Source organism: Paraburkholderia pallida (genome assembly GCF_004524855.1).
GTDB classification, from domain to species: Bacteria; Pseudomonadota; Gammaproteobacteria; order Burkholderiales; family Burkholderiaceae; genus Paraburkholderia; species Paraburkholderia oxyphila.
Genome location: NZ_CP038150.1, coordinates 589,473 through 704,815 on the forward strand (window position 1 = coordinate 589,473; position 115,343 = coordinate 704,815).

Annotated in this window: 109 protein-coding genes (2 of these 109 cut by a window edge); 29 read left to right on the plus strand and 80 right to left on the minus strand. The window is 62.9% G+C overall.

Going from position 1 to position 115,343, the window contains the following annotated elements; translation table 11 throughout:
• The 5 genes from E1956_RS29295 to E1956_RS29315 form a co-directional block, all read right to left on the minus strand.
• Window positions 1-164: the 5' portion of a fumarylacetoacetate hydrolase family protein gene (locus tag E1956_RS29295; RefSeq protein WP_134755808.1), read on the minus strand. 826 nt of this gene lie to the left of the window's left edge; only the first 164 of its 990 coding nucleotides appear in the window; it begins with the start codon at window positions 162-164; its stop codon lies beyond the left edge, outside the window.
• A gap of 77 nt (window positions 165-241) precedes the next feature.
• Window positions 242-1,186, minus strand: coding sequence for a 3,5-dioxohexanoate:acetyl-CoA acetone transferase (gene kce / locus E1956_RS29300; protein ID WP_134755810.1), 945 nt, complete (start codon window positions 1,184-1,186; stop codon window positions 242-244).
• The gene (locus E1956_RS29305; protein ID WP_197732959.1) at window positions 1,183-2,307 is read right to left on the minus strand and encodes an NADP-dependent oxidoreductase; all 1,125 of its coding nucleotides are present in this window, start codon (window positions 2,305-2,307) and stop codon (window positions 1,183-1,185) included. Before E1956_RS29305 ends, kce begins: the two co-directional genes overlap by 4 nt.
• Window positions 2,308-3,345 (minus strand): amidohydrolase family protein, encoded by a 1,038-nt coding sequence (locus tag E1956_RS29310; RefSeq protein ID WP_134755812.1) that lies wholly within the window; start codon window positions 3,343-3,345, stop codon window positions 2,308-2,310.
• Entirely contained in the window at window positions 3,342-4,277 is a 936-nt protein-coding gene (locus tag E1956_RS29315; protein ID WP_134755814.1) for a VOC family protein, read from the minus strand. The genes E1956_RS29310 and E1956_RS29315 overlap by 4 nt, the downstream gene beginning before the upstream one ends.
• Before the next feature lie 373 nt (window positions 4,278-4,650).
• Between E1956_RS29315 and E1956_RS29320 the strand changes: the two genes are divergently transcribed.
• The gene (locus E1956_RS29320) at window positions 4,651-5,583 is read left to right on the plus strand and encodes a helix-turn-helix domain-containing protein (protein WP_167760153.1); all 933 of its coding nucleotides are present in this window, start codon (window positions 4,651-4,653) and stop codon (window positions 5,581-5,583) included.
• Window positions 5,584-5,734: 151 nt separating this feature from the next.
• Here the strand turns inward: E1956_RS29320 and E1956_RS29325 are convergent, their stop codons facing one another.
• From E1956_RS29325 to E1956_RS29370, 10 genes are all read right to left on the minus strand, one after another.
• Entirely contained in the window at window positions 5,735-6,502 is a 768-nt protein-coding gene (locus E1956_RS29325; protein WP_134755818.1) for a 3-hydroxyacyl-CoA dehydrogenase, read from the minus strand.
• Between the two features lie 98 nt (window positions 6,503-6,600).
• Window positions 6,601-7,785, minus strand: coding sequence for an acetyl-CoA C-acyltransferase family protein (locus E1956_RS29330; protein ID WP_134755820.1), 1,185 nt, complete (start codon window positions 7,783-7,785; stop codon window positions 6,601-6,603).
• A gap of 102 nt (window positions 7,786-7,887) precedes the next feature.
• Window positions 7,888-9,339 carry an NAD(P)(+) transhydrogenase (Re/Si-specific) subunit beta gene (locus tag E1956_RS29335; RefSeq protein ID WP_134757880.1) on the minus strand — a complete coding sequence of 484 codons (1,452 nt, stop codon included), beginning with the start codon at window positions 9,337-9,339 and terminating at the stop codon, window positions 7,888-7,890.
• A gap of 14 nt (window positions 9,340-9,353) precedes the next feature.
• On the minus strand, window positions 9,354-9,674 hold the full coding sequence (locus E1956_RS29340; RefSeq protein WP_134755822.1) for an NAD(P) transhydrogenase subunit alpha part 2: 321 nt from the start codon (window positions 9,672-9,674) through the stop codon (window positions 9,354-9,356).
• 14 nt (window positions 9,675-9,688) lie between these two features.
• Window positions 9,689-10,831 carry a Re/Si-specific NAD(P)(+) transhydrogenase subunit alpha gene (locus E1956_RS29345; protein WP_134755824.1) on the minus strand — a complete coding sequence of 381 codons (1,143 nt, stop codon included), beginning with the start codon at window positions 10,829-10,831 and terminating at the stop codon, window positions 9,689-9,691.
• Window positions 10,832-10,909: 78 nt separating this feature from the next.
• Window positions 10,910-11,698 carry an enoyl-CoA hydratase/isomerase family protein gene (locus E1956_RS29350; RefSeq protein WP_134755826.1) on the minus strand — a complete coding sequence of 263 codons (789 nt, stop codon included), beginning with the start codon at window positions 11,696-11,698 and terminating at the stop codon, window positions 10,910-10,912.
• 59 nt (window positions 11,699-11,757) lie between these two features.
• A complete protein-coding gene (locus E1956_RS29355) occupies window positions 11,758-12,528 on the minus strand; it encodes an enoyl-CoA hydratase (protein ID WP_134755828.1) in 771 nt (256 codons plus the stop codon).
• A 120-nt stretch (window positions 12,529-12,648) separates the two neighbouring features.
• Entirely contained in the window at window positions 12,649-14,397 is a 1,749-nt protein-coding gene (locus E1956_RS29360; protein WP_134755830.1) for a PHA/PHB synthase family protein, read from the minus strand.
• A gap of 150 nt (window positions 14,398-14,547) precedes the next feature.
• Complete coding sequence (locus tag E1956_RS29365) at window positions 14,548-15,498, minus strand: electron transfer flavoprotein subunit alpha/FixB family protein (protein WP_134755832.1); 951 nt, start codon at window positions 15,496-15,498, stop codon at window positions 14,548-14,550.
• Window positions 15,499-15,513: 15 nt separating this feature from the next.
• A complete protein-coding gene (locus tag E1956_RS29370; RefSeq protein ID WP_134755834.1) occupies window positions 15,514-16,263 on the minus strand; it encodes an electron transfer flavoprotein subunit beta/FixA family protein in 750 nt (249 codons plus the stop codon).
• Between the two features lie 215 nt (window positions 16,264-16,478).
• On the opposite strand from E1956_RS29370, the gene E1956_RS29375 reads away from it, so the two are divergent.
• Window positions 16,479-17,501 carry an AraC family transcriptional regulator gene (locus E1956_RS29375; RefSeq protein WP_134755836.1) on the plus strand — a complete coding sequence of 341 codons (1,023 nt, stop codon included), beginning with the start codon at window positions 16,479-16,481 and terminating at the stop codon, window positions 17,499-17,501.
• A gap of 57 nt (window positions 17,502-17,558) precedes the next feature.
• Here the strand turns inward: E1956_RS29375 and E1956_RS29380 are convergent, their stop codons facing one another.
• Together E1956_RS29380 and E1956_RS29385 are read right to left on the minus strand one after the other, a co-directional pair.
• Window positions 17,559-18,593 carry an alpha/beta hydrolase gene (locus E1956_RS29380; RefSeq protein ID WP_167760154.1) on the minus strand — a complete coding sequence of 345 codons (1,035 nt, stop codon included), beginning with the start codon at window positions 18,591-18,593 and terminating at the stop codon, window positions 17,559-17,561.
• 161 nt (window positions 18,594-18,754) lie between these two features.
• The gene (locus tag E1956_RS29385; protein WP_134755840.1) at window positions 18,755-19,894 is read right to left on the minus strand and encodes an acyl-CoA dehydrogenase family protein; all 1,140 of its coding nucleotides are present in this window, start codon (window positions 19,892-19,894) and stop codon (window positions 18,755-18,757) included.
• A gap of 410 nt (window positions 19,895-20,304) precedes the next feature.
• Between E1956_RS29385 and E1956_RS29390 the strand changes: the two genes are divergently transcribed.
• Window positions 20,305-20,919: an outer membrane lipoprotein gene (locus E1956_RS29390; protein ID WP_134755842.1), complete on the plus strand. Its 615-nt coding sequence runs from the start codon at window positions 20,305-20,307 to the stop codon at window positions 20,917-20,919.
• A gap of 901 nt (window positions 20,920-21,820) precedes the next feature.
• On the opposite strand, the gene idi is transcribed toward E1956_RS29390, so the two are convergent.
• From idi to E1956_RS29420, 6 genes are all read right to left on the minus strand, one after another.
• Window positions 21,821-22,357 carry an isopentenyl-diphosphate Delta-isomerase gene (idi, locus tag E1956_RS29395; RefSeq protein WP_134755844.1) on the minus strand — a complete coding sequence of 179 codons (537 nt, stop codon included), beginning with the start codon at window positions 22,355-22,357 and terminating at the stop codon, window positions 21,821-21,823.
• 26 nt (window positions 22,358-22,383) lie between these two features.
• Window positions 22,384-22,962 carry an NUDIX hydrolase gene (locus E1956_RS29400; protein ID WP_134755845.1) on the minus strand — a complete coding sequence of 193 codons (579 nt, stop codon included), beginning with the start codon at window positions 22,960-22,962 and terminating at the stop codon, window positions 22,384-22,386.
• 214 nt (window positions 22,963-23,176) lie between these two features.
• Window positions 23,177-24,772: a purine-cytosine permease family protein gene (locus E1956_RS29405; protein WP_134755847.1), complete on the minus strand. Its 1,596-nt coding sequence runs from the start codon at window positions 24,770-24,772 to the stop codon at window positions 23,177-23,179.
• Window positions 24,773-24,940: 168 nt separating this feature from the next.
• Entirely contained in the window at window positions 24,941-25,870 is a 930-nt protein-coding gene (locus E1956_RS29410) for a LysR family transcriptional regulator (RefSeq protein WP_134755849.1), read from the minus strand.
• Window positions 25,871-25,874: 4 nt separating this feature from the next.
• Entirely contained in the window at window positions 25,875-27,308 is a 1,434-nt protein-coding gene (locus E1956_RS29415; RefSeq protein ID WP_232072136.1) for an NAD(P)/FAD-dependent oxidoreductase, read from the minus strand.
• Window positions 27,309-27,401: 93 nt separating this feature from the next.
• Window positions 27,402-27,746, minus strand: coding sequence for a cupin domain-containing protein (locus E1956_RS29420; RefSeq protein ID WP_134755853.1), 345 nt, complete (start codon window positions 27,744-27,746; stop codon window positions 27,402-27,404).
• Between the two features lie 196 nt (window positions 27,747-27,942).
• On the opposite strand from E1956_RS29420, the gene E1956_RS29425 reads away from it, so the two are divergent.
• The 3 genes from E1956_RS29425 (at window position 27,943) to E1956_RS29435 (ending at window position 31,474) form a co-directional block, all read left to right on the plus strand.
• On the plus strand, window positions 27,943-28,791 hold the full coding sequence (locus E1956_RS29425; protein ID WP_134755855.1) for a helix-turn-helix transcriptional regulator: 849 nt from the start codon (window positions 27,943-27,945) through the stop codon (window positions 28,789-28,791).
• Window positions 28,792-29,007: 216 nt separating this feature from the next.
• Window positions 29,008-29,958 carry an agmatinase gene (gene speB / locus E1956_RS29430; RefSeq protein WP_134755857.1) on the plus strand — a complete coding sequence of 317 codons (951 nt, stop codon included), beginning with the start codon at window positions 29,008-29,010 and terminating at the stop codon, window positions 29,956-29,958.
• Between the two features lie 19 nt (window positions 29,959-29,977).
• Window positions 29,978-31,474 (plus strand): aldehyde dehydrogenase family protein, encoded by a 1,497-nt coding sequence (locus E1956_RS29435; RefSeq protein WP_134755859.1) that lies wholly within the window; start codon window positions 29,978-29,980, stop codon window positions 31,472-31,474.
• A 104-nt stretch (window positions 31,475-31,578) separates the two neighbouring features.
• On the opposite strand, the gene E1956_RS29440 is transcribed toward E1956_RS29435, so the two are convergent.
• The 3 genes from E1956_RS29440 to E1956_RS29450 form a co-directional block, all read right to left on the minus strand.
• A complete protein-coding gene (locus tag E1956_RS29440) occupies window positions 31,579-32,730 on the minus strand; it encodes an MFS transporter (protein ID WP_134755861.1) in 1,152 nt (383 codons plus the stop codon).
• 41 nt (window positions 32,731-32,771) lie between these two features.
• A complete protein-coding gene (locus E1956_RS29445; RefSeq protein ID WP_134755863.1) occupies window positions 32,772-33,554 on the minus strand; it encodes a DeoR/GlpR family DNA-binding transcription regulator in 783 nt (260 codons plus the stop codon).
• A gap of 79 nt (window positions 33,555-33,633) precedes the next feature.
• The gene (locus tag E1956_RS29450) at window positions 33,634-34,236 is read right to left on the minus strand and encodes a lytic transglycosylase domain-containing protein (RefSeq protein ID WP_134755865.1); all 603 of its coding nucleotides are present in this window, start codon (window positions 34,234-34,236) and stop codon (window positions 33,634-33,636) included.
• Window positions 34,237-34,483: 247 nt separating this feature from the next.
• Between E1956_RS29450 and E1956_RS29455 the strand changes: the two genes are divergently transcribed.
• The 5 genes from E1956_RS29455 (at window position 34,484) to E1956_RS29475 (ending at window position 39,948) form a co-directional block, all read left to right on the plus strand.
• Window positions 34,484-35,521, plus strand: a complete 1,038-nt coding sequence (locus tag E1956_RS29455) for a LysR family transcriptional regulator (RefSeq protein ID WP_134755867.1) — start codon at window positions 34,484-34,486, stop codon at window positions 35,519-35,521.
• A gap of 104 nt (window positions 35,522-35,625) precedes the next feature.
• Window positions 35,626-36,276: a DUF4286 family protein gene (locus E1956_RS29460; protein WP_134755869.1), complete on the plus strand. Its 651-nt coding sequence runs from the start codon at window positions 35,626-35,628 to the stop codon at window positions 36,274-36,276.
• 138 nt (window positions 36,277-36,414) lie between these two features.
• On the plus strand, window positions 36,415-37,725 hold the full coding sequence (locus E1956_RS29465) for an MFS transporter (protein WP_134755871.1): 1,311 nt from the start codon (window positions 36,415-36,417) through the stop codon (window positions 37,723-37,725).
• A 12-nt stretch (window positions 37,726-37,737) separates the two neighbouring features.
• Complete coding sequence (locus E1956_RS29470; protein WP_134755873.1) at window positions 37,738-38,490, plus strand: DUF2848 domain-containing protein; 753 nt, start codon at window positions 37,738-37,740, stop codon at window positions 38,488-38,490.
• 69 nt (window positions 38,491-38,559) lie between these two features.
• Complete coding sequence (locus E1956_RS29475; RefSeq protein ID WP_134757881.1) at window positions 38,560-39,948, plus strand: amidase; 1,389 nt, start codon at window positions 38,560-38,562, stop codon at window positions 39,946-39,948.
• 149 nt (window positions 39,949-40,097) lie between these two features.
• Here the strand turns inward: E1956_RS29475 and E1956_RS29480 are convergent, their stop codons facing one another.
• The 5 genes from E1956_RS29480 to E1956_RS29500 all read right to left on the minus strand — a co-directional run bounded on the left by E1956_RS29480 (window position 40,098) and on the right by E1956_RS29500 (window position 46,653).
• Window positions 40,098-40,868, minus strand: coding sequence for an ABC transporter substrate-binding protein (locus tag E1956_RS29480; protein WP_134755875.1), 771 nt, complete (start codon window positions 40,866-40,868; stop codon window positions 40,098-40,100).
• Between the two features lie 455 nt (window positions 40,869-41,323).
• The gene (locus E1956_RS29485; RefSeq protein ID WP_335930021.1) at window positions 41,324-42,385 is read right to left on the minus strand and encodes a porin; all 1,062 of its coding nucleotides are present in this window, start codon (window positions 42,383-42,385) and stop codon (window positions 41,324-41,326) included.
• Window positions 42,386-43,302: 917 nt separating this feature from the next.
• Window positions 43,303-44,754 carry an aldehyde dehydrogenase family protein gene (locus E1956_RS29490; protein ID WP_134755879.1) on the minus strand — a complete coding sequence of 484 codons (1,452 nt, stop codon included), beginning with the start codon at window positions 44,752-44,754 and terminating at the stop codon, window positions 43,303-43,305.
• A 33-nt stretch (window positions 44,755-44,787) separates the two neighbouring features.
• The gene (locus E1956_RS29495) at window positions 44,788-45,594 is read right to left on the minus strand and encodes a class II aldolase/adducin family protein (RefSeq protein WP_232072083.1); all 807 of its coding nucleotides are present in this window, start codon (window positions 45,592-45,594) and stop codon (window positions 44,788-44,790) included.
• 144 nt (window positions 45,595-45,738) lie between these two features.
• Window positions 45,739-46,653 (minus strand): LysR family transcriptional regulator, encoded by a 915-nt coding sequence (locus E1956_RS29500; protein ID WP_134755881.1) that lies wholly within the window; start codon window positions 46,651-46,653, stop codon window positions 45,739-45,741.
• Between the two features lie 136 nt (window positions 46,654-46,789).
• On the opposite strand from E1956_RS29500, the gene E1956_RS29505 reads away from it, so the two are divergent.
• Together E1956_RS29505 and E1956_RS29510 are read left to right on the plus strand one after the other, a co-directional pair.
• A complete protein-coding gene (locus E1956_RS29505) occupies window positions 46,790-48,472 on the plus strand; it encodes a GMC family oxidoreductase (protein WP_134755883.1) in 1,683 nt (560 codons plus the stop codon).
• Window positions 48,473-48,520: 48 nt separating this feature from the next.
• Window positions 48,521-49,468: an MBL fold metallo-hydrolase gene (locus tag E1956_RS29510; protein WP_197732960.1), complete on the plus strand. Its 948-nt coding sequence runs from the start codon at window positions 48,521-48,523 to the stop codon at window positions 49,466-49,468.
• Between the two features lie 68 nt (window positions 49,469-49,536).
• Here E1956_RS29510 and E1956_RS29515 read toward each other — a convergent pair whose 3' ends face one another.
• Entirely contained in the window at window positions 49,537-50,232 is a 696-nt protein-coding gene (locus tag E1956_RS29515; RefSeq protein ID WP_134755885.1) for a TetR/AcrR family transcriptional regulator, read from the minus strand.
• A gap of 541 nt (window positions 50,233-50,773) precedes the next feature.
• On the opposite strand from E1956_RS29515, the gene E1956_RS29520 reads away from it, so the two are divergent.
• The 7 genes from E1956_RS29520 (at window position 50,774) to E1956_RS29550 (ending at window position 58,876) form a co-directional block, all read left to right on the plus strand.
• Window positions 50,774-51,856 (plus strand): porin, encoded by a 1,083-nt coding sequence (locus E1956_RS29520; protein WP_134755887.1) that lies wholly within the window; start codon window positions 50,774-50,776, stop codon window positions 51,854-51,856.
• A gap of 49 nt (window positions 51,857-51,905) precedes the next feature.
• Window positions 51,906-52,793 carry an alpha/beta hydrolase gene (locus E1956_RS29525; protein ID WP_134755889.1) on the plus strand — a complete coding sequence of 296 codons (888 nt, stop codon included), beginning with the start codon at window positions 51,906-51,908 and terminating at the stop codon, window positions 52,791-52,793.
• Between the two features lie 110 nt (window positions 52,794-52,903).
• A complete protein-coding gene (locus E1956_RS29530; protein ID WP_418789322.1) occupies window positions 52,904-54,214 on the plus strand; it encodes an alpha/beta fold hydrolase in 1,311 nt (436 codons plus the stop codon).
• Window positions 54,215-54,290: 76 nt separating this feature from the next.
• Window positions 54,291-55,172 carry a VOC family protein gene (locus tag E1956_RS29535; RefSeq protein ID WP_134755891.1) on the plus strand — a complete coding sequence of 294 codons (882 nt, stop codon included), beginning with the start codon at window positions 54,291-54,293 and terminating at the stop codon, window positions 55,170-55,172.
• 22 nt (window positions 55,173-55,194) lie between these two features.
• Window positions 55,195-56,862, plus strand: coding sequence for an AMP-binding protein (locus tag E1956_RS29540; RefSeq protein WP_134755893.1), 1,668 nt, complete (start codon window positions 55,195-55,197; stop codon window positions 56,860-56,862).
• Window positions 56,863-56,947: 85 nt separating this feature from the next.
• Window positions 56,948-58,093, plus strand: coding sequence for an FAD-dependent monooxygenase (locus E1956_RS29545; protein ID WP_134755895.1), 1,146 nt, complete (start codon window positions 56,948-56,950; stop codon window positions 58,091-58,093).
• 30 nt (window positions 58,094-58,123) lie between these two features.
• On the plus strand, window positions 58,124-58,876 hold the full coding sequence (locus E1956_RS29550; RefSeq protein WP_134755897.1) for a maleate cis-trans isomerase family protein: 753 nt from the start codon (window positions 58,124-58,126) through the stop codon (window positions 58,874-58,876).
• Between the two features lie 123 nt (window positions 58,877-58,999).
• Here E1956_RS29550 and E1956_RS29555 read toward each other — a convergent pair whose 3' ends face one another.
• Window positions 59,000-60,325, minus strand: coding sequence for an MFS transporter (locus tag E1956_RS29555; RefSeq protein ID WP_167760155.1), 1,326 nt, complete (start codon window positions 60,323-60,325; stop codon window positions 59,000-59,002).
• Between the two features lie 386 nt (window positions 60,326-60,711).
• Between E1956_RS29555 and E1956_RS29560 the strand changes: the two genes are divergently transcribed.
• The gene (locus tag E1956_RS29560; protein ID WP_197732961.1) at window positions 60,712-61,212 is read left to right on the plus strand and encodes a MarR family winged helix-turn-helix transcriptional regulator; all 501 of its coding nucleotides are present in this window, start codon (window positions 60,712-60,714) and stop codon (window positions 61,210-61,212) included.
• 35 nt (window positions 61,213-61,247) lie between these two features.
• Here the strand turns inward: E1956_RS29560 and E1956_RS29565 are convergent, their stop codons facing one another.
• From E1956_RS29565 to E1956_RS29670, 23 genes are all read right to left on the minus strand, one after another.
• A complete protein-coding gene (locus E1956_RS29565; RefSeq protein ID WP_134755899.1) occupies window positions 61,248-62,339 on the minus strand; it encodes a porin in 1,092 nt (363 codons plus the stop codon).
• 87 nt (window positions 62,340-62,426) lie between these two features.
• Window positions 62,427-64,022, minus strand: a complete 1,596-nt coding sequence (locus E1956_RS29570; protein ID WP_134755901.1) for an MFS transporter — start codon at window positions 64,020-64,022, stop codon at window positions 62,427-62,429.
• Window positions 64,023-64,164: 142 nt separating this feature from the next.
• Window positions 64,165-64,788, minus strand: a complete 624-nt coding sequence (locus E1956_RS29575; RefSeq protein ID WP_134755903.1) for an N-carbamoylsarcosine amidohydrolase — start codon at window positions 64,786-64,788, stop codon at window positions 64,165-64,167.
• A 9-nt stretch (window positions 64,789-64,797) separates the two neighbouring features.
• Window positions 64,798-65,832, minus strand: a complete 1,035-nt coding sequence (locus E1956_RS29580) for a 2,5-dihydroxypyridine 5,6-dioxygenase NicX family protein (protein WP_134755905.1) — start codon at window positions 65,830-65,832, stop codon at window positions 64,798-64,800.
• A 22-nt stretch (window positions 65,833-65,854) separates the two neighbouring features.
• Window positions 65,855-66,709 carry an alpha/beta fold hydrolase gene (locus tag E1956_RS29585; protein WP_134755907.1) on the minus strand — a complete coding sequence of 285 codons (855 nt, stop codon included), beginning with the start codon at window positions 66,707-66,709 and terminating at the stop codon, window positions 65,855-65,857.
• 35 nt (window positions 66,710-66,744) lie between these two features.
• Window positions 66,745-67,497, minus strand: coding sequence for a maleate cis-trans isomerase family protein (locus E1956_RS29590; RefSeq protein ID WP_134755909.1), 753 nt, complete (start codon window positions 67,495-67,497; stop codon window positions 66,745-66,747).
• 48 nt (window positions 67,498-67,545) lie between these two features.
• A complete protein-coding gene (locus E1956_RS29595) occupies window positions 67,546-68,511 on the minus strand; it encodes an amidohydrolase family protein (RefSeq protein WP_134755912.1) in 966 nt (321 codons plus the stop codon).
• A 76-nt stretch (window positions 68,512-68,587) separates the two neighbouring features.
• Window positions 68,588-69,790: a xanthine dehydrogenase family Fe-S subunit gene (locus tag E1956_RS29600; RefSeq protein ID WP_134755914.1), complete on the minus strand. Its 1,203-nt coding sequence runs from the start codon at window positions 69,788-69,790 to the stop codon at window positions 68,588-68,590.
• Window positions 69,791-69,802: 12 nt separating this feature from the next.
• Window positions 69,803-70,642, minus strand: a complete 840-nt coding sequence (locus tag E1956_RS29605) for an FAD binding domain-containing protein (RefSeq protein WP_134755916.1) — start codon at window positions 70,640-70,642, stop codon at window positions 69,803-69,805.
• Window positions 70,639-73,047: a xanthine dehydrogenase family protein molybdopterin-binding subunit gene (locus E1956_RS29610; RefSeq protein ID WP_134755918.1), complete on the minus strand. Its 2,409-nt coding sequence runs from the start codon at window positions 73,045-73,047 to the stop codon at window positions 70,639-70,641. The genes E1956_RS29605 and E1956_RS29610 overlap by 4 nt, the downstream gene beginning before the upstream one ends.
• A 30-nt stretch (window positions 73,048-73,077) precedes the next feature.
• Window positions 73,078-73,587, minus strand: a complete 510-nt coding sequence (locus E1956_RS29615) for an aromatic-ring-hydroxylating dioxygenase subunit beta (protein WP_134755921.1) — start codon at window positions 73,585-73,587, stop codon at window positions 73,078-73,080.
• Window positions 73,588-74,880: an aromatic ring-hydroxylating dioxygenase subunit alpha gene (locus E1956_RS29620; protein WP_134755923.1), complete on the minus strand. Its 1,293-nt coding sequence runs from the start codon at window positions 74,878-74,880 to the stop codon at window positions 73,588-73,590.
• Window positions 74,881-74,896: 16 nt separating this feature from the next.
• Window positions 74,897-76,120: an NAD(P)/FAD-dependent oxidoreductase gene (locus tag E1956_RS29625; RefSeq protein ID WP_134755925.1), complete on the minus strand. Its 1,224-nt coding sequence runs from the start codon at window positions 76,118-76,120 to the stop codon at window positions 74,897-74,899.
• 14 nt (window positions 76,121-76,134) lie between these two features.
• Window positions 76,135-76,440, minus strand: a complete 306-nt coding sequence (locus tag E1956_RS29630; RefSeq protein ID WP_134755927.1) for a non-heme iron oxygenase ferredoxin subunit — start codon at window positions 76,438-76,440, stop codon at window positions 76,135-76,137.
• A gap of 300 nt (window positions 76,441-76,740) precedes the next feature.
• Window positions 76,741-77,481: a hypothetical protein gene (locus tag E1956_RS29635; RefSeq protein ID WP_197732962.1), complete on the minus strand. Its 741-nt coding sequence runs from the start codon at window positions 77,479-77,481 to the stop codon at window positions 76,741-76,743.
• A gap of 70 nt (window positions 77,482-77,551) precedes the next feature.
• Complete coding sequence (locus E1956_RS29640; RefSeq protein ID WP_134755929.1) at window positions 77,552-78,316, minus strand: SDR family NAD(P)-dependent oxidoreductase; 765 nt, start codon at window positions 78,314-78,316, stop codon at window positions 77,552-77,554.
• Window positions 78,317-78,404: 88 nt separating this feature from the next.
• The gene (locus E1956_RS46345; protein ID WP_167760156.1) at window positions 78,405-78,569 is read right to left on the minus strand and encodes a hypothetical protein; all 165 of its coding nucleotides are present in this window, start codon (window positions 78,567-78,569) and stop codon (window positions 78,405-78,407) included.
• A 151-nt stretch (window positions 78,570-78,720) separates the two neighbouring features.
• Window positions 78,721-80,022 (minus strand): Nramp family divalent metal transporter, encoded by a 1,302-nt coding sequence (locus E1956_RS29645; protein WP_134755931.1) that lies wholly within the window; start codon window positions 80,020-80,022, stop codon window positions 78,721-78,723.
• A gap of 219 nt (window positions 80,023-80,241) precedes the next feature.
• Complete coding sequence (locus E1956_RS29650; protein ID WP_167760157.1) at window positions 80,242-80,766, minus strand: DUF302 domain-containing protein; 525 nt, start codon at window positions 80,764-80,766, stop codon at window positions 80,242-80,244.
• Between the two features lie 102 nt (window positions 80,767-80,868).
• The gene (locus E1956_RS29655; protein ID WP_134755935.1) at window positions 80,869-81,726 is read right to left on the minus strand and encodes an FAD binding domain-containing protein; all 858 of its coding nucleotides are present in this window, start codon (window positions 81,724-81,726) and stop codon (window positions 80,869-80,871) included.
• Complete coding sequence (locus E1956_RS29660) at window positions 81,723-84,095, minus strand: xanthine dehydrogenase family protein molybdopterin-binding subunit (protein ID WP_134755937.1); 2,373 nt, start codon at window positions 84,093-84,095, stop codon at window positions 81,723-81,725. Before E1956_RS29660 ends, E1956_RS29655 begins: the two co-directional genes overlap by 4 nt.
• Window positions 84,088-84,588 (minus strand): (2Fe-2S)-binding protein, encoded by a 501-nt coding sequence (locus E1956_RS29665; RefSeq protein ID WP_167760212.1) that lies wholly within the window; start codon window positions 84,586-84,588, stop codon window positions 84,088-84,090. Before E1956_RS29665 ends, E1956_RS29660 begins: the two co-directional genes overlap by 8 nt.
• 93 nt (window positions 84,589-84,681) lie before the next feature.
• Window positions 84,682-85,143 carry an SRPBCC family protein gene (locus E1956_RS29670; protein WP_134755939.1) on the minus strand — a complete coding sequence of 154 codons (462 nt, stop codon included), beginning with the start codon at window positions 85,141-85,143 and terminating at the stop codon, window positions 84,682-84,684.
• A 208-nt stretch (window positions 85,144-85,351) separates the two neighbouring features.
• Between E1956_RS29670 and E1956_RS29675 the strand changes: the two genes are divergently transcribed.
• Window positions 85,352-85,909, plus strand: coding sequence for a TetR/AcrR family transcriptional regulator (locus E1956_RS29675; protein WP_232072085.1), 558 nt, complete (start codon window positions 85,352-85,354; stop codon window positions 85,907-85,909).
• 58 nt (window positions 85,910-85,967) lie between these two features.
• Here E1956_RS29675 and E1956_RS29680 read toward each other — a convergent pair whose 3' ends face one another.
• The 3 genes from E1956_RS29680 to E1956_RS29690 all read right to left on the minus strand — a co-directional run bounded on the left by E1956_RS29680 (window position 85,968) and on the right by E1956_RS29690 (window position 88,215).
• Entirely contained in the window at window positions 85,968-87,104 is a 1,137-nt protein-coding gene (locus tag E1956_RS29680) for a thiolase family protein (protein ID WP_167760158.1), read from the minus strand.
• A 43-nt stretch (window positions 87,105-87,147) separates the two neighbouring features.
• Entirely contained in the window at window positions 87,148-87,531 is a 384-nt protein-coding gene (locus E1956_RS29685) for a tautomerase family protein (protein ID WP_134755943.1), read from the minus strand.
• A 99-nt stretch (window positions 87,532-87,630) separates the two neighbouring features.
• Window positions 87,631-88,215: a GNAT family N-acetyltransferase gene (locus tag E1956_RS29690; protein WP_134755945.1), complete on the minus strand. Its 585-nt coding sequence runs from the start codon at window positions 88,213-88,215 to the stop codon at window positions 87,631-87,633.
• Between the two features lie 361 nt (window positions 88,216-88,576).
• Here E1956_RS29690 and E1956_RS29695 point away from each other — a divergent pair, with 361 nt between their 5' ends.
• The 4 genes from E1956_RS29695 to E1956_RS29710 all read left to right on the plus strand — a co-directional run bounded on the left by E1956_RS29695 (window position 88,577) and on the right by E1956_RS29710 (window position 92,357).
• Window positions 88,577-89,470 (plus strand): alpha/beta hydrolase, encoded by an 894-nt coding sequence (locus E1956_RS29695; protein ID WP_134755947.1) that lies wholly within the window; start codon window positions 88,577-88,579, stop codon window positions 89,468-89,470.
• A gap of 28 nt (window positions 89,471-89,498) precedes the next feature.
• Entirely contained in the window at window positions 89,499-90,287 is a 789-nt protein-coding gene (locus tag E1956_RS29700) for an enoyl-CoA hydratase/isomerase family protein (RefSeq protein WP_134755949.1), read from the plus strand.
• A gap of 55 nt (window positions 90,288-90,342) precedes the next feature.
• Window positions 90,343-91,254 carry a LysR family transcriptional regulator gene (locus E1956_RS29705; RefSeq protein WP_134755951.1) on the plus strand — a complete coding sequence of 304 codons (912 nt, stop codon included), beginning with the start codon at window positions 90,343-90,345 and terminating at the stop codon, window positions 91,252-91,254.
• 146 nt (window positions 91,255-91,400) lie between these two features.
• On the plus strand, window positions 91,401-92,357 hold the full coding sequence (locus tag E1956_RS29710) for a helix-turn-helix domain-containing protein (protein ID WP_134755953.1): 957 nt from the start codon (window positions 91,401-91,403) through the stop codon (window positions 92,355-92,357).
• Window positions 92,358-92,377: 20 nt separating this feature from the next.
• Here the strand turns inward: E1956_RS29710 and E1956_RS29715 are convergent, their stop codons facing one another.
• From E1956_RS29715 to E1956_RS29755, 9 genes are all read right to left on the minus strand, one after another.
• Window positions 92,378-92,815: a MarR family winged helix-turn-helix transcriptional regulator gene (locus E1956_RS29715; RefSeq protein WP_134755955.1), complete on the minus strand. Its 438-nt coding sequence runs from the start codon at window positions 92,813-92,815 to the stop codon at window positions 92,378-92,380.
• Between the two features lie 177 nt (window positions 92,816-92,992).
• Window positions 92,993-94,177 (minus strand): thiolase family protein, encoded by a 1,185-nt coding sequence (locus tag E1956_RS29720; RefSeq protein ID WP_134755957.1) that lies wholly within the window; start codon window positions 94,175-94,177, stop codon window positions 92,993-92,995.
• 134 nt (window positions 94,178-94,311) lie between these two features.
• Window positions 94,312-95,871 (minus strand): DHA2 family efflux MFS transporter permease subunit, encoded by a 1,560-nt coding sequence (locus E1956_RS29725; RefSeq protein WP_134755959.1) that lies wholly within the window; start codon window positions 95,869-95,871, stop codon window positions 94,312-94,314.
• Window positions 95,872-95,943: 72 nt separating this feature from the next.
• On the minus strand, window positions 95,944-97,122 hold the full coding sequence (locus E1956_RS29730) for an HlyD/EmrA/EmrK family protein (RefSeq protein WP_134755961.1): 1,179 nt from the start codon (window positions 97,120-97,122) through the stop codon (window positions 95,944-95,946).
• 69 nt (window positions 97,123-97,191) lie between these two features.
• On the minus strand, window positions 97,192-98,709 hold the full coding sequence (locus tag E1956_RS29735) for an efflux transporter outer membrane subunit (RefSeq protein WP_134755962.1): 1,518 nt from the start codon (window positions 98,707-98,709) through the stop codon (window positions 97,192-97,194).
• 374 nt (window positions 98,710-99,083) lie between these two features.
• Window positions 99,084-99,518 (minus strand): MarR family winged helix-turn-helix transcriptional regulator, encoded by a 435-nt coding sequence (locus tag E1956_RS29740; RefSeq protein WP_134755964.1) that lies wholly within the window; start codon window positions 99,516-99,518, stop codon window positions 99,084-99,086.
• 226 nt (window positions 99,519-99,744) lie between these two features.
• On the minus strand, window positions 99,745-100,140 hold the full coding sequence (locus E1956_RS29745; RefSeq protein ID WP_134755966.1) for a VOC family protein: 396 nt from the start codon (window positions 100,138-100,140) through the stop codon (window positions 99,745-99,747).
• 54 nt (window positions 100,141-100,194) lie between these two features.
• Window positions 100,195-100,551 carry a nuclear transport factor 2 family protein gene (locus tag E1956_RS29750; protein ID WP_134755968.1) on the minus strand — a complete coding sequence of 119 codons (357 nt, stop codon included), beginning with the start codon at window positions 100,549-100,551 and terminating at the stop codon, window positions 100,195-100,197.
• A gap of 64 nt (window positions 100,552-100,615) precedes the next feature.
• Window positions 100,616-101,053: a cupin domain-containing protein gene (locus tag E1956_RS29755; RefSeq protein ID WP_134755970.1), complete on the minus strand. Its 438-nt coding sequence runs from the start codon at window positions 101,051-101,053 to the stop codon at window positions 100,616-100,618.
• A gap of 281 nt (window positions 101,054-101,334) precedes the next feature.
• On the opposite strand from E1956_RS29755, the gene E1956_RS29760 reads away from it, so the two are divergent.
• Complete coding sequence (locus E1956_RS29760) at window positions 101,335-101,835, plus strand: hypothetical protein (RefSeq protein WP_134755972.1); 501 nt, start codon at window positions 101,335-101,337, stop codon at window positions 101,833-101,835.
• A gap of 93 nt (window positions 101,836-101,928) precedes the next feature.
• Here E1956_RS29760 and E1956_RS29765 read toward each other — a convergent pair whose 3' ends face one another.
• The 9 genes from E1956_RS29765 to E1956_RS29805 all read right to left on the minus strand — a co-directional run bounded on the left by E1956_RS29765 (window position 101,929) and on the right by E1956_RS29805 (window position 110,630).
• The gene (locus E1956_RS29765) at window positions 101,929-102,552 is read right to left on the minus strand and encodes a TetR/AcrR family transcriptional regulator (RefSeq protein WP_167760159.1); all 624 of its coding nucleotides are present in this window, start codon (window positions 102,550-102,552) and stop codon (window positions 101,929-101,931) included.
• 128 nt (window positions 102,553-102,680) lie between these two features.
• Window positions 102,681-102,971: a hypothetical protein gene (locus tag E1956_RS29770; protein WP_134755976.1), complete on the minus strand. Its 291-nt coding sequence runs from the start codon at window positions 102,969-102,971 to the stop codon at window positions 102,681-102,683.
• Window positions 102,972-103,108: 137 nt separating this feature from the next.
• Complete coding sequence (locus tag E1956_RS29775; protein WP_134755978.1) at window positions 103,109-104,008, minus strand: LysR family transcriptional regulator; 900 nt, start codon at window positions 104,006-104,008, stop codon at window positions 103,109-103,111.
• A gap of 105 nt (window positions 104,009-104,113) precedes the next feature.
• Window positions 104,114-104,380: a superinfection immunity protein gene (locus tag E1956_RS29780; RefSeq protein ID WP_134755980.1), complete on the minus strand. Its 267-nt coding sequence runs from the start codon at window positions 104,378-104,380 to the stop codon at window positions 104,114-104,116.
• 130 nt (window positions 104,381-104,510) lie between these two features.
• A complete protein-coding gene (locus E1956_RS29785) occupies window positions 104,511-105,713 on the minus strand; it encodes a porin (protein ID WP_232072087.1) in 1,203 nt (400 codons plus the stop codon).
• 79 nt (window positions 105,714-105,792) lie between these two features.
• Window positions 105,793-107,148 (minus strand): MFS transporter, encoded by a 1,356-nt coding sequence (locus E1956_RS29790; RefSeq protein WP_134755982.1) that lies wholly within the window; start codon window positions 107,146-107,148, stop codon window positions 105,793-105,795.
• Window positions 107,149-107,237: 89 nt separating this feature from the next.
• The gene (gene fahA / locus E1956_RS29795; protein WP_167760160.1) at window positions 107,238-108,572 is read right to left on the minus strand and encodes a fumarylacetoacetase; all 1,335 of its coding nucleotides are present in this window, start codon (window positions 108,570-108,572) and stop codon (window positions 107,238-107,240) included.
• A complete protein-coding gene (locus E1956_RS29800) occupies window positions 108,562-109,797 on the minus strand; it encodes a CaiB/BaiF CoA transferase family protein (protein WP_134755985.1) in 1,236 nt (411 codons plus the stop codon). The genes fahA and E1956_RS29800 overlap by 11 nt, the downstream gene beginning before the upstream one ends.
• 2 nt (window positions 109,798-109,799) lie before the next feature.
• On the minus strand, window positions 109,800-110,630 hold the full coding sequence (locus tag E1956_RS29805; RefSeq protein ID WP_232072089.1) for an enoyl-CoA hydratase/isomerase family protein: 831 nt from the start codon (window positions 110,628-110,630) through the stop codon (window positions 109,800-109,802).
• A gap of 253 nt (window positions 110,631-110,883) precedes the next feature.
• Here E1956_RS29805 and E1956_RS29810 point away from each other — a divergent pair, with 253 nt between their 5' ends.
• The gene (locus tag E1956_RS29810; RefSeq protein ID WP_134755988.1) at window positions 110,884-111,570 is read left to right on the plus strand and encodes a TetR/AcrR family transcriptional regulator; all 687 of its coding nucleotides are present in this window, start codon (window positions 110,884-110,886) and stop codon (window positions 111,568-111,570) included.
• Here the strand turns inward: E1956_RS29810 and E1956_RS29815 are convergent.
• A complete protein-coding gene (locus E1956_RS29815) occupies window positions 111,567-112,484 on the minus strand; it encodes a LysR family transcriptional regulator (protein WP_134755990.1) in 918 nt (305 codons plus the stop codon). The genes E1956_RS29810 and E1956_RS29815 overlap by 4 nt on opposite strands.
• A gap of 97 nt (window positions 112,485-112,581) precedes the next feature.
• Window positions 112,582-113,103, minus strand: coding sequence for a DUF302 domain-containing protein (locus E1956_RS29820; protein ID WP_167760161.1), 522 nt, complete (start codon window positions 113,101-113,103; stop codon window positions 112,582-112,584).
• Between the two features lie 395 nt (window positions 113,104-113,498).
• Here E1956_RS29820 and E1956_RS29825 point away from each other — a divergent pair, with 395 nt between their 5' ends.
• Window positions 113,499-114,236, plus strand: coding sequence for a response regulator transcription factor (locus E1956_RS29825; protein ID WP_167760162.1), 738 nt, complete (start codon window positions 113,499-113,501; stop codon window positions 114,234-114,236).
• A 19-nt stretch (window positions 114,237-114,255) separates the two neighbouring features.
• On the opposite strand, the gene E1956_RS29830 is transcribed toward E1956_RS29825, so the two are convergent.
• Window positions 114,256-115,343: the final stretch of an ATP-binding protein gene (locus tag E1956_RS29830; protein ID WP_134755994.1), read on the minus strand. The gene runs 1,798 nt beyond the window's last position; only the last 1,088 of its 2,886 coding nucleotides appear in the window; the start codon falls outside the window, past its right edge; its stop codon occupies window positions 114,256-114,258.

Sequence of the window (115,343 nt, forward strand, 5' to 3'; positions counted from 1 at the left end):
GGGCCGATGCCGGATGGCTGTGCAAGGAACTCCGCTGTCGTCGCGCATTGCACGGCAAGCGGGACCAGGCGAACCGCGTCGTCCGCGCTGTGCGGCGCAGCGCCAATGAGTTCGCCCCAGTGGACGACACCGTTATCCCCGTATCGAACGATCAGTCTCGACATGTTCTACTCTCCATTTCTTTAACCCGCTCCGCACCGTTGCGTCACGCCGGCCGGTGTGTCGCGTTGTTCATCGAACCTCAGAAAGCCACGTTGTCCGCGCCTTTCAGGTCAAGCAGCGCACGCGCTTCCGCGGGCGAGGCGATCTCCAGCGACAGCGACTCGAGAATGCCGCGCAGCAGCGTCACCTGTTCCGCGTTCGAAGTCGCGAGCCGTCCTTTGCCCGCATACAGACTGTCCTCGAGGCCCACGCGGGCATGGCCGCCGTTGAGCGCGCCCATCGTCGTGAAGCCAAGCTGGTGGCGTCCCACGGCCATGATCGACCACAGATAGTCGTTACCGAACAGCTTGTCGGCAATCCGTTTGGCATGCAGAAGATTTTCCGTGTCCGCACCCTGGCCACCGAGCACGCCGAAGATCGACTGCACGAACAACGGCGGCTTGACCAGTTTTCGGTCGAGAAAGTTGGCGAGCGTGTACAGGTGAGCGGTGTCGTAGCACTCGAACTCGAAACGCGTGCCATGGCCCTTGCCGAGGCGCTCGAGAATTTGCTCGATATCGGAGAACGTATTGCGAAAGATCCAGTCTCGCGAGCGCTCGAGATAAGGCGCTTCCCAGGTGTGCTGAAAGTCCTTGTAGCGCTCGAGGGCCGGAAATAACCCGAAGTTCATCGATCCCATGTTCAACGACGCCAGCTCCGGCGACGCGCGCATCGCCGCGGCCAGCCGGTCGTCCAGCGACATGCCCTGCCCGCCGCCTGTCGTGATGTTCACGATGGCATCGCAAGCCTCCCGGATGCGGGGAAGAAACTCCATGAAGATGTCGGGATCGGGACTCGGGCTGCCGTCGCCTGGGTTGCGCGCGTGGAGGTGCAAGACGGCCGCGCCGGCTTCGGCCGCCGCAATGGATTCGCGTGCAATCTCGTCCGGCGTCACCGGCAAATACGGACTCATCGAAGGCGTGTGGATCGAGCCCGTGACGGCACAACTCAGGACGACTTTGTGGGGCGCTCGCGGCTGGCTCACGACGTGCTCCTTTCTGCCAGCTCGGAATCCTCACGAAGGCGAATGAGCAATTTTCCCGCGTTGCCGCCCTCGTACAGCGTCTGGATCAGTCCGGGCGCGGACTCGATGCCTTCACGCATATCTTCGCGATACTTCAACTTGCCGTCGCGAATCCAGCCCGCCAGGTCGGCGATCGCCTCTTCGTAGCGCGCAGCGAAGTCCGTCGTGAGAAAGCCACGCATGGTGGCGCGCTTGACCAGCAGATGCCGCTCCGGTCGCGGACCCTGATTCCACGGCTCCCAGCTTGCGAACGACGCCGTGCCGCAGATGGCGATGCGTGCATGCACGTTGATCTGGCGAAGCACGGCATCGAGCGCCGCACCGGACGTATTGTCGTAGTACACGTCGATGCCATCGGGGCATGCCTTGCGCAGCGCGGCGTCGATGTCGGCCTCGCGCTTGTAGTCGATGGCGACGTCGTAGCCGAACTCCTCGACGCATTGCCGGACCTTGTCTTCCCCGCCCGCAATGCCCACGACCCTGCAACCCTTGATACGCGCGATCTGGCCCACGGCGGAACCGACGGCACCAGCCGCAGTCGACACGACGACCGTCTCGCCCGGCTTGGGCTGACACACATCGAGCAGGCCGAAGTACGCAGTGAGCCCATTGAGCCCGAGCACGCCCAGCGACAAAGACAAGGAAAGATCGCGCTCGAGCACCTTGCGCATGACTTGTTCAGGGCGCACGGCCGCATAATCCTGCCAGCCGAAAATGCCCATCACCTGATCGCCCACAGCGTAGTCAGGGTGCCGTGACGAAATGACTTCGCCGACCGAAAAGGCACGCATCGTGTCGCCGACCTCGATCCGGGGCCAGTAGGTGCTCGTGTCGGCGATCCAGCCACGCATTGCGGGATCGACGGACAGGTAGCTGTTACGGACCACGAATTCGCCTTCCGCCGCGGTGGGAAGCGGCGCGACCCGGATGGCAAAATCGTCCGCTTGCGGGATGCCATTGGGCCTGGACTTGAGCCAGACCTGGCGATTAACTTGTTCCATGATTGAATCAGTCTCCGAATTGGATGGGTTCCCAGGTGATGAGATAAAGCGGCAATGCAATTTCCCCTTCGGGGTGACCATTCATGTTGCACTCCGAAGTGTGTCGTGAGGCAGCGCCTCGGGCGAAGCCTCGCCCAGAAAGCGCATCGCGTTGCCCGACAGCAGGAGATGCCGCGTTTCGCTATCGAGGTCCATCTCATCGAGTCGTTGCACAGGCCGGGTATCCTGGATCACGAACGGATGGTCCGTGCCGATACACAGTTGCGTTGCGCCAAAGGTCGCAATTAAATGAGCCAGGGTCGGCCCGTCATAGACGAGTGTGTCGTAGAACAAACTGCGCGCCTGCTCCCAGGGCGACCTTTGATGCGACAACCCGAGTTGCTGCCATCCGGCCGCAAGGCGCGGCAACGTCAGTGCGAAACCGCCTGCGCCGTGGCTGAACGCGATCCGCAGCCGAGGATGGCGATCGAGCACGCCCCCCGTAATCAGCGACGCTGCCGCCAGCGCGTTCTCGCCCGGAAAGGCCACCAGTTGAATCAGCCCCGGGGGGCCCACCAGCCGGTTCATCCCCGCCGCCCTCAGCGGGTGCACGAAGATCGAAGCACCCAGCTCTTCGGCCGCGGCAAAGAACGGCTCGAAGCGCGGGTCGCCGATCACCACGTCGTCGATATTGGTCCCGATCTCTACGCCGCGGAAAGTCCCCTGTTTCATCAGCCGCTCGAGTTCGCGCGCGGCAAGCTCCGGGTCCTGCAGCGGCACGCAGCCGAGCGCGGAAAAGCGCTCGGGCGCCTGCGCCACCATCTCCTCGATCGCGTGGTTGATGTGCCGGCACAGCACGAGCGCGTCCGTGGCCGGCATCCAGTACGACAGCAGCTCCGGCATCGGCGAGAGCACTTGCCGGCCGATACCCGTTTTGTCCATCTGATGAAGACGCTGTTCGACGTCCCAGCATTCGTGCGAGACCGTGCGAAAGACCTTGCCGTCGATCATCACGTTTCGGTGATTGCACTGCGGGGAATCGCACATGTGCGGCCACGACGCGCCCGACGCGGTGCCTGCATACGCGGGGAAATCGTACGGAACGATGTGCGTGTGAATGTCGATGGTCGAGGTGTTCATGCCGCGCCCTCTACCCACGCCTGCCAACCCGAACCGGCACGGTAGGGTTGAACGAGTCCCGTCGCGGACATCCGCGGATCACGGATGCCACCCCAGCCGTCGATGGACTCCGGCACCGGAGGCAGCAGCCTCGGCTCGCGCGGGGAGACCTCGGGAAACTCCTCCATGCCGAAGCTGTACTCGAGCGTCAGACCGTCCGGGTCCAGAAAGTAGAGGAAAACGCTCTCCGATGCCGGATGGCGGCCGGGACCGAAAACGATGGGCACGTCCGCCCGTTTGAACCGGTTGATGGCGACCCCGATGTCGTCGATTGCGGACACCATGAAATTGACGTGATGCAAGCCGTCGCGCGAGCCGAGTCCCACCCCCACGCCATGGTGATATGGGTTGGGCGGAGGCCGCATCAACGTGATGACACCGTCGATGTCGTCCGAGGTCGCAAACCCCAGCACGTTCTGCATGAATGTGACCGCCTCGGCACGACGCGGCGTGCAAAACACCACGTGGCCGATGCGCTGAATCCTGGCGACCGTGGGCTTGAACGTGCGGGACACCGCGATGCCGCGCGGCAGACAAAACTCGAAGGCCGCACCGGTGTTGGGTTCGGCAATACGCCAGGCGCGCACGAGCGAATGAGCGTTGCACTCTTCGGTCGACACTTCGTCCCAGGCAATGTGGTGCTCGCTGAGTCGCGCACCCAGCTCGTCGAAAGCGGATTCATCTTCCAGTGACAACGCAAGCGAGCGGTAGCCCGGCACCGCGGATTCGTGCAGCACCACCACGCAATCGTCAGTACCACAGAGAAACGACGCCGAGCCGTCCGCGTTCAGCCCCATCGGAGTCAGTCCGACGATCTCTTCATAGAATTCGCGGGAGCGGTCCAGATTCGTGACGTTCAAGTCGACTCGGGCGAGTCGCTGGTATCGAAGCATGTTTGTCTCCTTGCGGCGAAGCCTGTGTGCTTCGCCCTTGGCAACCAATGTAAGGTGGCGGCCCGATCGTTTCTATCCGATTTGCGCGCAATAGCAGAGCCTGTATCCGAATTGCGCAGGGAGTTGACCCGGTGGTGTGAAAACCGCGCCCTTCGGGGCACACAGAGGACCGTTGGAGAGGCGGCGCAGGCATTTTCCGCACCGCAGCACGCCGGTGTCAGGCATGCAACCGTGGCAGCGCCCTCATCGGCCGACGCTCGCTTCGAACCACAAGACGGTGCCCGGCACGGCACCTATTGACCCCACCAGGCCCCGCGGCATATGCTTCCAGTTCGGCCGACTGGAACGTCGACCGGTGTCTGGTGGAACTAACATGAACCTGGTCACTCACCACAAGCTTCCCCTGTTGAGGTCGTATGAGCCGGCCGAAACGGGCCAGCATCTAGCCCGTTTTCTAGCGTCCACCAAAGTGACTCCATTGGGCGATCTCGAGCGCCCGGCCCAGGTCAGCGGCATTCACATCGGCGCGTTCTCGATCGCCGTCGTTGCATTGGGGACGGCCGTCTCGCTCGAGGCTGTGGGGGATGGCGACTACGCGGTCATGATCGCGTGCCTGGAAGGCTCGGGTGAAGTGGAGGAAAACGGCCAGGTCTATCCGATGCTTGCTAACCGGGGATATCTGGCCTGCCCTCGCGGCGTGCTACGGGCAAGGTTTTCGCGCGACAGCGTGAGACTCGTGATTCGCATGGAAACCGGCCTGCTCGGGGCACTTCCTCTGCAGAGGAACATGGCTTTCGGCGTCACGAACCCGGCGCTCGCGCCCTGGTTCGACTACGTGCAATTTCTGTTGTCCTCACGAGCGTCGATCGACGCGATTGGCAAAGACTACGGTGTACGCGAGCGCGTCGAAGCGCTGATGGTCACGCTGCTCGAGCGTACCGCGCTTCCAGCCATCCTGGACGACCAGCGCCAGCCCAGTGTGAGTCGCGAGGTCCGGCGCGCCGAGGCGTTCATCCGCGAAAACCTCACGAAAATCTTGAGTCTCGAGGAAATCGCCGATGCGGCGGGAGTCAGCGTGCGGACCTTGCAAGCGAGCTTCAAGCGGCACCATGATGTCTCGCCGATGCGCTACATGCGTGACCTCAGACTGGACGTAGCGCGTGAACAGATCCTTGCCGGCTCCTCGATCACGGACGCCGCATTCGACTGCGGCATCCCGCACGCGGGGCGCTTTGCGCAGTACTACCGGTCACGCTTCGGACACCTGCCGTCCTCGACGGGACCGGGCTCTGAGTCCGAGTCCTGAGCGGTTGCGACAGCGCTTTTTGGCCCCATACGCCTGGAGAAAACCTGGAGCAAGGCGAGAACGCCCCTTGCCGAAGGAGCGCCCCTCTTGACGCGTCGCACGTTGATCGCGGCCCTGCTCAAAGTCGCATCGGGCGCCACCGGAAGCCGTTCTATCTCGCCGTCATCCGGATCGCGCCGTCCAGGCGGATGACCTCGCCATTGAGCATCGGGTTTTCGACGATGGACTGCACCAGCTGTGCATATTCACGCGGCCTGCCGAGGCGCGAGGGAAAGGGTACCTGCGCGCCGAGCGACGCCTGCACGTCCGCTGGCAACCCCATCAACATAGGCGTCTCGAAGATGCCGGGCGCAATGCTCATCACCCGGATGCCGTAAGCGGCCAGTTCACGCGCAATGGGCAAGGTCATACCGACCACACCGGCTTTCGAGGCCGCGTATGCGGCCTGACCAATCTGCCCGTCGAATGCCGCAACCGATGCGGTGGTGACCACTACGCCACGCTCGCCCTCCTCATTGGGCGCATTGTTACGCATCGCCTCAGCGGCCAGGCGGATCATGTTGAACGTTCCAATCAGGTTGATCTGGACTGTCCTGACGAAGCTCGTCAACCCATGGGGTCCCTGCTTGCCCAGTATCTTTTCACCTGTTGCCACGCCGGCGCAGCAAATCAGTCCATGGAGACCGCCGAACTCGGTGGCAGCGAGCGCCACCGCACGCTCCACGGAAATCTCGTCGGTCACATCGGTCTGGATGAATCGCACGGCTGAGCCGAGTTCGCTTATCAATTCCTCGCCCGCTTGCCCGTTGATGTCGGCGAGCACCGCCTTGCCGCCATGACCCACGATCATGCGTGCGGTCGCGGCACCCAATCCACTGGCGCCGCCGCTAATGAGAAAAGTCCTGCCTTGAATCTCCATCTTCCATTCTCCAAATCGTCAGCCCGTCAATTCACGGACGAATACCTTGCATGTGATACAGACGCGTATAAAAACTTCCGCGCGTTATGGGCGCCGTTCTAGACGCGTTCAAAGATCGCCGCAATGCCCTGACCACCGCCAATGCACAGCGTGACCAACGCATAGCGGCCGCCCGTGCGATGCAATTCCGCAATTGCCTTGATCGTGATAATCGCGCCCGTTGCACCCACGGGATGACCGAGCGAGATACCCGAGCCGTTGGGATTGACCTTTGCCGGATCAAGACCCAGCTCGCCGATCACGGCACAGGCCTGCGCGGCGAAGGCCTCGTTGGCTTCGATGACGTCCATGTCCTGGATCTTGAGGCCGGTGCGCTCCAGAACCTTTCGCGTGGCGGGAATGGGGCCGATGCCCATGAAGGCCGGCTCCACGCCGGCATGTGCGTATCCCACCAGGCGCGCAAGCGGCTTGAGACCCAGCGCGTTGACCCGATCGCCGGTTGCGAGCACCACGGCACCGGCACCGTCGTTGATCCCCGAGGCGTTCCCGGCGGTCACCGTGCCGTCCTTCTTGAAGACCGGTTTCATGCCGGCGAGCGTCTCGACAGTGGTGGCAGCACGCACGTGCTCGTCTGTGTCGAACAGCACCAAACCCTTGCGCGTCTTGATCTCGACAGGGACGATTTGCTCTTTGAAGCGCCCCTCTTCGATGGCGACTGCAGCCCGGCGGTGGCTCTCGGCTGCCAGCACATCTTGCTGCTCGCGCGAGATGCCATATCGCTGGGCCACGTTCTCCGCCGTGATGCCCATGTGCATCTTTTCCCACGGGTCGTGCAGAATGCCCACCATGTAATCGATTAGCTCCGAGTTACCCATGCGCGCGCCGTAGCGTGCGGCAGTATCGAGGTAGGGGCCGCGGCTCATGGACTCGGACCCGGCACCGACTGCAATATCGCAATCGCCCTGCCCAAGGGCCTGCGCGGCTGACACGATGGCTTGCAGGCCCGAGCCGCACAGACGGTTCACATTGAAGGCCGGCGTTTCGATGGGACAGCCCGAGTCGATGGCCGCCACACGGCTCAAATAGGCGTCGCTCGGCTCGGTCGGGATCACGTTGCCCATCACCACATGGCCAATCGCATCGGGAGCCACGCCGCTTCGCTCGATGGCCGCCCGCACGGCAGTCGTGGCGAGCTTCGTGTTGGGGACGTCCTTGAGGGCGCCGCCAAAGGTGCCGATTGCGGTGCGGGCGGCGCCGACTACATAGATTTCGCGCTGAGACACAGTACCTCTCCAAATTGAACAACAAAAAATCAGTCAATGGGCGATGAACACAGCCGCCTTTCTGGTGCGGTGAGAACCTGATTCGACGCCGGATTGCAGGCGTCAGGCTCCCTTCACCATCTCCTCGATCACTTTCTTGGCATCGCCGAACACCATCATCGTCTTGTCCATGTAGAACAGCTCGTTGTCGAGGCCTGCGTAGCCCGCCGCCATCGAACGCTTGTTCACGATGATCGTGCGCGCCTTGTACGCCTCGATGATCGGCATGCCCGCGATCGGCGACTTCGGATCGTTCTTCGCCGCCGGGTTCACCACGTCGTTTGCGCCGAGCACGAGCACGACGTCGACCTGACCGAATTCGCCGTTGATGTCCTCCATCTCATGGACGATCTCGTACGGCACTTCGGCTTCCGCGAGCAGCACGTTCATGTGCCCCGGCATGCGGCCCGCCACCGGGTGAATCGCGTACTTCACGTCGACGCCCTTCTCGACGAGCTTGTCGGTCAGCTCCTTCAACGCGTGCTGCGCGCGCGCCACTGCGAGACCGTAGCCCGGCACGATCACGACACTCTCCGCATTGCCCAGCATGAACGCGGCATCGTCGGCCGAGCCCGACTTCACCGGGCGCTGCTCCTGCGCACCGCCCGAAGCCGCCGCGCCCGCTTCCGAGCCAAAGCCGCCGAGAATCACGTTGAAGAACGAGCGGTTCATCGCCTTGCACATGATGTACGAGAGAATCGCACCCGAGGAGCCCACCAGCGACCCGGCGATGATCAGCATCGCGTTGTTCAGCGAGAAGCCGATGCCCGCCGCCGCCCAGCCCGAATACGAGTTCAGCATCGACACCACGACAGGCATGTCCGCCCCGCCGATCGGAATGATGATGAGCACACCCAGCGCGAACGCGATCGCCGTCATGATGATGAACGGCAGCCACGATTGCGTCAGGAAGAACAGGATGCCGAAGCCGATCATGCCGAGCGCGAGCATCAGGTTGATCAGGTGCTGGCCCCCGTAGACCACCGGTGCGCCCTGGAACAGCCTGAACTTGTACTTGCCCGAGAGCTTGCCGAAGGCGATCACCGAACCCGAGAACGTAATCGCGCCCACAAACGTGCCGATGAACAGCTCGATGCGGTTGCCATACGGCAGGAAGCCAGGATACGGCGCATCTGCGGCAACCAGCCCGAACGCGGCTGGCTCCGACACCACCGCATACGCGATGCACACCGCCGCGAGACCAATCAGCGAGTGCATGGCCGCGACGAGTTCGGGCATCTTGGTCATCTCGACGCGCGCGGCGACAAACGCACCGAGCCCGCCACCGACCACCAGCGCCCCGAACAGCAGCGCGAGGCCGAGCCCGAGATTCGAGCCGAACTGCGCGGACTGCTTCGCGATCAGCGCAATGGTGGTGAGAATGGCGATTGCCATGCCCACCATGCCGAACATATTGCCGGCGCGCGCGCTGCGCGGGTTCGACAAGCCCTTGAGCGCCTGGATGAAGCAGACCGACGCCACCAGGTAGAGCAGCGTAACGACGTTCACGCTCACGAAGTTAAGCCCCATCATGCACCCTCCTTCGCGCTCGCCTTCTTCGGCTCCTTCTTGCGGAACATCTCCAGCATGCGCCGCGTGACGAGGAAGCCGCCGAACACATTCACCGCCGCGAGCAGCACGGCGAAGGTGCCGAAGAACTTGCCCTGCGTGCCGACCGTGAGCCCGGTGGCCAGCATCGCGCCCACGATCACGATGGCCGAGATCGCATTGGTCACGGCCATGAGCGGCGTATGCAACGCCGGCGTGACATTCCACACCACGTGATAGCCGACATAGACGGCCAGCACGAAGATGATCAGGTTGATGACGGTATGGTTGATCAGTTCCATTGCCGGGTCTCCTCTCAGGTCTTGCGCGTGACGGCGCCGTCGCGGGCCAGCAGCGTGGCCGCGACGATGTCGTCCGCGAGATCGATATTCAGCGCGCCTTCCTTGGTCACGATCAGCTTCAGGAAGTCGAGCAGGTTGCGCGCGTAGAGCGACGAGGCATCCGCGGGCACCATCGCGGCCAGGTTTGTATGGCCGACGATCGTCACGCCGTGTTTGACCACGATCTGGTCCGCTTCGGTGAGCGGGCAGTTGCCGCCGCGCCGGCCTTCGTATTCCGCGCCGCGTCCTGCAGCGAGGTCGACAAGCACCGAACCCGGTTTCATCGCCTGCACGGTCTCCATCGAGATCAGCGTCGGTGCGGCGCGTCCGGGGATCAACGCGGTGGAGATCACGATATCGGCCTGCTTCGCGCGCTCGTGCACCAAAGCCGACTGGCGCGCGAGCCACGAGGGCGGCATCGGCCGCGCGTAGCCGCCCACGCCTTGCGCCGCTTCACGTTCCTCATCGGTTTCGTACGGCACGTCGACGAACTTCGCCCCGAGCGACTCGATCTGCTCCTTCACCGCAGGACGCACGTCCGAAGCTTCGATCACGGCGCCCATGCGCTTGGCCGTGGCAATCGCCTGCAGACCTGCCACGCCCGCGCCCAGGATCAACACGCGCGCAGCCTTCACAGTGCCGGCGGCCGTCATGAGCATCGGCGTAAAGCGCGGATAATGGTTGGCGGCCACGAGCACCGCCTTGTAGCCGGCAATGTTGGCCTGCGAGGACAGCACGTCGAGGCTCTGCGCGCGCGTGGTGCGTGGCGCGGCTTCGAGCGCGAAGGCGGTAAGCCCGGCCTCGGCAAGCTTCTGCGCATTCTCGGCATTAAAGGGATCGAGCATGCCGACCAGCACCGCGCCGCGCTTCATGAACGCGAGCTCGCTGACCGAAGGCGACTGGACCTTGAGCACGAGCTCGGCGCCGAAGGTGGCGGCCGCATCCGCGACCTGCGCGCCCGCGGCCACATAGGCCTCGTCGGGAAAGCTCGCGCCGGCGCCGGCGCCTGCCTGAATCGTCACTGTGTGACCCTGTGCGACGTACTTCTTCACCGTCTCGGGTGTCGCGGCCACGCGTGTTTCGTTCGCCCGCGTCTCCGCTGGCACTCCGATGCGCATCGCTGAATCCTCCTTCTATTTCCTTAGCTTTCCTACACTTATTGACCGTTTTCGCTCCGCCAATCTGAGCGCTCCATTTCAGTTTTTCGGCGCTTTTCCCGGACTCGAACGCCCAACGAAGTCGGTAACGCGTTGCCGGAATTCATCCGTCAACGCGCATCTCAGAAACGCCTGCTTTTCGCGCTCGAGATGTTGTTCAAGGCCACTCTCTGAAGCCTCGCCCACGAGAGACTTGAACTCCCTGACCGCCGCCCCTGGCGTTTCTATGACCTTGCGCGCAAGCGCGAGCGTATCGCCTTCCACGGCAGACGGATCGCTGACACACTGGACCAGCCCTAACGCACCCGCTTCGTCTGCGCTCAACGCACCGCTGCCCAGCAAAATCTGCAACGCGCGCGCAGAGCCCAAACGCCGTGCCAAATGAAAAGAGAGCCCTCCGTCACTTGAAGTCCCCAACTGCGCGTAGCCAACGACAAAACGGGCAGACTTTGACGCCACAACCCAGTCACATGCCATTGCCAGCGAAAAACCCGCACCTGCTGCTGCACCCTGCACACTGGCGATCACCGGTATCGGCAGCCGCCTGATCGACAGAATGACAGCGTGGAGCGCATTAATGAGCTTCTCGAGAGAGCCATCGGCGTTCTCCAGCCCCTCGAGAATCTGAACCAGATTCCCGCCCGCAGAAAATATCTTCCCTGTCGCCTGGAGAATCACGGCGCGAAATCGCGGGGTATTCCGGATGTCATCCAGCACGCGCAGCAACTCGTCACAGAACGGAATGTCGATTGCATTCGCCTGCTCCGGATTGCTCATCGTAACGACTGCGATGTCGCCGTTTGAGGTCAGAGTAATCTTGCTTTCCATTTATTTCTGGTCCGTGTAAAGCGGATTCGGAATCTGAACCCGGTACGTTCGACGTCGCCTTAGCCGTTCTTCCAAACCGCCTTGCGCTTTTCCAGAAAGGCGTTGACGCCTTCGCGCTGATCATCCCCATCGAAGAGGTCGATGAATCGCTCGCGCTCCAACGCCAGTGCCGCCTTGCGGGGGATACCCTGACGCGCGCTGTGGATCAGTTGCTTGCTGAACGCGACCGCCTGCGGACTCAGGCTGGCGACGCGTTCCGCCATTTTTAGCGCCGCATCCAGCGACTCGCCCTTGCCCACAACCTCCTCCACCAGCCCGATGCGCAAGGCCGTCTCGGCATTCACCCGTTCGTTGGTCAGGATCATGCGCTTGGCCCAGCCCTCGCCCACCAGCCAGGGCAGTGTCTGAGTGCCACATCCGGACGGAAGCAAGCCCACTGCGGTTTCCGGCAAAGCCATCTGCGACTGTTCCTCGGCAACGCGAATGTCGCAAGCAAGCGCGCACTCCAGTCCCCCGCCCATTGCGTAGCCGTTGATTGCGGCGATCACAACCGGGCGTGCCTCCTGCAGTGCTTCAAATGCTTCGCCGAATCTTTGCACCATCAGGCGCGCCTCTACTTTGTCGCCTGCCGCAAAGCGCTTCAACTCCGCGCCCGCGCTGAAAAACTTGTTGCCTTCACCCGTCACCACGACGGCGTAGATGTCCCGATCGTCATTCAATGTGCGGACCATCTCCTTCAGCGCTAGCAGACTTTCAGCGGTGAAGGTATTTGCGGGCGGATTGTTGATGGTCAGGACCGCCGTGTGGCCCTCCTTCCGGAAATCGATCATTCTTTCTCTCCAATAACTGAATAGGTACGACACACCTCGTCAACGCGAGACGCTTGCACGCACGAACGTCTACATGAAGATCGCGTATCGTGTCTGGATTGATGTTTTATGGCCTCGACATCAGATTTCGCGTTCTTTGACGTAACGACCCGGCGCGGCCTCGATCTCTTGATATTTTCCATTGCCGACGTTCTCCGGCGCCGAGACCTCTTTTCCGGAATGCCCTTTGAGCCACGCGGCGTAATGCGGCCACCAGCTTCCCGGCATTGACTGCGCGCTGGCAAGCCACTCGTCGGCGCTGCCACCCACATCTCCGTCGACCCAATAGTTACGCTTATTCCTCGAAAATGGATTGACGGGACCCGTGATGTGGCCGCCTCCACCCAGTACGAACTCGACCTTGCCCCTTGACAGTTTCACGCTCTCGTATCCGGACTTCCAGGGCACCAGGTGATCTTCGCTGGCGTTGAAAACGTAAGTTGGCACATCGATCAAATCCAGGTCTACCGGCTCACCGCACACCGTCATGGCCCCGGGCTGCACCAGCTTGTTTTCCGCATAGCAGTCACGCAAGTAGGATGAGAACATCGGTCCCGGCAAATTGCTGTCGTCGCTGTTCCAATAGAGAAGATCGAATGCCTGCGGCTTCTGGCCTTTCAGGTAATTGTTGATCACGAAGGACCACACGAGGTCGTTCGCGCGCAGGCTGGCAAAAGCCCGCGAAAGCTCCTTTCCGGAGACAACTCCACCTTGGGAGAGCGCTTTCAATCGCTGATCGAGAAAGGCATTGCGTAGATACACGCCGATCTCGCCCGGGTTGGCGTAATCCAGCATGGCAATGAGCAGCGTCATGCTGGCGACCGGATATTTGCCCTTTGAAGCCAGCACCGCGAGCGCGCAAGCTAGCAGAGAGCCGCCAACGCAGTAGCCTAGTGCATTCACCTTCTTCTGCTTCGTGATCTCCGACGCTACCTCGATCGCCGCAATCACGCCCTTCTCGACGTAGTCATCCCACGTGAGGTGCTGCGACGCGGGCGAGGTATTACGCCACGACACGATAAAAACGGTATACCCTTGCGATACGTAGTAGCGAACGAACGAACTTTCGGGTGCGAGGTCCAGTATGTAGAATTTGTTCACTACGGAAGGCACGATAACCAGGGGAACGGCATGCACCTTCTCGGTCGTCGCTCGATACTGGATTAGCTGGATCAGCTCATTTTCGTAGACAACCATGCCGGGCGTATTGGCAAGATTCTCACCCACCTCAAACGCCGCCTCGTCAGAAATGGAGAGATATCCTTTTCCGATATCTTCAGCCATCATTTTCAGGCCGCTTACGAGGCTTTGCCCCTTTGTCTCAATCGCCAGTTTGAGGACTTCCGGGTTGCTGAGCGCATAGTTGGCTGGGGACATGGCATCAAGAAAATGGCGAGCGACAAACGCCACTTCCTCCTTGTCTTTTTCGTCCATGTTCGCGGAGTCAATCACCTGAAGGAGCGCGTCAGATGCAAGCAAATACGACTGCTTGATATAATCGAACAATGGATAGTCCTTCCACTCCTGAGCATCGAAGCGCCGGTCACCCTTTTGAGTGTCAACGACAGAACCCGCGGTGTTCTTCATCCACATGCTCGACCACAGCGCAAACTGCTTTTCGATGTACTCGCCTTCGATTCCAGCAACTTTACCTGCGTTTAATCTATAGAGATCCAGCAAGAGCCGACCTGATTCTATTGCCGGATTTTTCGACACGGAATCGCCGAGCACGCCGGCCCGCCTGGCGGCTTCGGTCAGATAGTCTTGCTGTGCCTGCCAGAGCGCCTGGAATAAACTATCGAGATTAATACTACCGATGGTCGACTGCATGACATTTTCCTCAATGGTCAGATGACTCTACTCTGACTCATTCAAATTATTCACTCTCTTCACGCGATTAAAATAATATGCATTCCTGTATATCAGGCTATGACCATCGCGCCAAAACGCACCCAGTTGCCTTGTATATCGGACGAGATCTCAGTCAGATCCCTGAGCGTCGATTGCGGCGACAAGGTCGGGGGTCAGCGTAAACAGATCTCCCACGAGGCCGTAGTCGGCCACGCTGAAGATCGGTGCTTCTTCGTCCTTGTTGATCGCCACGATCACCTTCGAGTCCTTCATGCCTGCCAAGTGCTGGATCGCGCCCGAGATGCCCACCGCGATGTACAGTTGCGGCGCGACGATCTTGCCGGTCTGGCCGACCTGGTAGTCGTTGGGGACGTAGCCCGCGTCGACTGCCGCGCGCGAGGCGCCCAGTGCGGCGTTGAGCTTGTCGGCGAGCGGCTCCAGAACCTTCGTGTAGTTCTCGCCGCTGCCCAGACCCCGGCCGCCCGAGACGATGATCTTCGCGCTCGTGAGTTCCGGACGGTCGAGCCTGGTGACTTCGCGGCTCACAAATTGTGAGAGGCCGCTGTCTACCGCCGCCTCGATCTTCTCCACCGCTGCGCTGCCGCCTTCGGCCGCCGCAGCGTCGAATGCAGTGGTGCGAACCGTGATGACCTTGATCGGGTCTTGCGACTGAACCGTAGCAATGGCATTGCCCGCGTAGATCGGACGCTCGAACGTGTCCGGCGCATCCACTGCCGTGATGTCCGAGATCTGCGCGACGTCCAGCTTCGCGGCGATGCGCGGCGTGACGTTCTTGCCCGCGGCCGTAGCCGGCGCCAGGATGTGCGTGTAGTTCTTTGCGATCGCAAGGACCGTCGCTTCGACATTCTCCGCGAGGCCCTGCTCGAGCTGCGGCGCGTCGGCCAGCAGCACCTTCGAAACACCGGCGATCTTCGCGGCCGCGTCTGCGGCAGCCTGGGCGTTGTGGCCCGCGATCAGCACATGCACGTCGCCGCCGATTTTCTGCGCGGCGGCCACCGTGTTCTGCGTCGCAACCTTGATCGACACGTTGTCGTGTTCGGCAATAACCAGATTCGTCATTTTGGTTCGTTTCCCTTACAGCACCTTGGCTTCGGTCTTCAGCTTCTCGACCAGCGTCTTCACATCTGGCACCTTCACGCCCGCACTGCGCTTGGGCGGCTCGGCAACCTTCAGGGTCTTCAGACGCGGCGTGACATCGACGCCAAGGTCTTCGGGCTTGATCGTCTCCAGCGGCTTCTTCTTCGCCTTCATGATGTTCGGCAGCGTGACGTAGCGCGGCTCGTTCAGGCGCAGGTCCGTCGTGACCACGGCCGGCAGCTTCAGCGAGAGCGTTTCCGCGCCACCGTCGACTTCACGCGCGACCGTGGCACAGCCATCGGCGATCGTGATCTTCGAAGCGAACGTCGCTTGCGGCAGATTCGCCAGCGCGGCGAGCATCTGGCCGGTCTGGTTCGAATCGTCGTCGATGGCCTGCTTGCCGAGGATCACGAGCTGCGGCTGCTCCTTGTCGACGACCGCCTTGAGCAGCTTCGCCACGGCGAGCGGCTGCAGGTCTTCATTCGACTCGATGAGGATCGCGCGGTCCGCGCCGATCGCCAGCGCCGTGCGCAGCGTTTCCTGGGCCTGTGCGACACCTGCGGAGGCGGCGATCACCTCGGTGACGACGCCGGCTTCCCTCAGGCGCACGGCCTCTTCCACGGCGATTTCGTCGAACGGGTTCATCGACATCTTGACGTTGGCGATATCGACACCCGTACCGTCCGATTTCACGCGGACTTTCACGTTGTAATCGATCACTCTCTTCACTGCTACGACGACTTTCATAACCTGATCTCTGTTCGCATGCGCATTGAACTTTCATCGCTCCCCCACACCTCGCCGCAAGAGCCTATACTGTGGCAAGCCGCTCGGGCAGGTGAAGGCACTGGCTTGCAGTGTATTCACGCCCTGTTGAAATTGGGATGCTCGGCGCGGTCATTTGACGTGACCGTTAATGCCATACGCGATTTAGGCGAACACTTCAGACGCGCACAATAGGCATGGAAAGTGAAAAGGGAACCGTTTCGGTGGTCCTCGTCGAGGAGACGTTGAACCTCGCTCGGCGCGGAGGCCTGGATACCGGTCCTCTACTCGAGGCCGCGGGCATCGCCCCGGCCGTCCTCGCATCACCGCGAAGCCGTATTACCTCCGAGCAGTATGGAACGCTGTGGAACGGTATCGCCCGAGCCATGGATGACGAATTCTTCGGACAAGATTCTCACCCGATGAGAAGCGGTGGCTTTATCGCGATGACGCGCACCGCACTCACTGCTCAGACTGGCGGTCGGGCTCTCGCAAGCGCGGTGGGGTTCATGCGTCTTGTACTCGATGACATCTTCGTGCGAGTTAGCGCGAAAGACAAAAGCGTTCGACTGGAATTTGTGCATTCGAAGCACAAGCAAGCGCCAAGCATGTTTGCTTATGCAACTTACTTTCTGCTTGTTTACGGACTCGTCTGCTGGCTCGTGGGCAATCGCATCTCTGTCTTGCGGGCATGCTTCCAGTGTTCCGAGCCGGCTGCTGTTGACGAATACAAGCTGCTGTTCTGCGAAGACATGACATTTGGACAAGACACGACGTACGTTGACTTGACCGATGACTTTATCGATTTACCCGTTGTTCAAACCAAAAATTCTGTCAAAGCTTTTCTAAGGGATGCACCGGGCAACTTTATCGTCAAATACCGCAATCCCGACTCGCTGGCCGCGCGGGTCCGACGACTTCTACGAGAAAATCCGGCCGAACAGTGGCCCTCGTCAAGTGAGCTGGCAAAGCACTTCCGCCTTTCGGAGGCAACGATGCGACGGCGGCTCAGAACCGAAGGGCAGACATACCTCTCCATTAAGGACCATGTCCGACGCGATTTTGCAATAGGCGCGCTTCAAGGGTCCGACCGCCCCATCGGCCTGATCGCGCAAGAGCTTGGGTTCGCCGAACCCAGTGCGTTCTACCGGGCTTTCCAGAAGTGGACCGGACTGCGCCCCAGCGACTACCGGAGTGAAAAGCATAAGCTGGCCAAATGAGCTATGCCTTCAGGTGATACCGTGTATGCGGTCCTTTCCGCGATGCACATCCTCGCTTCACGGCAATGACGCGCTCAGGAAATGCTCGACGCGCCGGTAGAGCTCGAAGCGGTTGACTTCGAGACACATCGAGTGCGTTCCCTGGCCCAATACCTCCAGACGCTTATAAGGCGCTCCAGTCAAACGCTCAAAGAGCTCGGACGCCATGCGTACGGGTGTATCGACATCCCATTCGCCCAGAATAGCCAAGACCGGAACTTCAATGCCTTGGGGTTCGTAGGTGGGAATGCCTGCGGCCCAATATTGAGTCAGATCCGCCAGCACGCCGTTCGGAGCGTGCAGCACGGGCGGCGTCTGCGACGCACCAAGGGGATCCGTGCTCAGTGCATGCTCCCACCACTGGTTGATTTCGTCCTCCGGACAAAGGAGTTGCGCGGTGCTTGCATCTACCCCGCGAAACCAGCGCCTGCGGGCGTCTTTGAGCGTAACCTTCCGATATGAGGAAAGCGTCGATACCATGAGCGGTCCCAATGCCGACATCCACATCTTTTCAGCCAAGGATAGCGGCGGTGCCGTCCACAGTGGCGGCGAAATCTTCCATAACGGCGCGTACATGACCAGTCGCCGCACCTTTGAGTTGTTCCTTGCGGTGTAACCGCCACAAATGGCCGTACCCCAAGACCACCCAACAAGATTCACGCTTTGCGCACCGGTGCGAGCAAGGACACAATCTACCGCAGCGCTCAGATCGAGAATCGCTTCCGCCGTACGTGCGTGGGGCCGGTTAGCCGGCCTCGCTTCATCATCGATCGGCGGGCGCGACGAAAGACCGTAGCCACGAATGTCGACGGCGTAGACATCGTGACCGTGTGCCGCTGCGAAATCGAGCCACGAGCCACCGCGCAGCGGGGTGTCGAACGCGGATACGCCCGAAAACGTGGCGCCATGAACAAATATCGTCACAGCGCGATTGCCGCGACTCACCTCGGGTGACAAGCATTTGCGCCGGAGGTGAATCTGAACACTGGAAGGCTCCGATGGCACGTAGAAGTCTTCGCAAATCAGGTTCGACGATGGGACTGTTTTTGTCATTTTCGCTCCCTTCTTCCGCATATCCACCGGGTCTCTACGTGAGATCCGTCGAGACGCCGGGTTGAGTGTCGTTCTGTGCGCTGAATATTATTTTGGATGCCTTAATAAATCAACAATAGGGACGCACTCCATTCAAACGTCCAGCATTGGCAAACACACGCTCAGTCCTTGAGACTACGCGCGATCACCATACGTTGAATCTCGCTAGTCCCTTCATAGATCTGCGTAATTCTCGCGTCCCGGTAGTGTCGCTCCACCGGATAGTCTTCCAGATACCCGTAGCCGCCGTGAATCTGGATCGCCTTTGTGCAGACCCACTCCGCGACCTCGGAGGCAAAGAGCTTGGCCTGCGAGGCCTCCGAAAGGCACGGCTTTCCAAGCGTACGCAAACGTGCTGCGTGATGAATCAGCATACGTGCGGCATTGATGCGGGTCGTCATGTCTGCGAGCATATTGCCGATGCTTTGGTGGTCTACGATGGCGGTGCCGAACTGCTTCCGATCCCTGGCATAGGCCAGCGCTTGCTCGAACGCCGCCCTGGCGATACCGACCGCCTGCGCCGCGATGCCAATTCGTCCGCCTTCAAGGTTAGAGAGCGCGATGGCCAAACCCTTGCCCCGCTCCCCAAGGAGCTGGTCCTCGGCAACCGTGCAATCCTCCAGCGTTACGGCGCAGGTGTCGGAGGCACGAATGCCAAGCTTGTGCTCTGGCCGGCCGACGATAAAGCCCGGGGTATCCGTGGGAACGATGAACGCCGAAAGCCCTTTCTTGCCGAGCTCGGCGTCCGTAACGGCGAACACGATCGCAACCTTCGCCCGTTTGGCGTTCGTCACGAACATCTTGCTGCCATTGAGCGTCCACGCCCCATTCTTCAAAACAGCGCGCGTTTTGAGGTTATTCGCTTCGGAGCCCGCTTGTGGTTCAGTCAGGCAGAAGCAGCCGATTTTTCGCCCACGCGCCATGTCTGGAAGATACGTTTGCTTCTGGCGATCGTTCCCGAAGTTCAGGATGGGTCCACAGCCTACAGAGCTATGCACGCTCATCATTGCGGCCGTTGCTGCGCAACCGGCTGCAATTTCTTCAACGGCAATCGCATACGCGACATAGTCCGTATAGGAGCCTCCCCATTCTTCAGGGACGATCATTCCGAGCAACCCCAGCGCTCCCAACTGCGCGACCGCCGCATCGGCTATCCAGTGGTCTTTCTCCCATTGCGCCGCATTGGGGGCAAGCTGCTCTCGAGCAAACTCGCGCGCTGCATCACGGATCATTCTTTGCTCTTCGGTGTAGAACTCTTCCATCGCGTATCCCTCCGTCGACCATGCCCATGCACCTTGGGAAAATCGCCAAGGCCGGCTGCCTGGGACGGTGGTGCAAGCGTGGTGCCAAGTTTAGCCACCAGCAATCGAAAAGGGGATGTTCGACTCGGTCAATCTGCTTGACCGAAATTGCAATTCGCGGGCGAGCCAGGAGTCGCCGGCCGCAACGCGTAACCGCACGGTTAGCGATGTAACGGCGTTGTCGCGACACCGCACACGCAGTCCACCTGGCGCGGAGCATTTTTATAAGCATTTGATTTTATTGGATACACAAGATACATGTTGTTACGCGTGGGCCGTGCACGGGCCGGCGGCCTTTCCTTATACTCCCGCGCATTCGCCTTACTACTCATGCTCGACGCGCCTGGTGCGACGCCGATGCACACAACACCGTGATGCCCATGCTCTCTACCAAGTCCGCCCTGATCGCCGCCCTTGCCGCCGCCGCAAGCCTTTCGTTGACGGCGTGTGTTGCGCCGGGCTATGCGCCTTATGGCGCGCAGCAGGGCTACCAGGGCCAGGCGCCCGCCTATGCCCAGCCTGCCTACGCGCAGCCGGGCACCGTGCAACAGCCCGCCTATGCGCCGCCGCCCCCGCCGCAACAGCCGTATGACACGCAAAGCAACGGCCAGTACGGGGGCCAGTACAACTCGCAATACGGCAATCAATATGGCGCGCAGTACGGCACGATTGCGAATATCAGCCCGATCAGCAATGCTGCGGGCGCTTCGGGCATTGCGGGCACCGTGGTGGGCGCGCTCGTTGGCGGCGTGGTTGGCAATCAGTTTGGCGGCGGGCATGGTCGTGATGCGGCGACGGTTATCGGTGCGCTCGGCGGCGCTTATGCCGGTAATCAGATCGGCCAGCAGATGGGACAGCCCGCGGGCTATCGTATCGATGTGCGGTTGAGCGATGGTTCGATGCGGTCGTTCAATGTGCCGACGCCGGGGGATCTGCGGCCTGGCGATCGAGTTCAGGTGAATGGTAATCAGCTGGCTAGGTATTGAGCGCCTGGCGCGCTTGGTTCGCTATCCTGATTGATGGCGCTTATGCGGGTGCACTTTGTGCCTTAACTTGTTTTCGCGGCGGGCCGCAGGCGTTGCCCCTGTGCGGGGCGGCACCTACTTTTCTTTGCAGCCGCAAAGAAAAGTAGGCAAAAGAAAGCGGCTCACACCGCTAGTGTGACGCTGTCCCCCACTGCCCTGCATATCGGAGCGGCTCCGGGGCATCCGTGTCCTCGCACTCTCCGCGCTAGTGACAAGGGGCTCATCCTTCCCGCCACGCGCTACGCGCGGGCGGAAGGGTCTGCAAGGAAAGCCAAGCGGGCTGGCCGGCGAATGCGCTGGAGGCATCGTCCGGTAAGTGCGCGAAGGTGCGGACCGGAAAATGCGCGGGAGTGCTAATTGGCAAATGCACTGGGGTTCTGCCAGCGAATGCGTTGGGGTTCTGCCGGTAAATGCGTTGGGGTTCTACCGGTAAATGCGTTGGGGTGCTGACTAGTGAATGCACGGTCGGGCTGGCTGGCGAATGCATGGGCGGGCCGCCGATTGAATACGCTGGACTCCTACGAAAACGCGCGCCTCCCCCGGTTTGGGTTATGCCCCACGGCGCGCGCAGCGCCGCCGGATGAATGAGTCCTTAGTCACTCCGCTATACGCCCCGTGGTGACAGACGCTCCGGAGCCGCTCCGAAATACAGGGCAGTGGTGAACTGCGTCACACTGGCGGTTTGAGCGGCTTTCTTTTGCCTACTTTTCTTTGCCGCGGCAAAGAAAAGTAGGTGCCGCCCCGCACAGGGGCAACGCCTGCGGCCCGCCGCGAATCCAAGTTAAGGCCAACGCCACAATAGATTGAAGACGAGCGCCACTCGCACCATGCATGGCAATAGCGCCAGAGCAGCGCGCTCCGATCACGACTGCGTCGCGCTCAGCGGCGAGAAATGCGCTAGCACAGTCGGAAACACAAGCCGAAACCACGGCGTATAAACCTGCGGCGTCCGTACAAACCCGCCGCGAATATCGTCGATTGAGCAATACATGAATGCGTCGGCCTCATCGGCATCCAGTTCAGGAACGCTATCCGAGCGTCCAAAAAAGATATGCCCGTACTCGTGCTCAACGAGCCCCCCCGGCAATTCCGCCCGATAGCTGAACTCGAACGCCTTGGCCAGTTCACACCCGAGGCCCATTTCCTCTCGCAGCCGCCGTTGTGCCGCGTCAACCGTGCGCTCGCCGGGCAGCGGATGCCCGCAACACGTGTTAGTCCACAACCCGCCACAATGATATTTCACGGCCGCGCGCCGCTGTAACAGCAACTCGTCTCGCGCGTTGAACACATAAACCGATACCGCCCGATGCAGCAACCCCTGCTCGTGCGCCGTCAGCTTTTCCATCGTGCCCACTTCGCGGTCGTGCTCGTCAACCAGGATCACCTCGATATCGGCCATAGGTCCGCTCCGTTGCCCTGGCGGCATCAGCGCCGCAGTGTTTGAATCCAGCCCAGCACACCAAGACGCATCAGCGCATAGAACACGCAGGTCAGATGTCCATTGTTCAGGAGTCCACCGGAAGTGAGCAGCGCGCAGACACGCTCCAGCGGCAGGCGCTCGATATCGATTTGCTCGTCGGCGTCCGGCAGCGGCGCGCCCAGGCGCTCGCCGCCGGTGGCGAGAAAACAATGCAGCCGGTTGGCGTGCGTCGCGGGATTCGGCGATACGCTCACGAGCGGCGTGAGCGCCTCGAACCCATAGCCCGTCTCCTCGCGCAGCTCGCGGCGGATGGCGGCTTCGGGGCCGCCGTCCTCGGGCCTCATCCAGCCGCCCGGAATCTCGAGCCCGCTTTCGCGGGTGCCATTGCGATACTGCCGCACGAAGAGCACGTCGCCCTCGCGCGTCTGCGCAAAGGCGCTGACCCAGTCGGGATATTCAAGCACGCAGGCGCTGCGCGGTGGCTGGGCTTCGTCGACGCGCAACCAGTCCTTGCGCACGACCATGTCGTGCTCTCTCAGTACGTAGTCCGATGCAATCAGCATCGTCGGGGCGCCGCCGTTCATGCTCGCTTCCTGGTGCGGAAATCGGCATTCATTATAGGAAATCACCGTTCTTCGTGACGGCTGTTTGCACGGTGCTGGGCCTCGTTGATGCTCCGTGGATAGGGACGAACCCGGCGCTCAGATTCTCCCATGACCTCCACGGTTATTTGTGCATCAACCGCCCCGTCCAGCGCTTTCTCCGAATTTTTTGTTTGCAGTCCTCTACCCCGAAGGACTATTCCGCATATTCGGGCACGCGGCTCGCCGCGCGCTTGCCGGCCTCGTCGCGCTCATCGCGCATCCTTGCCGAAGCTGTAGCCGTTGCCTTGGCCGGGACCGGTGCGGACACACGCACTTGCTTTTGCCCGCCGCGCACAAAGCGGCGTCCCTGCGGCCCGTACACGGCATCGGCTTCGGGGAACATCCACATCAGCGCCACATAAAGCACGCCGCCCACGATCAGCGAAACCGGCACGCTCAAATCGCAGCCCCCTGCGAGATTGCCGAGCGGCCCGATGAACTGGCCCGGCAGATTCACGAACGACAGCCCAATGAACGCGGCAGGCAGCCATGCACCCATCGCGCGCAGATTCCAGCCATGCGTGAACCAGTAATGGCCGCCGCGTCCGCCGCGATTGAAGATCTGCAGGTCGTCCGTGAGATAGAAGCCGCGCCGCTGCAGGAAGCCGATCACCATGATCGCCATCCACGGGCAGCTGAATGTGCAGATAAGGGTCGAGAACGTCGAAACGCTTTCCACGAGGTTGAACGCAAAGCGGCCGACGAAAATGAAGCCAATGGCGAGCGTGCCAATCAGCAGCGTCGCGCGCACCCGGTTGAGCAGCTTGGGGAACATGCTCGACATGTCGAGGCCCGTTCCATAGAGCGCGGTAGTGCCCGTCGACATCCCGCCGACAATCGCGATCAGGCACATCGGCAGCAGGAACCAGCGCGGCGAGACCGCGAGCAGGCCGCCCACGTAGTCGTTCGAGGTGATATAGCTGGGCGCGTGCGTGGCGATGATGGTGGCCGTGGCGAGACCGAAGAAGAACGGCACGAAGGTGGCGATCTGCGCGGCAAACACGGCGCCCATGACACGATGGCGTGGCGTCGTCTCAGGAATGTAGCGGGCCCAGTCGCCGAGCGTCGAGGCGAACGACACCGGGTTGCTCAGCGCGACGAGCACCGAGCCCACGAACGCGGCCCAGAATCCCGCGCCGCCCTGATGCAGCGTGCCCGCATAGTTGACGTCGAAGGCATTGGCGAACGCAAACGCGCCAAGGATGAACATGAAGCTGGCAGCCCACACGGCAATCTTGTTCACCCACAGCATGAAGCGGAACCCGTAGATGCAGACGACCAGCACGAGCACCGCGAACACCATGTACGAGAAACCGAGCGTCCAGACATTCACGGGCACGTTCGCGAGGTCGTGCGCGCCGCCCACGAGCGCGTCGCCCGAACTCCACACCGCCAGCGAGAAAAACGCAATGGACGTGAGCAGCGCGAGAAATGAGCCCACGATCCGCCCGTGAATGCCGAAGTGCGCACCCGATGACACCGGGTCGCTCGTGCCGTTGCGCGGCCCGAACAGGCTCATCGGCGCGAGAATACAGGTGCCCACGAGCACACCGAGGACGATCGAATACAAACTCGCCTTGAACGAGAGGCCGACCAGCACGGGGAAACTGCCGAGCACCGAGGTGGAGAAGGTATTGCAGCCGCCGAACAGCAGCCGGAAGAGATCGATGGGGCGCGCGTAGCGCGAGGCGTCGGGGATGCGCTCGAAACCGAATGTTTCGATCTGCGTAATACTGGTATTTTCAGCCAAGATGTCTCACTCCTTGCAGCGCCGGCCCGATACGGCCGTGAGGATCGCTCTGGGGCCGGCCGGCGCTCGGTATTCATTTCAGGCGCTCACTCTAAATCAGTCGAATACGCGCCGTATTGCTTATTCAAAACGTTTACTTCATGCGTGCGCAATGTATTGCCGCCCGCGTCACGCGCATGCGCGCTCCTCCTCTTCGGCATGCGCGCCGTACACATTGAGCAAGTCCTCGCAAAAGGCGCTCACGATGGGCTTGTCTTCCATGCCCCGCTTGATGGCGAGATGCATCGGCACGTCGAAGCCGAACGCCGTGCGCCCCAGCACCCGGATCAGGCCGCGCTGCTCGAACAGCTGCGCATGATGCTCGGGCAGATAGCCGATATGGCTGCCCGAGAGAATCAGCACGGTGGCTGCGTCGATGCTGTCCGCAATCGCCGTCACCTGGCGCTCGCCGATGCTCGCGAGCTCCTCGGGCACCGGGTAGCTGCGCCAGATCCAGTCGTGCGCGCGCAGCGCATCGAGCGTCACGTGAGGCTCCGCGTGAAAGAGCGGATGCCCGCGCCCGCAGCAGATCACCTGGCGCTCGCTGAAAAGCTCGGTGTAGGTGAGGCCCGCCAGGCGATGCCAGAAGTAGCCAATCGCGAGATCGAGCTGCTGATTCACGAGGCTTTCTTCGAGCTCTTGCGGCGGCGCCACCCGCATCGCGAACCGCACGGCCTGGTCGCGCTTGCGAAACGCGCCAATCGCCTCGGCAAGCCGCGCGTTCTCCACATGCGAGGCCTGCCCGATCAGGCCGATCGAGAGCGTACCCACGAGCTTGCGGTCGATATCGCGCACTTGTGCGACGAACTGCGAAGTCGCCGCAACCAGCGCACGCGCCGAGGCCACGAAGCGCTCGCCCTTCGAAGTCAGGCGAAAGCCGCCGCGCCCGCGCTCGCATAGCGTGAAGCCCACCCGCGCTTCGAGCGCGGAAAGCTGCGCGCTGATGGTCGACTGGCGCACACCGAGCGTGGCTTCGGCGGCGGTGATGCCGCGCGCGTCCACCACGGCTAGAAAGACCCGCACGAGACGCAGGTCGAGGTCAGAGGTATTGGAAAACATGCTGCTACATGGGAAAACCCATGGCCTTGATGCCTTTGATCCATGCCCGCTTCCAGCCGCCTTCGGCGTCGGCGCCGTCGAACGCATGGAACGTGACCTTCGCCGCCAGCCAGCGCACCGGCTCGGGCGGGATGTACGTCGGGCTCAGCTTGGCGATATCGAGCGCCTGTTCCGGGCTGTTGCGCCCGAACAGGATGTTCAGGCCCATGAACGCACCGAAACGGCTCGCCGCCACGCCAAAGCCCGTGTAGCCCGCCACGAACACGCCCTTGCCGCCGAGGTAACGCTTGGCGAACACCGAGCCGCGCGAGCAGTAGTCGATCGGGCCGCCCCATGCGTGCGAGAAGCGCACGTCGCACAGTTGCGGGAAGGTGTTGTAGAACGCCTGCGCGAGCCGGTAGTAGGTTTCGCGCTGCTGGTCCTGCTGCGGGTTCGGATCGCCGTCGAAGTGATAGCTCACGAGGCCGCCGAAGATGATGTTGTTGTTCTTCGTGAGGCGGAAGTAGTTAAGCTGCGTGCGCGTGTCGTAAATGCCCTGGCGGTTCTTCCAGCCAATGCGCTCGAGCTGCTCTTCGGTGAGCGGCTCCGTGGCGAGCACGTGATCGCGCACCTGCAGCACGCGCCGGTTGATGTCAGGAATGCCAACCTTTGCCGTGCCGCTGCCGAACAGCACGCGCGGCGCGCGCACGCTGCCATCGGGCGTCTTGACGTAGACCGTCTCGCCTTCGTCCTTCACGCTCAGGAGCGGGGTGTGCTCATAGAGCCGCACGCCCAGCGAGAGCGCCGCACGCTTCAGACCCCACGCGAGCTTGGCCGGGTGCACGATGCCGCTGCGGTTGCGCGACCACAGCGCGCCCGCGAAGAGCGGCGAATCCAACTGCTCGCGCGTGGCCTGCTCGCCGAGCAGCACCACATCGTGGCCATATTCGGTGTGCAGATCGTAGTCGGCGCGCAGGTGCTGGACGTGGTCCGGATCCACCGCCACCGTCATTTCGCCATTCCATTCGATGTCGGCGTCGATGTCGTAGCGCTTGAGCGTGTCCTCGAAGCCGTCCAGATTGCGATGGCCGAATTCCTCGAGCTGCGCGATGTCGTTCGGAAACACGCGCACCGCGTTGGGCAGGCCGTGCATCACCGAGGTCGAGATGATGCCGCCCGCGCGGCCCGAAGCGCCATGCGCGACGCGGCCCGCTTCGATCACCACCACGTCGAGCTCGGGCATCTGCTCCTTCGCCTGCACGGCGGCCCAGAGCCCCGTGAAGCCGCCGCCGACGATCAGCAGATCGGCAGTGGTGTCGCGCGTGAGCTTGGGCTCGGCGGCCGGCTGAGCCGGATTGTCGAGCCAGTACGGGGAGAGCTTGGTGCGCGAGAGCGCGTCTTCGACGCTCAATGCGCTAGGCTTGCGTGCCGCCTTGCGCGCGGCGGCGGGCGCCGGCATGCCGGCTTCGTAGAGTTGAGCGCTTTCACTCATGATGGACTTCGCTGCTTCAGGCGTGAGGGAAAGGCGCCGCCCCGCACGGGGCGGCGCGGCTTACTGCTGTTCGAGCAGGACGTAGAACTTCTTGGCGTCCACGAGGGTCTCCCAGCGGCCCGCGAAGCCCGCCGGCAGCAGATAGCCCTCGCCTGCCTTGAATTCCTTGCGGCCGCCGTTCACGTCGATCAGCGCGATCTTGCCTTCGACGAGCCAGACGGCTTCGTCGGCGGTCGTGGCGGGGAAATCCACCGCGCCCACCTTGCCTTCCCACCAGCCGATCGCGTACTTGCCGCTCTGTCCCTCAGTGGCGCGCCAGTCGCTTTCGTCCATGCCGAATTCGAGTTTGGTGAATTCGCCCAGACCTGCGCCCAGTTGCACGATGTCCTGAATCAGCTTGCTCATAAATGTCCTGTTTTGTTCAATTGGATCGGTAAGCGCAAAGTTACCGATTCGCGCTGTCCCGGTATGCCCTGTCTCAGGGGGGACAAGCTGCGTTTCGACGGATTCGGGGCGCGTGCAACGGCGGGTGCAACTGCACGTGCAACGGCGCTTGCAACGCTTCGGCTATAATGGGTTCGCCTTTCAATTGGGGCACGCCATGCAGATCTCCGTCCCCCCGCAAGTAAGCGAATCCTCGAATAATTTCCCGCTGTCGTTCAAGACGCTCGGCAATGTGATTGAAGCCGTCGGCACGCCCGATTTCGTGCGGCGTCTCACGCTATTGCTCAACGAAGTCATTCCGCTGAACGTCGTGCACCTCGAGCGCTCGCGCGCCGATAGCACGATGCCCAACGGCTTTCGCTGCGAATGGATCGGCAGCAGCGGCGTGGGCATGGACACCGGCACGATCTCCGAGGTCATGACGCTCTACTACGATCGCTTCTACGAAAGCGATCCGCTGTTTGCCGGCATTCGTGGCAAGATCGGCACCATGCTGGTGGTGCGCGACATCGGCGCGATTCCGCCCGGCGAGTTCCGCCAGCGGCTGTTCGACGAGGCGCTGATCGCCCATGAATGCGTGCTCGCGCGCGGCACGCGCCACGCCCAGCATTCCATCGCGATCGAGCGCTCGCTCGACGCGCCGCCGTTTTCGCTCGCGGAAATGAGCCTGTTTCGCAATGTGAGCGACTTTCTGTTTCCGCTGCTCGAGCTGCATGCCTCGACCAGCGCGGCCAAGCGCGTGGCGCATCCGACCTCGTTTCTGCACCCGCTCGCGCAATTCGACGCGCGCATCGCGGCCGACTGCGTGCGCCTCTCGAAGCGCGAATACGAAATCTGCGCGCACCTCATCACGGGCAAGACGGTGCCCGAGGCCGCCGAAATCGTCGGCGTGCGCGCGGCCACGGCCGAGACCTATGTGAAGCGCGCCTTCGCCAAGCTGGGCGTGCGCACCAAGCGCGAACTGGTCGCCTGGGGGCACGGCGCGCCCCTGCTGCACGCGCTGTAACCGCCCCGCCAACGCCCGAAACACCGGCAACGCCGCCTGCATTGGCGCAGCCGCGCTTGCGCGCCGCCCCTCCCGGAATACCCCTCTTCATCGCCGGCGTAATGCCCCGCTTACATCGACTCGAATCGATGTGAACATCTGAATTTCATTATTTACACGGGCTGCGGCTCGCCTACCATCATCGGGTCGCATCACCCACAATCGGAGACACGGTCCATGCAACGCGAACTCAACCAGCCGCTCGGCGGCAACGACATGCCGCGCTTCGGCGGCATCGCCACCATGATGCGCCTGCCGCACGCCGCCACCACGGAAGGCCTCGACGCCTGCTTCGTGGGCGTGCCGCTCGATATCGGCACCTCGAACCGCTCGGGCGCGCGCTTCGGCCCGCGCCAGATCCGCTCGGAATCGGTGCTGCTGCGCCCGTACAACATGGCGACGCGCGCGGCGCCGTTCGATTCGCTGCAAGTGGCCGATATCGGCGACGTCGCGACCAACCCCTATAACCTCAAGGACTCGATCCGCCTGATCGAAGAGGCCTACGACGAGATCGTCGCGAACGGCTGCCGGCCGATCACGCTGGGCGGCGATCACACGATCGCGTGGCCGATCCTGCGCGCGCTGCACAAGAAGTACGGCAAGGTGGCCGTGGTGCACGTGGATGCGCACGCCGACGTGAACGACACGATGTTCGGCGAGAAGATCGCGCACGGTACGCCGTTCCGCCGCGCGGTGGAAGACGGCCTGCTCCAGTGCGATAAGGTCACGCAGATCGGCCTGCGCGGCACCGGCTATCACGCCGAGGACTTCGACTGGTGCCGCAAGCAGGGCTTCACCGTCGTGCAGGCCGAAGCCTGCTGGAACAAGTCGCTCGCGCCGCTGATGGAAGAAGTGCGCGCGCGCGTGGGCGATACGCCCGTGTATCTGAGCTTCGACATCGACGGGCTCGACCCCGCGTTCGCACCCGGCACGGGCACGCCCGAAGTGGGCGGCCTCACCGTGCAGCAGGGCCTCGAAATCATTCGCGGCATGAAGGGCCTCAATCTGGTGGGCGCCGATCTCGTGGAAGTTGCGCCGCCTTACGACCAGGCCGGCACGACCGCGCTCGTGGGCGCGAATCTCGCCTACGAAATGCTCTGCGTCATGCCGGGCGTGGCGTACCGCTAAAACCGGAGAGACCCATACGATGGCTACGATATCTACGCTAGCGACGCCCGCCGCCGACGAAAACGTCTTCGTCCTGCCCGCCGCGACCATCGCCGGCAAGCTGGTGAGCAGCGAAGGCGGCGCGCACGACGCAACGCCCATCTTCAACGCCTCGACGGGCGCCACGATCGGCTGGCAGGAGCATGCCAGCGCCGCGCTCGTCGACACGGCCGTGCGCGCTGCACATAAGGCGCTCGCCGCGTGGCGCGGCACGACGCCCGCCGCGCGCGGCAAGCTGCTGAAAAAGATCGCCGGGCTGATCGAGGCGAACCGCGCGCGCCTCGCCGCGATGCAAATGCAGGTGAGCGGCAAGCCGCCGATCGAAGCGGACATCGACGTGGGCGACGCCGCCGCCACGTTCAACTATTACGCCGATCTGTGTCTCGACGAGAAGGCTTTCGCCCCCGAAGCGCTCGCGCTGCCGGACGATACCGTGACCGGCGAGCGCTTCTATGAAGCCGTCGGCGTGGCCGCGCTGATCGTGCCGTGGAACTTCCCGATGGTCACCACGGCATGGAAGATCGCCCCGGCGCTGGCCGCCGGTTGCACGGTGGTGCTCAAGCCTTCCGAGATCACCTCGCCGGTCGAGCACCTGCTCGCCGAGATCATCAACGAAGCGGGCGTGCCCGCAGGCGTCGTCAACCTCGTGAACGGCGGCGGCGCTGTGGGCGCGCTGCTCACCGCTCATCCGCTCGTCGACAAGATCTCGTTCACGGGCAGCACGGCGTCGGGCACCAAGGTGATGCAGGCAGCCGCGCAGGACATGAAGCGCCTCACGCTGGAACTGGGCGGCAAGTCCGCGCTCATCGTGCGCGCGGACGCCGACATCGAACGCGCCGTGACGCTCGCCGTGGGCGGCGCGTTCACAAATGCGGGGCAGATGTGCTCCGCCACCGCGCGCATCCTCGTGCACGACGACGTGTACCGCAAGTTCATGGCCGCGTTCGAGACTGCCGTGCGCGCGCTCGTGGTCGGGCCGCCGCAAAGCGACAATGTCGCGATGGGGCCACTCGTTTGCGCGGCGCAGCGCGCGCGCGTGCAGGCGCTCGTCGAGCAAGGCGTGCAGGCCGGCGCCTCGGTCGCGTTTTCGGGCAGCCTCGAGCATGCCTGCGCGGACGGCTTCTTCATGCCACCCGTGGTGATTGCGGAGCCGCCGGCGGACAACCTGCTCTGGACCGACGAAGTGTTCGGGCCGGTGGCATGCGTCAAGTCCTTCCGCACCGATGAAGAAGCGATCGCGCTCGCCAACGACACGCGCTATGGCCTGGTCGCGACGGTCGTGACCGCCGATCGCGAAGCGGCGCGGCGCTACAAGGCGCAGTTGCGCGCGGGCCTCGTGTGGATCAACACGCCGCAACTGATCTTCCCGCAAGTCTGCTGGGGCGGGCTGGGGTTGAGCGGCATCGGGCGCGAGTTGGGCCTGGCCGGGCTGCGCAGCTATCAGGAGTTGCGGCACGTACTGGCCGACATCGGCTAAAGCGGCGGCGCGGCGCTTCACGGCGCCGCGCCGTCTGACTTCATTTCGAATTAGTTAGTTATACCTGGCACTGGCACTACGTCGCGATGCCTTGAACGGCGCCCTCACCCCGCGCGGCGCTGCGGTGCCGCCGTCACCAGTGCCGCGCAGCACGGCACGACGCACAGCAACACGAGCAGCATCCAGAAGGCCGTCTCGAGGCCAAGCGCCTTGGCGACGAAGCCCACACCCGCGGGCCCGACGAGGATACCGGCATAGCCCGTGGTCGTAATCGCGGCAATCGCGAGCGCGGCCGGCATGACCTGCTGCGCGCCCGCACGGCGAAACAGCACGGGCACGATATTCGACGCGCCTAGCCCGATCAGCAGAAAACCCGCCAGCGCCAGCGCGGCAAACGGCGAGGCCAGCAGCACCACAAAGCCCCCCGCCGCCACCACGCCGCCCCAGACCAGCGTGGCGCGGTCGCCGATGCGCGCCGTCACGGCGTCGCCGGTCAGTCGCCCCGCCGTCATCGCGATGGCGAACAGCATGTAGCCCACGCCCCCTTGCGCCGCGGCCACGATCCCCTTGCCCGTGATCAGCAGCGCGCTCCAGTCGAGCAGCGCGCCTTCGGCCAGAAACGTGATGCCGGTGAGCCCAGCAATGAGCAGGACGACGCCGCGCGGCGTCACGAAGAGCGGGCCGCGCTGGGCCTGAGCCGCGCGCAGCAGCCGGGGCCGCGCCACGAACATCGCAATCAGCATGAGCGCGGAGCACAGCACGGTGCTCTCGAATGCGCCAAGGTGCAGCGAGAGCAGGAAGGTCATGAACATCGATCCCGCGAAGCCGCCCACGCTGAAGAGCGCGTGAAAGCCCGACATGAGCGGGCGACCCGCCGCGCGCTCCACCTCGACCGCATGCACGTTCATGGCGACGTCGAGCGAGCCGAGCGACGCGCCGAACACGAAAAGCGCGAGGCCGAGCGCGAGCGGCGTGGCCGCAATCGTGAGCAGCGGCAGCACGAACGCCACGCCGATCCCGCCCGCAACGATGACGGGCCTGCTGCCGTAGCGCGCGGTGAGCGCGCCCGTCGCCAGCATGGAGAGCACCGAGCCGAGGCCGATGCACAGCAGCAGCAGGCCGAGCGTGCCCTCGTCGACGGCGAGGCGGTCCCTCGCGAACGGCACCAACGGGGCCCAGCACGCAATGCCGAAACCGGCAACGAGAAATGCCAGCCGGGTCGCGAGACGCGTGGCGGGCCGATCGGCGAATTCCATTGATGTTTGCTCCAATGTTGCGGTGCGGGCAGAGTCCGGTCTCAGAGGCCCGCTGGGGGATCGGCACGCAGCACGGTCGTGCCGGCTTTCGAAAGGGCCGTGATTTGCGTGCGCGGCGCGTCGTGCTCGACGATCACGCACTCGAGCGCATCGACGCTTGCGACGCGGTGGGAAGCCTGTTCGTCGAGCTTGTCAGTCGTACTGAGGATCAGCGTGCGGCGGCTGCGCGCCAGCACGGCGCGCTTGAACGACGCATCGGCGAATTCGAAGGCGCTCACGCCTTCACGGGGCGAAACCGCGCAGGCGCCCAGAAAGCAGCAGTCGATATTCATGTTCTGGACGCTCGCCGCGGCGGCCGCATCGACGCAGCCGCCCACCACCGGGTCCACCGCTCCGCCCACCATGATGAGCCTGACGTCGCCGCGCCTGAGCAGCGCGGCGGCAATATCGACGGAGTTGGTGGCCACGGTCAGTTCGTGGTCCTCAGGAAGTGCTTCGGCAAGCGCGAGATTGGTGCTGCCGCTGTCGAGGAAAAGCAGCTCGCCGCGGCGCACCTGGGCGGCGCCGGCCCGCGCGAGCGCCTCCTTGCGTTCGCGGGCCTCGTCCATGCGCGCGGCCATGGGCGCCGAAGCGGGCGTGATGGGCAGCGCGCCGCCGTAGACGCGCCGGCACTGCCCTTGCGCCGCAAGCGCGCGCAGGTCGCGCCGGATGGCGTCTTCGGACACGCCGAATTCGGCGGCCAGCGTGGCCGCGACGACCGCCTGGCCGGCGGCGAGCCGGCTGGCGATCAGCTCGCGCCGGGCGATGGGGATTTCATCAGTCATGCCCCATGATAACGTGCACAAACGAGAATGTAAACGTGCAAAAACGTGCACGCTGGATGTGCGTCAAACAGGCGTGGGCCTACAACCCGAACTCCGCCCGCATCATGCTCATGTGATCGACCACGCGTCGCGCGTAGTCCTTGGCGCCGCCGCTATAGCGATACAAAGCGTCGTCGAGGTTGCCATCCGACGCTCGTATGTAGTCTTGCAGAATGGCAGACCCGATGCGGACGTTCGTGCGCGCGTCGTTCAAATCGGATGCGCGAAGGACAAGGTCCCTGTGCTGGGACGGCAGCACTTGCATGAGTCCTCTCGCGCCAACCACACTGACCGCGAACCGGTCGAAACTCGATTCCACCGCGATCACGGCAAGCAATAGCAACGGCGAGATGGTGTAGCGCCTGGCCGCGTTGAGCACCGCGTGACCGATTTCCAGCGCGTTGCGCAAGCCGATATGGAAGCGGGCGTTCACAAAATTTGCGATTTCCTCTGCCGTGGGCGCGCTGTCTTGCGGCACGTCGAGAGCGTGACTGGGTGTCGTCCAGGGCGGCGCGTCTGCGCCATAACACAGTTCCGCTTGCGATCCGAAGATCACGATGGCCACCGCGAAAATAATACTGCCGAGGCGATACGCCATAGCGCGTGGCCAATCACCCAGATCCCGTTTCAGCTTCGCATACATGATCCATGTTCCCGACAATGCATACCGCACACCGAGCGCATTTCCGAGCTTCAGAAAGCGCTGCCCTTCGGCGATATAGTGTCCTCACAACCACATCATTCATCTTACGATCATTCTTTTAAGAATGATTTTATATAGGATGATGTGATTGGAAGACGTGAAAGTCAAGGGCACCAGGGAATGACCTGGATAAAGGGCGCGATATCATGGCCGTTCGCGACTACTCACGACTGCCCAGCCGAAACCCATGAACATCCGGTTTCTCGAAACCTTCATCTGGCTCGCCCGCCTGCAGAACTTCCGCCTCACCGCCGAGAAGCTGCACACGACCCAGGCCGCCGTATCGAGCCGCATCGCCTCGCTCGAGGAAACCTTTGGCGTGCGCCTGTTCGACCGCAACTCGCGCTCGGCCACGCTCACGCCCGCGGGCCGCAAGATGCTCGCTTACGCCGAGCGCATCGTGCGTCTGGGCGACGAAATGCGCCGCGAGGTGGAAGACGCGAGCGGCGACGCGGGCCTGATCCGCATCGGCGTGATCGAGTCGATCGTGCATAGCTGGTTTCCGGCGCTGATGGCGCGCGTGCGCGAGCGCTTTCCGCATCTCGAAGTCGAGGTGACGAGCGACACCACGATCCATCTCGTGCAATTGCTGCGCGCCGACGCCGTCGATCTGATCCTCCAGACCGATGCGCTGCCCGAGCGTGACTTCGTCAACCACCCGCTATGCGAATTCCCCATGCGCTGGGTCGCGAGCCCCGCGCTGGGCCTCGCGGGCGCGCGCGTCGGCCTTGCCCAGCTCGCGGCCTTGCCCATCCTCAGCTTCTCGCGCCACTCGGGCCCGCACACCACGCTCGAGCGCACGTTCGCGCGCGCCGTGGAGCGCCCCGTGCGCATCAATTGCATCAGTTCGGTGGCCGCGATGATCCGCCTCGTGTCGGACGGCTTCGGCGTTGCCGTCCTGCCGCCCGCCATCATCCAGCGCGAGTTGCGCGAGCACACGCTCGATGTGCTGGACGTGGAAAGCGCGTTCGCGCCGCTGCCGCTCGTGGCGAGCTACCGGCTGCACAGCCACCCGTTGCCGGCGCGCATTGCCGAATTGGCGACGGAACAGGCGCGCGCGTTCGTGGCAGCGCTCGGGCCTGAGCTGGAAGGCCCGTCCGCGCGCGAGTCGGGCGGCGCCGCGCCGGGTGCCGCGAAATCCACGAGCGCCACGAGCACGGCGAAATCGACGAAGGGCGCTGCGGGCGGCAGGGCCGCTAAAGCCGCCGCCAACCGTAAGCGATAAGAAAACCTGGTCGGTCCGTAATTTATTTCTTGTTGGACCGAACCCCTGCCCGCTCGCCAAACTGCGCTGGTCCGAATTTCAATTCACAGCGCAGGAATCCAACGATGAGCCATCCCACGAGCGCCCCGGCCGGCCAACTCTGCATCTGGACCGACACCGATCCGCACACCGAAGCCGACTTCAACGCGTGGTACGACCGCGAGCACATGCAGGAGCGCGTCGCGATTCCGGGCTTTCGCCACGCCCGCCGCTTTCTCGCCAATGACGGCAGCGCGCGCCGCTATCTCGCGCTCTACGTCACGGCATCGCTCGACGTATTCCGCAGCGACGCCTATCGCCAGGCCTTCACGCTGCAAACCGACTGGTCGATGCGCAATTTCGCGCGCATGAGCGACACGCAGCGCCGCGTAGGTGAGCTCGCCTTCGAGGCCGGCGCGGGTGAAGGCGGCCACGCAGCCATCTTTGTCGCGCCGCCGCACAGCGTGGCCGCCATGGCCTGGCGCAACGAAGCGCAAGCCGCCGCGCAAACGCCCGGCATCCACGCCGTGCGCGTGTTCGTCACCGATGCGGCGCTCTCCGCCCCGCTCGCCACGCGCGACGGCGCGGCCGCCGAGGCGCCACAGGATGCACTCGTCATCGTGGAAGGCAGCTCGAACGCCGCCGCACGCAGCGCGGCCGACCGCCTCGCCATGCTGGCGAGCGACGCGGCCGCATCCGTGCGCACCTTCGACATGCTCTGGCGCCTCGCGGCGTAAGCGAGCGCGCGCGAACGATCAAGCAGGCCAGCTCGCACGCCGCCGCGCGAGCTGGCCGACCCAGCGACAACCAGAACAACGAGCACGAGACACACCCCGGCGCACAGTGCGCGCCGCGCGTTTCCCCTGGAGAACCCGATGAACGCTCTCGCCCAGACCTCATCCACGCTCGAGCGCCCGCGCGCGGGCCGCGGACGCCTCGCCACAGCCAGCATGATCGGCACGTCGCTCGAGTGGTACGACTTCACCGTCTACAACACGCTCGCCGCGCTGGTCTTCAATCACCTGTTCTTTCCCTCGGTCGATCCGCTCGCGGGCACGCTGCTCGCGTTCTCGACCTATGCCGTGGGCTACGTCTCGCGCCCGCTCGGCGGCCTCGTCTTCGGCAATCTCGGCGATCGCGTGGGCCGCCGCGCCGTGCTCATGATCACGCTCGTCCTCATGGGCCTCACCACCGCGCTGATGGGCGTGCTGCCCACCTACGCGAGCGCCGGCATCCTGAGCCCGATCCTGCTCGTGACCCTGCGCTTCGTGCAAGGCATCGCGCTGGGCGGCGAGTGGGCCGGCGCCGTGCTGCTCGCCGTCGAGCATGGCGATCAGAACAAGCGCGGGCTGAACGCCTCGTGGGCCCAGGTCGGACCCTCGTTCGGCACGCTGCTCGGCACGGGCTTCATCGCGCTCATCACGCTCACGCTCTCCGCTAGCGACTTTCTCTCGTGGGGCTGGCGCGTGCCGTTCATCGCGAGCCTGCTGCTGGTGATCTTCGGCCTGTGGGTGCGCAGCAGCGTGGGTGAGACGCCGCAATTCGAAAAGCTGAGCGAGTCGCACGCGCAAGCCAAGGTGCCCGTGGTCGAGGTGTTTTCGCACCACTGGCGGCGCCTGCTCGTGGCCGGCGGCGTGCGCATCGGCTCCGACGTGCTCTACGCGCTGCTCGTGGTGTTCACGCTGACCTACGTGACCACGGTGCTCAATCTTTCGCGCTCGCTCGCACTCGGCGCCGTGCTCGCGGGCACGGCCTGCAATGCCTTGACCGTGCCGCTGTTCGGCGCGCTCTCGGACCGCTTCGGGCGCCGCCCCGTCTATCTGGGCGGGGTGCTGGCCGCCGTCGTCTGGGCCTTCGGCTTCTTCTCGCTTGTCAATACTTCGCAGCCCGTATTGATCGTGCTCGCGGTCATGATCGGCCTCGTGATCCACGCCGTGATGTACGGCCCGCAAGCGGCCTTCGTCACCGAACAGTTCCCGACTCGCGTGCGTTACGCAGGCTCCTCGCTCGCCTATACGCTCGCAGGCATTCTCGGCGGCGGCTTCGCGCCGCTCATCATCGTCGCGCTGTTTCGCAGCTGGCACAGCACCACGGCCGTGTCGCTCTATGTGAGCGGCGCGCTTGCCTTCACCGCGCTCGCGCTCTTTGCCGCCCGCGAAACCGCACGCCGTCCCCTTGAAGAGTAAGAGAGCAAGAACATGACCACGCTTTCCCTGACCGTTTTCCCCCTGAACGACGCCGCCACGACGCTGCCTGTCGAGATCGACACGCTCGTGATCGCGGGCTGGGCCGGCCGCGACGCACAGGCCATCCAGGCTCATATCGACGAGCTCGCCGCCCTGGGTGTCGCCCCGCCCACGAGCACGCCGTGCTTCTATCGCGTGGCCGCCAGCCAGCTCACGCAGGCCGAAACCGTCGAGGTGCTCGGCACGCACACGAGCGGCGAAGTCGAATGCGTGCTGCTCGACAGCCCGCTCGGCACGCTGGTCACGATCGGCTCCGACCACACGGACCGCAAGGCGGAGGCCTATAGCGTCGCGGTCTCCAAGCAGGTCTGCGCGAAGCCGCTCGCACGCGAGGCGTGGCGCTATGCCGACGTGGCCGCGCACTGGGACCAGTTGCAGATGCGCGCGACGGTCGTGGACGCGAACGGCAAGGCGCGCCCGTACCAGCGCGGTGCGGTGGACGGCCTGCTGCCGCCCCCGGCGCTCTGGAGCGGCTATGCGCAGGCGGAAGGCGCGCAGGCAATGAACGACGGGCACGAAGCGCACAAAACGCACGAAGGCGCGCTGCCCGCGCGCTGCGCGATGTTCAGTGGCACGCTTGCCGTGCACGGCGAGCTCGCGGCGATGGCCTCGGGCGACGCCTTCGAGATGGAACTGCACGATCCGGTGCTAAACCGCAGCCTGCGCCAGCGCTACAGCGTGCGCGCGCTGCCGGTCGTCGCCTGAACTCAAGTCGCGCGTGCACATTCGGCGCACTCATCCCTTCCTTCAAACGCCTCCCACACCATGCCGCAGATGACTTTCCCGCCCGCTGCACCGCTCGAGCAACTCGCCGCCGCGCTCGACGCCGGCACGACCACGAGTCGCGCGCTCGTCGAGACCGCGCTCGAGCGCATCGCCGCCGATGGCGGCAACGGCGCTCACGCGTTCTGTGAAGTCGACACCGAAGGCGCGCGCCGCCAGGCCGACGCGCAGGACGCCTTGCGCCGCGCCGGCGTCAAGCTCTCGCCGCTCGCCGGCTTGCCGGTGTCGATCAAGGATCTCTTCGACGTGGCGGGCCAGACCACGCGGGCCGGCTCGCGCGTACTCGCCGACGCCCCGCCCGCCTCTGCCGACGCGCCTGCCGTGGCCCGCCTGCGCCGCGCCGGCGCGGTGCTGATCGGCCGCACCAACATGAGCGAATTCGCGTTCTCGGGGCTCGGGCTCAATCCGTGGCACGGCACGCCGCGCTCGCCATGGCGCACGGATACCGGCACCCCGCGCGTGGCGGGCGGTTCGTCGTCGGGCGCGGCGGCGTCGGTGGCGCAAGGCATGGCGGCGGCGGGCCTCGGCAGCGATACGGGCGGCTCGCTGCGCATTCCCGCCGCGTTCTGCGGCCTGACCGGCTTCAAGCCGACCGCGCGGCGCATCCCCACCGCGGGCATGCTCGCGCTTTCGACGACGCTCGACACCACGGGCGCGATCGCGCCGAGCGTGGCCTGCTGTGCGCTGCTGGACCGTGTGCTGGCCGCGCAAGCCGATACCGACGCGGCGGGCAAGGCCGCCATGCCGCACTGGCCGCGCGCGACGCTCGACGGCGCGCGGCTTGCCGTGCTCTCGCATTATGTGACCGATGGCATGGACGCAACGGTTGGCGCGGCCTGGGACGCGGCGCTCGCGCGCCTGTCTCGCGCGGGGGCGCAGCTCGTGCCGCTGCGCCTGCCGGTGCTCGACACGCTCCCGGCCATCAACCGCTATGGTTTCTCGCCGATCGAGGCCTACGCGGCGCACCGCGCGCGCCTGCCCGGCCAGGCGGACCGCTACGACCCGCGCGTGCTCGCCCGCATCCGCCACGGCGAAGCGGCCAGCGCCGCCGACTACCTCGACCTGCTCGCGGCGCGCGCCGCCGCCATCGCGCAAGCGCGCGCCGCGCTCGCGGGCTTCGACGCCTTCCTCATGCCGACCGTGCCGATCGTGCCGCCCGCCATCGACGCGCTTCAAGCCGATGCGGCGCACTTTGCGGCCACCAACGCGCTGGTGCTGCGCAATCCCTCGATCGTGAACTTTCTGGACGGCTGCGCAGTGTCGCTGCCTTGCACCCCTGCTGGCGAAGCGCCGGTGGGGATCAGCGTTGCGGGCCTCGCGCTGGCCGATGCACGCGTGCTGGGCATCGCGCAGGCGATGGAGGCCGCGTTGCGCCAATGAGTCTGGCGTCGCGACAGATGGCGCAGGCGCGTCGCGCAATCAAGGGTTGCGTGCCGTTCGGCACCTGCCAGAGCCGGCCGCGTCCCGAAGGTCGCGGCCGGCTCGCGTGATGCGGATGCCGCGCTCAATCGCGCGACTTGCGCGAATCGTCAGTTATAGATATCGAACGAGAAATACTTTTTGGCGATGCGCTGATAGGTGCCGTCGTGAAGGATCGCCGCCAGCGCTTCGTTGATCTGCTGGCGTAGTTCGTTATCCTCCTTGCGCAGGCCAATCGCCGCGCCCGTTCCCAGCGTCTTCGGGTCGTGCAGCGCCGGGCCGGCGAATGCGAAGTCGCGCCCGTTCGCCGTTTTCAGAAAGCCGAGATCGGCCTGCACCGACGATTGAAGCGCGGCATCGAGACGGCCGGACACGAGATCCGCATAAACGAGATCCTGAGTCTGATAGGTGCGGATGATCACGCCTTTCGGTTCCCAGTAGGTCCGAACATAGGTCTCCTGAGTGGATCCCTGCTCGACGCCGACGCTCTTGCCCTTCAGCGACTCGACGGTCGGCAGGATGTTCGAGCCGCGCTTCGCGACGAGTCGCGGCGGCACGTTGTCGATGGGGTCGGAGAACGCGATCTGGGCGAGACGCTTGTCCGTGACGCTCATCGACGAGAGGATGCCGTCGAACTTCCGCGCCTCGAGCGCGGGGATCATCCCGTCGAACGCATTTTCGACCCACACGCAACGCGCCTTCAGCCGCTCGCAGATCGCGTTGCCGAGGTCGATGTCAAAGCCCACGAGTTGGCCATCGGTCGATCTCGATTCGAACGGGGCATAACTGGGGTCGACGCCGAAGCGGATCACCGACGGCGTTTTCGCATATCCAGCGCTGGCCGCAAGGGCCAGCACGATTGCAATCGTAAGCTTTTTCATCAGATCTCCGTATTAATATTCAATTTTTTGAGTTGAGTGCCGTATCGGCGCGAAGTATGCGAAGGATGCGATGTCGTGTGCATCGATCCCCGCAATGGTTCATTCAACGCGCGCCTGCCCGCGGGCAGGCGGCCGTATCGCTCGTCCCGTCGAGAAGGTACTTGTTTGTGCGAACGGCTGGAAATTAAATATTCACCTGCATGGCAGTGGGAAACTCGATGGCACTGGGCATGCTGGTCTGAAGGCGGCCCGCGCCGTGTCGGAGGGAACGGCTTGATGGGACTTGGATCTTTCGCAGGGCGACCTATACTAGAGATCAGCCGCGCGGAAGCCGGCCCTGAAGCAGTAACGAACGAGAAGCTACGTTCAATGGGGCGCGGTAGCGGGGCCACGGAAACGCCTGCGTAAGAAACGTGGGCGTTTTCTTTTTGGGGGCTTTATCGGCGGCGGGCGGATTAGAAGAAATGCTGAATCCCAACGGCCGCGCCGAACTGTGACCGGCCCGATGCCGGACCCGCGCCGACCATGGACGCGACTGCATTCGCGCCGGAAGCCTTTTGGTACATCAGTTGCTGATAAAAACTGGTTCGCTTCGACAACTGCCAGGCGTTGGACACGCTCGCCGTCACCCAATGGCCGCCGGCGAAATTCTCCACCGACGCGCCTATCCCGACCGTATCAACCTGGAACGTATAGGTCATGCCTGCGTCAATGGTATTGGCCGTGCTCTCGCTCCCGTCGAGCGCCGTTATGCGCGATTGCGTGAAGAGCGCATGCAACAAGGCGCTGCCGATCGCATAGCTGCCGCCCACGCCCCAATTTTCCACATTCCGCGCGACGATGGAGGCGCCTGGCAAGGGCGCGTCGAACAGCGACTTGAGACCGATGACGCCCGACAATTCGAGGTATCGATCGTTTTCGTTTGCATACGCGGCGCCGAAGCTCGCTGAGCCTGTCTGGTACTTCAGCGTGAATCCGTAGTTCCGGCCAACCGCGAATGCACCGGCATGATTGCCGAATCCGAACTGCGCGCCAACCGACAAGCCACGGTACGATGCGCTGAGATACTTCACTGAATTGTCGAACTCGAACGTGTTGGCGAGTTCATCCAGATTGCCCTGATGGAAAGCTGAGAAGCCGCCACCCAGATATGCGCTGCTATAGGGGCTCAAGGTGTCGTACATGAAGCTCGGCTGGTGGCCGAATGTCATGGTGCCGAATGCGTCGGATTTCACGCCGATCGAGGATTCACGCTGGAAGATCTGGTTGGGCACAACCAGCTTGCCACTGTTGAGCGAGTAGCCTGCTTCCAGGCGGAAGACGGCGCGTAGTCCACCACCGAGGTCCTCTGCGCCGGTCAGGCCGAATAGATCGGGGATCAGGTTGCCGTCCTGGCTGGTGTACAGCGGTTTCCCATTGACGTTGCTGAAGTAGGCCACGGCGCTGTCTACATTTCCGTATAGCGTCACGGAGCTTTGTGCGTTGGCATACGATAGGGTGAAGCATGGCATTGCCATGAATATTGCGAATCTTAGTTTCACTGGATCTCCATTCCTGATTGATTTGTTTTCAGTTCGAAGGCTCTTGCACGCCTTTTTCTTGACATTTTTATAATGGTCTTCAGGCGTTGGCCTTAACTTGTTTTCGCGGCGGGCCGCGGGCGTTGCCCCTGTGCGGGGCGGCACCTACTTTTCTTTGCAGCCGCAAAGAAAAGTAGGCAAAAGAAAGCGGCTCACACCGCCAGTGTGACGCCGCCCCCCACTGCCCTGTCCTTCGGAGCGGCTCCGGGGCATCCGTCTCCTCGCTCACTCCGCGTTAGTGACAAGGGGCTCATCCTTCCCGCCGCGCGCTACGCGCGGGCGGAAGGGTCTGCAAGGAAAACCGCGGTGCTGCTCGGCGAATACGCGGGAGCTCTGTCGCCTGATATATTGAAGTCCTGAAGATACACGAGAGTGATTCAATATGAATATGTTGGAGTCCTACGCTACGCGCACATCCCACTGGTTTGGGTTATACCCCACGGCGCGCGCAGCGCCGCCGGATGAATGAACCCTTAGTCACTCCGCTATACGCCCCGTGATGGCAGACGCCCCGGAGCCGCTCCGATATACAGGGCAGAGGGGGACGGCGTCACACTGGCGGTTTGAGCGGCTTTCTTTTGCCTACTTTTCTTTGCCGCGGCAAAGAAAAGTAGGTGCCGCCCCGCACAGGGGCGACGCTTGCGGCCCGCCGCGAAAACAAGTTAAGGCCAACGGCCCAAAAAAAACACTTCCCTATCACGCTCTCAACGTAAAATTCACGCGATCACCGCAAATTAAATCGCATTACTAATCAACGCAGAGATGAGACTCCCGCAAACCGGCAGTGCCCGCTCGCCCACAACACCAAAGCGCGAGCGCTTTAAAACTGGCCACCCAACCCGGTGGCCGCCGCGCTACAAAATGATGTTAATCACCTTCTTCTCAAGGTAGCTATAAAGCTCCTCCACACCCTCCTCCCGATCAATACCACTGCTCTTGAACCCGCCCCACGGCACGCCCAGGAAATGGGTATTGCTCCCGTTGAGAAAGATGCTCCCAGCCCTGATGCGCTTCGCAGTATTGAGCGCCTGCTTGATATCATTGGTCCATATCGCAGCAGACAAGCCATATTCAGTGTCATTGGCCATCGACACCATCTCATCCACATCGCGCCAGCGGGCAACCGCAAGAATCGGACCGAACACTTCTTCGCGCCATAGCCTCATCGAAGCCGTGACATCGGCGTACACGGTAGGCTCAACCCAGTAGCCCTTGCGAAACGCGTCGCCCTCCGGTCGCTTGCCCCCCGTCATCAATCGCGCGCCCACAGTCTGCGCGGGATCCAGAAAGCTCGTGACATGCTGATAGCTGCGCAACGAATTGATGGGGCCCATGCCGGTATCCGGCGACATGGGATCGCCAACGCGTATCGCCGCCACCCGCGCGACCACACGTTCGAGCACCGCCTCGTAGATGTCTTCGTGAATCAACAGGCGGGAGTTCGAGCCACATGATTGACCCTGCCACGCGAAATTCATCCCCTGCACCGCACTGGCCGCTGCCAGGTCGAGGTCCGCATCCGGAAAAACGATCATCGGATTCTTGCCGCCGAGTTCGAGCGAGACATGTTTGACCCCTGTCTCGGCCGCGCTGCGCTGAATGGCCATTCCGGTCTGGACCGAGCCGATCAGGGCCAGGCGCTTCACGTCCGGATGTCGTACCAGCGCATCGCCGACTTCCGCGCCCGTGCCATTCACAATATTGAAGACGCCTTTGGGAAACACCTCGCGCGCAATCTCGCCAAGCAACAGCACGGATAACGGAGAGGTCTCCGGCGGCTTGACCACGACCGTGTTGCCTGCCACCAGTGCGGACGCGGTGCGCGCCGCCGAAAACATCGCGGGATGGTTGTACGCGGCAATGCGCCCGACAACCCCATAGGGCTCGTAGACGGTCAAGTGCAGGTGACGGCTGGTGGCGGGCAGCGTCTCGCCGTGCAGGCTATAGGCGAGGCCCGCATAGTAGCGCAGGCTTCTGACCGTTTCCCGCATGCTGGCCAGCGTCGGGCCATACGTATTGCCGGAATCGAGCACCTCGACGCGCGACAACTCCTCGGCCCGCTCCATGATCCGGTCACCAAAGGTGCGCAGGATCTCGCCGCGTTCCTCCCCCGTGCGCTCCGCCCAGGCTGGCCAGGCCCGCTTTGCCGCATCGACGGCACGCGCAAGGTCCCTGCGCGTGCCCGCCGCCGCACGGCCGATCACTTCCTCATTGGCGGGATTGATTGAGTCGACCCAGTTTCCGCCCTCGCTGTCTACCAGTTCGCCGTCGATGAGCAATCGCCCCGTGGTCCAGGCTTCATTCATTTCCACTCTCCGCATGCTTGATATTGCCCGTGCTCAGGCGGCGCTCGCCGGCCACCGCTGTACGCGCTTCTTCCACATCTCCCATGGGCGGTCCACCTGGGTTTCGATGTTACGTTGCGCAGTTTCGGCTTCTTTCTCGCTCAGATAGGTCACCTCGCCAAGGCGCAATGCTTCGACCTGCAGCCTGGCATTCACTTCCGCGTAGACCGCGCGGTAGACCGCGTGCTTGAGCGAGGGCCCAACCACGGTGGAACCATGGCCTCGCATCAGGACAAAGGACGACTCGCCCAGCTTCTGTGCCAATGCGGCACCGAGACCCCGATTGCGGATCAGCAGGTCGGAACCATCCCCTGCAGCCTCCCGGATCTCGAAGATTGGCGTTCCCGCTCCTAAGAATCCGCTCATATGGCAGACAGGCCGAAACCGGGTGCTGCGCGACACGCTGAACGGCAAGACGGTTGGCGAGTGGCTATGGACGATGGCCTGGACATCGGGCCGGGACTTGTAGATCTCGCCATGAATGAACCGCTCGAGGTAGACCGCCCTTCCGTCGGCATTGACTGGCGTGCCATCCAGCATGAATTCGACGATGTCATTGGCATTCACTGTGGCCGGCGCCATATTTCTCGCCAGCAGGAAGCGTTCGGGGTCCATGTCGTGGCGGACGCTGACATGACCGAAGGCGTCGACAATGCCCTGATCGAAAAGGATATGGTTCGCGGTAACGAGGTCTTCGACGAGCGCGCGGCTGGCAGGGGGACCGGACGCTGCCGCGTCGTCGGCATACGCCGCGATTCCGGCGTCAAATAGATTGGTACACATATTCTGGTGAGGTTCCATTGAGACACATGGGTGCCATCCTTCGGCCGGCATGGCCAACCACGTTGAGGGATGGGTTGCGCAAAGCATAGGGCCGCCCAGGCACCCGGTCTATTAGCTCTCGATGGACCGATTCATAGCTCGTCAGCTATGAATCCCCCTCCTTCAATGCCCCGTGGACTCGAGCACAAACTGCACAAGGGCGGACTGATAAGCGGAAAAGCGCTTGTCCTCCCTGTGCACGAGATAGGTGGGAATTTTCATGCTCATACCCGGCCGCTCCAGCGCGACCAGATCGCCCCGCCGGACATCGTCGCGAACCGAACAGGCCAGCATGAAACTCAGGCCGATGTCCTGGCGAACCGCGTGCTTCATGGCCTCCGGGTGTCCCAACTCCATCACGACTTTGCGCGTATCCAGCCCGTACTTGCGCAACAACGTTTCTTCAAGATCACGGCGCGCCATATTCTTCGGTGTACTGATGAAGGGAACGGTGTGCAGGTCCACCGCCTGCGGATCCGCGCCTAGCCATCGGCTGGACGGCGCGGCCACCAGCAGCAGGTCTTCCTCCCAAAGTGGAATCGCCTTGATGCCGTCGAGATCCTGGGTTGATTCGAGCAGGATCACCGCAAAATCGCAGCCTCCGATCCGGGTTGCGTCCACAGCCGCCTGCGGGTCGGTAATCTGGAGCGTGATCAGGCCATCGGGATGCTGGCTGTGGAATGCCGAGAGGATCGACGGCAGCGTGTACGAGCCCACGGACATCGATGTCGCCACCACCGCGCTGCCCGCCGTGCCTTTTTCCAGACCGGCAAGCTCGCGCTCGACCTCCCGCGTCCTCGATATGACTTCCGCCGCCCATCGATAGATCCTTTCGCCCGCCTCGGTCAACGCAATGTTGCGGCCCGATCGCGTGACCAGGGCGTAGCCCAATTTGGCCTCCATGCTGCGCAAATGCGCCGTGACGACCGGTTGTGCAATGCACAGCCGGTCCGCCGCGCGCGTCACGCTGCCCAGCTCAACCACCGTGCAAAAGACCTCGAGCTTCTGGAATGTGAGGTAAGAGTCGAACCCTCGCATAGTCTCCCCTGTTTCATAGTCATCCAGCTATGGAGCACCTTCACAAGACGTATTGGAAGATATGGTTGAGGTTACGCACAATTGCTCCAACAGACAACACACGTTGGCCACGTAGAGGGCCGGTTGGAGGATGACAATGGCAAGCAAAGAGTTCGACTATGTGATCGTTGGGGCAGGTTCCGCAGGCTGTGCGCTTGCCTACCGCCTGGGCGCCGACCCCAATCTGCGGATTCTGGTGCTGGAGGCCGGCGGACACGACCGCTCGCCCACCGTCAAGGTCCCGCTCACATGGGGACTGATTCTGAAGAACCGCCTGTTCGACTGGGGTTATTTCACCGAGCCCGAGCCCGGCATGAATGACCGCAAGATCGAATGTGCACGCGGCAAGATCGTGGGCGGCTCCTCGTCGATCAACGGCATGGCCTACGCCCGCGGCGCACGCGAGGACTACGATGCCTGGGCTCGCGATCTGGGCCTGAGCGAGTGGTCATACGAAGGCGTCCTGCCGTACTTCAAGCGCTCGGAAAGTTGGGAAGGCGGCGAGAGCGCGCTGCGCGGCGGCAGCGGGCCGCTGACGGTGATCCGCATGGACTATCGTGATCCGCTGATCGGTGGCTTCCTGCATGCCACCCGCGCGTGCGGCTACCCCGCCAACGAAGACTATAACGGCGAGTCCGTCGAAGGATTCGGCCCGATGCAGGCCACGATCCGCAAGGGCCTGCGTTGCAGTGCTGCGGTGGCCTACCTCAGGCCCGCGCTTGCACGAGGCAACGTCACGCTTGTCACCCAGGCGCTCGTCGAGAAGGTCATGCTCGAGAAGCAATCCGGCACGCCAAGGGCAACCGGCGTGGTGTACCGGCATAACGGCGAGACCGTTCGTGCGCATGCACGCCGCGAAGTGATCCTGTCCGGTGGCGTCATCAACTCGCCGCAACTGCTCATGCTTTCCGGCATCGGGCCGGCCAGCGAGCTCGCGAGCCACGGTCTCGATACGGTGGTCGACCTGCCCGGCGTGGGCCGCAATCTTCACGACCATATCGTCTTCGACATACGCTGGCGCCGCCAGGCGCCGGGTCCCCTGCACCGGATGATGCGCGCCGACCGGATCGGGATGGACGTGGTCCGGACTTTCTTCGGCAAAGGCGGCTTCTCGAGCAAAATCCCCGCGGCCGCGGTGGGACTGATCCGCAGCCAGCCTCATCTGCAACACCCGGACATCCAGCTCATTCTCGCCGCCGGGCCAATGAATGCCGGCCCCTACTTCGCGCCATTCAAGAAGCCCTATACCGATGCCTTTTCGATCAAGGGCATTTACCTGACGCCAGAGAGCCGGGGCCTGGTTCGGCTGGGCAATGCCGATCCGTCCAGGCCCGCCATCATCGAGCAGAACTTCCTCGCGACCGAAGCGGACCGCAGGTCGGTACGCGAAATGTTTTACCGGATGCGAGAGATCGGCGCGCAGGCTGGCATGCAGGCATTCATCGCGGAAGAGCTCTCACCGGGCCCGAAGACCCGTAGCGACGCGGACGTGGACAGCTTCATTCGCCAGAACGCGATCACCCTGCACCATCCGGTCGGCACCTGCAGGATGGGCCCGCAGGGCGACGCCATGGCCGTGCTCGACAGCCAGATGCGCGTGCGCGGCGTGGACTCGCTGCGTGTCGTGGATGGCTCCGCCATGCCCCGGGTCGTGCGCGGTCCGACCAACGCCCCGATCCTCATGATGGCCGAACGCGCAGCGGATTACATGCTGGGAAAACACGTGGCAGGCGAAGCCTCCACGCATCGGCATGCATTGGCGACGGCGACCACGGCCTGAGCCTCACCGCCGATTTCAACCACCTCAATAACGCAAGTGGAGACGACAATGAGCTGCATGTGCAACGAGACTTCCCATTCCGGCCGCATCGTCAATCGAAGCGCTGACAAGTTCACCGTCGGGATCGGCAACGTGGAGGTCATCCGGCTATACGAGACGACGCTGCTGGGCGAAACTGCGCAGACCTGGCTGCCCGACTTCAACCGTGAGCTCGTTCGCGAGCACGAGCACTGGCTGGCCCCGACCTACTACGATCCCGAGAGCGGCCGGATCCCCATGCCCGTGCATAGCTGGATCGTTCGCACACCCAGGCATACCGTGCTCATCGACAGCTGTATTGGCAACCACAAACACCGGCCCGGTCTGTCCGAGATGCACCAGTTGTCGACGCACTACCTGGAACGGATGGCGGCGCTCGGCGTTCACCCCGAAGAGATCGACTATGTGATGTGCAGCCACCTGCATGCCGACCATGTGGGCTGGAACACGCGGCTGGTGAACGGCACCTGGGTGCCTACGTTCCCGAATGCGCGCTACGTCATCTCGCAGGTCGAGTACGACCACGTGTTGCGAGCCATCACGACGGGCACGAGCGGCGTGCCGGGCTGGTTTGCGCCAATGTATAACGACAGTGTTCTGCCGATCGTCGAAGCCGGGCAATCCGTGATGTTCGACGACACGTATTCGCTCGACGATACCTTCCTGATCCGGCATGCGCCGGGGCACTCGCCGGGCCACGTCCGCATCGAACTATCCTCGCGCGGAGAAAGCGGCGTCTTCTGCGGCGACATGCTGCATACGCCGATCCAGATCCCCTTCTGGCAATGGAGCAGCCGCGTCTGCGACGACCGCGCCCTGGCGGCACAGTCGCGCAAGGAACTGCTGTCATTCTGCGCGGAAACCGGGGCCGTGCTGCTGCCTGGCCATTTCGAGTTTCCACATGTCGGCCATATCGTCGACGAGGCGGGAAGCTTCGGCATCCAGTTCATGCGCTAGGCCGCGCGCTTGTCCGGCAACACGGGCCACATCCCGCCACGTTGGCGGGATGTGGCCTGGCTTATTTTTCAGCCGGATTTAGGTTGCTTTTCGATCATCAAGGACAGGTGATCCAGATCTTCACGCAACAGGGCTAGCGCTTCAGACACGTCGCCCGCGCTCTTCAGTTGACGCCTGGCCGGCCGGATCACGGATTGCACCGCGAGTTCCGCGATCGTATCCGCAATCTCCTCCGCGCTCTTCGGGCCATCGGGCTTGTACCAGAAGGCGGGCCAACTGCACATCCCGATCATCGTGAACGCCGTCACCTTTGCATCGACGACGCGGAACACGCCGACTTTCACGCCCGCTTCGATGGCCGCAGTGAAATTGCTGAGGACCGCCCGTTTGGCTTCTTCGTTCGCGCGATAGGCGCGCTCCGGCAACTGCTGCTCGGTCCGGTCGACGACCCTGAACTCGTTGTGATGGCTCAGTATCAGCATCGTGTGCTGATGGACCAGCGTGCGCAACCATTCCTTCGGGTCGGTATTCGCCTCCGACGTGGCCCGGCTCGAAAGGCGCCGGGCCCTCAATGTCACCTCTTCCACCAGCGCCGTGAGGATCTCATCCTTGTTCTTGAAATAGTAGTAAACCGCCGTGCGTGTCATGCCCAGCGCTTCCGCGATCTCCTGCATGGACGCGCCGCCGAATCCCTTCTCGATGAAGAGCCGCGCCGCCGCATTCAGGATCTGCTCCTTTTGCGCTTCTGCGTGTACCTTTGCCACGAAAACACTCCTGTAGACGTGCGGCGGTCCGCACCTCGCCTCACCCGATGGCTACTGGCCGATTGTGGCCAACACCGGCACGCTGGCATGCATGGAGCCCGATGTCATGCGCCCCGAACGAGGCGATTTTACCTGATTGTCAAATTTTTAACGCAGATGATTGATGCCGCCGCGGCGCTAACGTATAGCCGCCACCGGAGCTCATCCACGTGAATCGTCCCAAGAGTGCCGCGCGGCCGGCCCTGACACATGGGCGAGCCGCATCACCGGGTTAACGTCTATGTATAAATATTTGACACATTCGTCGAACGATCATAGCATCGTGACTCAGCTGGACAGGCACACGCCTGCAAGCTGCGGCGATCGCTCCGGGAATGTCCCATTTCCACTTCTTCTGCACGATCGCCGGCTTCCATGACACAGACGGGAAACTGCACGACGTATCGCCCGCCACCAGTGTAAGCACCGGCGGTCTACGAGATTTTTCCCGCCAAAAAATCATTAGTAACACTAATTAAATAGCAAGAAGACGGAGACATTCATGCGGAAAAGGAGTCGACTCCCGCTCAAACGAATCGTTTGCGCGATCGGATGGACGATCATCGGCGGTACTGCCCATGCACAGGGCAGCGTCACGCTATACGGCATCCTCGATGGCGGACTGCTGTATACGAGCAAGACATTGGACGCGGCGACAGGCCAGAACGCCGGCCATCAGTTTTCGGCGACCGACGGTGGCATGTCGCCGACGCAGTTCGGCCTGACGGGAACCGAGGACCTCGGTGCTGGCCTGAAAGCGCGCTTCAAGCTGGAAAGCGGCATCAGCATCATGAACGGCGGATTCAACAATTCCAACGGCAATATGTTCGGCCGTCAGGCCTATGTGGCGCTGGATAGCCCGTACGGCACCGTCACGGCCGGCCTGCAGTTTTCGCCGTTTTTCCTCGCCATCTACGGCACCGATCCGCGCGGCTTCTCGCAATTCGGCAGTGGCCTCGAGCTCTATGTCGACAACGTTCTGGGCACCGGCGCATTCAATGCGAACGGTATTTCCTGGGCGAGCCCCGACATCTATGGCTTCCGGGGCAGCGTGATGCTCGCGCTGGGCGGCAGCGCGGGCAATTTCCAGGCAGGCCGGCAATACTCCGCGAGTCTGCAGTACGAGAACGGCAGCCTGCTGGTCAATGCAGCGATCTATTCGGGCAACAGCGGCGGCACGGTAGACACGCCGGTTCCGTCGACGCTCGCGTACTGGGGTCGCACGCTCGGCGCGACCTACAAGTTCGGCATCGTCACAGCGAAGCTGCAATTCGTGAACTACAAGGTCGCCCAGTCGTTCAACTCCAATATCTACAGCGGCGGGCTCGACTGCTACGTGACGCCCCAGCTCGACCTGAACGGCGGCGTCTATTTCACCAGCGACCGGAATCACACCGCGAATCACTCGATCATGGGCGCGCTAGGCGCCACCTACTCCGTTTCGCGGCGCACCTCGCTCTATGCGCAAGTGGGCGTGGTCGACAACCACGGCGCGATGGATACCGGCTTGTCGCTCAACAACGCGCTCTACGGTGTGCAAGGCACAACGATCGGCGCCAGTGCAGGCATCCGGCACACCTTTTGAGGCACGGCGCACGAGCAAGGCCAACCATCCACATCATCAAGGAGTAGAAATGATCAAGCTGACTTTGCGCTGTAAAAATGGCGCGAATTTCGTTACGGGCAACTTCCAGTCTGCCCCGGCGGGGCGCCTCGCCCAGGATTACCCGATCGTCGTGGCAATTCACGGCGGAACGTATACAGCAGACTATTTTCATATCGAAGGCTGCTCGCTCTTCGAGCGCGCCGTTGCGTTGGGCATTCCTGTCTTCACGGTCAACCGGCCCGGCTATGCGGACAGCGTGAAAAAAGCAGGCCAGGATTGCTCGATCGTGTCCAACGCCGAGCTTCTGAACGGCGCGCTATCCGAATTGTGGGAGACCCAACGCGCGAATGCCAGGGGCATCTTTCTGGTCGGGCACTCGATCGGTGGCGCGATCGCCATTCAGATGGCCGCGCTCGACAAGACGTGGCCATTGCTTGGCCTCTCGATCTCCGGCGTCGGTGTGCGCGAGCCCGACTCTGTACTAGCGCAATGGCGCACGTTGCCGCCGGACGAATTGATCGAGATCCCGCCGCCAGCCAAAGACCAGCTGATGTACGGCCCAACAGGCACCTTTATTCCCGAGCGACGGCACGCCGCGCACCGCGCGGACCATGCGATGCCACGACAGGAACTGCTGGATATCGCCTTCGAGTGGCCGCGTCTCCTTCAGGAAGCGGCTCCCCGCGTCGACGTTCCGGTGCACTACAGGCAGCCGGAATTCGACAATCTTTGGGTCGTGAACGAAACCGAAGTCCGGGATTTGGCCTCCCGCTTCATCAATTCACCATGGATAGATGCGCAGGTCTTCAAGGGCGCGGGCCACAACATCGACTTCCACCGGCTCGGCGAAGCTTTTCACCTTCAGCAACTCGCATTTGCGCTGGGCTGCTGCGTCAGCACCGCAAGCCCGGCGTAGATCGTCCTGGTGCAACGCAATGTCGGGCCAGTACAGGACAGCGATGGCCCAGGCGTTAACGTTATGCTCAAATATTTGACGTTGTTGTCAAACACGCCTAATATGACTCCATGTTCACGCTGCCTCTCGCCATTGCCCCCATGAACTCAAGCGCTTCCCCCCTCCACGCCACCCAGGCAACTGCTGGATTCCTCAATACCGACTGGAATCCGCGCGATGTCCCGTCCGGCACGCTCACCACCAACGTGGTGCTGCGCACCGCCGACCAGGCGGCCACCGGCGGCTCGCTATACCGCCCGGCGACACCCACGGACACGGTGGTGTGCGTCATGCACCCCCGCGAGTTCATGGCCTGCCACTACCTGATCCCCGATATCGTCGGCGCGGGCTATGCGGCCTGGTCGCAATCGCCGCGCTCGGTCGGCAACGATCTGCGGCTGGAACATGAATTCGCGCTGTACGACGTGGCCGCCGGCCTCCAGTATCTGCGGGCCGCGGGCTTCACGCGCATCGTGCTGCTGGGCAATTCCGGCGGCGCGGGGTTGTATGCAATGTATGCGCAGCAGTCCGCGCTGCCGGGCGCGCAGCGCATCGCCCGCACCCCGGGTGGACGGCCCACGCAGCTGGCCGAGCTCGACATGCCCGTCGCGGACGGCTTCGTGCTGGTCGGGCCGCATCCGGGTCAGGGCGCGCTGCTGCTGAACTGCATCGATCCGAGCGTGACGGACGAAAACGATCCGCTGTCCGTCGATCCGTCGCTCGATCCGCTCTCGCCTGCCAACGGCTACGCGGGCAAGGAAGGCACGCGCTACAGCAGCGAGTTCATCGAGCGCTACCGTGCGGCGCAGCGCGCGCGGGTAGCCCGCATCGACGAGCAGGCCAGGGCGCTGATCGCACGCCGCCAGGCGGCCCGCCAGCGCGTGAAAGAGGCTGGCGCGAAGGGTCTGAAGGCCACGCCCGAAGACCGCCGGCTGGCCGGCCACACGCCGATCTTCAACGTCTGGCGCACCGATGCGGACCTGCGCTGCTTCGACCTCACGCTCGATGCGTCGGAGCGCAAGTTCGGCTCGCTCTGGGGCGCCGACCCCTATGCCTCCAACTACGGCGCGGTCGGCTTTGCGCGCCAGTGCACGCCGGAAAGCTGGCTGTCCACCTGGTCGGCGCTGTCGTCCAACGCCTCGCTGTCGGCAACGGCGGCGTCCATCACGCAACCGGTGCTGGTCGTCGAGTACACGGGCGACCAGGCGTGCTTCCCGGGCGACGTGCAACGCATCGTCGAGGCCATCGCAACGCCCGGCAAGCGTCACCTGCGCGTGCGCGGCGACCACCACGGCCGCGCGTTGACACCCGATGAAGCGCCGGGCCGGCGCGAGGCTGGCCGCCTGCTCGCCCAATGGCTGCAAGAGCAGTTTCCGCTCTGATCCAGCACCCGTTCATCGCGCTGGGCGCATGAAGCGCCCAGCCATCGCCATACCGATTCCTTTTGGAGGACAATCGATGTCCGAACGCACTCTCCCTGCCCTGACGCTGCGAGGCGTCGACCACACGGCGCGCCCCACCTGGCGGCTGCGCGAGACCGTCGAGTTCTACAGCGACAAGCTCGGCCTGCCGCTGATTCACGTGATCTCCGCGCGCGGCTGGGGGCCGCAAACGCACCCGGACTTCCTGCATTTCTTCTTCGATAGCGGCAACGGCAGCACGATTGCCTTCTTTTACTACCTCGGCAGCGAAGAGCCTGCGGGAATGCGCGAGCGTGCCGCCGTCCGGCCGCTGCCGGACGACCACGTAGCCGACGCCACCCATACCGCCTGGCTCGTCGACGGCCCCGAGGAACTTCGCGCGTGGAAGCAGCATCTGGAAGCGCAAGGGCTGGACGTGTCGGTGGAGACCCGGCATGAAGTGATCGAATCCATTTATGTGCGCGACCCCAACGGCTACTTCGTGGAGTTCACGCACAAACTGCGGCCGCTGACGGCGCTGGACGCGGCCGATGCCTGGCTGACGCTGCAGGCAGCGATGGGACTGGAGGACGCCGCGCGCGCGGGTGGCCATGCGCTCGATACCGTGGATGCGATCTGGAACCGCAAGGCGGCGTTGCTGAGGGAACACGGTGTGGCATCCGGCGCGCCGGTAAGCATTGCCGTTCCCCGCGTGGAGGAGTTCGCGCCCCTCGTGGATGCCGCGCAGCGGCATCCGGATTGCCGTGTGCGTGAAGGTAAGGAATACGATGTAATCGAGGCCGATGGCCCCGTCGAATTCGAACGCAAGGCACTCGGTTTCAAGCCGGCCCTGTGGTACGGCATGCTGACCGGCGGCGTGCATGGGCTCATCGAGCGTTTCGACCGCGACGTCCTGCGCATTGCGCCGGCACAATCCTGAGCAGGCGCAGGAGGAGACCACCATGCAGACCCATGTCGAACACCCGATTGCCGGCGTCGTGTACCCCCCTGCGGCGCGAGCCGAAGCCGCTCTCGCCAGCGGCTCCTGGATCGCCACGACCGTCGGCGACGCGTTGCGCGCGAGTGCCCGGCGCCATCCGCAGCGCGCGGCCTTTATCGGCGAAGAGCGCAGCATCAGTTTCGCCGAGCTAGACGAGGCGACCGAGCGACTCGGCGCCGCCCTTTTGACATCCGGGCTCGTACCGGGCGACCGGGCCATCTTTCAGCTCGGCACCACGATCGAGACCGCCATCGCACTGCTGGCCTGCTTCAAGGCCGGCATCGTGCCGGTCTGCTCGCTGCCTCAACACCGCGAGATCGAGATCGGCCAGCTCACTGAGCAATCCGGCGCGCGCGGCTACTTCGTGCAGGCGGACTTTGGAACGAGCTTTGACCTGCCGGCGTTTGCCGAGTCGATGATGGCGCGCCATGCCTCGCTCGAGCACCTCGTCATCGTGCGCGGAGAACGCGCCGGCGCCGCCAGTCTGCAAGCGCTGATCGACGGCACGCCGCTCGAGCGGGCCCGTGAGCGCCTTGCCCGCGAGTCCATCGGTCTGGCAGACGTGCTCAGCTTCCAGCTCTCCGGAGGCACCACCGGCGTACCCAAGATCATTCCGCGCTTTCATGCCGAATACCTGGGCCACTCCGCCGGCTGGATGCGACGCTACCGCATCGACGCCGATAGCCGGCTGATCTGGTCGCTGCCGCTGATGCACAACGCCGGCCAGCTATACACGCTGATTCCCGCCGCGCTGACGGGTGTCACGGTGGTGCTGATGCCCAGGGTGGACATCCCGCGCATGCTGGACCTGATCGGGGAGCACCGGGTCACGCACGCGCTGTCGATCGGGCCCATTGCGCCCCAGCTGATGGCCTATCCGGACATCGCGCGCCACGATCTGTCGTCGCTGAAGCTGTTCTCGACGCTGAGCCGCTCCGATACGCTCGAGGCCCATCTGGACGTGCCTTGTTCGAACCTGTACGGCATCACCGAAGGCCTGCTGCTCGGGTCACCGGCCGACGCCCCCGCCGAGGCGCGCCACGGGACCCAAGGCCGCTCCGGCTGCGACGATGACGAAATCCGGCTGCTCGAGCCCGGATCCGAACGCGCGGTGCCGGAAGGCGAGATTGGCGAGCTGTGCTTTCGTGGCCCCTCGAGCCTCACGGGCTATTTCGCGAGCCCCGAAGCCAACGCCCAGTCCTTCACCACCGATGGCTTCTACCGGACCGGCGACCTGGTCACCGCACGCCGGATTGGCGACGCGCTCTATTACACGTTCGAGGGGCGTCTGCGCGACAACGTCAACCGCGGCGGCGAGAAGATCGGCTGCGAGGAGGTGGAAGGCCACGTCAGCCAGCATCCCGCCGTGGCCGACGCCAAGCTCGTGGCCATGCCCGATCCGTTCTACGGCGAGAAGGGCTGCATCTACATCATCGCGCGCCCCGGCATGCAGGCGCCGGATGTGCAGGCGCTCGGACAATTTCTCGTCGGGCGCGGCCTCGCCAAATACAAGTGCCCCGAGCGCGTCATGGTGGTCGACGAGTTTCCGCTCACGCGTGTCGGCAAGGTGGACAAGCCGGCGATGAAGCGGCACATCTCCGGCATCCTGGAGCAGGAGGGCAAGCCATGAGCGCACTGGCTCCAATCGACTACCTGCCCTACCCGCGCGAGTGCGGGTGCGCATCAGCAACCTCCAACACCCAGGACGCCACACCATGAAGATCGACATCGTGGGCGCCGGCCCGGCCGGCATGTACTTCGCACTGCTAGCCAAAAAGCACAATCGCGCCCATCAAATCCGTATCTACGAACAAAACCCCGAGGGCGCGACTTATGGCTGGGGCGTCGTGTTCTCCGACGTCGGCCTGTCCTTCCTCAAGGAAGCCGACCCGGACTTCTTCGAGGCGTTCATCGCTCACCATGAGCGCTGCGACTACATGGAAATCGTGCACCGGGGCACCCACGTGCAGGTGCACGGCAACCACTTCTCGCGCACCTCGCGCATCGACATGTTGCGGGTTCTGCAGCATGCGTGCGAGCGCGAGGGGATCCGCTTCGAGTACGGCCGGCGCATCGACGATGTCGGTGCGCTTGCCGCGGACTGCGACTTGCTGGTGGCCGCCGACGGCGGCAACAGCGCGGTGCGCACCCAATTGGCCGCACACTTTCAACCGCAGTTCGTCAGGCGTCGCAACAAGTTCGCGTGGTACGGCACGCATCAGCGCTTCCACCCTGTCTCGCTGATTTTCCGTGAAACCGGGCATGGCGTGTTCATCGCGCACAGCTATCAGTACAGCCCCGAACTGTCGACCTTCCTCGTCGAAGTCGATCCCGCGACCTGGCAACGCGCCGGGCTCGACAAGGCGAGCGAGGACGAGAGCCGGCGCTTCTGCACCGAAGTGTTCCGCGCCGAGCTGGGCAGCAACGAACTGCTGACCAACCGTTCGCTCTGGTTCGAAGCGAACATCGTCAGCAACGAGCGCTGGAGCCACGGCAACATCGTCTTGCTCGGCGATGCGCTGCGCACCGTGCACTTCTCGCTCGGCTCGGGCACGCGCATGGCGATGCAGGACGCGATCGCGCTGCACCGTGCGGTGGCGGCGCATCCGGACAACCTCCCCGGCGCGTTCGAGGCATTCGAGGCTGAGCGCAGGCCTGCATCGTCGAGCTTCCAGAGTGCGGCGGCGAAGAGCCTCGACTGGTATGAAAACGTCGCCGACAAGCTGCACCTCGATCCGCTGCGCTTCGCCTACGACTACATGCGCCGCACCGGACAGGTCAGCCACGAAGACCTCAAGCAGCGCGACCCGCGTTTCGCCGCGGCCTGCGAAGCGCTGCAGGGCAGCCCCGTGGTTGCCTGATACCCGCACCTTCGAATAGAGGAAGACACCGTGACCCAGCTTTACCGCATCGGGCAGATCGTGCCCAGCTCCAACACGACGATGGAAACCGAGATTCCCGCCATGTTCCGCGCACGCGAGGCGATTCGTCCCGACGAACGCTTCACGTTCCACTCGAGCCGAATGCGCATGCACAAGGTGACCCGCGAGGAACTGGCAGCGATGAACAAGGAAGGGCTGCGCTGCGCCGCGGAACTGGCCGACGCACGGGTGGACGTGATGAGCACCGCGTGCCTCGTGGCCATCATGGCGATGGGGCTCGGGTACCACCGCCAGATCGAGCGGGAACTGACCGAAATCGCGCGAGCCAACCAGTGCCTCGCGCCGGTGATGACATCGGCTGGCGCGCTGGTCGAAGGGCTGAAGACGCTGGGCGCGCGCCGCATCGCGCTCATGGCGCCTTACATGAAGCCACTGACCGACCTCGTCGTGCAGTACATCGAGCACGAAGGGATCGAGGTCGCCGATGCGATCTGCTTCGAGATTCCCGACAACCTGGAAGTGGGACGGCGCGATCCGCTGCAATTGCTGGAAGACGTGAAGCGTCTCGACACGCGTGGCGTCGACGTGATCGTCGCATCTGCATGCGTGCAGATGCCGTCGCTGCCGGCCGTCCAGCGCATTCAGGATGCAACCGGAATTCCAACGGTGTCGACCGCCGTCTGCACGGTACGGCGGATGCTCGAGCATCTCGGTCTGGCGCCGGTGGTTCCCGGCGCCGGGGCGTTATTGCAGGCCGCGTGATTCGTCACAACGCGGCGTTCAGGCTCATGTGCCGGATGCGGGCGGGCACACAGGCTGCCTGGCGCCGTGAATCGGCCCGCATCCGTGTGGTCCCGCTGACACGGTGCGGGCCGCGCAGCAGAATCAGTGCGCTGCCGCAGGGTCGGCGTGACGCGGCGCACGCCAGATCACACCGATCAGCATCCCGAGCACGGACAGTGCTGCGATGTACCACGCCGGCGCCATCACGAAGCCCTGCTTGCCCACGAGATAGGACGCGAGCGCAGGCGCGGTGCCGCCGAACACGGCATAGGCGACGTTGTACGACAGCGCGAAGCCCGTGAAGCGCACTTCGGCCGGAAACGACTTGACGATGATGTAAGGCCCGAGCGTGATCGTGCCGATGATGAATCCTCCGGCGATGTAAAGCGGCCAAACCGCGGCGCTCTTCGCGGCAAGCGCCATGAAGAAGGCCACGCTCACGGCCAGCATCGCGGCGCTGCCGATCGCATAGGCGCGGCCGCCGCCGATCCTGTCCGCGGCCCAGCCCGCCACTGAGCTGCCCACAATCAGACCGAGTATCGACCACGAGTTATTGGTGAACACCTCCTTGGGCGCAAAGTGAAACTGCGTCTGCAATAGCGTGGGCGTGTAAAGGAAATAGAGAACGAAAATTCCCGAGAACACCCACGTAACCAGCAGGCCGAAAAGCACCGCCTTGCCATGCTGCGTGAGCACGACCGAAAGCGGCAGCCGCGAGTCGGCCTGGCGCTTCGCACGAAGGGCCTCGAACACCGGCGTTTCCTGCAAATAGCGGCGCAGATAAACCGAGATCAACCCGAACAGACCGCCGGCAATGAAAGGAACACGCCATCCCCATGTCGTGAGACTGTCTGCGTCGAGATTGCCGATGAGAAACTTCGCGCTCAATGCGCCAAGCAGGATGCCCGTGCACAAGCCCGACATCAGCAGGCCGCATGCGAGACCGACCCGGTCACGCCGGACATGTTCCGCGCAGAAGATCCATGCCCCCGGCACCTCGCCGCCGACCGACAAACCCTGAAGCACGCGACATAGCAGAAACAGCAAGGGCGCACCGAGGCCGAACGTGGCATAGCTGGGCAAGAGTCCGATCAGCAGCGTGGGGGCGGCCATCAGGAACAGGCTCAGTGCAAACATCTTCTTGCGGCCGATCCTGTCGCCAAAGTGCGCAAAGAAGATCCCGCCGATGGGGCGCACCAGATACCCGGCCGCGAAGATGCAGAACACCTCCAGCTGCGCGAGCCACGGTGGCGTGTGGGGCGGGAAAAATACCGTTGCAAGCAGCTTGGTAAAGAACACGGCAACGATGAAGTCGTAGTACTCGAGCGCGCCGCCCAGCGACGCAAGCGAGAGGGTCTTGATGTCATTGCGGCTCATCGAGCGCCCTTCCAGGGCGCCCTGATCCGTACGGATAGGGGTAGAACTCATCGCTGATCTCCAAACACAGATTGAATCCGGGGCCGACGCATGCATCCTATAATCAGTACACTGATCATATGAGGGGAACATGAGGACAAAAGTCCGAAGGTTCCTGATCTTGTTGCGAAGTGCCGTTTTCTTGTTAGCGGCGGTTACCCGGACCGTGGGGTGGAAAAGATTTGCTCCGTCATCAATTGTTCAGTACGCTGACGGTTTACGTTGTATCCGGAAAAAATGCCGTGCGCAACATCCTTTGTCGAGTGTTCAAGGGAGGGTTTGTCCTGATTCGTTCGTCGTCCCGATACAGGCCGGCCTCCTGTTCGAACCGGACGCTTGTGACATGTGAGCAGGACGCCGTTAAACTTGCATAGTTAGTGCTTTTCAAAAGGTCGAACATGGGCACCGTTGCCGATACGAAAGCTGCCAGCGCCACCATCGAAACCGGGCATTTGTGGCAGCGCCCTGGCTTTCTCATCCGCCGTCTCAATCAGATTCATATCGCGCTCTTCTTCGAGTGCTGCAAGGGCTTCGAAATCACACCGGTTCAATATGGCCTGTTGACCACCCTGAGTGAGCGGCCAGGACTCGACCAGACCTCCCTGTGCGCCGAAGTCGGTGTCGACCGCACAACGATGGCCGATGTGTTGCGCCGGCTCGAAGAACGTGGGCTCGTCAAGCGCGAGCCGAGTCCCGCCGACGGGCGCCAGAAGATCGCCAATATCACCACCAAAGGACGTCGTGTCATGAACGAGATGTACGAGAGCATGCGCGAAGCCCAGGTTCGGTTTCTTGCGCCGCTGGATCCGAAAGAGCGCGCCGAGTTCGTTCGCATGATGATGCTGCTGGTCGAAGGCAATAACCAGTACGGACGTACATCGCTGAAACATTTCGACTGAAAGCTCAATGGCGTGCGACACCGGCCCGCGCGCGGTCAAAAGCGATGCAAGATTCCTACCCGCGCAAGCAGTTGCTTGTCGTTGCTCGATGCGCCCGATACCGCCATGATCCACGCCTGGGGATCGTGCTCCCCGCTCACCTTCTGGTACACCGCTTCCGTGTACAGCAATGTGGCTTTCGACAGCGCGTAACGCAGGCCCAGTGCAAACTGGTTGGCTTTGTTGCCGGCGAGCACCGCATTGCCTTTCATCAGTTCGTAGTCGCCACCCACCGATAAAGCCGGCGTCGCCTGATAGTGCGCGCCGATCTGGTACACGTTGATCGTCGCGTTGTTCGCCGTGTTTTTCGTGTTCGTGTACAGCACGTTAAGGCCGGACAGACCGAACCGGTACTCCGCGCCCGCGCCGAAGTTGCGTATCCCGCCTATGCCCTCCGAGAGTTGCGCGTAGCGCTGATACGTGTACGCCGCGCCGACGGAAACCGGGCCATTGGAATAATTGACGCCGAAGCTGTTGCCGTCATTGCGCGCCACCGAGCCCGCGACGCCCCCAAAGCCGTATTGCGCCCCGGCCGACAGTCCGTACCAGGTGGGCGTCGTGTATTTGACCGAGTTGGGCATGGCGGTGCCGGACATGCGATCGAAGTTCGAGCTCCCGGTTGAATTGCCAGGAATGCCGAGCGCGGAAAATGGTCCCTGTCTAAAACCATAAAGTCCCGCGATGGAGATCGAATTGTCAAAGCGCAGCAACGAGTCGATCATGAAATCGTACTGCTCGCCGAGCGTCAGTTTCCCGTAGCGGTCGTTCGCAAGCCCCACATAAGCATTTCGACCAAAAAGTCCGCCGCCATTGGTCGGAAAAATGGCGCCCGTGCCGAGATTGAATTGGTCGATCAGTTCGAATATCGCCTTATTGCCGCCGCCGAGGTCTTCTGTGCCACGCAAGCCCCACAGGTTGGGCGTCGCGATGCCGTTGTCCATCGTGTAGGCGTGGCCACCCTTCGCATTGGTCACCATCGTAATGCCCGCGTCCAGCGCCCCCCAGAGCTGCACGGAAGACTGCGCATGCACGGATGCGGCGGCCACCAAAGTCCATGCCGTCGCGGCAACGGCCCATGACATTTTCATTTCGAATCCCTGTTCGAGAGGTCGCAAGAAGGCCTCCCTGTGCGAACGCACAGGGAGAAACTTCCTGATTGAAGTGAGCGCCTTCAGTTACTTCGAGATGTCCCGGTGGCAAGTTTCCGGGACAAAAGCGACACCGACGATCAGCGAGATGCCCGCGACGACTACGGGATACCAAAGGCCGAAGTAGACGTTCCCCTTCGCTACCGCCATCGCCGAAACCACAAACGGCAGCATCCCGCCAAACCATCCGGATCCGACATGGAACGGGAGTGACAGCGACGTATAGCGGATCCTCGCGGGGAACAGTTCGACCATGAACGCGGCCATGGGTCCGTAGATCATCGCCAGATACATGATCAGCAGCCACATGAGGAACACGACCATGGGGGCGTTGATCCGCTCGGGATCGGCGTGTTGCACCCAGCCGGCCGCCAGCAGCGCATGCTCCAGGGCTTGCTGGTCGGCCCCATGCACAGTCAGACCACCGATGGTCGTTGCGGTGGTTTGGCCCGCTTGCAGCGGGACCTGCTGGTACGAAACACCCGATGCAGTCAGCAAAGCGCGAATACGGTCGCACTCGGACTTCGGCGCGCCGAACAGCGAAAAACGGCAATCATCGGCATGGACAACCACGGGCGAGCTTTGCTGGAACGCTTCCAGTTCGGGATTCGCGTAATGGGTCAGCGCGTGAAAGATCGGCTGCGTCGTGAGCATCAGCAACAGACAGGCGCTCATCATGATCCACTTGCGGCCGATACGGTCGGAGAGCCAACCGAAGAACAGATAGAACGGGAAGACACCGATCAGCGCCATGGAGAGGTAAAGATTGACCGTGTTGGGCGCGACCTTCAACGTATTCTGCAGAAAATACATCGTGTAGAAGTGGCCGGTTCCAAACACGACCCCGACACCCGACGCGGTGCTAAACAGCATGATGAGCACATACTTGAGGTTCTCCCACTTGCCGAAGCTCTCGCTAATCTGCGACTTCGACAATGTGCCCGCGTGCTTCATGGCCTGAAATGTCGGCGATTCGGCCAGCCTGGTGCGAAGATAGACCGAGATCAGCAGCAAGATCAGCGATACCAGAAACGGCACGCGCCAGCCCCACTCCTGAAACGCAGCGCTGTCCATCAACGCCCGGCTGGCGCTCACCACGGCGATCGAGGTCAGCAGACCCAGGGTTGCCGTAGTCTGCAATGAACTGGTGTAAAAGCCGCGGCGGTGCGCCGGTGAGTGTTCGGCCAGGTAAGTCGCCGCGCCGCCCGTTTCCCCTCCCAGCGCGAAGCCTTGCAGCAGTCGCAGCACTACGAGCAATAGCGGCGCGAGCATGCCGATTTTCGTGAAAGGCGGCAGCAGCCCGACACCGACGGTCGCCATGCCCATCAGAACGATGGTGGCCATGAAGGTGTATTTGCGGCCAATCCTGTCGCCGAGCCGGCCGAAAAACAACGCACCGAGCGGACGCACCAGAAACCCGGCGCCGAACGTGGCGAGACTGGTCAGGAATGCCGTGGTTTCGTTGCCGCTGGGGAAAAACAACGTACTGAACGTGCCCGCTAGCGCGGCGTAGATATAAAAGTCGTACCATTCGAGCAGCGCGCCAAACGAGGAAGCGACGATCAGCGTCAACTCATGTCGGGTGACAAGGCGCGCAGAGGACGCCGACCTGGGGATATCCATTGTCTCTCCATGCAGGCACGATGGCCTTATATTTAATAGTTATACTTATTAATAGCGGTGAATCCATATCACCGAAAATCGCCCCACGACATGACACCGGAGCGAACGCGCGATGTTTCACGCGCCCGCTCCTTGCTACCCGTTACCGCGCCGCGAGCATGTCGAGCGCTTCGTCACGCGACATCACGGCAGCATATTTCTGCGCCATATCGAACAAATTGGCATCGTGCGGCGCGATGGCGCGATCGCCGACACAATCCGACAAAACGAAGGGTCGAAAACCATACTGCATGGCATCCACGACGCTCGAGCGCACACAACCGCTTGTCACCGCCCCGGCCACCACCAGCGTTTGCACGCCACGCTGGGCGAGCCACGCGGCCAACGAGGTCCCGAAGAACGCCGAAGGCACCGTTTTTCGCACCACGAGCTCCCCTTCACGAGGCGTCAATTGCGGCACGATCGCGCTGTTGTGTGCGTGCTCCTTCAACGTGAGCAAGCCCGGAACCTTCAGTGTGAAGATGTTTTCGTCCGAGTCGTCGTCCGCAAACACGATGCGCGTATGCGCGATCGGCCAGCCCTGTTCTCGAGCATGCACGAGGAGCGGCACCGTATTGGCAATCGCCTGCGCGACGTTGCCGCCGCCAAACACGGCCGGATCTGCGAAGCCGTTGACGAAGTCGATGATGAGCAGCCCTGCCTGCCCCTTCGGCTGTAATGGCGTCCCGAAGCTTTGGCGCTGGTAGGTGTCGATATCACTGGGCATCTGTTGCTCCTATCGGTCGAGTACCACGCCATTGCGCACGACTGCCTCGCCATCGAGGTAGACGTCGCAGTGCCGCAGAGGGATGTCGATGTGGCAGGTGGTCGTGCGTTTTCCGCCAGCCTCGTTGTTGGGCCCGAGAGAGAACAGAAAATTGCCCTCGAAGGCACGCGCATCCATCCCGATGGTCGCCTCGCGGTCGTAGAGTCCGAGCGTCGACCAGTGGGCACGCGGTTGCAGCCCCCAGCCAATGTGCGAGATCGCGTAAGCCTCGGGATCGTTGAAGCTGGCCATGTATTCGGACAGCAACTGCGCGTCGATCGCGCCTTCGATACGCGTGGCGAAGCCCTGCTCGACGGTCAATGCAATCGGGTCATTCACGTAACACTTTTGCGGCAGGAGAATGTCCCCGCGATCGATCACGATACGCCCGTGTGCGCCGCCCTCGTTCGGGAACGTCAGTGCGAAACCGCTTGGCCAGTGATCCCACCGCCCAGGCTCATCCACGTAACCATATTCCGCGATCGGCTCGAATTCACCGAGCGGACAGCGAAAGTCCGTGCCTGCCCTGGAAACGATGCGCATCTCTTTCGCCCGTGCAATGCGCGCTCGCGCGGCCAGTACGCGCTCGCGATCCGCCTCGGTGGGCACGAGCCGCGTCAGCACTTCGGGCGGCTCGACGGCGAGCAGAATCTTCGTTCCCGTCTTCAGGATATCGAGTTGCTCCGGCGAAAACAGCAACGTCATCAGGTCGAGCACGAGGTCGCTTTCCTTGAGCGCTGCGATGGCGGCCCGGTTCCCCGTCAGTGGCGTCGTGCCCAAATAAGCCAGCGAATCACGGCTCAGGGCCTTCTCGCCATTGACGGGCGGCAGATCGAGTCGGTTCACGACCGCGCCCATCGACTGGGTTGCAATCAGCGCGGTCGCGAGCGTCTGCGGATGCGTGGCCGAGCTGGTCAAAATCGTGACGTTCTGCCCCGGCTCGAGCCGCGATAGCTTGAGTACCTTCGTCCACGCTTCGACCATCTGGAAGTCACTAACAGGCATCTCGCCTCCTTGATTGTGTGAATCAGCAAACGATGGCTGACGAAGACGGAAGCGCCACGCCAAGAAAGTCGCCGAATGCGCGATAGAATCCGGGCGCGTTGTCCCAAGGAATCATGTGGCCGGCATCCGGCACACGTGTATCCTGCAGTTGCGGGGCGAGCGCCCGCATCTCCTCCACGTCCGCGTCGCGAACCACTTCGCCGCGGGCAGCCGTGATCAGCAGCAGAGGAAGGGTCAGTTGCGCGAGGCCCGCATGCACGTCATCTGTATGGAAGCCCTCGAAGCTGGTACGGACCGCAAGCTCATTGCAGGTATGCAGCCACTCGGCGCGCAGCCTCAATTGCTCGTCGGTCCAGGTTGGGCAGTACGCGCGCATGGCCTCGGCGTCCATGCCGCCGATCGCTTGCCGGATCGAATCGATGTACCAGGGAAGCTGCGCCGGATAGGCACGCCGCCCGGGCCCGGACACCGGCGGATCGATCATCGCCAGCCGCGCGAGTCCGGATGGCTTTGCGCGCGCCGCACGCATGCCGATGCGTCCGCCCATTGAATGACCCGCCACGCTATAGCGCTCCAGATTCAGCGCTTGCGCGAAGGCGATGAGGTCTGCCGCCTGTGCGTCGAGGCTGTAATCGAGGTCGTTGGAGGACGACGACAGGCCGCGCCCGCGCACATCGAGCACATAGGTGTCGAACACCTGGCCGAAGTGTTCGCCGACGAAGCCCCATGTCACCGCGGGGCTGGTGATGCCCGGCACGATGATCACGGGGTCGCGCCCGCTTCGCCCGGCCTCTGTCCCGCCGAAGCGCAGATAGTGTTGACGGATCCCGTTCGCATGAACGTTGCCGCCATACAGGAAAGTTGAACGCTGGCTCATAGGGTTCTCCGCTCCGGTATCAATCGATGGCGTGTTCAGTAAGCGCCCGAAAGCAGCGCACCCGCACCCGGCACCACCGCTTCCAGCCCCAGCTGCTTGAGCATCGCGTAGGTCGTGGCGATCGAGGCGGTGATCACCGGCTTGCCCGTCATCGCCTCCACCTTTGCAACCGCAGGCAGTGACGGCATCTGCACGCATGCCGAAAGAACGATGGCGTCGGCGTGCTGCGTGTCCATCTGCGCCACGATGCCCGGCAACAAGCTCGGGTCATGACGGCCCACTTCGAGGTTGTCCGGAATCTCGAGCGCGCGATAATCCAGCACCTCGTAGCCTTCGTTGCGGATATAGTCGACCACCAGCTCCGTGAGCGGCTTCATGTACGGCGCGACCACCACGATGCGCCGTGCGCCGATCACCTTGAGCGCATCGACAAGCGCGCCCGCACTGGTGATGACCGGCGCGGCCCCGCCGTTTTCGACGGTGCGCCCGCGCAGACGCTCCTGCGACACGCGGTGATAGCCGTGCCCCATGGCCATGATCGCAACGAGACACGCGTAGCCCAGCACGTCGACGCGCGCATCGCTGAGTTCCGTGGCGCAGCGGTCCGACTCGGCATCCATCGCGGCGAGTTCTTCCTTGACCACTTTCTTCATGCGCATCCGGCTCGAATGGAACGTGAACCGCTCCGGACGGATGGACTGGCGCGCCATCAGCATCGCCGGGATTTCCGTTTCCATCGTCGTATTCGAGCTCGGCACGATCTGGCCAATCCGATAAGTCTTGTACATATCAACCTGCTTCAGTGAGGTTAGAAAGAAGGCTCGTGCACCGGCGCGTCAAAGCCTGAACAGGCGCTCTGCGTTGCGGTAGCAGACGAGCTCGCGGACCGCCTCGTCGAGCGGCGCCTGTTCGATGAAATCCGCTGCAATCGCCGTCGATTCGTACGGGTAGTCAACAGAGAACAACACGGCTTGCGGGCCCATCTCGCCGATCGCGCCGAGCAGCGCCGGCGCAGAGCACACGCCCGACGTCGTGATCACGATATTGGTGCCGATGTAGGCCGACGGCGCGCGCGCCAGCACCACGCCATACGGGTAGGCCGCAAAGCGGCTATCGAAGCGCCAGCGCAGGAACGGCAACCCTTCGCCCATGTGGCCGAGAATCAGCTTCACGTTCGGGAAGCGGTCGAAGACGCCCCCGAACAAGAGACGCAGCGCATGGCTTGCCGTTTCGACACCCCAGCCCCATGTCGCTCCCGTGAGCTCCGGGTGGCCGTCGAGCACGCGCGGGTTCACGCATGCGTCGGCCGGGTGCAGGTAGAACGGCACGTCGAGTTCCTGCAGCGTCGCCCAGAACGCGTCGTAGGCAGGGTCGTCGTAATACGTGCCGAATGTATGGCCGTTGACGAGCGCGCCCTTGAAGCCGAGTTCGCGCACCGCGCGCGTCAACTCAGCCGATGCCGCCTCTGGGGTGTGCATCGGCAACGTGGCGAATCCGCCGAAGCGTGCGGGATGGCGCGCAATCTGCTGGGCAAGGAAATCGTTGTTCGCTCTCGCGCGCGCAATCGCCACCGCGGGATCGGGTTCGCCCTGAACGCTTGGCCCCGTCTGCGAGAGGATCGTATAAGCGATGCCCGCGCGATCCATTTCATCGAGGCGCTGTTCGTTGAAGTCGGTTAGACGCGCTGCAAGGTCGCGCAAGACCTCGGGCGCAATATGCTGCGTGAAACTCTTCGAGTAGCTCTGGAATCCTGGCGCCGAAAAATGTTCTTCCAGCGCGATCTTGCGAATCCGATGGGTCATGTCACGTTCCATATAATCAGCGTACTGACGAAATAGGTTTGCGAAATCCGGGGTGAAACCCGGTGTGCGCTTTCGGCTAAGCCTGCTTGCCAAACAGCCGCGCAATACGGCCCCAGACCACGCTCCAGATCAGGCTGCCCATGTTGAACTTCTGGGACGCCGGGCTCGCCTGCGGCGCGTCGCTGCCGCCCAGTTGTGCCGTAATGCGTGAGCCAAAGTCGGCGATCATCCGCCGCACAAAGTCCTTGACGAGCCCCGAACGCGAGAACTGCGCGAGCGGTCCCTGTAGCATGTATTCGAGCGTGACGGCCACGCGCGTGCTGGTACCGCCGGCTTCGGGGCTCAACGCATACGTGACATCGCCATTCGCGCGCGAGCGGCTGATGTTGTCCTGCCCTGCCCCACGCATGACGGCCCGATGCGCAGCATCGTTGCGTTCGAGACGCGCCGCGCCCGCGAAATTAGCCGACATCGGGCCGAACTTGATTGCGATTTTCCCCTTCACCGCTTCGTCGTCGTGCTCGGTCAGTTCGGCGCCAGGAAGACAGGCTGTAACGGAGGGTAGATCGCCCATGAAAGCCCACACCTTCTCGAGCGGAAACGGCACGACGAAACTGTCGTCGATCGCGGTCCAGCCTTTTCGCTGCGCGCTTGCCTGGTCACTCGATCCTGTATTGGCTGGCGCGGGAATCGATGGCGCGGCGGGCACAGCGGGTGCGGCGGTGAAAGTCTCAAAGGTGTGGCTCTGCGGTAATGCCGGAGCAACACGGGCGACGCGATTGGCCGCCTCTTCCAGCGCCTCTGCGAGCGGATGAACCTTCAAGTCGGCGAGCACCGCCTTGATCGCCGCCACAATGCCCATGTAACCCGTGCAACGGCACAGATTGCCCGACAATTCGAGGCGGATCCGGGCCTCGTCGGCGTCCGGAAAGCGCTGCACGATGTCTCGCGCGGTGATCAGCATGCCAGGCGTGCAGTAGCCGCATTGCAGCGCATGATGTTGTGAAAAAGAACGGCGCAGACGCGCCATGAGCTCGTCGTCGCCGAATCCTTCGATCGTGCGGACCTGCTGACGGTTGCACGCGACGGCAAACGTGATGCACGAGCGCACGGGCTGGTCGTCGACCAGCACGGTGCAGGCGCCGCAGACGCCATGCTCGCAGCCCAGATGCGTACCGGTCAGATGCTGCTCGTCACGCAGAAAATCGCCCAGATGCACGCGTGGCTCGATCTCGCCGCGCACGGGCAGGTCGTTGACCGTCAGTTCGATTACCGACATAGAAACCCTCGTCTACCTGTTAGATACGCCGAACGCCTGCTGCAAGCAGCGTTCGAGCGTCGCGGCATGCATCGCGCGATCGATTGCGTCCGCATTGGGCATCGCGCGGGCCACCGCGCTTTCCAGCGCTTCCGGTGTGGCGGCGTCCGCGCCCCGTTGCGCGATGTGTTGCGCGAGATCGTCCAGCGCAACGGGTGGCCCGTCCAGGGCGCCGAGCACGACGCGTGCAAGGCCCGCGCGCGCATCGAATGCGGCCGCGGCGCTCGCATGCGCGAATTCTCCGGTTTTGCGGCAGAGCTTGTAATAGCCCCATCGCAGTGACGGACCCAGCTTCGGCAACAGCACGGCGAAAATCATTTCACCCTCTTCGAGCAGCGTGGTGAACGCGCCAAGCATGAAGTCCGCGGCACGCACGATGCGCGTGCCACCGCTCCTGGCAAGCTCGATCCGGGCATCGAGTGCCGACAGGGCAAGCGGCCAGTCGGCAGCGGGATCGGCATGCGCGAGACTGCCTCCGATCGTGCCGCGATTGCGGATCGCACGATATGCGATGCCCCCGGCCACGAACTGAAGGTAGGGATGGCGCAACAAGGGATGCCGCCCGTCCTCGATTTCCGCGTGCGTGACGGCCGCGCCGACCCGGATCGCATCCCCCGTTTCGGACACCGAACGTAAATCAGGAATGCGCGAAACGTCGATCACCTGACGAGGACGCGCGAGCCGCAGATTCAGCATCGGGCCCATCGACTGACTCCCGGCAATGGGCTTGGTGCCGGCCGTCTGTCCTCCGAGCGCCGCAAGCGCCTCAGGCAGCGTCTGCGCCATCACATAGTCGAATGCGGCGGCCTTCATTGCGCCACCTCGTCAGTCAGATCCTGCCTGATGTCAGCCGCATTCGCGTGCTTCGCGGCCGCAATCGCGGCTAGCAGCCGGCGTGGCGTCAAGGGTGTTTCGGAGACGATGGCGCCAAGCGGCCGCAATGCATCGTTGACGGCATTGAAGAGCGCAGCCGGCGGCGCAATCGCCCCGCCTTCCCCCACGCCCTTCGCACCGAACTCGGTATAAGGCGACGGTGTTTCCATATGAATGATCTTGACGGGCGGTAATTCGGTCGGGCCCGGCAGCATGTAGTCCGCCAGCGTGGAGGTCAGCGGCTGCGCATTGTCGTCGTACAGCGTCTCTTCATAAAATGCCGTGCCGATGCCCTGCGCCGTGCCGCCAATGGTTTGCCCTTCGACCACCATCGGATTGATCATCCGGCCGCAATCCTCGACGATCACATAGTCGAGAATATCGACATGGCCCGTTCGCGCGTCGACAGCAATCGCCGCTGCATGCGTTGCATAACTGAAGGCCCCGGTATCAACCTTAGGCTTGAATCCCTGGGTGGCTTCCAGGCCCGCGAGATTGACGCCTGCGGGCAAGCGTTCGGGCCGCAGGTACCAGGCGGTTGCGATATCGGCGAGCGGCACACGGCCACTGGCTCCAATCACTTCTCCGGCTTCGAAGCGCACGGCATCGGCTGGCTCGCCCAGCAGATGCGCGCCGATGCTGACAATACGCGGAATCAGCTCGCGGCAGGTCGCCGCCACCGCGCCGCCTGCCATGACGATGCTGCGCGAAGCGTAGGTTCCGGTCGAATAAGGCGTGAGCGCCGTATCGCCATGCACGAGACGGATCTTGTGCAGGGGCACGCCGAGCACTTCATTGGCGATCTGCGCAAGCGTCGTTTCCATGCCCTGCCCGTGGGAATGAATGCCGGCACGCAACTCGAGGCCGCCGTCCGCCGTGACGCGGACCGTCGCGAGGTCGTAGCCGGGCACCACGGGCAAGCCCCACGAGGCGAACACGGACGTGCCGTGCGCCGACTGCTCGGTAAAGGTCGCGAAGCCAATGCCGATCAGCCGGCCGTCCGGTTCGCCGGCCTGTTGACGCTGGCGCCATTTGTCGACGTCCAGCTGCTCGACCGCCCGCTTCAGGCTTTCCTGGAAGTCGCCGCTGTCGTAGTGCTTCTTGACGACGTTCGTGTACGGCATGTCGGTGCCGCGCACGAGGTTGTCATGGCGCACTTCCCACGCTTCGCGGCCGACGGCACGCGCGATCGCGTCCATCGTCAGCTCGATGGCGAAGCACACGCCCGTGCGCGCCACGCCGCGATACGGCAGAAAGCCCGGCTTGTTCGTCGCGGCGCATTGGGTCCGGCATCGATACCCTCTGAAGTCGTACGGCCCCGGCAGATTGCCCAGCGCCTGCCCCGTTTCCAGCCCGATGGTGAAAGGCCACGCCGAGTAGGCGCCGCCGTCGATCAGCAGTTGGGCATCGAGCGCGAGCAGGCGGCCGCTTTTATCGGCATAGGCGGTGAGCTCGTAGTGATGCTGCCGGGTATTGGCGCCCGCGATCAGATGCTCGCGCCGGTCTTCAATAAAGCGGAAGGGCTTCTTGAACGTCAGCGCCAGCCACGCAATGCACAACTCCTCCTGCTGCAGCACGCACTTGTAGCCGAACGCGCCGCCCACATCCGGCGAAATCACGCGCACCTGCGCATGATCGATGCCGAGGCACTGCGCAAGGACCGTGCGTATCATGTGCGGCACTTGCGTCGACGTGATCACGACGAGCTGCGACTGCGGATGATCCCAGTACGCCAGCACGGCTTTGCCCTCCATGGGCACCATGCATTGACGCGCGAGATCCACCTTCTGCTTGACGACGACCGGGGCGTCCTTCGAGCGCGCGTCGAAGTCGATATCGGCAGTCAGATCGAGGAACAGATTGTCGGTCCAATGCTCATGCACGCGCACATCGGTTCGCTCGCGCGCCGTGAAGGCGTTGGCAAACGCGGGCAGCTCATCGAGATCCAGCTCGACCTCTTCCGCAATATCCTCGGCTTGCGCGCGCGTTTTCGCAAAGCACATCGCGACGGGCTCGCCAACGAATCGCACCTTCTCCGCAGCGAGCGGCGGATGCGCCGATGGCTTGTATGTCGGCAAGCTCGAATCGGCGACGATGTCCGCCGCGCCTTGCATATCCGCGCGCACGATGACTTGATCCGCGTAACGCTGCGGCTTGCCGATACGCACGATACGCGCATGCGCAACCGGGCTGCGCAGGAACGCCACCTCCTGCAGGTCGGGGAACGTGTAGTCCGCCACGAAGCGCCCCTTGCCATGCAAATGGCGCTCGTCCTCGCGACGCCTCACGCGGGCGCCGACGCCACCGCTCTCGACCGGTGCATCAGGGTGCTCGGTCATGCTCATCGCGTTTCTCCTATTTCCATGCGCCGACGCTCAGACCGGATACGCCAGGTCGTTCGCGATCACCGCCGTGTCATACACCGCCTGACGTTCCTTGAGCAGCAGGACGTTACCACGGCGTGCGAAGCGATCAAAAAGGCGTCCGGCCTGATGCAGCGTGGTGGCGCCTTCGACGAGGGTCTGCAGCAACATATAGTTGCTCTGCGCAACGATCTCTTCGTCGTTGGCATCGAGAATCCGGACGTTCGAGACGAAATGCAGCATTTGGCGCGGCGCGAACATCTGCGTGCGGGCAATCGCCACCGCGCGATCGTGGAGCATGTCGCGACCCTCCGCATACACGAGACCGACCGGCAACCCGCGCGCCGCGTTCTCGTATTCGGTCACGCGATACAGGCAGCCCTCCGTGAAGAATTCGGGCCAGCGCTCGATGTCGCCCCCATCCAGCGCGGCGCAATATTCGGCATGGAAATCCTCGACGGCCGCGCGTGCGATCAGCGCCTTGTCGTGCGCAATGGCCTTTTTTTCGAAACCTGGCAGCATCTAGAACCCCATGACTTCACGATAGTGCTTGTACATCGCCCGAATGGCGGCTTCCGAGATCAGATTGTCTGCGGTGCCGACCTTGTCGCCGTCGAGGCGGATGATGCTGCGATCGGTCACGGAACGGCGCACGCCTTCCTGCACGAACTTCATCGCCTCGTTGTCCTCGAGGCCGAGAAAGCCCGCGGGGCCCATCAGGTTGCCCTGGCGCAGGCGGTGCCGGGTCATCTCGTCCGAATCGTCTTCATAGCCAAACATGGTCCAGAGCATGACCATGCTGTTCGGCCCATTCGGCACGATATGGCGCACGCCCAGGGTATTCATCTCGCGCTGCACGATCAGGTTCGGCCAGATCGTCTGCATGGTGACCGACCACTCCGAGTCGAACTCCTTGACGAACTCAAGGAAGCGTTCGTCGCGCAGCGTCATGCCTTCGTGGAACGAGCGCATTTCCTTCTTCTTGTCCTCGTCCACGCTCGCATAGAGCGTGTCGCTCTTCGCCGAGGCCATCGTGCCGTGGATGCCGTACTTGCTGTCGGCCACCATCGCGGAGCGGTTGCCCGCCACGAGCAGGCCGAAGACGACCAGAAACGAATGCAGCAGCGTGGCGTGATAGGGGTCCTTCAGGTTCTCGTGATACATCTTCCAGTTGCATGGCAGCTCATTCTTGTAGAAGCCGAGAATGCGCAACCGCTTGCCCGTGAAGACGGCATCGAAGTCCTTCAGGATCTCCGGCGTCAGATACGCCTCGAGCGATTCCATCTCCGACGCGAACGATGCGAATACCACGCCGTTGCGCGTGGCGACAGCAAGCTTGCGCAGTCCATGCTGCTCGTTCCGGAAGTCCTTGGGCATCCCCCCTTGCCGGTTGACACCCCGTTTGAATGGAATGCCCTGCAAGTTGCCCTTCAGGTCATATGACCATTGATGGTAGGGACAAACGAACTCTTTGTTATTGCCCCTGCTGTGCCGGCAAAACTCCGCGCCGCGATGCGCGCAGCGGTTCTCGAACACGTTGATCGATCCGTCTTCGGCACGCGACACCACCACGGGAGTCGGCCCGACGTATGAGCGCTTGTAATCGCCCGCGTTCGGCACCTCGGCCTCCAGCGCGACGAAGTTCCAGGTCCGCCCGTGAAAGATGCGCTCCACTTCGCGTGCATAGACCGACTCGCTCGTGTAGACCCAGTCGGGGATGGTTTGCAGGCCCTCTTCCGGCCACGCGAGCGATTCGACGGGCGCGTTTTTTCCTGAAGCCGCGGCGCCACCGATGATGGTTTCACATGAATACACAATTGTCTCCAGAAACTTAATGGGCGAGCTGTTCGAGCTTGCGCAGCTTCACGCTCATATCGGCAAGCTGGTCCGGCTCTACCGGCACGGCCTGTTCCACGAGGCGCCTGAGCGCACGCAACTCGCCCCCCTGGTTCAATGCCAGCGCATAAACGATGACGTTCTCGCGCAGCCCGATGAGCAACGTCTTGTCACCGGCACCCGGGCGGGCGATCCAGCGGCCCACGCTTTCGTTCGGCATCCCAAGCATCTGGATGTTCCAGTCATACTGGTCCGTCCAGAACCACGGCGTGGGCCGATAGGCGTAGCTCTCGCCCAGCATGTTCCGGGCGGCCGCGATCCCCTGCTCCTGCGCGTTCTGCCACGATTCGAGCCGAGTCGCGCGAGCCGCCGCGCCAAGCGGAAAATTGGCGCAATCGCCGGCCGCATATACGTATGGCGCCGAAGTACGGCAATACTCGTCAACGACGATGCCGTTGCTCACATCGATGCGCGAAGCACGCGCAATCTCGTCGTTCGGCTCCTGCCCGACCGCCACCACGCAAAAGTCGAACGACGATGTCCCAATGGCGCTCGCCACGACGACGGCCGAGTCCGACTCCGCTATACGAACTGAACCCGCGTCAAGGACGATGCGCACGCCATGCGCTTCATGTTTGGCATGCAGTTGGCCGGAGAACGCGGCCGGCATCGCCTTTGAAAGCAGGCGCGCGCCGGCCTCGAAGACGACCACCTCCAGGCCGCGCGCACGCGCGCTCGCCGCGAACTCGAGGCCAAGGAAGCCGCCACCGACGACCGCAACAGACTTCGCCCGAGCCATCAGGCTACGCAAACGCATGGCGTCATCCAGCGTGCGCAGCGATACGACACGCGGGCCGTGCTGCACGCCAGCGAGAGCGCGTGCGCGGCCGCCCGTCGCCAGCAAGCACCGGTCATAGCGCAGTTCGCGTCCGCTCCCGAGCACGGCCACGCGCCGGTAGGTGTCGAGGTGCGTCACGTTGGCGACGATGCGCTCCACCGACGCATCGTCATAAAACGTCGCTTCGTGGAGCCAGCCCTTGAAGCAATCGGTATCGTCAGTCGCGAGAAGAACGTCCTTCGACAGCGGGGGGCGCTCGTAGGGCCGCCAGCTTTCATTCCCCACGATGATCACGCGCCCCTCGAAGCCGCCGGCACGCAGCGCTTGTGCAGCGCACCCGCCCGCCTGCCCTCCACCCACTACCAGAATGGTTTCGTCCATGGCTTCGCTATCCATCAGAGATCGACCATGATCGCGTCGCCCTCGACGTGGACCGGGTACACGCGGATCGGCTGGGTGACAGGCGCGCAAACCGCGGCGCCCGTCCTGATATCGAACTTGCCCTGGTGCAGAGGACACTCAATGCAGCCGTCCTCCGTATAACCGTCGCTCAGCAAGGCAAACTGGTGCGTGCAAACGTTGTGCGTTGCACGCACTTCGCCATCGAGCAGATACAGGGCGATGTGCTCTTCGCCGAGCTTCACCGGAAGCGGCTCGTCTTCCACGAGCTCGGAAAGGTTCGCCGCAAATACGAGTGCCATTTGAGCTGCTCCGCCAAATTGATCAGTATGCTGACGAAATGGATCGTAAGCACATCCGCTAGTGGCGTCAATCTTTTCAAAATTAAGGTTTACCCGAGCGGTCTACGGACCGGTGGGCCGCAATCGAGGCGGGGAACAGGTTCGTGTGGCCGCGCTGGCGCGGGCCGGATCGAGCACACCGGAGCGTCGTCGCAAGCAGAATCGCTCGCGTTCTAGAGGTCTGCCCCGGTGCAGTTGGAGGTGTGCGCTCTGGGCGAGGTGAAATTGCCCGAGCGCCGCCGGTATCGTTGACGCTGATGCTCAGCTGAATTCGATATCCGTGTAATCAATCCAGATCAGCTGTCTGTCTTCGAGCACCTGGCCGTTTTCGTCGCAAAGGTACGCTCTCCTGCGGCCCGGAACCCGCAGGCCGTTCACGTCCACCAGGTCATACGCGTAATTCGCCACGTAACCGCCGCCTGCAATATCGAGCGTGTAGTCCTGGCGGCGCAGCAGGAAATCATCGCCGAAATAGAACGTCTGGACAGGACTGTGGCTGGCAATCGTGGGCGGGAAAATCACGCGCAGCGCGCGCCACATCTCGTCACCCTGCTCAAGCGGGGCCACCTCCTCGAGCGCTACCCCGGGCAGCGCGAGCGCGAAAGGCGCATTCAGATAGATCCACTGTGTATATCCGCCGAAGTACGCTCGATCCAAAGGGTCCCACGGCGTGTTCAGATCATGTCCGCTAAAGTGCTCGCGCGGATTCGTCCGCTCGGCCAGCACCTTGCCATCGAGCGTTTCGATCGTGACGCGCTCCGGCGTGAAGCGCGCAAGCTTGTCGGCTCCGCCAAACGGCGTGATCGAACTCGCTTCCTCTTCGGTGCCCACCGTCACTCGACGGGGTTCAGGCGCTTGTGGCGCCTTGCGGTCGAGTAGTTCACCTCCGCTAATCAGCGTTGCCGCTGCATGGCTGAAGCTTGTCCAGCGTTCAAGCCCGCCATGCGCCCGAAGCGCGGACACCAGTAATTCGTTCATCGTGGATTTTCCTGCTGCCTTCAATCGTCAAAATCATGAGCGGCAGGCGAGCCGGCCGCCCGCCTGCCGCATGCGGCCGCCCGAAACCGGATCGTCAAGCCGTGCCGCCTCCATCCACGCTGATGCTCTGGCCATTGATATAGTGCCCGGCGCCCGACACGAGCAGGAGCGCGAGCCCAGCCACATCCTCAGGCTCGGCAATGCGTCCCATCGGAATCGTCGAGACCGTCATCTTCTCGCGCTCGGGATTCTCCCAAAGCATGCGCGAGAAGTCCGTGCGCACCGCGCCCGGGTTGATCGAGTTGACGTTGATGTTCGACGGTCCGAGCTCGACGGCCAGATTGCGCACGAGCTGGTCGATCGACGCCTTGGCCATGCCGTACAGGCCGAGCACGCCCGTGCCGCGCTTCGCTGCGCGGCTCGACATGAAGACGATCGAGCCGTGCTTGCGTTCGACCATCTGCGGAGCGAGCGCCTGGACGAGTGAGAAGCTGCCGCGCACGCCTTCGGCCATGGTCTTGTCGAATTCCTCCGCCGTCTGGCCCAGCATCGGGCCTGCGGGAGGATTGCCCGCCGCGTTGAGCACGAGCGCGTCCACGCGCCCGAACGCGGCAAGCGCATCGGCCGCGAAGCGCTGCACGCTCGCGGGGTCCGTGATATCGCACGCGAATGCCGCGACTTCGAAGCCGCCTTCGTCGCGCAACTTCGCAGCGGCCGCATCGGCCGTTTCCTGGGTGCGTCCAGAGATGACGAGCTTCGCTCCCGCTGCGCCGAGTGCCCGCGCAATGGCCAGGCCCATGCCCTTCGTGGATGCCGTTACGACGGCGACTTTGGATGTGAGGTCAAACAGATTCACCACGATCGATGCTCCTGTTTCCCGCGCCCTCGCGGGAAACGGTTGAATGTCAGCGAATGACGAATGTCCTGCATTGAGCTAGCAGGACGCGTTAGTGTTGCTCTTTGGTTTCGGCTTGTTTCGCCGCCTCTATCAGCGCAGCGAATCGCTCCAGTGCAGCCACGCTGCTGTGCACCGAGTGATATTCCTGTTGTCCGATGCGTGCGTCGAGCACGATCGTCATACCGGATTGTCGTGCCACGTTCAGGATGTCCATTGCCTGCTCCTTGCCTCAGTACTCTGCGATTCGCGCTGCGCCAGATTCGACGCCTCCTGTTTGACAGAGTACGCGCTAGCGCACGAAGATCAACGAGGCTGGGATGAAAGATGCTTTCGCATAACCCGAACAATCGCCGCGGGGTCCCCCATCACAGTCCGGGAATCGCCACGCCAAAGGTCTGAAGAAGCAACACCGCGTTGAGCGCCAGGATAACCACGGTTCCAAGGATGGCCAGGCCGGCCACCCACCGGCGATTCGCAAACGGTCCCATCACGTCTTGCCGTGAAGTGAGAATGACGAGCGCGATCATCGGCACAGGCAACGCGAAGCTCAACACCACCTGGCTGTAGACGAGTGCCTCGGTCGCGTTGACGCCGTACGCGACGACAACGAACGCCGGCACCATGGTGACGAGCCGGCGGACCCAAACCGGAATGCGCCACCCCATGAAGCCTTGCATGATCATCTGCCCGGCCATCGTTCCGACTACTGAACTGGACACACCGGATGCCAGCAGCGCGACGAGAAAGATGCCTGCGGCTGCCGCGCCGAGCACCGGCGTCAGGCTGTGATAGGCGGTTTCGATTTCGGCCACTTCGGGATGGCCCGCATGAAAGGCCCCGGATGCCATGATCACCATCGCCATGTTGACGAGCCCGGCAACGGTCAGCGCGACAATGACCTCGACATTCGAAAAGCGCACCAGCTTGAAGCGTTCCGTATTGCTGCGCGCGCGCGTGCGGCCCTGGGTCAGCCCCGAGTGCAGATAGATCGCGTGCGGCATCACCGTGGCGCCGAGAATGCCGACCGCGACAGACAGCGCGTCGGCGCCGTGAAGCCGGGGCACGAACGTGCCCTTGACCGCAGCGGGCCAGTCGACATGCACGATCAAGAGCTCGAAGACATAAGACAGCGCGACAGCTACGATGAGACCGCCAATCACCAGCTCGAGTGGGCGGAACCCCTGCTTCTCTCCGGTGAGAATCGCATAGGTGACGATGCCCGTGACGATCATGCCGACCAGCAACGGGATGTGAAAAAGCAGAGACAGGCCGATTGCGCCGCCGAGGAACTCGGCAAGATCGGTTGCCATCGCCGCGATTTCGCTCACGCCCCACATCCCATAGGCGACCGGCAGCGGGAAGTGCTCGCGGCTCAACTGTGCGAGATTGCGATTCGTCACGATGCCGAGCTTCGCGGACAGCGCCTGAAACAACATGGCGATGACATTGGCCGCCAGCACGACCCAGAGCAGCGAGTACCCGTATTTCGCCCCCGCCTGGATGTTGGTCGCGAAGTTGCCCGGGTCCATATACGCAATCGACGCCACGACAGCGGGTCCGGCGAAGAGCAGCTTCGAGCGCCAGCTATCGTCGCGCCCGGCCAGCACGCCGGCGATCGCTCGCGAGGTGCGCTCGGTCAGTCCCAGTTGTCCTTCAGCGGTGCTCATGTCGTTCTTCCTGTTCAAGCCGGCCCGCCGAATGGCCAGCACGATGGCAGGAGTCATGTTGCCGGGATTTGGCCGCCGTGAACAATTGAACGTTCGAATCGTCCCGATATCGTTTTGCCTCGTGGCGCCCCTCAGCAGGCGCGAAAACGCGGCAATCCGGGCGTTCTATCGCCTGCTTACGGACCGTAAGCCACGCCATGAAAAACGGGTTGGGATGGCTCAAGACGCCGCCGCCAGGCTCGCCGCATGCTCGACGACTCTGGCGAGCTTGCCATCGAGCTCGCGTCCCACCGCGGCGACATCCGCATTGCCGAATTGGCCGAACAGCGTAGAGGGCTGGTCGTATTCGACCCGCACCGTGCCAGGCGCCGCTTCATAGACCAGCACGGACAGCGGCGCATAAAGACCGGCACGGATATCATGGCGCGTCATCTGCATGGCAACACGCGGGTTGCCGATGTTGTAGCGGATGGCTTGCCTCGGGGCTCCGGCGATATTGAGCACCATCCCGTGATTCTGCGTCGAGAAGATCATCAATCCCTGATCCCCTTCCATCTTCGCGAGACGGGCATCCGCCGCGGCCGGGTCGGTTTGCAGCAGTGCCTTGAGGGAGGAAGGGTCGAAGCGCCCCAGCAAGGCTTCCAGGTGTTGCGTGAACGCCCCAAAATCGACCTTGGCTTCCAGGGTGACGTGGGTGACAGCGATTTGCTGCGATGAAGCTTGAATCAGAGAATCGGTTTGCATGATAGTCGACGATTGTCCGCTATGCGCGGCAATAGAAAGGAGTCCAAGATAAATGGGGATCGCAATGCGTGTGATGCCGAAGGGCCTCATCATCCGCGGCCCCTACGATAGCCGTGCAGCGTCGGCAAGCGCCCGGCCGAGCATGACTTTGGCCAGTTGCGTGCGATAAGCGCCATCGGCGAAACCGTCTTCGAGCGGCGTCACGTCGGCGAAAGCGGCCTCGACAATGCGGAGGATTTCCTCCGCCGATCCGGTAAACCCGCGCTCCAGCTCCGCTTCAGCCGCGTAAGCACGGAACGCCGTTTCCGCCACACCGGTCACGCCGATCATGCCGCCTGTGCAGCGATTGCCCGCGTAGCGCAAGGCAACGGCGGCCGCGGCGACGGCGTAGCCCGAAGCGGGATGGCGGAATTTCCGGTAGGCCACGCGATCGGGCCCGGGCAACGGAATGACAATGCGCGTCAGCAACTCGTCCTGCTGCACCACCGACGCCATGAGGCCAACAAAGAATGCGTCAGCGGGCACCACGCGCACACCGGCGCTGCCGGTGACTTCCATGCGCGCATCGAGCGCCAGCATGACGGCCGGCCAGTCCGCCGACGGGTCGGCATGGACCAGCGAGCCACCGAGGGTTCCGCGATTGCGCACGGTCGGGTCCGCAATGACGCCCGCCGCCAGCGCGATCAGTGGCAAGTGCTCCGCCAGCCCGGCATGACTGCCCAGCTCGGCATGCGTGGTCGCGGCCCCGATCGCAATGTGATCGGGATGGATCTCGATGCCTCGCAGCTCCGGCAGCGCGCCGATATCGACGAGCCGCGAGACGCCGGTGAGGCGCAGCTTCATGAGCGGGATCAGCGAATGGCCGCCGGCCAGCAAGCGGGCGTCGGGGTCGCTCGCGAGCGCGGCAAGCGCATGCGCCACGCTGGTGGCTCTAACGTAGTCAACCGCATAGGGGATCATGCAGGGCTCCTGGTGGCGGCCTGGACGGCGCGCCAGATTTTCGGCGGCGTAAGCGGCATGTCGAGATGGGTGATGCCGAATGGCCTCAGCGCATCGCAAACGGCGGAGACGATCGCAGGCGGCGCGCCGACGCAACCCGCTTCGCCAATGCCCTTCGCGCCAAGCGGATTCGTCGGCGATGGCGAGACGTGGAAAGCCGTGCGCATGCGCGGCACCTGCTCGATGCGCGGGAAGCCGTAATCGAGCAGGGATCCCGAAAGCAACTGCCCGCTTGCGTCATATCGCGCTTCTTCATAGAGGGCCTGGCCGATGCCTTGAGCGATGCCGCCGTGCATCTGCCCGTGGCACAGCATGGGGTTGATCAGCACGCCAACGTCGTCGACCGCGACATAGTCAAGAATGCTAACGACCCCGGTTTCCGGATCGACTTCCACGACCACCGCGTGACATCCGTTGGGGGCGCCCATCGCGACGGGTTCGTAGAACACACGTTCTTCCAGGCCGGCCTCCAAGTCGCGCGGGAGCTTGCTGGCCACATAGGCCATCCTGGCGACCTCGGCAAAGGACACCTGCGCGCCCGCTTCCGTGGAAAACACGCCGCCCGCATACTGCACGCCTTCTTCCTGGGCCTCCAGCATGATCGCGGCAATCTTGCGCGCCTTGGCAAGGATCTTGCCCGCCGCGACCCAGGCTGCGGAACCGCCCACTGGCATGGAGCGCGAATTGAACGTGCCATGGCCGGCCAGCACGCGGTCGGTGTCGCCCTGCACGACGTCGATGTCCTCCATCGGCAGTTGCAGCGCGTCGCCCACGATCTGGGCGTAGCTCGTGGCGTGACCGTGGCCTTGCGGCATCGACCCGCTGAACAAGGTCACCTTGCCATCGGAATGCACGCGAACGTGGGCGCTCTCCCAGCCGCCGCGATCGAAGCCCACCCGGCGCAGCAGTTGGGAATTGCCCATGCCGACGAGCTCGAGATAGCAGATCACGCCAATGCCGATATACCGGCCTTCGTGCCTCAGCGCGGCCTGCCGTTTGCGCCAACCGTCGTAATCGATCATCTCCGTGGCGCGGGACAGGCAGGCCTCATAGTCGCCGCTGTCCCACCTGCCGCGCGCCCCGTCGTGCGGCTGATAGGGAAACTGGTGCGCCTGCACCAGATTCAGGCGGCGCAGCGCGACGGGGTCGAGGTCGAGCGCATTGGCCACCGCGTCCATCGCGCGCTCGATGATATAGGCGGCCTCCGGCCGGCCCGCGCCGCGATAGGCATCGACGGGCGTGGTATTGGTCGTCACGAGGTCGACCTGCACATCCACACTCGTAATCTGATAGTTGCCGGTGACGTAGCTCGCCGTGTTGATGGTGGGAATGCCGGTCCCCATGTTGGAGAGGTAGGCGCCCAGGTTCGCACACGAGCGGACCTTGATCCCCAGGACCTTGCCTTCCTTCGTGACGGCGGCATCCACGTATTCCACGTGGTCGCGGCCGTGCGTGGTGGCCACGTGATTCTCGCTGCGTGTTTCGGTCCAGCTCACCGGGCGGCCGAAACGCTTCGAGGCGAAGGCGACGAGCACCTCTTCGACATAGAAGTGCATCTTGCACCCGAAGCCGCCGCCGATATCGGGCGCAACGATGCGGACCCGGTGCTCGGGCCAGCCCAGCGTTTCGGCAAGCCAGCGCCGGGACATATGCGGCACCTGGCTTGGCAGGATGAAGGTGAGCCGCTCGTCCAGCGCATCGTAGCTGGCGCAGAGCGCGCGCGGTTCCAGCGGACTCGGAATCAGCCGCTGGTTGACGATGCGAATCGACACGACCCGGTCGGCCGCCTTTGCGGCTTCTTCGTAGTTGCCGCCCTTCACCTTGAATACGCCGATCAGGTTGCCGGGAACATTGCCATGCAGCTGCGGAGCGCCCTCCTGAAGCGCCGCCTCCGCATCCACGACTACGGGCAGTTCGTCGTACTCGACGCTCACGAGCTCGGCGGCGTCGGCGGCCAGTTCGCGCGTCTCGGCCACCACCATGGCCACGGCCTCACCCGCGTAGCGCACGTATTCGGCCGGCAACACGGGGTGCGGCGGCACGATGGAATTGCCCACGACCCAGTTCGGGCGGATATCGCCGACCTTGCCGGCAATATCGGCATGGGTCAGCACACCCACTACCCCGGGCAGCGCCAGCGCGGCGGCCGTGTCGATATGCCGGACGCGCGCATGGGCAAAGGGCGAGCGGACGAACGCGGCAAACGTCATCCCGGGGAATTGATGATCGTCCGTGAACCGGCCCTTGCCGCTCATCAGGCGCTCGTCTTCCCGCCGCTTCACGGGCTTGCCGATATACCGCGTGCCGACTTCGCTATTGCCTTCACTCATGGCTCACCTCCTCCAGCGGTCGATCGGCGTGCTCCTTCAAGCGGGCCGCGGCAAGCAGGACGGCGTCCACGATGTTCTGATATCCCGTGCAGCGGCACAGATTGCCATGCAGCGCGTCGCGCACCGCATGCTCCGAAGGTTCGGGCGTCGTGACCAGCAGCGCGCGCGCCGCCATCAGCATGCCGGGCGTGCAGAACCCGCACTGCAACCCATGGCATTCGTTGAACGCGCGCTTGAGCACGGTGGTGATGCGATCCTGCTCCATGCCTTCGATGGTCTGCACTCTGCAGCCCTCGGTCTGTACCGCCAGCACGGTGCATGACTTGGCGGTCTTCTGGTCGATCAGCACCGTGCAGGCGCCGCACTGCGAGGTGTCACAGCCGATATGCACGCCCGTCAGCCGCAATGAATCTCGCAGCACATGGACGAGCAGCTGCCTCGGTTCTGCCTCAATGGTGCGCAACTCACCATTGACGGAATTCTGTATCTGCATGTGTCTCACCCTGTCTCGTTGTCCGTGCGTCTTGCTGGACGGCCTGAAGTCTTCCGGCACCGCGCGAACTCATTAAATGATGATCGTCATACTTTACGGCGCAGCGATATCCTCGCACTCGCTCACCAGTTTTTCGAACCGCGCAAAGAAGTCCGCGAGAAACTTGTTGGCCACGGAGCCGACAAGACGCGAGCCGATTTGTGCGAGCTTGCCGCCGAGCTGCGCCGTGGCGGCATAGTGCAGCGTGGTCCCGCCATAGATGTCTTCCAGGTGAACGTCGGCCGTCAGTTTGCCGAAGCCCGCGATTCCGCCGCTGCCGTTGCCTTCGATTCGGTAACCGGTGTTCTCGCGCAGATCCGAGAAACGCGCCGTGCCTTTGAAACGGGCCTTGATCGGCCCGAAGGACGCTGCGATGACGGCGTCGTAGCTGCCATCCTCCGCCAGCTCATACTGCTCGCAGCCGGGCAGGCACTGCCGCAAGGTCTGCGGGTCGTTGAGCCGCTGCCACACGACGGCGCGCGACGCATTGATGTGCTGTGATCCTTTGAATTCCAAAACATCCTCCTTCAATCCGGCAATGTACTCATCGATAACATGCTAGGGAGCCATGCCGGCATGGTCAAGAGCCGGCCGCGTGAATCCCGGCTGGTGTTTACCCCGAGACCCGAGTTGACCGGGCTTCGATCAAGGGCAGCGCGATGCAATGACGGTTATCATCTAATATATCGATTACAGGTTTCAACGTTGGCATGACCGGAGTTCAATGATGCGCTACCCACCCGAGCACAAGGAAGAAACCCGCGGCAAGATCGTCAAGGCAGCGGCCAAGGCGTTCCGCAAGCACGGCGTTGACGGCATTGGCGTCGCGCAGTTGATGAAAGGTGCCAAGCTCACGCATGGCGGCTTCTATGCCCATTTCGACTCCAAGGATGCCCTTGTGGTCGCGGCAATCGACGCGGCCTTCGAGCAGATGAGAACCCGGCTCGAAACCGCGGTGTCGGACGCGTCGCCCGACGAGCATCGGCGCGCCGTGCTCGACGCGTACCTGTCGCAAGCGCATCGCGATCACCCGGAAGCCGGTTGCGTCATTCCCGCGCTCGGCGCCGATGTGTCGCGCCTGGACGCCGTCGCAAAGCGCTCTTTCGCATCGGGCATCAACGCGCTGATCGAACTGATCGGCGGAGAGGGGCAAGACAGCGAGGCGCGCGCGGCGACCATCACGACCCTGGCGGCCATGGTCGGTGGCATGGTCCTGGCGCGCGCGGTCCGCCCCGATGCGCTCTCCCAGGAGATACTCGATGCGGTGCGCAACATGGCCTAGCCGCGCGGGGCGTTGCTGCATCGTGCCCTGCTCCGCGTTGAGCCCGGAGACCCGGCGTCTAGACCGCTTCGAGGATGGTCGCAATACCCTGCCCGCCGCCAATGCACTGCGTGGCCAAAGCGAACTGACCGTCGCCTCGCGCGAGCAGCGCGGCGGCCTTGCCGACAAGGCGCGCCCCGGTCGCCCCTAGCGGGTGCCCGATGGCGAGCGCCCCACCGTCCACGTTGGTCCGTTCAGGATCGAGCCCCAGCTCGCGGACACTGGCAATGGCCTGACTGGCAAATGCTTCATTGATTTCCACCACGTCGAGATCTTTTGCAACGATCCCGGCGCGCGCAAGCGCCTTGCGAGTCGCGGGAATCGGCCCGATGCCCATCAATTCCGGCTGGCAGGACGCAACCGCCGCGCTGCGATACTTCGCGAGCGGACGCAGTCCATTGCGGCTGGCAAACTCTGCACTGCAGAGCAAAATTGCCGACGCCCCATCGGTCAACGGCGAGGACGTGCCCGCGGTCACACTGCCGTCTTCACTGAAGGCCGGCTTGAGCGAGCGCAGGGCTTCCAGATTCGTACCGGGGCGGATGCAACCGTCCTGCGAGACCAGGCCATGCGGGGTCTGAATGGGCACGATCTCGGCGTCCAGCCTGCCGTCCTCACGCGCGGCGGCGGCCTTCGCGTGCGAGACAACGGCGAGCGCCTCCTGGGCTGCGCGATCGACGCCGAACGCCTTCGCGACATTTTCCGCGGTGATCCCCATCGAGACATAGGCTTGCGGAAACGTCTCCTGCAAGCGGGGATTCGGCGAGCGGTTGAAGCCGCCTTGCGGCACGCGCGTCATCGACTCGACGCCTGCACAAATGAACGCCTCGCCAAGCCCCAGCGCGATTTGACCCGCCGCGTAGTGGACGGAGGACATCGAAGAGCCGCAAAAGCGGTTGATGGTCACGCCAGGAACGGTGTCCCCGAATCCGGCCAGGAAGCCGATGATGCGCGCGATATTCAGGCCCTGCTCGGCTTCCGGATACGAGCATCCCACCACGATGTCCTCGATCATGGCCGGCTCGAGGCCCGTGCGCGACAGCAATGCCGAAACCACCTGGGCGGCCAGGTCGTCAGGCCGGACGTCGATCAGCGCCCCCTTGCGGGCGAAGTGGAACGGCGAGCGTGCATATGCAGCGACTACGATATCTGACAAGGTTATCTCCTGATATTTTCTGGACGTACCGCGTTTGCGGCCTTCAGAGCGCGTATTGCGCCACACCATTGCCGAAGGACCAGTTCTCTTTCCTGACCTCGACGAGACTGATGAATACGTCCTGGGGACGCACAGCCAGCACCTCGTTCAGACGATCGGCAATCGTCTTGTAGAGCAGCTTCTTTTGCTCCGTGCTCCGCCCCTCGTTGAGCGTGATCTGGATGATGACGAGGTCATCCGTGCGTTCGATACCCAAATAAGTCGGGTCGTACACAAAATGGTTGTCGTCGTGCTCGCCGAGGATCTGGAAGTTGTCCCGGTCGGGCACGTTGATCGCGCTCTTGAGCGACTCGTAAACCACCTTTCCGACCCTCTGGGCAAACGTCGGATCCGAGCGCTTCTTGATATCGATTCGAACAATGGGCATGAGCTTTCTCCTGCAGTAGTGGCAGCGTTGGACAGAGCGCGTTCTTTATATGATGATCATAATTCATTGAGGCGAGCTTTGCTTTCCGATCAAAACGCTTTATTCAGGAAGGTGTAGATCCACGGACACTCTCGTGTACGCAGCCGCGCCCGGCTCGTAGGCGATCTTGAATCCAAGACGCCGCGCAAGGGTCACCATTGCGTGGTTCTCGCTGAGGGTGGTGCCAAACATGCGCTTCACACCGGACGCTCTGGCGAGATCGAGCAGGCTGGTCAGCAACGGCCCACCCAGGCCCGCTCTCTGCCAGGCGTCCGCAATGACAATGGCGAATTCCGCCTCCTCGTCACCGGGCTCCATCGCGTATCGGGCCACGCCAATCTGCCTCAGGTGGCCTTCCACAGGCGCCGTAGCCACCACGGCGCCCTGATATCGGCGGTCGAGATTGGCCCAGCGTTCCAGTTCAGCGGGCGACGGACATCTCGTGGACATCATTCGCATGTAACCCGTATGCCTGGACAGGCCGGCGACGAAATCGCGTGCAAGGCCAACGTCGTCCGGCTGGATCGGACGCAAGGTTACCAGCTGACCCTTCTTGTCGATCCAGACATGCTCGCCAGCGTCGATCAGGACAGGAGCATCCGTCCAATTGCTCGCTTCCGGCAGAACTTCTATCGCGCCCATCATCGCCTCACATCGGTTGTTTGCCCCTGGACGGAGCCGCGTCGTGCCTCTTCCTGTGCCGACCACGCTCCCCGGCACGCATTGCTGGCATCACCGCATGAGCGCCTTGCACGCATTCTAGAAGCCAGTGCCTCGTCTCAACAGCATTGCAGCGCGAACTTGTTATTGCGCGCGGAAGAACAATCGGCAGCGAAGCCTGGATGCCATCGTTTCACGCGTCGGCGCATTATTGCTAAATGTCGAATGTTGCATTCATCCGGGCCACCTTCCCTTGCGCAGCGACTTTTTCTACAGTAGCCGCAAGCCACGCCCGATCTCAAAGCGGCGGGATCCGGCGGATGCATCCTTGCAAGAGGGGATTGAATTGGTAAAACGTACAGACGTGGAATTCGAAGTCGATGGCAACGTCAAGCTGCGTGGCTGGCTCTACGTGCCGCCTGGCACTGGGCGGCGTCCCGCGATCACGATGGCGCACGGCTATGCCGGTGTGAAAGAGCACGGCCTCGAGCCCTTCGCTAAAGCCTTCGCCGAGGCGGGATTCGTGGTCCTTCTGCACGACCATCGCGGCTTCGGCGCGAGTGAAGGCACGCCGCGCCACGACATCGATCCGTGGCGCCAGATCGCCGACTGGCGACGCGCAATCAGCTATCTGGAAACGCTGGAGGTCGTGGACCCGAAGCGCATTGGCTTGTGGGGCACCAGCTATGCCGGGGGCCACGCCATCGTGCTCGGCGCGACGGAGCGGCGGCTACGTTGTGTCGTCTCACAAGTTCCGACGATCAGCGGCTATGAGCAGGGCCTGCGCCGGATTGCTCCCGAGCATGTACCCGCAATCGAAGAAGCCTTCGCCGACGACGACCGCGCCCAATTGCGCGGCGAGCCGCCCCGCCGCCAGGCGATCGTCAGCGCCGACCCCGGCATTGCAGCGTCGTATCGCGCGAAGGATGCGATCGACTTCTACCTGCAGCCGCTGCCCGAAGGCGTCTGGCAGAACGACGTCACGGTCCGCTCCACGCGCGCCGCTCGCATGTATGAGCCGGGGCACTGGATCGCCCGCGTTTCGCCGACTCCGCTGCTGATGGTCGTGGCGACGCGAGACACCATCACGCTGACCGACCTCGAGCTGGCCGCGTACGAACGCGCACTGCAGCCCAAGCGGCTCGTGACCCTCGAAGGCGGCCATTTCGATCCGTATCTTTCCATGTTCAAGCAGTCCAGCGAAGCCGCCGTCGAGTGGTTCAAGCTCCACCTGGGCTAATGCCCCCATCCACGGACCAAGGTTTTCCATGGCTCATTTGACTGTCCATTTCGACGATCGCATTGCAACCATCGTCCTGAATCGCCCGCCTCAGAATCGCATCGACGATCAGATGATCGATGAGCTCGCCGCCGCGGTGACCGCGATCGAACGCAGCGACGCACGCGTTGTCGTCGTGCGAAGCGAGGGCAAGGACTTCTCGTTCGGCGGCGACATCATGGCGTGGCCCGATGCGGACGTTCGCGAACTTCGCGCCCGTTTCGAGTACTACCTCTCGGTCTTCAATCGCTTCGAGCGGCTCGCGTTGCCGGTGATCGCCGCGGTGCAAGGCTTGTGCTTCGGTGGCGGATTCGAGCTGGCGCTGCGCGCCGACATGATCTTTGCCGCGGAGTCGGCCACGTTTGGGCATCCTGAGCAAAGCCTCGGGATCGTTACGATCCTCGGGGGCATCTACCGAGCGGCCGAGCGCGCCGGGCGATCACGCGCGGCCGAATGGGCGATGACGTCCGAGAAGGTTCCGGCCGCCACGATGGCCCACTTCGGCATCGTCAATCGCGTGGTCGCCGACGACAGCCTTCTGCAGGAAACGCTGGCTTTCGCGGAGAAAGTGGCCGGCGGCCCCACGCGCGCGTATGCGGCCCACAAAGCGCTGCTGCGCGCCTGGGCTGTAGGTGGCGTCTCCGCGGCCGACGAAGCGATGTTCGACATTGCCATGCCGCTGTTCGAAACCGACGATGTCCGGCGCGGCCTGCGCTCCGCCGTGGATGCCCTCAACGCGGGCCGTCCGCGACCGGTGCTGGAGTTCAAGGGGCGCTAGCGGGATGAACGCGGTTTGCGGTCTAATGATGCCTCCCGTCACGCGGAGACCCATCATGGACCGCATCGCCGCTATGAACGCATTCGTCCGCGTGGTCGAGGCCGGGACATTCACGAAAGCGGCCGACACGCTGGATTTGCCCAACTCGACGGTGACGAGGCTGATCCAGCAGCTGGAAGACGATCTGAAGGTCCGCTTGCTGCACCGCACGACCCGAGTCATTACCGTGACGCCCGAAGGCGCGACCTACTACGAGCGCGTCGTGCGCCTGCTTGCCGATCTCGCCGATATCGAGTCGTCGACCAAGGAGTCGCGCGCCAAGCCCTCGGGAAAGATCCGCGTTGTCACGCCTGCAGCCATTGGCGCGCTCGTGGTCGTACCGGCCCTCGCCGAGTTCTATCGCCTCTATCCCGATGTCGATATCGAGCTCGACATCGGCAACCGGCATACCGACCTCGTCGCGGAAGGCATCGACTGCGCAATCCGCGCTGGGGAAATGGACGCGCAGTACCTTGCTGCACGCCAGATAGGCGAGTTCGGCTTCACGACGTGCGCGACGCCGGAATATCTCCGGATTCACGGCACGCCCCATTCCCCCGACGATTTACGCGCGCAACCGACCGTCGGGATGGGCTCGGCTCGCGACGGCCGGTCCCTGCCCTTTCAATTCGCCAATGGCGAGCAAGCGTACGAGTTGGCGCTGAACCACAAACTGGTGGTCAACGACACCAATGCCTACTTGTCGGCAGGGCTGGCCAGCCTCGGCATCATTCAGGCGCCCACCTATTGCGTGCGTGAAGCCATCGAGAGCGGCCAGCTGGTGCCCTTGCTCGACGACTGGGACCAAAGCCTGATTCCCGTGCACGTGCTCTATGCACCCAACCGGTATCTGAGCGCCAAGGTCCGCGCCTTCATCGACTGGGTGATCGAATTGTTCGAGCAGCACGAATACTTGCGCCGCCATTGATCCTTCTCTCGCCGTGGTGCAATGCAGCGAGTCTCCGCCGATGAGGGATGCACCCTCTGCCCAGCATGGCGCATAGCGTGTAGTGTTGATGATTGCGTGGATGCCTTCCGTAGAAGAGGCGCGCTGTCTGGAAACAGGAGACGAACTTGCCAAACGCTTCCACTGAATGGTCGATCGAACAGGTCCCCACAAGCGACCGAACCGACGCCTGGCAAGATGCGCTGAGCCGCAGCTACCAGGAATGGCAGGTGCCGCAACGCTTGCCGGCAACGTTCTACGCGCGCGTGCGGCAACACGACTTTGCGGGCACCGGCATTGTTGAAACGATTTGCGATCCCTGCATGGGGCAAAGGACACGCCGCCAACTGAGCCACGACGACGCCTTGTATGTCGGCGTCCAGTTGACCACTAGCGGCCGAGAGCGCTTCAAGATGGGGGATGCCGGCGTCGAGGTCACTTCGGGCGACCTCGTCGTCTGGACGACCGATCAGGTGGTGCAGTTCGAAGTGCTCGAACGGCTCCACAAGGTGACGCTGATGATCCCGTGGTCGCTGATGCGCGAACGCCTGCCGGAGCGCAAACAACCGCCTTCAGGTGGCAAGATCGAAAGCCGCAGTGGTGTGGGTTCGCTGCTCGCCGTTCATCTGCTCGCCCTGTCCAACCAGATCGAGACGCTCGATCAAAGCGTACAGGGTTCCGTAAGCCGGTCCACGCTCGAACTGCTTGGCATTGCCCTCTCCGGGCTGCAACCGTCGAGCGCTTTCGATGCGAGCGCAGCCATGCTGCGACGGGTTCAGGACTTTATCCTCCAGCATCTTCATGAGGAGGATCTGAATCCGACGCGCATCGCCGAAGCGAACCATATCTCGCTGCGATATCTGCACATGCTGTTCCAGCGCAGCGATATGACCGTCTCCGGCTATATCCTCAACAGCCGCCTGCACGCGTGCAAACAGGCGCTCACCGATCCCGCCTTCCAGCGGCTTCAGATCTCCGAGGTTGCATTCCGCTGGGGCTTCAATTCAGTCAGCCATTTTTGCCGGACGTTCAAGGAGCGTTACGGCGTCTCGCCCAGCGACGCGCGCCGTGCTGCGATGCTATAGCCCACTACGGCCCGCTGCGTCTAGCCATTCTCAGCGGAAAGCTCACGTCCCACGCGAATCAGCGATTGGGTCAATTCCAGAATGCGCTTTGCTTCGCGCTTGCCGACCTTTTCCTCGAACCTCGTCTGCACAGCACGCCAAAGCGGAATCGCGCGCTCCAGCGTCTTGCGTCCGGTTGCAGTCACGCTGACGATACGCTCGCGCCGGTCCTCTCCCACCACGACCTGAATGAGTTTATCGCGCTCGAGCGGCTTTAAATTGCGCGCGAGTGTGGTTCGATCCATGGCGATCTGGTCCGCGAGTTCGCCCATCGATACTTCTTTTGCCGACGCGACATTGGCGAGGATCGAAAACTGCGTGACGCGCAGCCCGCTCGGCCGCAGGGCGTCGTCATAGGCGAGCGATACGGCCCGCGTCGCGCCCCGGAGTGACGCGCAGTTGCAATGCTTGAGTTCCACCTGGACTTCCTCACTTTAGAGCCGGACACCCATCCAGCCGAGCACGACGATAGCAGATTGTTTATCGCCAGGCAGCCAATCTGCAAACGGAAACAGGGCGCCATCGGGGCGCCCTGTGAAACTCGTGCTGAACTGGCGTGCCGCAAACCGGGAGGCCGCGGCACGCACTTCAGTGCTCTACAGCGCTTCCAGCGCCACCGCAATGCCCTGCCCGCCGCCGATGCACAACGTCACGATGCCACGCTTGATGCCGTCACGCTGCATGGAATGAGCGAGGCGAGTCGTCAATACGGCACCGGTCGCGCCGATAGCGTGCCCGTGCGCGATCGCACCGCCTTCGACGTTGACCAGCTCTTCGTCGATCCCGAGTTGCTGCAGGACCGCGAGCGGCACGGCGGCAAACGCTTCGTTGATCTCGAAGCGCTGCACGTCGCTCAGCGACCAGCCGGCCCGTGCAAGCGCCATCTGCACCGCGGGCACGGGGCCCAGTCCAAACATGCCCGGTTCGACGGCCGCCACGCCATAGGACACGACCTTCGCAATCGGCTCGATGCCATGGGCCTCGGCATACTGCCGCTCGGCCACCACCATCGCCGACGCACCGCTATTCAACCCGGGCGCATTGCCGGCGGTGATGGTGCCATCGGGACGGAACGCCGGGCGCAGCTTCGCAAGCGCCTCGAAGGTCGTATCGGGACGCGGCTGCTCGTCGCGTTCGAACTTGACAGCCTGCTTACGCCCTTCGATCTCCACCGCTACGAGTTCGCCGTCGAATGCGCCTCGCGCTTGAGCCGCTGCAAAGCGCTTTTGCGAGCGCTCCGCCCAGCGGTCCTGCCGCTCGCGGCTGATCTCGAGCTTCGCAACGAGGTCTTCCGTGTGCCACCCGGAATGCTGGCCGGAGAACGCATCGACAAGACCGTCCGTGAGCATGCTGTCGATGATCTCGACATTGCCCATGCGATGACCCCAGCGGCCGCTGCCGAGCAGATACGGCGCGCGGTCCATGTTCTCCATGCCCCCGGCCACGGCAACGTCGCCGAATCCGAGCCAGATTTCCTGCGCGGCATTCGCAATCGCCTGCGCACCCGATCCGCACACGCGATTCACGCTGAGCGCCGGCACCGCCACCGGCACGCCGCCGCCAACGGCCGCCTGACGCGCGGGGTTCATCCGGTTGCCGGCCTGAATGACGTTGCCCATCACGACCGACGCCAGTTCCGCCGCATCGATCCCGCTCCGACGCACCGTTTCGCGCACCGCAACCGCGCCCAGCGTGGTCGCCGGCACGTCTTTCAACGCTCCGCCGAATGCCCCGATTGGGGTTCGAACGGGATTGCAAATCACTACTTGTCGAGCACTCATCGTCAATACTCCTTTCGAGGATTCAGCGTATATACACGCTTTTTTGGATCGTACCACACCGTAATTCAAACCGTAGTCGCTGCGCCTCGCCCTCTTCCGGATGCGAGACGCAGCGTTTCAGCCCGTGCTTGCGTTCAATGTGCTGCTGCGGCGGCGTCGCTTCCGGCGGCCGACTTGCCCGGCCTCTTGGTAATCCAGATCAGCGGGATGATGATGATCATCACCAGTGCGGAGCCGTAGAAAACGTCGTTCAACCCCATCATTGCCGCCTGCGTCTGGACCACCTGATCGAACAGTGCGTACGAGGCCCCTTGATCGAGATGGAGCAGCGAATGATAGGCGCCCAATTGCTGGTTGAACATCGGATTGGTCGCGCTCGATTGCTGCGTCAGGATCTCGTGATGAAGAATCGTTCTGTTGTTCCAGATGACGTTCGCGATCGAGGTTCCGATTCCGCCAAAGAACATCCGTGCGAAGGTCGAGAGACCGGCCGCCGCGGGGACCTTCGCAGGCGGCTGACCCGACAGGATGATGACCGTCAGCGGTGCGAAGAAAAGCGCCATCGGGATCCCTTGCAGCAGCGTCGGCAGGATGATGTAGCCTTCGCTCAGGTCCGTGTAGAAGAACGAGCGCATGTAGTACACGATGGCGAAGCCAACGAACGCACAGGTGCCAATGATGCGGGCGTCCGAGCGCGGCAGGATCTTGCCCATGATCGGCGCGCCTATCACCGCGAAGATGCCCAGCGGCGCCGTGGCCAGCCCTGCGTCCACCGCCCGGTAGCCCAGGTACTCCTGCATCCATTGCGGAAGCAACACGAGCGTCCCGAAGAAAATCCCATACACCACGGCGATCGAAATGGTTCCACCGAGGAAATTGCGCTGCTTGAATAACGTCAGGTCAACCATGGGATTCTTGTCCGTGAGCTCCCAGATGATAAAGAGCGCAAGCCCCACTGCTGCCGTGATCGCCAGAACGATAATCGTGTTCGACGAAAACCAGTCCAGATCCTTGCCCTTGTCCAGCATGACCTGAAGCGACGCCACCCAGACAATCAGCAGCAGCAAGCCAACAATGTCAACCGGCAGCTTCTTGCGCGGCGTATCGCGGTGGCGGTAGAGTGCCCATACGCCCCCTGCCGCAAGCAGTCCCACCGGGATATTGATGTAAAAGATCCACGACCAGCTGTAGCTGTCGGTCACCCAGCCGCCCAGCGCGGGACCCACGATCGGGCCGGTGACGACGATCATCGAGAATAACGACAGTGCCAGCGCCGACTTGGCCTTTGGCCATGAGCTGAGCAGCAGTGCCTGCGACATGGGAATCAGCGGTCCGGCTACCGCCCCCTGAAACACGCGCGCCATCAGCAAGATGGGGAGCGTTGGCGCGACGCCGCACAGCCACGAGGCAAAGACGAACAGCAGAATCGACCCGACGAACAGGCGCACCTGCCCCAACCGTTGCGTCAACCAGCCGGTCAACGGGATCGATACCGAGTTCGCGGCGGCAAACACCGTGATCACCCAGGTGCCCTCGTCGCCCGAGACGCCCAGGTTACCCGAGATGGTGGGAATGGCGACGTTGGCGATCGACGAATCGAGCACGGTCATGAAGCCCGCGAGGCCCACGCACAGCGAGCCGAGCGCGAGAGCTGCCCCCGTGAGGGGCGGATGTTCCTGATGACTGGTAGTCATGGCAATCCAGAGATGAGTGGCAGTCCTTACTGCCGGTTGAACCGTCAGGCCGAATACTTCGCCATGACCGCGTCAGTCGTTTGCCTTGATGATGCTGGCAATCGCCGCATTGGCTTCGTCGCCGTAGTGGACGAAGACGCTGGTCTGGTAGGTCGAGGTCGAGCCCGCACCGAGTTGCGCGCCGCTTGAGTCTTTCGTGTTGACGTCGACGTTCATCGACAAGCCGACACGCAGCGGGTGCTTCTGCAGCTCTTCGACCGGAATTTCAATGCGCACCGGCAGACGTTGAACCACCTTGATCCAGTTGCCCGTTGCGTTCTGGGCGGGCAGCAGCGCGAGTGCTGAGCCAGTCCCCGGCGTGAACCCGACCACCTTGCCGTGATACACGGTCGACGAACCATAGACGTCCGCCGTCAGCTCCACCGGCTGCCCCACGCGGATGTGCCGAAGCTGCCATTCCTTGAAGTTCGCGTCCACCCACACCTGATTGAGCGGCACCACCGACATGAGCGGCGTGCCGGGCGATACGCGCTGCCCGACTTGCACCGTGCGCTGCGCGACATAGCCCGTCACCGGAGCCGGCAGCGTCGTACGCGAATAGGCAAGGTAAGCGTCCCGCACCCGTGCCGCGCTGGCGAGGACGTCCGGATGCTGATCGACCGTCGTGTTCGCCGTGAGCGCGCGATTGGCGCCGAGCTTGTGCGTGGAGGCATCGAGCGCGGCCTTCGCGTTGTTGACGGCGTCGCGTGCATGCGAGATATCCTCTTCCGAAACCGCACCCGTGACGCCGGTTGCGAGCCGGCGGCGCAGATCGTCCTGTGCCTTGTTCAGGTCGGACTGGCGTTCCGCGATCTCCGCGCGGTACTGGTCGTCGTCGGCATAGAGGCCATGCACGCGGCGCACCGTCTGCCCGAGGTCGGCTTCGGCCTGTTGCAGGGCAATCCGCGTATCGGCGGGGTCCAGTTGCACGACCGGCTCGCCCGTCTTGACGATCTGCGTGTTGTCGGCATTCACCGCCACCACGGTGCCCGTCACCTGCGGCGTGATCTGAACGACGTTGCCGTTCACGTAGGCGTCGTCGGTGTCAACGTGATAGCGTGCAACGAGCTCGTAGTAGGTGCCATAGGCGACTCCGGCAACGGCCAGCGCCGCTACCAGCGTGGCAAGCAGGAATTTGCGTTTTCCGCCCTTCTTCTCTTCTTCCTTGTTCTCGTCGTTTTCAATTTTCACAGCGGGTTGAGTCTGGTTCATGGATGCTCTCCGACAAAGCTTGGCCTACGTCACCGATCGATGACGCATAACGGTTTAAAGAGGAAAATTTCAGCGGTTGGGATGCAGCGCAGACAACGTCGTATCCGGCGTGCCCGATTGAGTTGCGAGATCGGTTTTCGTGGCGTCGAATCCGCCACCCATTGCCTTGATTAGCGCGATCTGCTGGTTGCGTCGATCCATTTGCAGATTCGCCACGGCCTGATCGGCGGCGAGGCGGTTATCGTCTGCATTCAGCACCTGGAGCTGCTCGTTCAAACCGGACCGGTAGCGCACGGCCGCGAGTTGATACGCCTTCGTCTGTGCATCGAGTGCGGCTTGCGCATCCACGAGTTGCTTGTCGGTCGAACGAATCAGCGTGACCTGCGTGGCAACCTCAGACAGTGCGTTGACCAGCGTCTTGTTGTAGTTCGCAACGTTGTAGTCGAAGTCGGCATAGCGGCCCTTCAACTGCGAGCGCAGCGCGCCGGCATCGAAAATCGGCAGGTGAATGGCCGGACCCGCCTGGATCTGGCGGCTGCCGGCGGTCAGGAAGCGGCCCCAGCCGAAAGCGTCCAGGCCCAGCGAGGCCGAGAGGTTGATATCGGGGAAGAATTCGGCCTTCGCTTCCTTCACGCCATGGGCCGCCGAATCGACTTGCCAATACGCGGCAACGAGGTCGGGGCGGCGCGAGATCAGATCCGCCGGCAGGTTGTCGGGCAACGAAACCGTCGCACCAGTACCAAGCGTGGGAACAGCGATAGCGAGTCCGCGATCCGGGCCCGCACCGAGCAGCGCAGCAAGCTGGTAGCGCACCGTCGTGATTTGTCCATCGAGACTCGTCACGCTCGAGCGGATGGTCGCCGTGTCGCCATTGGCCGTTTCCCGTTCCACGTTCGTGTCCAGACCGGCATGAACGCGTCCGTTGGTAATCTGCTCGATGTCTTGCCGGTTCTTTAGTTCGTTCGCGGCGATATCGCGCAATGCATACAAACGCGCGAGCTCGTTGTAAGTCGTTGCGACCGAGGTGGCGAGCGTGATGCGCACCTCCTCCATTTCGGCCTCGGACACGTTCGCGTCGGAGATGGCCCCCTTCAGCTTCTGGTGATTCTTGCCCCAGAAGTCGAGATCCCAGGAAGCGCCCGTCAACAAGGTGTTCTCGCTTTCCCAGCTGCCGCCGATCGGCGACGGATAAACGGTGTTCTCCGAGTAGAGATTGCGCTGCCACGAATAGCTGGCGCTTGCATTCGGATAGAGCGTCGACTTCGCGCTGCCGGCATACGCGGCCGCCTTGTCGACGCGAGCACGCGCTTCATCGATGCTCGGATTGTCCTTCAGCGCTTCATCAATCAACTTCGGCAGTTGCGGATCGCCGAACTGCCCGGACCAGTCAAGCGAAGGCCATTGCCCGCCTTCAGTCGGCAAGCTCTGCTGAGTTTCATATTTGGCCGGCGGCTCGATCTGGTGATCGCTCTTGATGCCCGCGTAGTTCACGCAGCCCGCCAAAGTGAGTGCTGCTGCGGCGGCTAGCGGGGACAGCCAGGTACCCAAATTTCTGGACGAGCGATGAATCTTCGTCTTGATTTCCATTTTTTCAGCATCCATATCTGTCGCATGCCTTCGCATGTGGTTAGGTGTATGTACACAGAATAGTGTGGGGTCCGTACGCCATCAACGATCTCCAGGACACAAGATTGTTGCAAACCGCGGATCCATTTCCCTGCGGGACTCGCCATCGCGCGCAACAGAGCGACAGTCAGCCAATCTGATTGGCACTGTCCTGCGGGGAAGACCATGGGTTTGCCCTGCCGGCAGAGTTCCGGGACGCGCAATACGTGCCTGAAGCGGCACGAGGAGTGGATTACCGGGGGCGTACGACGGATTGACGTGCCTGCCTGTTACCTGGCTGGCGCGAGTTGAATGCTTTGCGCTGTGTCGGCCGCACACCGGCGCCTGGGCGCCTGCTAGCGTGCGGTGTGGTCGCCTGTGAGTCTGAAGAGCTCCAGCCGTAGGCGGGCAGCCTCCTGCTCGCCGAAGCTCGTTTCGAAGCTGGCCTGAGCGGTGCGCCAATGCCCTACCGCCTCGGCCAGCTTCGCTTCGCCGGCCGCGGTGATATGCAGCCTGAAGCGGCGCTTGTTCCCCGGCTCGGCGGACTCGCTAACGAGGCCGCTGCGCTGCAACGGCTTTAGCGTGCGGATGAGGGTTGTTCTGTCCATGACCATCGCATCGGCCATTTCCTGCATGGTCAGTGCGGGAGCGCGATCCAAAGTGCTCAAAATACTGAACTGGGTCGGCGTAATGCCCACTTCGGAGAGGTGACGCTCATACAGCTTCGAGATGTGCCGGGCAGCTTGCCGGACAGCGAAGCAATCGTCGGCATAGAGGGAGAGAGTATCCATGACGACAGAATATCGATCTCGAATCCGACGAACCATCCTGTCGATGGCATCAATTTATCGCTTTCAGAACAACGATATTCTTGCGAGAGTGCGCGAGCCGCCATTCAGAAACAAGCTGAATGTTTTTTGCTGCAATGGCTCGCACGCCCCATCGCACCGGTGACGCGGTGCAACAAGGCGAATGAATGCGGCGATTGGGGAGAATGCGGTATGGAGAACAGCGGGATCAGACGTAGTGGCCCGACTTCTCGAGCACTTCAATCTTGTAGCCATCGGGGTCCTGAACAAAGAAGTAGCGTGCGAGCAGTTGGTCCCCGTCCTTGAACTCCTTTACAGGCGTTGGCTCGAATCCGAGCGCCGCAAAACGGGCCCGCTCCGCTTCGAGTTCGGCGACCGCAACCGCCACATGCCCGTAACCGTCGCCGTGGGTGTAGGCCGGCTCGCGGCCCTTGTTCCACGTCAGTTCGATTTCGAAATCGTTTTCGGCGTTGCGCAGGTAAACCAGGGCGAAGTCCGGGAAGTCAAGCCGGTGGCTCTCGGTCAACCCGAAAGCCTCGCGGTAGAACTCGAGCGACCGGTCGAGTTCCCGGACCCGAATCATGGTATGAATCAGCTTTGCCAATTTATTCAATCCTTGCAGAATTGCGCGACGCGCCATTCGACGCGCCGCCAAGTATTAAGCGGACAGCGAAGTGAAGGTCTGGACGGAAATTTTCCCGTTCCTGATGACAAGCGTGTCCGTTGCCAGCGTGACCCAGGGCTTCGCTTCCCAGGCGAAGTAAGCCACTTCGCGAGCGACACATTGGCTCACGATCTTGAATGCTGGCCAGAACGCGGGATCGGCACCGTCGAGGAACCCCTTGAAGAAGCCACGGATCTCGTCGAGCCCGCGATAAACCTGCTGCGGCGTGACCAGTACCGAGGTCTCGTCATAGTCGCTCAGGATGGCATCGAGTCCTTGCGCGAACGCCCCAAGATGATGTTCAAAGACTCGCTTCGTTGCTTCCTCGATTTGCGCGGTAATTTCCGTCATGGAAATCGACTCCTCAAATGATTGGGTCACACGCGCCCGACGCGCGTGCGAGCTCCGGTGACACTCAGCCGGCGTAGGCCCGTTGCGCCTCGTCCCACGTGACAACGACAATCGGCGTGCCGTCCTCGCGGATAAATGACAGCGGACCGAGAAAGGTCATGTAGAACTCGCTGTCCACGGGGAAAAAAGTCTTGTCGTGCCGGGCGTTGGCCGACTCGTAACCGTAAGCCGGGGCGACAACGGTGTCCCCTCCGTGCTCCTTTCCGCCACGCACGTCCATCCTTCCCTTCGTCAACAGATACTCGCCCGGCCCCACGTGGAAATGCGCGTTGAAGGACGATCCAGCGGGGCAGTCGAAGATAGCCGTCCAAGCGCCCATTTCGGGTGACGCATGCAGCATCTTCCAGCGTATGCCGCCTTGCGAAAGCGCATCGGGAAATGGCTTCCACGGAATTTCGTTAATCTGCACGGCCTCTTCGTGGATCTTCTCTTTGATTTCCATCTTCGTCTCCTGGTTAGTCGAGTCGGCGTCCATAAGGGGTGAACGTCTTGCGTCGATGAGACAAAGATAGGCCAGCCGCCCGCGCGGCAGTTGCTCTGGAGCGCAAGGCCGCTTGCCTGGCAGCGCACGGGTGCCGATGCAGGGACCTGGCCCGGGATTGCCCGAATGCACCTTGCGGCAACGACTCGTGCACGGACGAGCAAACGCGGCGCACATCGCGTTGCTACTCTGGCTGTCATCGGCTTCCTCAACAGGTGGGTAGCCATACGCAAGGAGCAAACATGCCGCTTATCGACTTTACTTTTGCAGAAGGTTCGTTGAGTCCGGACGCCCAAAGCCGTCTGGCCGACAAGATGTGGTCCACCGCGCTACGCTGGGAGGGCATTGAAGTCAACGCAACAACGGGCTCGGTTGCCTGGGTCTATTTCGACGAACGCCCGCGCCGTCATATCACGGTCGCCGGCCGGGTGCCCGGTCAGAATATCTACCGGCTCAACGTGCGCGTCATGACAGGGTTCATGGATCAGGCTCGCATCGACAATCTCACTCGCGAGCTAACCGCGTCGGTCCTTGAAGCCGATGGATCGGAGGGCGATGGCAGCGGGCCGCGAGTCTTCTGCATCGTCGAGGAGATTCCGAGCGGGACGTGGAGCATCGACGGCAAGACGTGGACCACCGTCTTCACCGCGCAGACCCTGGGGCTCGATAGCGCGCGCATTGCCGCCATGGAAAAGGCGGTGGCATCCAGGCCGCGCATCGATGTGCCACATGAGGTGAAGTAAGCGCGAATTGCTGTCTACAGCTTGTGTATGTGTCAGGCCGAGGCGCCCGCCTCGCCTGACCGGGCACTCAATCGGGCCGCGCGCGGCGCATCATCAAGCGGTGCAAGATTGCGTGTGCGAGAGGGGTCTGTGGCCGCCTATGCCATCGGCGTAGCTAAGTATGATGTGAAGCGACAAGTCCCGAATGCGCTGATCAACATGTTGCGCGTCCAGTTCAACGCGTGGGGTTAGCGCAACGCCGCGGCAAACCAGCATCAACGTATCCGCCAGTGCTTCACGATTTGGCACACCCGCTGAATGAGCCAGCGTGAGCAACAACGCTCGAAATGCTTGTTCGTGCTCCCGCAGATTGATGCTGTGCGGATGGTCCTCCGCCATGGATTGCGATGCCAGGATCTTGATCGAAGAGGCCGATAGTCGTTCGACTACGAGGTCGGCCATGACTTCCACGACACGATCACGTTCACGTTGGTCCATAGAGGACTGCTGATCGATACACGACGCCATGATCTTCCATCGATTGCGTTCACGCTGGCACAATTCCGCGACGCAGGCTTCGAGCAGTGCCTCTCGCGAGCCGAACGCTCGATAGATCGCCATCTTGTGAAGTCCAGCGTGTCTGGCGAGGCGCGCAAGGCTCACCGATTCGAACCCGTCCTCGCCCGCCAGCGCTACTGCCGACTCAAGAATAACCTTGCGCGCCTCAAGGGCAGACACTCGCGGCCTCATGCCATCACGATTCCGGATTGACTCAACACTGTCACTGTCATCGCGCATTTCACCCCGATTCGGCATGACGAGATTGATTGGATCGAACGCCTGTGACCTGCCAACGCCTGGCGGTGCTAGCGCACAACGTAGACCGGCGGCGAATAGGAGCTGTACGTCATTTCCGTCCGCCGGGTTTCATTCGATTGGCCGCGGTCGCCCGATCGGTCATTGCCGGCCGCAACCGGCTGGGTTTCACGAGACAAGCCATCGACGTCTTGACTCGCGTAGCCGGCGGCCGTTTGAACCGGGACCGTGTGCTGCGACTGTGCCTGGAAGCTGTCCGCCGTAGAAACGGACTGTGCGTTCGCGACGACAGGCATCGTAAAAACGCCTGCCACAATAATCATGCTTGCTGCTAGTTTCACCGTAATCCCCTTCGGATATCGCCTGAAAATTCGCCGCAATCTCGGTGTGCGCGGCGTCAATTCAGACTAAGGCAGGACGGGTGAAACATAAATGACGGGAACCGAACAGATTGTTGCCGGAATTCGTTTCTGTGGCACTAGGGCTGCGAGTCGAAGAAAGCCGTTGCGTGGTCTATAAACGCCCGAACTTTTGCGGGCATCAGGGTCCTCGTCACATAGGCCAGCCGCAGCTCGATGGCGCTTTCGGCCAATTCGAAATCTTCCAGCAGCCGCACGAGGCGCCCGGAAGCGAGCTCATCGCGCAACAGCGCTTCCGGCAACACCCCCAAACCAAACCCTTTGCGGACCATCTCGCGGTTAAACATCGGATTGTTGGAGGCAATATCGAACTTCAAGGGAATCGAGACTTCTTCCTCTCCAACCTTGAACGCCAGCGCTGGCTTCCTGATCGATGGAGAAAACGCTACAAAAACATGCTCGGCAAGGTCCGCGGGCTCACTCGGACGCCGATGCTTCTCGAGATACTCCGGCGCGCCAACGATGACCTGCGGGACGCGTTCGAGCAGCTTCGTCACCGTCGTGTCGCTGGTGAGCATGTATGGCACGACGATCCCCAGGTCGTATCCATCGGCAACCAGATCGACGGGGCGCTCGATGAGCGTGACTTCGAGGACGACCTTGGGGTTCTGCACCTTGAAGCTGGCCAGAAGCGGCACCAGAAGATTGACGGTGGCGGTGGTATGCGCGACCAGACGCAGCACGCCCGTGGCCTCTTTGGCCTCGTTGAACGTTTCCGCCTCGAGCGCATCGAGATCGTCGAGGATCCGGACACACCGCTCGTAAAATCGCTCGGCGGTTTCCGTCATCGAGATTTGACGGGTGGTCCGGTGAAACAGCCGGCCCCCCAGGCGCTGCTCCAGCGCCGCAATGGCCCGAGAAACGACCGGCGTCGTCACGCCCAGCGTGTCGGCGGCCCGAGTGAAGCTGCGCGCCTCAACGACGGTACGAAACACCCGCAACGATTCAACGTAGTCCATGAGCATCCGCCTCGTTTGAAAGCATTTCGTAATGAAATACCTACCGCGCCATCTGCAATATACACATAACGGCGCGACGATCGAACGCCAATTCCCTCCGTTTGCTCAGCACCGCGGCCCGCGGGCGCGCCGCGCGTCGCCAATCGAGCGATGCCACCGGGTCGCGTTTTGCGCACTGCGCAAATCGGCTTCTCGCGAGCTGGTTGCCCAGCTCAGCACGCCCAGCCAGCCCGTCACCGTCCAACCCAGCAGCAGATTGAACAGGAATATTCTCGCCGCTTGCTCCTTCATCCTTCGCTGGGCGATCATCGACGGCGTAAAGTAAGCGACAGCAACGAAAGCCAGTAAAGCGTAAGCAATGACAGAACGCATCTGATACCTCGACCTGAATCATTTGATGACTGATTCTATGTCGGCCTCCTCGCGGATTGAACCTCAGGCCGGGCACCAGAGTGTTGTGCAATTTGGCAAGTTCAATAGCACCCCATTTCGCAGGCAAACGCTAGAAACGGTGTCTCACGCCCACCGTCGCCGCGACTTGATAACGGGAGTTCGTTCCTGTCGCGCCGCCAATATTGTTGATGGCGGCCACCAGCGCGCCGTTCAGCGCCTTTTGATACACCACAGCCCCGTATAGATCGGTGAGCTTGCTCATCGAATAGATCACGCCGCTGTTGAACTGGAGCCAGTGGGGATGCGGACCGTCGCTGACGCCGGGCATCGACGATGCGCCGCCCACGTTGCCCACGCTATAGATGACGGCCACCCCGGCCTGCAAGGCAGGCGTAAACCGATACCGGCCGTTGACTTCGTAATTGCCGATCGAGAAGTTGGTGTGATCGCTATAGCGCAGCTTTACAAAGGTATACGCGCCGCCCACCGTAAACTTGTTGACCTCGTACGCAATACCGGCGCCGGTGATGTCCTGGGAAGTCACGGGCCGCGTGTAGAAGATCGACGTCGTGTTCGAGTAGTCCCCCACGACGGCACCAGACGTATTGCTGCCGCCGGTGCCCCCGGCCGAAGGGCTACTGAGGTGGAAATGTGCGACGCCCACCGAAAGCGAATTACGTGCGTAGCTTCCCCCAACACTCCATGCCCGATTGTTCTGGAAGCCCTCTCCCTCTGCGCCAGCTGCCTGGTTGCTGAACGCGTAGAGGCCGCCAAGCGTGAATCCGGCGAAATTCGCGCTCTCGAACTTGACCGTATTGTTCAGCCGGAACGTGGTATAGAGATTGTCGACGTCGCCGACGTGGGCACCATACTGCGTACCCCATTGCCGCGACGACACAAACGGGCCAACGAAATCGACGAGCGGCTCATACTGGCGCCCCAGCGAAAACGTGCCAACTGCGTTGTTCTGCAGCCCCACGTAGGCCTGTCTTCCAAACAGACGGGAACCTTGCAACATGGTGCCGTTTGCCACGCTGAAGCCGTTTTCCAGCACGAAGACGGCCGAGTTTCCTCCGCCAAGATCTTCATTGCCGCGCAATCCCCAACGGGAGGGCAAGCCAACTCCGCTAGTTTCCTGAAACTTGCTGGCCCCTGCGCCACCTGCCTGGGTCGCGACGTTGTTGACATAGCTGAGTCCGGCATCCACGATCCCGTAGAGCGTCACACTGCTCTGCGCCAGCGCGAAGGCAGGCGTCGCCCCGGCAATTGCCATAGACAGAACCCGTAGCCGGTTCTTTCCCATCATCTTCATAGATCTCCTTTTCATACGGATAACTTATTATTTTTATCAGAGCTAGTCTTCGTTGAGTGTTCCAGCGCGATCTTCGGTGCTAGACCTCAGTCGCCTGAATATTTGACTGCATTCGCCGCGCGATCAGAGGAATCCCGGCAACCAGCAGAACCGCCGAAATAGCCTGAATCGCACCCGCCGTGATGAATCCGCTTGCGTAACTTCCCGAGATATCCCGCACATAACCAGTCAACCAGGGCGTGAGGAAACCCGCGAGGTTCGAAATCGAGCTGATGAGCGGGACAGCCAGCGCGGTTTCGCCCGGCTTCAGGAACCGCGTGGGGATTTGCCAGAATAACGACACGCCGGCACCGGTTCCTGCAATGGCGAGCACGAGCGTACAGAACGTCGTCGTCCGGTTGCTGTGCCACGCAAAGACCAGCACCATCAAGCTGATCACGCTAACCAGCGACGCCATCGCGCAAAACCAGCGGTTATCACGATATCGGCTCGCGAAGGTCGAAAATGCGATGTTTCCGGCCGCACCGAGCAGGCAGATCGCCGCAATGGCATTTCCGATCTCGCGATAGCCGCCAAAGCCCGCTTCATGCAGGATGGTCGGCATGAAGAATCCCAAAGCGGAATTCGCGGTCAAAATGCAGAAGTAGATTCCCGCCAGCATCCAGAGCATCGGGTTGGCAAACAGCGCCGGCGATTGGCCGGGGGCGGGAGCAAACTTCTGCCGGTCTTCGGCGATACTCTGCAAGATCATCTCGCGTTCGCGAGCGGAGAGCCAACGGGCATTAGCGGGTCCATCGGGTAGCACAACCGCTGCGACGCAGCCGAGCAACACGGTGGGAACGGCCTGCAGCACGAACATCCAGCGCCAGCCGGCCAGGCCCAACACCCCGCTCATATGTTCGAGCACGAAGCCGCCGCTCAATCCAACCGCAATGGTCGAGCAAATCGCCGCGGAATGAAAGATGCTGAAATTGCGCGTACGGCGCTTCGTCGGAAACCACTCGTTGAAGTAGAGAATGACGCCAGGATAGAATCCCGCCTCGAACGCACCAAGAAGAAAGCGAAGCGCGTAGAACACCGTGGGCGAGCTCACGAACATCATCGCGACGCTCGTCATGCCCCAGCCTATTGCGATTGCCGAAATAACGGTCCGCGCGCCCCACCGTTGCTGGAGCGCGGTGCTCGGAACCCCCATCACGACGTAGCCGAGAAAGAACAGCCCGGCGCCGAGTCCGTACGCCGTTTCGCTGAAGTGCAGATCGGTCAGCATCTGCAGCTTCGCAAAGGCAACATTGGCGCGGTCCACCCACGCCAGCATCCACAAGCAAAAGAGCAGCGGAATGATGCGCCACTCCGACGACAAAAACGCCTTGCTCAGCTCACGGTCCGATTCACTGACCGGTTTTGCTGCGTCTGTTTCGCACAACACGCTCATGGGTTCGTCTCCAGGCACAAATGTCCCGATCTTTTGTCAGGATCACTTGAAAATGGGTCCGTCCGGGTGTTGCCCAGACGAACACTCTCTCAGTCCAGAATTGCGGGGAGGACTTCGCTGCGGTTTTCGCCAAAGCCGATGCTCGCGAAACCGGAACGCTCGCACCAGCCGCTCATGACAACCGCGTCTCCGTCTTCGAGGAATGCGCGCGTCTCGCCTGTGTCGAGCTTGACGGGTGACTGGCCAGCCCGCGACAGCTCAATCAATGCGCCGGCCTCCGAAGCCGTCGGCCCGGAGATGGTTCCGCTCCCCAGCAAGTCGCCTGTACGGAGATTGCACCCACCAATCGTGTGGTGCGCAACCATCTGCGCAATGCTCCAATACTGGTGGCGGAAACTCGTGCGAGAAAGACGGCTGGCGCCCTTCCCGCTGCGCCGTGCGTCCGCCGTTTCGAGCGCCACTTCCAGCTGGATGTCGAACGCCGCTTGATCGGGCAACGCCTGCGAGGAGAGGTAGTCGAGCGGCTGCGGGTCTCCCTCGGGTCGCGCCAGCGCCGTGCGAAACGGCGCGAGCGCGTCCATGGTGACGATCCACGGAGAAATCGTGGTGGCGAAGTTCTTGGCGAGAAACGGCCCAAGCGGCACCGACTCCCACGTTTGAATATCGCGCGCCGACCAGTCGTTGAGCAGGCAGAGCCCAAACACGTGTTCATCCGCCGACGCGACGGGAATGCGCGTCCCCTGCTCGTTACCCACGCCAATGAAAATGCCCAATTCCAGTTCGTAGTCGAGCCGGGCAGACGCTCCGAGTTCAGGCTCGCGCTTTCCAGCCGCGAGGCGCTGCCCAACGGGCCGCCGTACAGGCTGCCCCGACAAACCGATGCTCGACACTCGGCTGTGGTAGGCGATCGGCATCCACTGGAAATTCGGCGAGAGCGAGCCATCGGGGCGCATCAATTTGACGATGTTGCGCGCGTGATCGACAGACGTATAGAAGTCCGTGTAGTCGCCAATCTGTGCCGGTAGCGCGTACTCGACCTCATTGCGCGGCACCAGACAGCTCGTGAGCCCATCAATCGAAACGCCGGTGCGTGCCGCCGAATCACCCGCCTTGAACCATGCGAAGAGCGCATGGCGCAAGGCGCGCCATGCGTCCGGACCCAACGCGAAGAACGCGTTCAGCGTGGGCTGGGCGCACGCGCTGGCCGCTTGCGCTGCCATTCCAGAAAGGGCACCGAGCGCCGCCACGGCCTCGAGGTCGATGACGTAGTCGCCCAAAGCGACGCCCCCGCGAAATGCCTCCGCCGTGCCCGCGCGACGAAACACGGCGAACGGCAAATTCTGCAGAGGGAACGCACTTTGAGGCGCATTGGCCGATTCGACCCAACTCCTCGCACCGATGTCGTGCGTGTGATCAAGGCGCATCGAAATCCCCGCGCAGGCTGTTGCGGCTCAACAGAATCCGGCGCTCGCGCAGTTCCTGGATCAGCGCAGGGTCGACGTTCCGCTCGGTCAGCAATTCGATATTGTGCTCGCCCTGAAAGGCGGGAATTCCGGGCGCCGGCAAGGTCGCGCCACTGAACCGCCACGGCGAACCCGGCATACGCATCGTTCCGCCGTTGCGGTCGTCGACTTCCACGATGGCACCCCAATCCGCGGCCCACTCGGACTCGGCCAGTTCATTGGTGGTACGAACGACGCCGATTGCGAGACCCTGTTCGCTGACCTGCGCCTGCAGTTCTTCCAGGTCGGTGAAAGTCAGAATCCACGCGCGCACTTCCGCCAGCAGCGCGTCGAGGTTTTGCCGACGAAGATGGGCCGACGCGAACCGCGGATCGAGCAGCAGATCGGTGCGGCGCATCATCGAACAGAAGCGCACGAACATGGGCGAATAGATCGGGCTGGCCGCGATCGTGACGTGGCGGCCATCGGGCATGCGGAAGATATGCGATTCCGTGGCGCTCAACGCGGGCGGCTCACCGTTGGTGTCCACGCCCGAGAGCTGCGCGCCTGCACGCTCGTTGACCGCGAGCATCGTGGCGGCCATCGAGACATCCACGTGCTGGCCTTCGCCCGTCCGGTGCCGCTGCTGCAGGGCGGCGAGAACGGCGATCGCGCCATGCAGGCCCGTATAGACGTCGGCATGGCTGCACGCGTCGTTCTTCATGTCGTCGGGGCCGAACTCATAGTGCTCGCGCAGAATGTCGGTCAGCCCCGTTTCCGCCTGCACGGTGGGCGCAAAAGCCGGGCGATTGCGCCATGGGCCAGTCTGGCCATAACCGCTCATCGACACGTACACAACACCAGGATTGAACTCGCGCACCTGCTCATAGCCGAGCCCGAAACGGGCCAGCGTGCCCGGCCGGAAGTTCTCGACAATGATGTCGGCTTCGCGGCACAAATCCGTGACAATGGCTCGCGCCTCGGGCCAGTTCAGGTCCAGGCTGAGATTGCGCTTGCCTGCATTCTGCTGCGCGTAATAGACCGACATCGTGCCGATGTGGGGGACACCGCCACGGCCCGTGTCGCCGCCCGGCGGCTCGATCTTGATCACTTCGGCGCCGAGATCGCGCAGCGTCTTCGTGCACAGCGGTCCCGCCAGCACGCGCGTGAAGTCGATCACCTTCATTCCATCGAGAGGAGCACCCATGATCAGTTCCCCTCGAAAATGGCCGAGCCCGGGCCCGACTTTGCGAACGCTTCAAGGCCGCGCTTTTGATCGGCACTGGCCCACATCATGTTGCTGATTTCGGTCTGGCGCGCATCGGCACCCGCAATCCCGTGGCGCGCCGAAAGATTGGCCAGCGTCTTGATCCCCTTCAGGGCAACCGTTGGGCCGGCTGCCAACTGGCGCGCCCAGGACATCGACACGGCCGGCAGCTCCGCTTCGGCCGTCACGAGGTTGATGACGCCCCAACGTTCCAGCGCCACGGGGTCGTGACGCCGGCCGAACATGGCGATCTCCTTCGCACGGGCCGGGCCCGCACGCTGCACGACACGCTGCACGCCTCCGAGCAGCGGCAGCAGCCCGAGGCTTGCCTCGGCCGCGGCAAAGAACGCGGTGTCGGCTGCCACGATCATGTCGCAGGTCAGCGCCAATTCGAATCCGCCACCCAGCGCGCCGCCGTGCACCGCGGCAACCGAGGGCAGCGGAACGTTCTCGAGCGCGTCGAGCAGCTCCTCGAGGGCAGCCTGATCGCGACGGCGGGCACCGCCCGTGAATCCGGCGACGTCGGCGCCGGCGCAGAAGTGGCGCATGCCGCTGCGCAACAGGATGGAGCGGCAACCTTCGTCGACGGCCTTGCCGTAGGCCGCGAGAAGATCATTCAAGAAATTATTCTCGATCAGGTTATGGGGCGGCTTCGACATCGTGACGACGCCAACCGCGCCGTCCTTTTCAAACTCGACAGTGCTCATCTCTCGTCCTGCATCGTGGCCCGACGCATGTCGGGTGGGGTGGTTGAAACGCTCGGAAAAATACATAGGATGCCGAAACGGCATAAGGAACTTCAGCGTTGAACCCGGGTTTCCTGCCATCGTCCCGGCATTCAGCCAGAGGTTCTGTATGGCTCGATGATAACAGTGTTAACTTAGATGCAAACCAGGGTAATCCCAGGCCCTCGAAGCGCGCCACTCAACCGATCCCCATTTACCGGGGCGCGGGGGAGAGATCATTGCGTGCCGGAAAGACGGCCGCCTATAATGACTCGCCCCCTCTACCGAGCCTTCTTGCACTGTGAGTTCGAAACCGCCCCCTGCGACCGCCACGCCCTACCACCACGGCGATCTGCGCAACGCCCTGATCGCGGAGGGCCGCCGCGCACTCGAAGAAGTTGGCGCTCATGAACTGAGTCTCAGATACCTGGCGCGCGCCGTCGGAGTCTCCGAGGCAGCGCCATCACGGCATTTCGCGGGTAAGGAGGGGTTGCTCGCGGCCATCGCGGCCGACGGATGGCGCGATCTCGCGACGATCCGCAGCGGCATATTGAAGTCCGATGACCCGGCAATGACCAAGGCCTATCGGATGATGCGGGCGTACGTCGAATTTGCTCAGACGCACAAGGGGTTGTTCGACTTGATGGTTGGCCCCCGGATCGTCGCTCGCGATTTGTATCCCGAGCTCACCGAAGAAGGAACGAAATCATTCGGGCTGTTCGCAAAGGTCGTCGAGCAGGCGGCGCTCGAAAGCGGCTGGAAAAAAAACGCGCTGACGTTGGTCACGCACGCGGCCTGGGGCGTCGAGCACGGGCTCGCGACGCTCATCCTTTCCGACCGGGTGCCGCGATCGGATCTTCCCGTTCGACTCGATCAGATGATCCACTTCTCGATCTCCGTGTTCCTGAGCGCCATTGACGCCGGACCGGCCCATCTCGAGAAAGTGATGAATGGCTTGCCGGCCGCGAAGCGGCACGCTGAAGCTTAGGCTGCCTGATCCTCGGGCAGTTCGTCGAAGAATTCGCTCGCGTAATCGATGAATGCCCGCACCTTCGCCGGCATCAGCGTGCGGGTGTTATAGGCCAGCCGGATCTCCACTTCGCCCTCCTTGATCTTGAACTGATCCAATAGCCGAACGAGCTTGCCCGAGCGGATTTCCTCCTGAACCAGCGGGACCGGCAAGGCGCCGATCCCCAGGCCGCGAAGGACCATCTCCCGGTTAAAAATCGAACTGTTCGACGCGACGTCATAGCTGATCGGCACCGTAGCAACCTCTTGCCCTGCGCCGCGAAACGTCAGCGCAGGCTTGCGCAAGGAAGGCGGCATCACCACGAACTTGTGCCCGGCGAGGTCAGCGGGCGTCTGCGGGCGCGGGTGGTTCGCCAGATACGCTTCCGTCGCAAAGATGCCAAGCGGTACACGCTCCAGCAGCCGGGTCACGGCCTGCTCCGAGCTCAGCATGAACGGCAACACGATGCCCAGATCGAACCCGTCGGCGACAAGATCGACTGGACGCTCGGTCATGGTGATATCGAGGGTGACTTCGGGATACTTGCGCTTGAACCTCGCGATGAGCGGGACGAGCCGGTTGTTCGTGGCCGTGGTGTGCGCGACCACCCGCAGCACACCTGAGGGCACTTGAGTCTCGCCGGTCATCTGCGCTTCAAGGTTCGAAAGATCGTCCAGAATTCGGCAGCAGCGCTCATAAATGCGCTCAGCCGGCTCCGTAAGTGACACTTGCCTCGTAGTGCGATTGAACAGGCGGGTTGCGAGCCGCTGCTCCAGCATGGCAATGGCCCGGGAAATGACGGGCGGCGTCGTGTCCAGCACGTCGGCCGCGCGCCTGAAGCCCTTTGTCTCAACGACGGTACGAAAAATACGCAAGCTTTCGATATAGTCCATGGGGCCGCCCGCATGTCATCTTCGGGGTTAATCCATTGATTCGCATTCCGAATCTAAAGACACGATTCGAAACGGAATTCATATGCTCGAGGTCCGATCAATGGGGCGCGGTAATACGCTCGATCAGCAATTCGAACTTCCGGTCGAGCGCTTGTGCAGCGTGCTTGAGCTCGGGATTGTCGCCCAGCACGATGAGTGACGAGGGGCGGACATAGGTGACGAACGTCCCCTCGCCGTCACTCGCCTCGGTCAGCAGCACTTCAACGGGCGCAAACAAACCGGCGGAGAGATCGTGGCGCAGCATGGTAATTGCAATCAGCGGATTCCCGAGGATCCATCGCACGGTCCGGCGCTTGATGCCGAATTTCGCAATCCAGCCCCCGTGATCGATCTCACTGAACAGCATGAAGCCGCTCTCGCCGACAAAGCGCCGCTCGACCTCCTTCACGTAGGTGCCTTCCGAAATGTCTTCTCTGGCGAGCTTCACCAACTCGGGAATAGACGACTTCCCGCAGAGCTTGTTGAGGCGCTCCACCACGTCGTCAAAGGACGCAGGCGTCCTCACCTCGACACGCACGCCGGCAAATTGCGTTTCAACCACTGCGACTTCGCTGCTCATCAAAAAGGCTCCAGTACTGTCGTTTTCCCCCCTGAGGGGCCTCATTCGCATCCGGGTTGCACTCTGGATAGCAGGCAGCCCTCGATACGAGTATATACGCGCTTCTCGCACCGAAAGTTGACTGCAGCGACAACAGATTGTTGAGCGAAAGTTTCGGAGACGGCTGCCGAACGCCGTGCCCATCGGAGCGATGCGGCTCGCGGGTTTTCCGTTTCCGACTGTCCGGTTAGTCATTGAAGGGCTAAAACGGCGAAGTGCCGATGTTCGTTTACATTTGTCGCGGCGTCATTACACACAACTTGCAAGTGCCAACAACGCATAACTCGACTCCGCAGCGCTGCCCGGCAAAGATACAGGCACAGCAAGAACATCTGCCAACGCCCAAGGAGAGTGAAATGAGTGAGCGCGAAACCGGGCAGCGAGTCGCGGTGCTCGTCTGCGTCGCGGAACCCCTTCTCGCAGTCGGCGTGCGCACGAGCCTCGCGGCTGAGCCGGACATCCAGCTTATCGACTCCGAGCACGCCTGCGACGGACGCAACGTCGACGTGCTGGTCGCGGATACGGACACCGCGGCAGCGCTCGCGCTCGACCGGCAGCGCCAGCGTCTCGGCCCGCGACTCGAGTTCGCCGCCATCCTGGCGATCTCGCCCCAGGCGCGCGAGCATGCGGTCCGTTGCGCCCTGGAGCAAGGCATTCGGGGCCTCGTGCTGACCCGCTCCCCGGTCCACGATCTCCTTGCAGGCGTGCGGGCGCTGGCGAGCGGCGGCCGCTACCTGTGCCCGCAAATCCGCTGGCAGATGGCGCAGGTCTCTCAGCGCGAGGTGCTGACGAGCCGTGAGGACGAAGTGCTGCGGCTCTTGACGATGGGTCTATGCAACAAGTCGATCGCGCGCGACCTCGAGATCGCGGTCGGAACCGTGAAAGCCCACGTCAAATCGATCATGGGCAAGCTCGATGCCAGTTGCCGTACCGAGGCGGCGCGGATCGCCACCGAACGGGGCCTCATGGACCTGCCGGCCACACCATCGCGGCGAGTCAAAACCCTGGGCGCAACGAACCGGCCACGCCGTGCCTTGCTGTCCCAGCCCTTCCTCATCCCGCAGGGCGACGAGCCGGCACGTGCAGTCGTGTGAGCGCCGGGGACGCGCGCGCTCAAGCCCTGGAGCCGCCGGACAATTCCGTGCCGTCCTGCATCTTCGCAGCATCGGTCGGAGCGGCCTGCCCAAGCACACTGCGGGCAACCGAGAGGTCGAGGGAGGTCTCGTCCCCGGCGTCTTCGACGAGAGGGCGCAGCAAACGTTGTGCATCCTGCGCACGCCCGGTGCCGATCCACTGCTGAGCCAGTGCGACGGCCGCCCTGACCTGCCCCGACCTCACCCCTTGCGAGCGGGAGAGTTCGATTGCGGCCAGATAGCTGCTCTCGGCCAGCTCCAGTTGACCCGCGGCAGCCTGGCAGTATCCGCGAGCGAACAGCAGTTCCGGCATGCGAAGGAAATCGCCGCAAGTGCGAATGAGCGCCTCGACCTCGTCGCACATCGCGAGCGCGGCCGCATGCAGCGACATGTCCGAGAGTCCGATCGCCAGCATCGCCAACGAGACGCTCGTAATCATTTCATACTGGTAGCGGTGAAGCACGTCGACGGCGGAGCGGATGAGTTCGACGCCATCGGCTGGACGGCCTCGCGTAATCGACAACTGCCCGCGCAATACGCATGCAACACTGAGATACGGCGTGAGCGAATGGCGCTTCGCCACGTGCTCGAGCGCCTCGACCACGCTGTGCATCCGCTCGACATCTCTCGCCCAGACGTACACCGACCCGGCCCAGATGAGCGCGATGCATTGGGTAACGGCGTGGCCCGATTCGCGCGCATCGGCGATGGTCCGGTCGGCAACGGCAAGCGCTTCCGCATAGCGCCCCGTGAGCCACAGACTGCGGGCGCGGCCGCACATGGCGCGATTATGAAAGTCGAATCCGAGCCTGGAGGTCGTGCTGGACGACGCGCCGAAGCTTCGGGCAAAACACCGCTCCCAATGCTGCATGGCCTCCTCGACCTCGCCCACGAGGTGCAGCGCCACGCCCATGAGGGAATCGACAATGGCGTGCGACTCCGCGTCTTTCAACTCGGACAACAGCGACTGCGTCTTGCGAGCGGTCGCGAGCGCGTCGCTGTACCGGCCATCGCGATGCAGCAGGACGGCATAGCCGTTGAGCAGATGCAGCGTGCTGCGGAAATCCC

Coding starts and splice junctions, on each gene's coding strand:
- E1956_RS29305 (WP_197732959.1), bottom strand. CDS start 2,307: ATGGTCACCCCGAAGGGGAAATTGCATTGCCGCTTTATCTCATCACCT.
- E1956_RS29310 (WP_134755812.1), bottom strand. CDS start 3,345: ATGAACACCTCGACCATCGACATTCACACGCACATCGTTCCGTACGAT.
- E1956_RS29315 (WP_134755814.1), bottom strand. CDS start 4,277: ATGCTTCGATACCAGCGACTCGCCCGAGTCGACTTGAACGTCACGAAT.
- E1956_RS29320 (WP_167760153.1), top strand. CDS start 4,651: ATGAACCTGGTCACTCACCACAAGCTTCCCCTGTTGAGGTCGTATGAG.
- E1956_RS29325 (WP_134755818.1), bottom strand. CDS start 6,502: ATGGAGATTCAAGGCAGGACTTTTCTCATTAGCGGCGGCGCCAGTGGA.
- E1956_RS29340 (WP_134755822.1), bottom strand. CDS start 9,674: ATGGAACTGATCAACCATACCGTCATCAACCTGATCATCTTCGTGCTG.
- E1956_RS29345 (WP_134755824.1), bottom strand. CDS start 10,831: ATGCGCATCGGAGTGCCAGCGGAGACGCGGGCGAACGAAACACGCGTG.
- E1956_RS29350 (WP_134755826.1), bottom strand. CDS start 11,698: ATGGAAAGCAAGATTACTCTGACCTCAAACGGCGACATCGCAGTCGTT.
- E1956_RS29355 (WP_134755828.1), bottom strand. CDS start 12,528: ATGATCGATTTCCGGAAGGAGGGCCACACGGCGGTCCTGACCATCAAC.
- E1956_RS29360 (WP_134755830.1), bottom strand. CDS start 14,397: ATGCAGTCGACCATCGGTAGTATTAATCTCGATAGTTTATTCCAGGCG.
- E1956_RS29365 (WP_134755832.1), bottom strand. CDS start 15,498: ATGACGAATCTGGTTATTGCCGAACACGACAACGTGTCGATCAAGGTT.
- E1956_RS29370 (WP_134755834.1), bottom strand. CDS start 16,263: ATGAAAGTCGTCGTAGCAGTGAAGAGAGTGATCGATTACAACGTGAAA.
- E1956_RS29375 (WP_134755836.1), top strand. CDS start 16,479: ATGGAAAGTGAAAAGGGAACCGTTTCGGTGGTCCTCGTCGAGGAGACG.
- E1956_RS29380 (WP_167760154.1), bottom strand. CDS start 18,593: ATGACAAAAACAGTCCCATCGTCGAACCTGATTTGCGAAGACTTCTAC.
- E1956_RS29385 (WP_134755840.1), bottom strand. CDS start 19,894: ATGGAAGAGTTCTACACCGAAGAGCAAAGAATGATCCGTGATGCAGCG.
- idi (WP_134755844.1), bottom strand. CDS start 22,357: ATGGCCGATATCGAGGTGATCCTGGTTGACGAGCACGACCGCGAAGTG.
- E1956_RS29400 (WP_134755845.1), bottom strand. CDS start 22,962: ATGAACGGCGGCGCCCCGACGATGCTGATTGCATCGGACTACGTACTG.
- E1956_RS29410 (WP_134755849.1), bottom strand. CDS start 25,870: ATGTTTTCCAATACCTCTGACCTCGACCTGCGTCTCGTGCGGGTCTTT.
- E1956_RS29415 (WP_232072136.1), bottom strand. CDS start 27,308: ATGCCGGCGCCCGCCGCCGCGCGCAAGGCGGCACGCAAGCCTAGCGCA.
- E1956_RS29420 (WP_134755853.1), bottom strand. CDS start 27,746: ATGAGCAAGCTGATTCAGGACATCGTGCAACTGGGCGCAGGTCTGGGC.
- E1956_RS29425 (WP_134755855.1), top strand. CDS start 27,943: ATGCAGATCTCCGTCCCCCCGCAAGTAAGCGAATCCTCGAATAATTTC.
- speB (WP_134755857.1), top strand. CDS start 29,008: ATGCAACGCGAACTCAACCAGCCGCTCGGCGGCAACGACATGCCGCGC.
- E1956_RS29435 (WP_134755859.1), top strand. CDS start 29,978: ATGGCTACGATATCTACGCTAGCGACGCCCGCCGCCGACGAAAACGTC.
- E1956_RS29440 (WP_134755861.1), bottom strand. CDS start 32,730: ATGGAATTCGCCGATCGGCCCGCCACGCGTCTCGCGACCCGGCTGGCA.
- E1956_RS29445 (WP_134755863.1), bottom strand. CDS start 33,554: ATGACTGATGAAATCCCCATCGCCCGGCGCGAGCTGATCGCCAGCCGG.
- E1956_RS29450 (WP_134755865.1), bottom strand. CDS start 34,236: ATGTATGCGAAGCTGAAACGGGATCTGGGTGATTGGCCACGCGCTATG.
- E1956_RS29455 (WP_134755867.1), top strand. CDS start 34,484: ATGAACATCCGGTTTCTCGAAACCTTCATCTGGCTCGCCCGCCTGCAG.
- E1956_RS29460 (WP_134755869.1), top strand. CDS start 35,626: ATGAGCCATCCCACGAGCGCCCCGGCCGGCCAACTCTGCATCTGGACC.
- E1956_RS29465 (WP_134755871.1), top strand. CDS start 36,415: ATGAACGCTCTCGCCCAGACCTCATCCACGCTCGAGCGCCCGCGCGCG.
- E1956_RS29470 (WP_134755873.1), top strand. CDS start 37,738: ATGACCACGCTTTCCCTGACCGTTTTCCCCCTGAACGACGCCGCCACG.
- E1956_RS29475 (WP_134757881.1), top strand. CDS start 38,560: ATGACTTTCCCGCCCGCTGCACCGCTCGAGCAACTCGCCGCCGCGCTC.
- E1956_RS29480 (WP_134755875.1), bottom strand. CDS start 40,868: ATGAAAAAGCTTACGATTGCAATCGTGCTGGCCCTTGCGGCCAGCGCT.
- E1956_RS29485 (WP_335930021.1), bottom strand. CDS start 42,385: ATGGCAATGCCATGCTTCACCCTATCGTATGCCAACGCACAAAGCTCC.
- E1956_RS29490 (WP_134755879.1), bottom strand. CDS start 44,754: ATGAATGAAGCCTGGACCACGGGGCGATTGCTCATCGACGGCGAACTG.
- E1956_RS29495 (WP_232072083.1), bottom strand. CDS start 45,594: ATGGAACCTCACCAGAATATGTGTACCAATCTATTTGACGCCGGAATC.
- E1956_RS29500 (WP_134755881.1), bottom strand. CDS start 46,653: ATGCGAGGGTTCGACTCTTACCTCACATTCCAGAAGCTCGAGGTCTTT.
- E1956_RS29505 (WP_134755883.1), top strand. CDS start 46,790: ATGGCAAGCAAAGAGTTCGACTATGTGATCGTTGGGGCAGGTTCCGCA.
- E1956_RS29510 (WP_197732960.1), top strand. CDS start 48,521: ATGAGCTGCATGTGCAACGAGACTTCCCATTCCGGCCGCATCGTCAAT.
- E1956_RS29520 (WP_134755887.1), top strand. CDS start 50,774: ATGCGGAAAAGGAGTCGACTCCCGCTCAAACGAATCGTTTGCGCGATC.
- E1956_RS29525 (WP_134755889.1), top strand. CDS start 51,906: ATGATCAAGCTGACTTTGCGCTGTAAAAATGGCGCGAATTTCGTTACG.
- E1956_RS29530 (WP_418789322.1), top strand. CDS start 52,904: ATGTTCACGCTGCCTCTCGCCATTGCCCCCATGAACTCAAGCGCTTCC.
- E1956_RS29535 (WP_134755891.1), top strand. CDS start 54,291: ATGTCCGAACGCACTCTCCCTGCCCTGACGCTGCGAGGCGTCGACCAC.
- E1956_RS29540 (WP_134755893.1), top strand. CDS start 55,195: ATGCAGACCCATGTCGAACACCCGATTGCCGGCGTCGTGTACCCCCCT.
- E1956_RS29545 (WP_134755895.1), top strand. CDS start 56,948: ATGAAGATCGACATCGTGGGCGCCGGCCCGGCCGGCATGTACTTCGCA.
- E1956_RS29555 (WP_167760155.1), bottom strand. CDS start 60,325: ATGAGTTCTACCCCTATCCGTACGGATCAGGGCGCCCTGGAAGGGCGC.
- E1956_RS29560 (WP_197732961.1), top strand. CDS start 60,712: ATGGGCACCGTTGCCGATACGAAAGCTGCCAGCGCCACCATCGAAACC.
- E1956_RS29565 (WP_134755899.1), bottom strand. CDS start 62,339: ATGAAAATGTCATGGGCCGTTGCCGCGACGGCATGGACTTTGGTGGCC.
- E1956_RS29570 (WP_134755901.1), bottom strand. CDS start 64,022: ATGGATATCCCCAGGTCGGCGTCCTCTGCGCGCCTTGTCACCCGACAT.
- E1956_RS29575 (WP_134755903.1), bottom strand. CDS start 64,788: ATGCCCAGTGATATCGACACCTACCAGCGCCAAAGCTTCGGGACGCCA.
- E1956_RS29580 (WP_134755905.1), bottom strand. CDS start 65,832: ATGCCTGTTAGTGACTTCCAGATGGTCGAAGCGTGGACGAAGGTACTC.
- E1956_RS29585 (WP_134755907.1), bottom strand. CDS start 66,709: ATGAGCCAGCGTTCAACTTTCCTGTATGGCGGCAACGTTCATGCGAAC.
- E1956_RS29590 (WP_134755909.1), bottom strand. CDS start 67,497: ATGTACAAGACTTATCGGATTGGCCAGATCGTGCCGAGCTCGAATACG.
- E1956_RS29595 (WP_134755912.1), bottom strand. CDS start 68,511: ATGACCCATCGGATTCGCAAGATCGCGCTGGAAGAACATTTTTCGGCG.
- E1956_RS29600 (WP_134755914.1), bottom strand. CDS start 69,790: ATGTCGGTAATCGAACTGACGGTCAACGACCTGCCCGTGCGCGGCGAG.
- E1956_RS29605 (WP_134755916.1), bottom strand. CDS start 70,642: ATGAAGGCCGCCGCATTCGACTATGTGATGGCGCAGACGCTGCCTGAG.
- E1956_RS29610 (WP_134755918.1), bottom strand. CDS start 73,047: ATGAGCATGACCGAGCACCCTGATGCACCGGTCGAGAGCGGTGGCGTC.
- E1956_RS29615 (WP_134755921.1), bottom strand. CDS start 73,587: ATGCTGCCAGGTTTCGAAAAAAAGGCCATTGCGCACGACAAGGCGCTG.
- E1956_RS29625 (WP_134755925.1), bottom strand. CDS start 76,120: ATGGACGAAACCATTCTGGTAGTGGGTGGAGGGCAGGCGGGCGGGTGC.
- E1956_RS29630 (WP_134755927.1), bottom strand. CDS start 76,440: ATGGCACTCGTATTTGCGGCGAACCTTTCCGAGCTCGTGGAAGACGAG.
- E1956_RS46345 (WP_167760156.1), bottom strand. CDS start 78,569: ATGGACATCCTGAACGTGGCACGACAATCCGGTATGACGATCGTGCTC.
- E1956_RS29645 (WP_134755931.1), bottom strand. CDS start 80,022: ATGAGCACCGCTGAAGGACAACTGGGACTGACCGAGCGCACCTCGCGA.
- E1956_RS29650 (WP_167760157.1), bottom strand. CDS start 80,766: ATGCAAACCGATTCTCTGATTCAAGCTTCATCGCAGCAAATCGCTGTC.
- E1956_RS29655 (WP_134755935.1), bottom strand. CDS start 81,726: ATGATCCCCTATGCGGTTGACTACGTTAGAGCCACCAGCGTGGCGCAT.
- E1956_RS29660 (WP_134755937.1), bottom strand. CDS start 84,095: ATGAGTGAAGGCAATAGCGAAGTCGGCACGCGGTATATCGGCAAGCCC.
- E1956_RS29665 (WP_167760212.1), bottom strand. CDS start 84,588: ATGCAGATACAGAATTCCGTCAATGGTGAGTTGCGCACCATTGAGGCA.
- E1956_RS29675 (WP_232072085.1), top strand. CDS start 85,352: ATGATGCGCTACCCACCCGAGCACAAGGAAGAAACCCGCGGCAAGATC.
- E1956_RS29685 (WP_134755943.1), bottom strand. CDS start 87,531: ATGCCCATTGTTCGAATCGATATCAAGAAGCGCTCGGATCCGACGTTT.
- E1956_RS29690 (WP_134755945.1), bottom strand. CDS start 88,215: ATGATGGGCGCGATAGAAGTTCTGCCGGAAGCGAGCAATTGGACGGAT.
- E1956_RS29700 (WP_134755949.1), top strand. CDS start 89,499: ATGGCTCATTTGACTGTCCATTTCGACGATCGCATTGCAACCATCGTC.
- E1956_RS29705 (WP_134755951.1), top strand. CDS start 90,343: ATGGACCGCATCGCCGCTATGAACGCATTCGTCCGCGTGGTCGAGGCC.
- E1956_RS29720 (WP_134755957.1), bottom strand. CDS start 94,177: ATGAGTGCTCGACAAGTAGTGATTTGCAATCCCGTTCGAACCCCAATC.
- E1956_RS29725 (WP_134755959.1), bottom strand. CDS start 95,871: ATGACTACCAGTCATCAGGAACATCCGCCCCTCACGGGGGCAGCTCTC.
- E1956_RS29730 (WP_134755961.1), bottom strand. CDS start 97,122: ATGAACCAGACTCAACCCGCTGTGAAAATTGAAAACGACGAGAACAAG.
- E1956_RS29735 (WP_134755962.1), bottom strand. CDS start 98,709: ATGGAAATCAAGACGAAGATTCATCGCTCGTCCAGAAATTTGGGTACC.
- E1956_RS29740 (WP_134755964.1), bottom strand. CDS start 99,518: ATGGATACTCTCTCCCTCTATGCCGACGATTGCTTCGCTGTCCGGCAA.
- E1956_RS29750 (WP_134755968.1), bottom strand. CDS start 100,551: ATGACGGAAATTACCGCGCAAATCGAGGAAGCAACGAAGCGAGTCTTT.
- E1956_RS29755 (WP_134755970.1), bottom strand. CDS start 101,053: ATGGAAATCAAAGAGAAGATCCACGAAGAGGCCGTGCAGATTAACGAA.
- E1956_RS29760 (WP_134755972.1), top strand. CDS start 101,335: ATGCCGCTTATCGACTTTACTTTTGCAGAAGGTTCGTTGAGTCCGGAC.
- E1956_RS29775 (WP_134755978.1), bottom strand. CDS start 104,008: ATGGACTACGTTGAATCGTTGCGGGTGTTTCGTACCGTCGTTGAGGCG.
- E1956_RS29780 (WP_134755980.1), bottom strand. CDS start 104,380: ATGCGTTCTGTCATTGCTTACGCTTTACTGGCTTTCGTTGCTGTCGCT.
- E1956_RS29785 (WP_232072087.1), bottom strand. CDS start 105,713: ATGAAGATGATGGGAAAGAACCGGCTACGGGTTCTGTCTATGGCAATT.
- E1956_RS29790 (WP_134755982.1), bottom strand. CDS start 107,148: ATGAGCGTGTTGTGCGAAACAGACGCAGCAAAACCGGTCAGTGAATCG.
- fahA (WP_167760160.1), bottom strand. CDS start 108,572: ATGCGCCTTGATCACACGCACGACATCGGTGCGAGGAGTTGGGTCGAA.
- E1956_RS29800 (WP_134755985.1), bottom strand. CDS start 109,797: ATGGGTGCTCCTCTCGATGGAATGAAGGTGATCGACTTCACGCGCGTG.
- E1956_RS29805 (WP_232072089.1), bottom strand. CDS start 110,630: ATGTATTTTTCCGAGCGTTTCAACCACCCCACCCGACATGCGTCGGGC.
- E1956_RS29815 (WP_134755990.1), bottom strand. CDS start 112,484: ATGGACTATATCGAAAGCTTGCGTATTTTTCGTACCGTCGTTGAGACA.
- E1956_RS29820 (WP_167760161.1), bottom strand. CDS start 113,103: ATGAGCAGCGAAGTCGCAGTGGTTGAAACGCAATTTGCCGGCGTGCGT.
- E1956_RS29825 (WP_167760162.1), top strand. CDS start 113,499: ATGAGTGAGCGCGAAACCGGGCAGCGAGTCGCGGTGCTCGTCTGCGTC.